General features: G+C 64.6%; 83 protein-coding genes and 1 tRNA gene (1 of these 84 only partly in view). 55 read left to right on the top strand and 29 right to left on the bottom strand.

Features of this window, described 5'->3' with window-relative positions; translation table 11 throughout:
- The 5 genes from F3J20_RS10625 to upp all read right to left on the bottom strand — a co-directional run.
- A protein-coding gene (locus tag F3J20_RS10625) for a nicotinate-nucleotide adenylyltransferase (RefSeq protein ID WP_167048004.1) crosses the window boundary here: on the bottom strand, positions 1–82 show its beginning. The gene continues 695 nt to the left of window position 1, outside the view; 82 of the gene's 777 nt are visible here — the first part of the coding sequence; the start codon lies at positions 80–82; its stop codon lies beyond the left edge, outside the window.
- Between the two features lie 63 nt (positions 83–145).
- A complete protein-coding gene (gene hemF / locus F3J20_RS10630) occupies positions 146–1069 on the bottom strand; it encodes an oxygen-dependent coproporphyrinogen oxidase (protein ID WP_167283348.1) in 924 nt (307 codons plus the stop codon).
- A 320-nt stretch (positions 1070–1389) separates the two neighbouring features.
- On the bottom strand, positions 1390–2697 hold the full coding sequence (purD, locus tag F3J20_RS10635) for a phosphoribosylamine--glycine ligase (RefSeq protein ID WP_167283349.1): 1308 nt from the start codon (positions 2695–2697) through the stop codon (positions 1390–1392).
- Between the two features lie 288 nt (positions 2698–2985).
- Positions 2986–3714, bottom strand: a complete 729-nt coding sequence (locus F3J20_RS10640) for a YebC/PmpR family DNA-binding transcriptional regulator (RefSeq protein WP_167283350.1) — start codon at positions 3712–3714, stop codon at positions 2986–2988.
- A gap of 780 nt (positions 3715–4494) precedes the next feature.
- Positions 4495–5145: a uracil phosphoribosyltransferase gene (upp, locus tag F3J20_RS10645; RefSeq protein WP_167047853.1), complete on the bottom strand. Its 651-nt coding sequence runs from the start codon at positions 5143–5145 to the stop codon at positions 4495–4497.
- A gap of 267 nt (positions 5146–5412) precedes the next feature.
- Here upp and F3J20_RS10650 point away from each other — a divergent pair, with 267 nt between their 5' ends.
- From F3J20_RS10650 to F3J20_RS10720, 15 genes are all read left to right on the top strand, one after another.
- Complete coding sequence (locus F3J20_RS10650; RefSeq protein WP_167047850.1) at positions 5413–6192, top strand: SDR family oxidoreductase; 780 nt, start codon at positions 5413–5415, stop codon at positions 6190–6192.
- Positions 6193–6462: 270 nt separating this feature from the next.
- Complete coding sequence (locus tag F3J20_RS10655) at positions 6463–6852, top strand: methylglyoxal synthase (protein WP_167047847.1); 390 nt, start codon at positions 6463–6465, stop codon at positions 6850–6852.
- A 106-nt stretch (positions 6853–6958) separates the two neighbouring features.
- Entirely contained in the window at positions 6959–7933 is a 975-nt protein-coding gene (locus tag F3J20_RS10660) for a quinone oxidoreductase (protein ID WP_167283381.1), read from the top strand.
- Positions 7934–8196: 263 nt separating this feature from the next.
- Positions 8197–8310, top strand: coding sequence for a potassium ABC transporter ATPase (locus tag F3J20_RS10665; protein WP_167047844.1), 114 nt, complete (start codon positions 8197–8199; stop codon positions 8308–8310).
- Positions 8307–8399, top strand: coding sequence for a K(+)-transporting ATPase subunit F (gene kdpF, locus F3J20_RS10670; protein WP_017331558.1), 93 nt, complete (start codon positions 8307–8309; stop codon positions 8397–8399). The genes F3J20_RS10665 and kdpF overlap by 4 nt, the downstream gene beginning before the upstream one ends.
- Positions 8396–10201, top strand: a complete 1806-nt coding sequence (kdpA, locus tag F3J20_RS10675; RefSeq protein WP_167047841.1) for a potassium-transporting ATPase subunit KdpA — start codon at positions 8396–8398, stop codon at positions 10199–10201. Before kdpF ends, kdpA begins: the two co-directional genes overlap by 4 nt.
- Before the next feature lie 121 nt (positions 10202–10322).
- A complete protein-coding gene (gene kdpB / locus F3J20_RS10680; protein ID WP_167047838.1) occupies positions 10323–12434 on the top strand; it encodes a potassium-transporting ATPase subunit KdpB in 2112 nt (703 codons plus the stop codon).
- Between the two features lie 73 nt (positions 12435–12507).
- The gene (gene kdpC / locus F3J20_RS10685) at positions 12508–13086 is read left to right on the top strand and encodes a potassium-transporting ATPase subunit KdpC (protein WP_167047835.1); all 579 of its coding nucleotides are present in this window, start codon (positions 12508–12510) and stop codon (positions 13084–13086) included.
- A 271-nt stretch (positions 13087–13357) separates the two neighbouring features.
- On the top strand, positions 13358–16315 hold the full coding sequence (locus F3J20_RS10690) for a DUF4118 domain-containing protein (protein WP_167283351.1): 2958 nt from the start codon (positions 13358–13360) through the stop codon (positions 16313–16315).
- Positions 16308–17006: a two-component system response regulator KdpE gene (kdpE, locus tag F3J20_RS10695; protein WP_167283352.1), complete on the top strand. Its 699-nt coding sequence runs from the start codon at positions 16308–16310 to the stop codon at positions 17004–17006. Before F3J20_RS10690 ends, kdpE begins: the two co-directional genes overlap by 8 nt.
- 91 nt (positions 17007–17097) lie before the next feature.
- Complete coding sequence (gene sugE, locus F3J20_RS10700; protein ID WP_167047826.1) at positions 17098–17418, top strand: quaternary ammonium compound efflux SMR transporter SugE; 321 nt, start codon at positions 17098–17100, stop codon at positions 17416–17418.
- Between the two features lie 260 nt (positions 17419–17678).
- Complete coding sequence (locus F3J20_RS10705; RefSeq protein WP_167047823.1) at positions 17679–18290, top strand: DUF4126 domain-containing protein; 612 nt, start codon at positions 17679–17681, stop codon at positions 18288–18290.
- A gap of 110 nt (positions 18291–18400) precedes the next feature.
- Positions 18401–20890: an FtsX-like permease family protein gene (locus F3J20_RS10710; RefSeq protein WP_167283382.1), complete on the top strand. Its 2490-nt coding sequence runs from the start codon at positions 18401–18403 to the stop codon at positions 20888–20890.
- 52 nt (positions 20891–20942) lie between these two features.
- Positions 20943–21356: a group II truncated hemoglobin gene (locus F3J20_RS10715; protein WP_167047820.1), complete on the top strand. Its 414-nt coding sequence runs from the start codon at positions 20943–20945 to the stop codon at positions 21354–21356.
- On the top strand, positions 21349–21996 hold the full coding sequence (locus tag F3J20_RS10720; RefSeq protein WP_167283353.1) for a DUF924 family protein: 648 nt from the start codon (positions 21349–21351) through the stop codon (positions 21994–21996). The genes F3J20_RS10715 and F3J20_RS10720 overlap by 8 nt, the downstream gene beginning before the upstream one ends.
- 48 nt (positions 21997–22044) lie before the next feature.
- Here F3J20_RS10720 and F3J20_RS10725 read toward each other — a convergent pair whose 3' ends face one another.
- The 11 genes from F3J20_RS10725 to F3J20_RS10775 all read right to left on the bottom strand — a co-directional run bounded on the left by F3J20_RS10725 (position 22045) and on the right by F3J20_RS10775 (position 31985).
- Positions 22045–24018: a glycosyl transferase gene (locus F3J20_RS10725; protein ID WP_167283354.1), complete on the bottom strand. Its 1974-nt coding sequence runs from the start codon at positions 24016–24018 to the stop codon at positions 22045–22047.
- Positions 24019–24293: 275 nt separating this feature from the next.
- The gene (locus F3J20_RS10730; RefSeq protein WP_167047811.1) at positions 24294–25040 is read right to left on the bottom strand and encodes an SDR family oxidoreductase; all 747 of its coding nucleotides are present in this window, start codon (positions 25038–25040) and stop codon (positions 24294–24296) included.
- A 274-nt stretch (positions 25041–25314) separates the two neighbouring features.
- Positions 25315–25899 carry a TIGR00730 family Rossman fold protein gene (locus F3J20_RS10735; protein WP_167283355.1) on the bottom strand — a complete coding sequence of 195 codons (585 nt, stop codon included), beginning with the start codon at positions 25897–25899 and terminating at the stop codon, positions 25315–25317.
- A 2-nt stretch (positions 25900–25901) separates the two neighbouring features.
- Complete coding sequence (locus F3J20_RS10740) at positions 25902–26627, bottom strand: TetR/AcrR family transcriptional regulator (protein ID WP_167283356.1); 726 nt, start codon at positions 26625–26627, stop codon at positions 25902–25904.
- A 272-nt stretch (positions 26628–26899) separates the two neighbouring features.
- Positions 26900–27442 carry a diacylglycerol kinase gene (locus tag F3J20_RS10745; protein ID WP_167283357.1) on the bottom strand — a complete coding sequence of 181 codons (543 nt, stop codon included), beginning with the start codon at positions 27440–27442 and terminating at the stop codon, positions 26900–26902.
- Positions 27443–27462: 20 nt separating this feature from the next.
- Positions 27463–28494, bottom strand: coding sequence for a glycosyltransferase family 1 protein (locus tag F3J20_RS10750; protein ID WP_167047800.1), 1032 nt, complete (start codon positions 28492–28494; stop codon positions 27463–27465).
- 88 nt (positions 28495–28582) lie between these two features.
- Positions 28583–29524, bottom strand: coding sequence for a UDP-2,3-diacylglucosamine diphosphatase (locus tag F3J20_RS10755; protein ID WP_167047798.1), 942 nt, complete (start codon positions 29522–29524; stop codon positions 28583–28585).
- Between the two features lie 140 nt (positions 29525–29664).
- The gene (locus F3J20_RS10760) at positions 29665–30132 is read right to left on the bottom strand and encodes an RDD family protein (protein ID WP_167047995.1); all 468 of its coding nucleotides are present in this window, start codon (positions 30130–30132) and stop codon (positions 29665–29667) included.
- 71 nt (positions 30133–30203) lie between these two features.
- The gene (locus tag F3J20_RS10765; RefSeq protein ID WP_167047795.1) at positions 30204–30974 is read right to left on the bottom strand and encodes a DUF3106 domain-containing protein; all 771 of its coding nucleotides are present in this window, start codon (positions 30972–30974) and stop codon (positions 30204–30206) included.
- Positions 30975–30990: 16 nt separating this feature from the next.
- Positions 30991–31425: a DUF3619 family protein gene (locus F3J20_RS10770; RefSeq protein WP_167283358.1), complete on the bottom strand. Its 435-nt coding sequence runs from the start codon at positions 31423–31425 to the stop codon at positions 30991–30993.
- A complete protein-coding gene (locus F3J20_RS10775) occupies positions 31422–31985 on the bottom strand; it encodes an RNA polymerase sigma factor (RefSeq protein ID WP_167047789.1) in 564 nt (187 codons plus the stop codon). The genes F3J20_RS10770 and F3J20_RS10775 overlap by 4 nt, the downstream gene beginning before the upstream one ends.
- Before the next feature lie 386 nt (positions 31986–32371).
- Here F3J20_RS10775 and F3J20_RS10780 point away from each other — a divergent pair, with 386 nt between their 5' ends.
- The 6 genes from F3J20_RS10780 (at position 32372) to F3J20_RS10805 (ending at position 39498) form a co-directional block, all read left to right on the top strand.
- Positions 32372–34135 (top strand): acetolactate synthase 3 catalytic subunit, encoded by a 1764-nt coding sequence (locus F3J20_RS10780; RefSeq protein WP_167283359.1) that lies wholly within the window; start codon positions 32372–32374, stop codon positions 34133–34135.
- 111 nt (positions 34136–34246) lie between these two features.
- Positions 34247–34738, top strand: coding sequence for an acetolactate synthase small subunit (ilvN, locus tag F3J20_RS10785; protein WP_167047783.1), 492 nt, complete (start codon positions 34247–34249; stop codon positions 34736–34738).
- 140 nt (positions 34739–34878) lie between these two features.
- A complete protein-coding gene (gene ilvC / locus F3J20_RS10790) occupies positions 34879–35895 on the top strand; it encodes a ketol-acid reductoisomerase (protein WP_167283360.1) in 1017 nt (338 codons plus the stop codon).
- A 132-nt stretch (positions 35896–36027) separates the two neighbouring features.
- Entirely contained in the window at positions 36028–36666 is a 639-nt protein-coding gene (locus tag F3J20_RS10795; RefSeq protein ID WP_167047768.1) for a phosphatidylserine decarboxylase, read from the top strand.
- Between the two features lie 24 nt (positions 36667–36690).
- Positions 36691–37560 (top strand): CDP-diacylglycerol--serine O-phosphatidyltransferase, encoded by an 870-nt coding sequence (gene pssA / locus F3J20_RS10800; RefSeq protein ID WP_167047765.1) that lies wholly within the window; start codon positions 36691–36693, stop codon positions 37558–37560.
- A gap of 384 nt (positions 37561–37944) precedes the next feature.
- On the top strand, positions 37945–39498 hold the full coding sequence (locus F3J20_RS10805; protein ID WP_167283361.1) for a 2-isopropylmalate synthase: 1554 nt from the start codon (positions 37945–37947) through the stop codon (positions 39496–39498).
- A gap of 155 nt (positions 39499–39653) precedes the next feature.
- Here the strand turns inward: F3J20_RS10805 and F3J20_RS10810 are convergent, their stop codons facing one another.
- Positions 39654–40205: a hypothetical protein gene (locus F3J20_RS10810; protein WP_167047759.1), complete on the bottom strand. Its 552-nt coding sequence runs from the start codon at positions 40203–40205 to the stop codon at positions 39654–39656.
- A 188-nt stretch (positions 40206–40393) separates the two neighbouring features.
- Between F3J20_RS10810 and F3J20_RS10815 the strand changes: the two genes are divergently transcribed.
- The 30 genes from F3J20_RS10815 to F3J20_RS10955 all read left to right on the top strand — a co-directional run bounded on the left by F3J20_RS10815 (position 40394) and on the right by F3J20_RS10955 (position 68900).
- Positions 40394–41815 carry a branched-chain amino acid ABC transporter substrate-binding protein gene (locus F3J20_RS10815; RefSeq protein WP_205299265.1) on the top strand — a complete coding sequence of 474 codons (1422 nt, stop codon included), beginning with the start codon at positions 40394–40396 and terminating at the stop codon, positions 41813–41815.
- Between the two features lie 212 nt (positions 41816–42027).
- Positions 42028–42300: a 30S ribosomal protein S15 gene (gene rpsO / locus F3J20_RS10820; protein WP_008920609.1), complete on the top strand. Its 273-nt coding sequence runs from the start codon at positions 42028–42030 to the stop codon at positions 42298–42300.
- Between the two features lie 344 nt (positions 42301–42644).
- Positions 42645–44792, top strand: coding sequence for a polyribonucleotide nucleotidyltransferase (pnp, locus tag F3J20_RS10825; RefSeq protein ID WP_167283362.1), 2148 nt, complete (start codon positions 42645–42647; stop codon positions 44790–44792).
- A gap of 150 nt (positions 44793–44942) precedes the next feature.
- Positions 44943–45959, top strand: coding sequence for an NAD(P)H-quinone oxidoreductase (locus F3J20_RS10830; protein WP_167283363.1), 1017 nt, complete (start codon positions 44943–44945; stop codon positions 45957–45959).
- Positions 45960–46120: 161 nt separating this feature from the next.
- Complete coding sequence (tpiA, locus tag F3J20_RS10835; protein ID WP_167047750.1) at positions 46121–46894, top strand: triose-phosphate isomerase; 774 nt, start codon at positions 46121–46123, stop codon at positions 46892–46894.
- Between the two features lie 79 nt (positions 46895–46973).
- Positions 46974–47363: a preprotein translocase subunit SecG gene (gene secG, locus F3J20_RS10840; RefSeq protein ID WP_167047747.1), complete on the top strand. Its 390-nt coding sequence runs from the start codon at positions 46974–46976 to the stop codon at positions 47361–47363.
- Between the two features lie 112 nt (positions 47364–47475).
- Positions 47476–47560: transfer RNA gene (locus F3J20_RS10845), tRNA-Leu, on the top strand.
- A gap of 159 nt (positions 47561–47719) precedes the next feature.
- On the top strand, positions 47720–48079 hold the full coding sequence (locus F3J20_RS10850; protein ID WP_167047744.1) for an NADH-quinone oxidoreductase subunit A: 360 nt from the start codon (positions 47720–47722) through the stop codon (positions 48077–48079).
- A 63-nt stretch (positions 48080–48142) separates the two neighbouring features.
- Positions 48143–48622 carry an NADH-quinone oxidoreductase subunit B gene (locus F3J20_RS10855; protein WP_006052903.1) on the top strand — a complete coding sequence of 160 codons (480 nt, stop codon included), beginning with the start codon at positions 48143–48145 and terminating at the stop codon, positions 48620–48622.
- A gap of 20 nt (positions 48623–48642) precedes the next feature.
- Complete coding sequence (locus F3J20_RS10860) at positions 48643–49245, top strand: NADH-quinone oxidoreductase subunit C (RefSeq protein WP_167047741.1); 603 nt, start codon at positions 48643–48645, stop codon at positions 49243–49245.
- Between the two features lie 9 nt (positions 49246–49254).
- Positions 49255–50508, top strand: coding sequence for an NADH-quinone oxidoreductase subunit D (locus tag F3J20_RS10865; protein WP_167047738.1), 1254 nt, complete (start codon positions 49255–49257; stop codon positions 50506–50508).
- A gap of 133 nt (positions 50509–50641) precedes the next feature.
- The gene (nuoE, locus tag F3J20_RS10870) at positions 50642–51127 is read left to right on the top strand and encodes an NADH-quinone oxidoreductase subunit NuoE (RefSeq protein WP_167047735.1); all 486 of its coding nucleotides are present in this window, start codon (positions 50642–50644) and stop codon (positions 51125–51127) included.
- Positions 51124–52452: an NADH-quinone oxidoreductase subunit NuoF gene (gene nuoF, locus F3J20_RS10875; protein ID WP_167283364.1), complete on the top strand. Its 1329-nt coding sequence runs from the start codon at positions 51124–51126 to the stop codon at positions 52450–52452. The genes nuoE and nuoF overlap by 4 nt, the downstream gene beginning before the upstream one ends.
- Before the next feature lie 153 nt (positions 52453–52605).
- On the top strand, positions 52606–54939 hold the full coding sequence (gene nuoG, locus F3J20_RS10880) for an NADH-quinone oxidoreductase subunit NuoG (protein ID WP_167283365.1): 2334 nt from the start codon (positions 52606–52608) through the stop codon (positions 54937–54939).
- The gene (nuoH, locus tag F3J20_RS10885) at positions 54940–56004 is read left to right on the top strand and encodes an NADH-quinone oxidoreductase subunit NuoH (protein WP_167047726.1); all 1065 of its coding nucleotides are present in this window, start codon (positions 54940–54942) and stop codon (positions 56002–56004) included.
- A gap of 15 nt (positions 56005–56019) precedes the next feature.
- On the top strand, positions 56020–56508 hold the full coding sequence (gene nuoI, locus F3J20_RS10890; RefSeq protein ID WP_012432383.1) for an NADH-quinone oxidoreductase subunit NuoI: 489 nt from the start codon (positions 56020–56022) through the stop codon (positions 56506–56508).
- 191 nt (positions 56509–56699) lie between these two features.
- A complete protein-coding gene (locus F3J20_RS10895; protein WP_167047723.1) occupies positions 56700–57389 on the top strand; it encodes an NADH-quinone oxidoreductase subunit J in 690 nt (229 codons plus the stop codon).
- Positions 57390–57409: 20 nt separating this feature from the next.
- Positions 57410–57715 (top strand): NADH-quinone oxidoreductase subunit NuoK, encoded by a 306-nt coding sequence (nuoK, locus tag F3J20_RS10900; RefSeq protein ID WP_006052894.1) that lies wholly within the window; start codon positions 57410–57412, stop codon positions 57713–57715.
- A gap of 17 nt (positions 57716–57732) precedes the next feature.
- On the top strand, positions 57733–59805 hold the full coding sequence (nuoL, locus tag F3J20_RS10905; RefSeq protein WP_167283366.1) for an NADH-quinone oxidoreductase subunit L: 2073 nt from the start codon (positions 57733–57735) through the stop codon (positions 59803–59805).
- A gap of 14 nt (positions 59806–59819) precedes the next feature.
- Positions 59820–61310 (top strand): NADH-quinone oxidoreductase subunit M, encoded by a 1491-nt coding sequence (locus F3J20_RS10910; RefSeq protein WP_167283367.1) that lies wholly within the window; start codon positions 59820–59822, stop codon positions 61308–61310.
- A gap of 24 nt (positions 61311–61334) precedes the next feature.
- A complete protein-coding gene (gene nuoN / locus F3J20_RS10915; RefSeq protein ID WP_167283368.1) occupies positions 61335–62807 on the top strand; it encodes an NADH-quinone oxidoreductase subunit NuoN in 1473 nt (490 codons plus the stop codon).
- Positions 62807–63103, top strand: a complete 297-nt coding sequence (locus tag F3J20_RS10920; RefSeq protein WP_167047712.1) for a DUF2818 family protein — start codon at positions 62807–62809, stop codon at positions 63101–63103. The genes nuoN and F3J20_RS10920 overlap by 1 nt, the downstream gene beginning before the upstream one ends.
- A 43-nt stretch (positions 63104–63146) precedes the next feature.
- A complete protein-coding gene (locus F3J20_RS10925) occupies positions 63147–63737 on the top strand; it encodes an NUDIX hydrolase (protein ID WP_167047709.1) in 591 nt (196 codons plus the stop codon).
- 299 nt (positions 63738–64036) lie between these two features.
- Positions 64037–64327: a hypothetical protein gene (locus F3J20_RS32060; RefSeq protein ID WP_240162754.1), complete on the top strand. Its 291-nt coding sequence runs from the start codon at positions 64037–64039 to the stop codon at positions 64325–64327.
- A gap of 19 nt (positions 64328–64346) precedes the next feature.
- Positions 64347–64871: a DNA-binding protein gene (locus F3J20_RS10930; RefSeq protein WP_167283369.1), complete on the top strand. Its 525-nt coding sequence runs from the start codon at positions 64347–64349 to the stop codon at positions 64869–64871.
- Between the two features lie 256 nt (positions 64872–65127).
- Positions 65128–65553 carry a DUF1178 family protein gene (locus tag F3J20_RS10935; protein ID WP_167047700.1) on the top strand — a complete coding sequence of 142 codons (426 nt, stop codon included), beginning with the start codon at positions 65128–65130 and terminating at the stop codon, positions 65551–65553.
- A 47-nt stretch (positions 65554–65600) separates the two neighbouring features.
- Positions 65601–66797 carry an acyl-CoA dehydrogenase family protein gene (locus tag F3J20_RS10940; protein WP_167283370.1) on the top strand — a complete coding sequence of 399 codons (1197 nt, stop codon included), beginning with the start codon at positions 65601–65603 and terminating at the stop codon, positions 66795–66797.
- A gap of 10 nt (positions 66798–66807) precedes the next feature.
- The gene (locus F3J20_RS10945) at positions 66808–67935 is read left to right on the top strand and encodes an acyl-CoA dehydrogenase (protein ID WP_167047694.1); all 1128 of its coding nucleotides are present in this window, start codon (positions 66808–66810) and stop codon (positions 67933–67935) included.
- 33 nt (positions 67936–67968) lie between these two features.
- On the top strand, positions 67969–68427 hold the full coding sequence (locus tag F3J20_RS10950; RefSeq protein WP_167047691.1) for a MaoC family dehydratase: 459 nt from the start codon (positions 67969–67971) through the stop codon (positions 68425–68427).
- Positions 68424–68900: a MaoC family dehydratase gene (locus tag F3J20_RS10955; RefSeq protein WP_167283371.1), complete on the top strand. Its 477-nt coding sequence runs from the start codon at positions 68424–68426 to the stop codon at positions 68898–68900. The genes F3J20_RS10950 and F3J20_RS10955 overlap by 4 nt, the downstream gene beginning before the upstream one ends.
- Positions 68901–69001: 101 nt before the next feature.
- On the opposite strand, the gene F3J20_RS10960 is transcribed toward F3J20_RS10955, so the two are convergent.
- The 6 genes from F3J20_RS10960 to F3J20_RS10985 all read right to left on the bottom strand — a co-directional run bounded on the left by F3J20_RS10960 (position 69002) and on the right by F3J20_RS10985 (position 75446).
- A complete protein-coding gene (locus F3J20_RS10960) occupies positions 69002–69703 on the bottom strand; it encodes a glutathione binding-like protein (RefSeq protein ID WP_167283372.1) in 702 nt (233 codons plus the stop codon).
- Positions 69704–69838: 135 nt separating this feature from the next.
- Positions 69839–71098, bottom strand: a complete 1260-nt coding sequence (locus tag F3J20_RS10965) for an acyl-CoA dehydrogenase family protein (RefSeq protein WP_167047682.1) — start codon at positions 71096–71098, stop codon at positions 69839–69841.
- A gap of 129 nt (positions 71099–71227) precedes the next feature.
- Positions 71228–72334 (bottom strand): phosphotransferase, encoded by a 1107-nt coding sequence (locus tag F3J20_RS10970; RefSeq protein ID WP_167283373.1) that lies wholly within the window; start codon positions 72332–72334, stop codon positions 71228–71230.
- Positions 72335–72354: 20 nt separating this feature from the next.
- The gene (locus F3J20_RS10975) at positions 72355–73071 is read right to left on the bottom strand and encodes a histidine phosphatase family protein (RefSeq protein ID WP_167283374.1); all 717 of its coding nucleotides are present in this window, start codon (positions 73069–73071) and stop codon (positions 72355–72357) included.
- 33 nt (positions 73072–73104) lie between these two features.
- A complete protein-coding gene (locus tag F3J20_RS10980; RefSeq protein WP_167047673.1) occupies positions 73105–73893 on the bottom strand; it encodes an enoyl-CoA hydratase in 789 nt (262 codons plus the stop codon).
- Entirely contained in the window at positions 73890–75446 is a 1557-nt protein-coding gene (locus F3J20_RS10985; RefSeq protein WP_167283375.1) for a 3-hydroxyacyl-CoA dehydrogenase, read from the bottom strand. The genes F3J20_RS10980 and F3J20_RS10985 overlap by 4 nt, the downstream gene beginning before the upstream one ends.
- A gap of 131 nt (positions 75447–75577) precedes the next feature.
- On the opposite strand from F3J20_RS10985, the gene F3J20_RS10990 reads away from it, so the two are divergent.
- Positions 75578–76225 carry a glutathione S-transferase gene (locus tag F3J20_RS10990; RefSeq protein WP_167283376.1) on the top strand — a complete coding sequence of 216 codons (648 nt, stop codon included), beginning with the start codon at positions 75578–75580 and terminating at the stop codon, positions 76223–76225.
- 211 nt (positions 76226–76436) lie between these two features.
- Here the strand turns inward: F3J20_RS10990 and F3J20_RS10995 are convergent, their stop codons facing one another.
- Both F3J20_RS10995 and F3J20_RS11000 read right to left on the bottom strand, forming a co-directional pair.
- A complete protein-coding gene (locus F3J20_RS10995) occupies positions 76437–77609 on the bottom strand; it encodes a pyridoxal phosphate-dependent aminotransferase (protein ID WP_167047664.1) in 1173 nt (390 codons plus the stop codon).
- Between the two features lie 48 nt (positions 77610–77657).
- Complete coding sequence (locus F3J20_RS11000; protein WP_167283377.1) at positions 77658–78161, bottom strand: putative toxin-antitoxin system toxin component, PIN family; 504 nt, start codon at positions 78159–78161, stop codon at positions 77658–77660.
- A gap of 61 nt (positions 78162–78222) precedes the next feature.
- Here F3J20_RS11000 and yaaA point away from each other — a divergent pair, with 61 nt between their 5' ends.
- Positions 78223–79005, top strand: a complete 783-nt coding sequence (yaaA, locus tag F3J20_RS11005; RefSeq protein WP_167047658.1) for a peroxide stress protein YaaA — start codon at positions 78223–78225, stop codon at positions 79003–79005.
- A gap of 32 nt (positions 79006–79037) precedes the next feature.
- Entirely contained in the window at positions 79038–80204 is a 1167-nt protein-coding gene (locus F3J20_RS11010) for a M14-type cytosolic carboxypeptidase (RefSeq protein WP_167047655.1), read from the top strand.
- 111 nt (positions 80205–80315) lie between these two features.
- Here F3J20_RS11010 and F3J20_RS11015 read toward each other — a convergent pair whose 3' ends face one another.
- The 4 genes from F3J20_RS11015 to F3J20_RS11030 all read right to left on the bottom strand — a co-directional run bounded on the left by F3J20_RS11015 (position 80316) and on the right by F3J20_RS11030 (position 84235).
- Positions 80316–80960 carry a hypothetical protein gene (locus tag F3J20_RS11015; RefSeq protein ID WP_167047652.1) on the bottom strand — a complete coding sequence of 215 codons (645 nt, stop codon included), beginning with the start codon at positions 80958–80960 and terminating at the stop codon, positions 80316–80318.
- Between the two features lie 177 nt (positions 80961–81137).
- Positions 81138–81812, bottom strand: a complete 675-nt coding sequence (locus tag F3J20_RS11020) for an energy-coupling factor ABC transporter permease (protein ID WP_167047649.1) — start codon at positions 81810–81812, stop codon at positions 81138–81140.
- A gap of 111 nt (positions 81813–81923) precedes the next feature.
- The gene (locus tag F3J20_RS11025) at positions 81924–82805 is read right to left on the bottom strand and encodes a response regulator transcription factor (protein ID WP_167047646.1); all 882 of its coding nucleotides are present in this window, start codon (positions 82803–82805) and stop codon (positions 81924–81926) included.
- 215 nt (positions 82806–83020) lie between these two features.
- On the bottom strand, positions 83021–84235 hold the full coding sequence (locus F3J20_RS11030; protein WP_167283378.1) for a DUF2863 family protein: 1215 nt from the start codon (positions 84233–84235) through the stop codon (positions 83021–83023).
- Between the two features lie 262 nt (positions 84236–84497).
- On the opposite strand from F3J20_RS11030, the gene F3J20_RS11035 reads away from it, so the two are divergent.
- Complete coding sequence (locus tag F3J20_RS11035) at positions 84498–85613, top strand: AI-2E family transporter (protein ID WP_167047640.1); 1116 nt, start codon at positions 84498–84500, stop codon at positions 85611–85613.
- The last annotated feature ends 303 nt before the right edge of the window (positions 85614–85916 follow it).

An 85916-nucleotide genomic window follows, 5' to 3' on the forward strand; every position in this document is an offset into this window, starting at 1 on the left:
GGCCGTCGTGGATCGGATCGAAAGTGCCGCCCAGCAGGCCGATCCGGCGGGGCAGGGCGACAGGGTGAGCGTTCGGCTTCAGGTGAAAATCCTTATCGTGACCGGGAGCGTGTCGAGTGTGATCGTGCGCAGCGCGGACGCCGCCTCACACCCACTCGCGCGGCACGAGAAAATCGCTGTAAAGACGCGCTTCCGGCGTGCCCGGCTCGGGCTGCCAGTCGTAGCGCCAGTTCACCACGGGCGGCATCGACATCAGGATCGATTCGGTGCGTCCGCCGCTCTGCAGTCCAAACAGTGTGCCACGGTCGAAGACCAGATTGAACTCGACGTAGCGGCCGCGCCGGTACGCCTGGAAGTCGCGCTCGGCCGCGCCGTACGGCGTGTCGCGGCGCTTCTCGATGATCGGCAGGTAGGCCTGGAGAAAACCCTCGCCGACGCTTTTGAGCATCGCGAACGACGGGTCGAAGCCCGGCTCCGAGAAATCGTCGAAGAAAATCCCGCCGATGCCGCGTGCTTCGTTGCGGTGCTTGAGGAAAAAATATTCGTCGCACCCGCGCTTGAAGCGCGGGTAGAGGTCCGCGCCGTAGGGCGCGAGCGCGTCGCGGCAGACGAGGTGGAAATGCCGCGCGTCCTCTTCGTAGCCGTAGTACGGCGTCAGGTCCATGCCGCCGCCGAACCAGAACACCGGCGCTTCGCCTGCCTTCGTCGCGATGAGCAGGCGCACGTTCATGTGCACGGTCGGGCAGTGCGGATTGCGCGGGTGCAGCACGAGCGACACGCCCATCGCCTCGAAGCCGCGCCCGGCCAGTTGCGGACGCGCGGCGCTTGCCGAGCCCGGCAACGCGTCGCCCGCGACGTCCGAGAAGCCGATGCCCGCGCGCTCGAAGAACTGGCCACCTTCGAGAATCCGCGTGATGCCGCCGCCGCGCAGCTTCTCGCCGGGCGCGCGTTGCCATGCGTCGGTTGCGAACGGCGTGCCGTCGAAGGCGCCGAGCGTGTCCGCGATATGCGATTGCAGGCCTTGCAGCCAGCTGCGCACGGCCTGTGCGTCGTAGCTCGAATCGGTCATGAATGCAGATGCTGAGGGCGGCACGCTCGTCGTGCCGCGGGTTCTTCGAAGAGGGCGCCGGCCGCGCCGGTTTCTGGACTACGCTTGCGCGGGCGGGCCGTGGGTTCGGTCCGCTCCGCGGGGCGGGTGAAACGGCGGCTTGCCGCATCGGTCGAACCGCGGGCTCCGTGCCCGTTTGCCGCGACGAGCGCGGCAAACCCAGTGTAGCGTGCGGCGTGCCCGTGCCGGGCTGCCCGAGGCGCGGCAGTTCGCCGCCCGCGCCCCCGGCGGCGCGCGCTGTCGCCGCTCGCGCGGCGCCCGGCGCCCGGTGCAAACGCCGCTTAGCGGCTTTCGAGCTTGCCGTCGGCGCGCGCGTCGTGCTTGCGGTTCACCGCGCGATAGCCGATGTCGCGGCGATACTGCATGCCGTCGAAGGCGATCTGGTTGATCGTTTCGTAGGCGGCCGCCTGCGCGGTGCGCACCGAATCCGCGAGACCGACGACGCACAGCACGCGGCCGCCCGAGGTGGTCAGCTTGCCGTCGGCGAGCGTGGTGCCGGCGTGGAACGTGACCGAATCCGCAGTTTCGGCGGGAATGCCGTTGATGCGGTCGCCCTTTCTCGGCGTATCCGGATAGTTGTGCGCGGCGAGCACGACGCCGAGCGCGGTGCGGCGGTCCCATTCGAGCTCGACCGTATCCAGCGTGCCGGCGATCGCCTGTTCGACCACCTTCGAGTAGTCGCCCTTCAGACGCGCCATGATCGGCTGCGTTTCGGGGTCGCCCATGCGGCAGTTGAATTCGAGCGTCTTCGGGTTGCCTTGCGCGTCGATCATCAGGCCCGCGTACAGGAAACCGGTGTAGCGGATGCCTTCCTTCTCCATGCCGCGCACGGTCGGCAGAATGATTTCGCGCATCACGCGCGCATGCAGTTGCGGCGTGACGATCGGCGCGGGCGAGTAGGCGCCCATGCCGCCCGTGTTCGGGCCCTGGTCGCCGTCGAGCAGACGCTTGTGGTCCTGGCTCGACGCGAGCGGCAGGACGTGCTTGCCGTCCACCATCACGATGAAGCTCGCTTCCTCGCCGGCGAGGAATTCCTCGATCACGACGCGCGCGCCGGCATCGCCGAGCTTGTTGTCCGACAGCATCATGTCGACCGCGGTATGCGCCTCTTCGAGCGTCATCGCGACCACCACGCCCTTGCCGGCGGCGAGGCCGTCGGCCTTGATGACGATCGGCGCGCCCTTCGCATCGAGGTAGGCATGCGCGGCGGCGACGTCGGCGAAGGTTTCGTATTCGGCGGTCGGAATGCCGTGGCGCTTCATGAACGCCTTCGCAAAGTCCTTCGAGCTTTCGAGCTGCGCGGCTTCCTTGGTCGGCCCGAAAATCTTCAGGCCGCGCGCACGGAACAGGTTGACGATGCCGGCCGCGAGCGGTGCTTCCGGCCCGACCAGCGTGAAGGCGATCTGCTCCTGCTCGACGAAATCCGCGAGCGCGGCCGGCTCGGTGATGTCGAGGTTGCGCAGCCGCTCGTCCTGAGCGGTGCCGCCGTTGCCCGGCGCGACGTAGACGAGCTGGACCCGCGGCGATTGCGCGAGCTTCCATGCGAGCGCATGTTCGCGACCGCCGGAACCGACGACGAGTAACTTCATGTGAATCCCCGAGACTTGAAAACCATAAACGGCCGGGCGACAGGCCCAGCCGTGCAATGAACCCTCGACAGCGGGCTGCGTGCCGGCTGTCCGTTTAGCCTTCGCGCGCCCGAAGGCGCTGCGCGCGGCGAAACGTGTGACGCAACAAAACGTGCGGCGAAGCGCGTGGGCGACGTGCGCCCCGACTCAAGGATCGTTCGACGAATGGTGCGACGAAACGGCCGGCGCGCGGCGGCCGGTAACGGGCCGCCTGCACGATGCTGCGCGCGACGCGTGGCCGGCACGCGCTTATTCGTCGGCGATCGATGCGTTTGTATAGACTTCCTGCACGTCGTCCAGATTTTCCAGCGCGTCGAGCAGCTTCTGCATTTTCACGGCGTCGTCGCCGGTGAATTCGACTTCCGTTTGCGGCTTCATGGTGACTTCGGCCAGTTCGGCCTTGAAGCCCGCCGCCTCGAGCGCCGTCTTCACCTTCGAAAAATCGTTCGGCGGGCACAGCACTTCGATGCTGCCGTCCTCGTTCGTGACGACGTCGTCGGCGCCGGCTTCGAGCGCGGCTTCCATCAGCGTGTCCTCGGCCGTGCCGGGGGCGAACAGGAACTGGCCGAGGTGATCGAACATGAACGACACCGAGCCGTCGGTGCCCATGTTGCCGCCGTTCTTCGAGAACGCGTGACGCACTTCCGCGACCGTGCGCGTGCGGTTGTCGGTCATCGTGTCGACGATCACCGCCGCGCCGCCGATGCCGTAGCCTTCGTAGCGGATTTCCTCGTAGTTCGCGCCGTCCGCGCCGCCGACACCGCGCTGGATCGCGCGGTTGATGTTGTCCTTCGGCATGTTGGCGTCGTACGCCTTGTCGACTGCGAGCCGCAGACGCGGGTTCGAGTCGATCTCGCCACCGCCGAGGCGCGCTGCTACCTGGATTTCCTTGATGAGCCGCGTCCAGACCTTGCCGCGCTTGGCATCGGCCGCTGCTTTCTTATGCTTGATGTTGGCCCATTTCGAATGACCCGCCATACTTTTCTCCGTCGCACGCGCCAGCAGGGCGCACGCATAGTGCAATTGTCGTTGCGATGTCGGGCGCTTCGCTGATCGCGCCTCGATGTCAAACCGTCCGCCAGCCACGCTGCCGGCGTTAAAGCGGATAACCGGGTTGCCGGGCCGGGCGCCTGACCGGCCGATCACCCGATCACCGCGGCTCGGCCGTGGCTTTAATGCCCGCGCCGCGACTGAAGCCCGCGTGAGGCGTCTTCAGTCTGCTTGCCCGTGTATCTCCGCTCGTGGCCGCCTGCGCCCCGGCTTGCCGCTTTACCCTCGTGCTGTTGCCTTTGCGCGCGCTGGTTCGCCGTGACCTTGAATCCGGGCCTGGCTGGCCCATACAAGCGGGGCGCAGTCCGGCGGCGCGGTTGGGGCGGGCGGATGACGTGCGGCCAATGCGGTGTAACCCGATACGGCACAACCCGAAGCCGCGCGACCCGGACAGACGCCGCGTGACTCCACAAGGCGGCGCGATGCGCCAGTCGGTGCGACAGGCCGAAGCAGCCGTGGCGAAGTTACAGCGGCGCAGTGACAGCCGTTGTGCCGGCGAGGTTGCAGGTCAAGCCGTGCGTCGAGCGGATTCGAATTTTATCACGCCGCGACGGTGCGGCAGAGGGAGCCGTAGCGCGAAACCGCGTGGCAATGCAATGAAAATGAAGCGCAAACGCAATGCAGCTGAAATGAACGCACAGTCCGAAGGGCCGCCGCATGCGTTGCGCCGATGAGGCGGGCACGGCCCGAGCCGGCCCGCCCCGCGCGTCAGTTCTTGGTGCCGAACAGCCGGTCGCCCGCGTCGCCGAGACCCGGCACGATGTACGCGTGCTCGTTCAGATGCGAGTCGAGCGACGCGACGAACAGCTTCACGTCCGGATGCGCGTCCTGGAACACCTGCACGCCTTCGGGCGCGGCGACGAGCGCGAGGAACAGGATGTTCTCGCCGGACACGTTGCGGCGCTTGAGCACGTCGACTGCGTGCACGGCCGAGTAGCCGGTCGCGACCATCGGGTCGCACAGGATGAACACGCGGTCCTCGAGGTCCGGCAGCCGCACGAGGTATTCGACCGGGCGATGGTCGTCGGCGCGGTACACGCCGATGTGGCCCACGCGCGCCGACGGCACCAGTTCGAGCAGGCCGTCCGACATGCCGACGCCGGCGCGCAGCACCGGCACGATCGCGAGCTTCTTGCCGGCGATCACCGGCGCGTCGATTTCCATCAGCGGCGTGTTGATGCGGCGCGTGGTCATCGGCAGATTGCGGGTGATCTCGTAGCCCATCAGCAGCGTGATCTCGCGCAGCAGTTCGCGGAACGTGCGCGTCGAGGTGTCCCGGTCGCGCATGTGCGACAGCTTGTGCTGGATCAGCGGGTGATCGAGGATGAAAAGATTGGGAAAACGGCTGTCCTGGGTCATGGGGGGGCACACGCGGCGGCAAGAGGGATCGGTTCGGCGCGCGCTTTCGTCTGTTTAGTCCGTTTCGTCCGCACGCTCGGCAAGCGGAATAGGGACGGGCGGATGGGGGACGGGCGCGCCACGCCGCAAGTTTACCGAAAGAGTGCCGCCCGACGATACCGGAGATTGCAGCGAGCCGGCACAGTCGGGCACCGATTCTTCTAGAATCGGGGAAACTTCGCCATGCCCGCGCGTTTCGCGCCGGCTTCACGCCACGAGGACACACAGATGGATATGGGAATCGCAGGACGTACCGCGCTCGTTTGCGCGGCCAGCAAGGGGTTGGGGCGCGGCTGCGCCGAAGCGCTCGCCGCCGAGGGCGTCAATCTGACGATCGTCGCGCGCACGGCCGAAACGCTCGAAGCGACCGCGGCCGAAATCCGCAAGCAGAGCGGCGTCGAGGTCAGGACGGTCGCGTGCGATATCACCACGCCGGAAGGCCGCGCCGCCGCGCTCGCCGCCTGTCCGCAGCCGGACATCCTCGTCAACAACGCGGGCGGGCCGCCGCCGGGCGACTTCCGCAATTTCACGCACGACGACTGGATTCGCGCGCTCGAAGCCAACATGCTCACGCCGATCGAGCTGATCCGTCAGACCGTCGACACGATGAGCGCGCGCGGCTTCGGGCGCATCGTCAATATCACGAGCTCGGCGGTGAAGGCGCCGATCGACGTGCTGGGCCTGTCGAACGGCGCGCGCTCGGGGCTGACCGGCTTCGTCGCGGGACTCGCGCGCAAGGTCGCGCCGACCGGCGTGACGATCAACAATCTGCTGCCGGGCATCTTCGACACGGACCGCATCGCGGTCACGTTCGATGCGCAGGCGAAGGCGCAGAACATTTCCGTCGACGAGGCGCGCAAGCAGCGCATGAAGACGATTCCGGCCGGGCGCTTCGGCAACCGCGACGAGTTCGGCCGCGCGTGCGCGTTCCTGTGCAGCGTGCACGGCGGGTTCATCACCGGGCAGAACTGGCTGATCGACGGCGGCGCTTATCCGGGGACTTATTGAGCGGGTACGTAGCCGGTACATAGCAGGTACGTACTGGGCGGCCTGCACCTGGCGGGTATTCGCCGAACAGGTGCATATCGGGCCAGTGCCGGCCAGGCCAGGCGCGGCGCGTACGCCATACTGGCGTGCCGTCGTACCGGGCAGGCACGCACCACGGCAGGTTCACGCGGAGCCGGGCATCGTCGCCGGGCCCGTGCGGCATCATCGGCAACATCGGCGGCAACGATACATAACGACAGTGACCCCTAACGGTTTGAGGAGCTTTACGTCATGACCACCCGCATTGCGCTGATCGCGCACGATCACAAGAAGGACGACATCGTCAAACTGGCCGGCGAATACGTCGATACGCTCGCGCACTGCGAGATCGTCGCGACCGGCACGACCGGCGGGCGCATCAGCGACGCGCACGGCCTCAAGGTCGAGCGCATGCTGTCCGGCCCGCACGGCGGCGACCTGCAGATCGGCGCGCAACTGGCCGAAGGACGCGTGGACATGGTGATCTTCCTGCGCGATCCAATGACGCCGCAACCGCACGAGCCCGACATCAACGCGCTCGTGCGCGCTTGCGACGTGCACAACATTCCGTGCGCGACGAACATCTCGACCGCGCGCATGGTGCTCGACGTACTGGCGTTGCGGATGAAGGGCCAGGCCTGACGGCGCGGGCGCGGCGGGCGCCTGGCGCTCGCGGAACAAGCGCTGCGCGCCACGCGCAATCCGCACGCGCGACGCGACAATCCAGAATCCAGATCAAGGAGACATGATGGCCAAGGCAATCCGATTCGATAAAACCGGCGGCCCCGAAGTGATGAAATGGGTCGACGTGGAAGTGGGCGAGCCCGGCGCGGGCGAGATCCGCATCCGTCAGACGGCGGTCGGTCTCAACTATATCGACGTGTATTTCCGCACCGGCCTGTATCCGCTGCCGCTGCCGGGCGGCCTCGGCATGGAAGCGGCCGGGGAGATCAGCGCGGTAGGCGCGGGCGTCGGCGGCCTGAAGGTGGGCGATCGCGTCGCCTACGTCGCGCGGCCGCCCGGCGCGTATGCGCAGGAGCGCGTGCTGCCGGCCGCGCAGGTCGTCAGGCTGCCCGATGCGGTGAGCGACGAGCAGGCCGCCTCGGTGATGCTGCAAGGGCTAACCGCGCAGTATCTGCTGCGCCGCACGTATCGGGTCAAGGCCGGCGACACGATCCTGATCCAGGCCGCGGCCGGCGGCGTTGGCCTGCTCGTGTGCCAGTGGGCGAAGGCGCTCGGCGCGACCGTGATCGGCACGGTCGGCTCCGACGAGAAAGCCGAGATTGCCAAGGCGCACGGCTGCGATCACGCGATCGTCTACACGCGCGAGAACTTCACGAAGCGCGTGCGCGAGATCACCAACGGCGCGGGCGTGCCCGTCGTGTACGACTCGATCGGCAAGGACACCTTCGAGAAGTCGCTCGACTGCCTCGCGCCGCTCGGATTTTTCGTGAGCTTCGGCAATGCGTCGGGTCCGCTGCCGCCGATCGATTCGTCGGAATTCGCCGGACGCGGCTCGCTGTTCTTTACGCGTCCGACGCTCTTTACCCATATCGCCAAACGCGCCGATTACGAGGCGATGTCGGCGGAACTGTTCGACGTGCTCGTGTCGGGCAAAGTCAAGACCAGCATCAATCAGCGCTATGCGTTGCCGGACGTCGGCCAGGCGCATGCCGATCTCGAAGGCCGCCGCACGACGGGGTCGACGATTCTGCTGCCGTAAGGGCGAAAGGCGAACGCGGAAGTAAAGGGCGAAACAAGCGCTGAAACAAGCGCCAAACCCAACCCAAAGACGAAGGCGGCGAATCGCGCCGCCCACACACTGCCTCGTTTCACCTCGCCTGACTGAGGGCCGCTCCGTCGCAAGACCGGGCGGCCCTTTTGCGTTTACACGATTTTTACGCGCATCCCCGCATCTTTGACCAGGCCTTTAGACGGATCGGCATACCGTTGCATCCATCCGGAATCCGTCAATGGAGAACAAAAATGGATGTGCTGTATGTCGGGGGGCTCGTGCTGTTCGCCGTGCTGACCTTCGGATTGATCGACGGCTGCGAGAAGCTCGCGCAGTTCCGCCGCGGACAGGGAGCGCGCTCATGACCTGGATGCTCTGGCTGGCCGGCGCGTCGACCGCGCTGCTGTTCGCGTATCTCGTGTATGCGCTGCTGCGCGCGGAGGACATCGAATGAACGCGAACAATGTCCTGCAGGCGAGCCTTTTTATCGTCGTGCTGCTGGCTGCCGCGGTGCCGGTGGCGAGCTATATCGGCGCGGTGATGGACGGCAGTTCGCGCGTGGTGCGCCTCGGCGCGCCGCTCGAACGGCTGCTTTACCGTATCGCGGGTGTCGATGCGTCACGGGAGATGGGCTGGAAGCATTACGCGATCGCGACGATCGCGTTCAACGTGCTCGGCGCACTGTTCCTGTACGTGCTGCTGCGCGTGCAGGGCGGGTTGCCTGGCAATCCGCAGCAATTCGGCGCGATGTCGGTCGACAGCGCCTTCAACACGGCCGTCAGCTTCGTGACCAACACGAACTGGCAGGACTACACGCCCGAGCAGAGCGTCGGCTATCTGACGCAGATGCTCGGCTTGACCGTGCAGAACTTCCTGTCGGCGGCGACCGCCATCGTCGTCGTGATGGCGCTGATTCGCGGTTTCGCGCGCCATACCGCGCAGACCATCGGCAACTTCTGGGTCGACGTCACGCGCGTGACGCTGTACGTGCTGCTGCCGATGGCGGCTCTCGTCGCGGCCTTGCTGATGAGCCAGGGCGTGATCCAGAACTTCAAGGCGTATCAGGACGTGCCGACGCTGCAAACCACCACCTACGCCGCGCCGAAGCTCGACGCGCAAGGCAACCCGGTGAAGGACGCGAAGGGCAATCCGGTCACGGTCGACACGCCCGTGAAGACGCAGACCCTCGCGATGGGCCCGGTCGCCTCGCAGGAAGCGATCAAGATGCTCGGCACCAATGGCGGCGGTTTCTTCAACGCCAATTCGGCGCACCCGTACGAAAACCCGACGCCGTTCTCGAACTTCGTGCAGATCTTCTCGATCCTCATCATCCCGGCCGCGCTCACGCTCGTGTTCGGCCGTGCGATCGGCGACCGCAGGCAGGGCGTGGCCGTGCTCGCGGCAATGACGATCGCGTTCGGCGTTTGCGTGTTCGGCGAAATGAGCGCGGAGCAGCGCGGCAATCCGGCCTTTGCGGCGCTGCATGTCGATCAGTCGGCCAGCGCGCTGCAAGCGGGCGGCAACGCCGAGGGCAAGGAAACGCGCTTCGGCATCGCGCAGTCGGGCATCTTCACGGTCGCGACCACGGCGGCGTCGTGCGGCGCGGTCGTCAATACGCACGACTCGCTGACGCCGATCGGCGGCCTCTACCCGATGCTGCTGATGCAGCTCGGCGAGGTGATCTTCGGCGGCGTCGGCTCCGGCATGTACGGCATGCTCGTGTTCGCGCTGCTCGCGGTGTTCGTCGCGGGTCTGATGATCGGCCGTACTCCTGAATACGTCGGCAAGAAGATCGAGGCGTACGAGATGAAGATGGTGTCGATCGTCGTGCTGCTCACGCCGCTGCTCGTGCTGGTGGGCACCTCGATCGCGGTGCTCAGCGACGCGGGCCGCGCCGGCATCGCGAACCCGGGCGCGCACGGCTTCTCCGAAATCCTCTACGCGTTCAGCTCGGCCGCGAACAACAACGGCAGCGCGTTCGCGGGCTTGTCGGTGAATACGCCGTTCTACAACTGGCTCACCGCGATTGCGATGTGGTTCGGCCGCTTCGGCACGATCGTGCCGGTGCTCGCGATTGCCGGCTCGCTCGCCGCGAAGAAGCGCATCGGCGTGACGGGCGGCACGCTGCCGACGCATGGGCCGCTCTTCGTCGTGCTGCTGCTCGGCACCGTGCTGCTGGTCGGCGCGCTGACCTACGTGCCGGCGCTCGCGCTCGGCCCCGGCGTCGAGCATCTGATGATGATGGGCGCGCAGTGAGGCGGCGCAGGCAAACCCGCAACTGAACAGCTCAAAAGCGCGCGCCGGCGGCAGCGGGTTGCAAGACCCAGGCAAGACCCGGGCGAGCCCCGGCCCGCGCAACGCGATATTCGAGGATTCAATGACTGAACATAACGCTACGAAGTCCATGTTCGATCCGGTGCTGTTGCGCCCAGCGATCGTGGACTCCTTCAAGAAGCTCACGCCGCGCACGCAGTTCCGCAACCCGGTGATGTTCTGCGTGTACGTCGGCAGCATGCTGACCACGATACTGTGGATCGCCGCGCTCGGCGGCCAGGCCGAGGCACCCGCGGGCTTCATTCTCGCGGTCTCGTTATGGCTGTGGTTCACGGTGCTGTTCGCGAACTTCGCGGAAGCGCTCGCCGAGGGCCGCTCGAAGGCCCAGGCCGCGTCGCTGCGCAGCGCGAAGAAAGACGTGGTGGCCAAGAAGCTCAACGAGCCGCATCCGAAGTCGCCGATCCGCATCATGACCGCGTCCGATCTGCGGCGCGGCGACGTCGTGCTGGTCGAGACCGGCGACGTGATTCCGGCCGACGGCGAAGTGATCGAGGGCGTCGCGTCGGTCGACGAGTCGGCGATCACGGGCGAATCGGCGCCGGTGATCCGCGAGTCGGGCGGCGACTTTTCCTCGGTGACGGGCGGCACGCGCGTGCTGTCCGACTGGATCGTCGTGCGCGTCACGGCGAATCCGGGCGAGGCGTTTCTCGACCGCATGATCGCGATGGTCGAAGGGGCGAAGCGGCAGAAAACGCCGAACGAAATCGCGCTGACGATTCTGCTCGTCGCGCTGACGATCGTGATGCTGCTCGCCACCGCGACGCTGCTGCCGTTCTCGATCTTTTCCGTCGAGGTGGCGAAAGCGGGCCACGTCGTCACGATCACCGCGCTCGTCGCGCTGCTCGTGTGCCTGATTCCGACCACGATCGGCGGGCTGTTGTCGGCGATCGGCGTGGCCGGCATGAGCCGCATGATGCAGGCGAACGTGATCGCGACCTCGGGCCGCGCCGTCGAAGCGGCCGGCGACGTCGACGTGCTGCTGCTCGACAAGACCGGCACGATCACGCTCGGCAATCGCCAGGCCTCGCAGTTTCTGCCTGCGCCGGGTCTGACCGAGGAAGCGCTCGCCGACGCAGCGCAACTGGCCTCGCTCGCGGACGAAACGCCGGAAGGCCGCAGCATCGTCGTGCTCGCGAAGCAGCGCTTCAATATCCGGCAGCGCGATATGGGCTCGCTGCATGCGGTGTTTCTCGCGTTCAGCGCGCAGACGCGCATGAGCGGCGTCGATCTTTCCCCCGAGGGGACGCCGCCGGGGGCGCATGGCCGCGAAATCCGCAAGGGCGCGGCCGATGCGCTCAAGCACTACGTCGAAGCGAACGGCGGGCGTTTCCCGAACGAAGTCGACCATGCGGTCGCGGACGTGGCGCGCCGCGGCAGCACGCCGCTCGTGGTCGCCGAGAAGGGCGAGCAGGGCGCGCGCGTGCTCGGCGTGATCGAGCTGAAGGACGTCGTGAAGGGCGGCATCAAGGAGCGCTTCGCCGAGCTGCGCAAGATGGGCATCAAGACCGTGATGGTGACGGGCGACAACCGCCTGACCGCCGCCGCGATCGCGGCCGAAGCCGGGGTCGACGACTTCCTTGCCGAAGCGACGCCCGAAACGAAGCTCGCGACGATCCGCGCGCACCAGGCCGAAGGGCGGCTCGTCGCGATGACCGGCGACGGCACCAACGACGCGCCCGCGCTCGCCCAGGCCGACGTCGCGGTGGCGATGAACAGCGGCACGCAGGCCGCGAAAGAGGCCGGCAACATGGTCGATCTCGATTCGAACCCGACCAAGCTGATCGAGATCGTCGAGATCGGCAAGCAGATGCTGATGACGCGCGGCTCGCTGACCACGTTCTCGATCGCCAACGACGTCGCCAAGTACTTCGCGATCATTCCAGCCGCGTTCGCCTCGACGTATCCGGCGCTGAACGCGCTGAACGTGATGCATCTGGCGACGCCGGCCTCGGCCATCATGTCGGCGGTGATCTTCAACGCGCTCATCATCGTGCTGCTGATTCCGCTCGCGCTCAAGGGTGTGCGCTATCGCGCGCTAGGCGCGGCGATCCTGTTGCGCCGCAATCTGCTGGTCTATGGCCTCGGCGGAATCATCGTGCCGTTCATCGGCATCAAGCTGATCGACATGGTGCTCGCCGCGCTCGGCTGGGTTTGAACATGCGGCGCGCCGGCTACGAAGCGCCGCTGTGCCGGCGTACTGAAGTGACGAAAAGGGAAAGAGACCCATCATGAAAAATCTGTTCCGTCCGTTGATCGTGATCTTCGCGGTATTGACCGTGATTACCGGACTCGCTTATCCCGCCGTGATGACCGCGATCGGTCAGGCGGCGTTTCACGACCAGGCCAACGGCAGCCTGATCGAGCGCAACGGCAAGCTGGTCGGCTCGCAACTGATCGGCCAGCAGTTCGATGCGCCGCAGTACTTCTGGGGCCGCCTGTCGGCGACCACGCCGATGCCGTACAACGCGCAGAATTCGGGCGGCTCGAACCTCGGGCCGAACAATCCGGCGCTGCTCGACGAGATCAAGGGCCGGCTCGATGCCTTGAAGGCAGCGGGCACCGATCTGTCGAAGCCGGTGCCGGTCGATCTGGTGACTTCGTCGGGCAGCGGGCTCGATCCCGAGATCAGCCCGGCCGCGGCCGCGTATCAGGTCGCGCGGGTGGCGCAGGCGCGGCACCTCGCGGTGAGTGACGTGCAGGCGCTCGTCGCGCGCTATACGACGGGCCGCCAGTTCGGCGTGCTCGGTGAGCCGCGCGTGAATGTGCTGAAGCTCAATCTCGCGCTCGACGAGATGCAGCACGGTTGAGCGCGGGCCATTGCGTAACGGGCAGAAGTGGGAAGAAGCTGGCAGAGGCCGGCAAAGCCGACGGAAGCGGCGGTAAGATGCGGCCGCAAAGTCGGGCCACAAAGTCATGCCGCAGGGCAAACCGTGCCTCGTCGCGCGACGAGGCACGTTGCCGTTGCGGTTCAACCGAAAGGGCGGCGCTCGCGTGGCGCCGCGCTGTTATTTGCGGGCCGGCGCGGGCCGTGCCACCATGCAGAAAGCGCCGCTCGCGCGACCCTGAAAACCACTGAGCATGAACCGCCCCGATCCTGACGAATTGCTCGACAAGCTGCAGCGCGACGAAGAAAAACGCCAGCGCGGCCGGCTGAAAATTTTCTTTGGCGCGTCGGCCGGCGTCGGCAAGACCTATGCGATGTTGCAGGCCGCGCGCCGCCGCCAGGAAGAGGGCGTCGAGGTGCTGGTCGGCATCGCCGAAACGCATGGGCGCGGCGAAACCGCCGCGCTGCTCGCGGGCCTCGACGTGCTGCCGCTCGCGCATATCGAATACCGCGGCCGCAAGCTCGGCGAGTTCGATCTCGACGCCGCGCTCGCGCGCAAGCCGCAACTGATTCTCGTCGACGAACTCGCGCATTCGAACGTGCCGGGCGCGCGTCATCTGAAGCGCTGGCAGGACGTCTACGAACTGCTCGACGCGGGCCTCGACGTCTATACGACCGTCAACGTGCAGCACCTCGAAAGTCTCAACGACGTGGTCGGCCAGATCACCAGCATCCGCGTGTGGGAGACCGTGCCCGATCGCGTGTTCGATCACGCCGACGAAGTCACGCTCGTCGATCTGCCCGCCGAGGAACTGCTCGACCGCCTGCGCGACGGCAAGGTCTATATGGCGCAGCAGGCCGAGCGCGCGGTGCGCAATTTCTTTCGCAAGGGCAACCTGATCGCGCTGCGCGAGCTGGCGCTGCGCCGCACCGCCGATCGCGTCGACGCGCAGATGCGCGAGTACCGCGCCGACCGTTCGATCCAGCGCATCTGGCAGGCGCGCGAGCGCCTGCTCGTGTGCGTCGGGCCCGGGCCGGACGCGCCGGCGCTGGTGCGCGCGGCGGCGCGTCTTGCCGCGAGCCTGCGGGCCGACTGGCTCGCCGTGTATGTCGAAACGCCCGCGTTGCAGCGTCTGCCCGATGCGCGCCGCGAACGCACCTTGAACGCGCTGAAGCTCGCCGCCGAACTGGGCGCCGAGACCGCCACGCTCGCCGCCGCCGACGCGCTCGATGCATTGATCGGCTACGCCCAGGCGCGCAACGTGTCGAAGCTCGTGGCGGGCGCCTCGGTGCGCACGGGGCTGAAGCGCTGGCTGCGCAGGCCGCTCGGCGAGCGCATCGCCGAGAAGAGCGGCGACCTCGATCTCACGCTGATTCGCGTATCGTCGGAGCGCGAGGGCGCCGAGCAGCGGCGTCTCCTGAACACGACCGCGAATGCATGGCGCGAGGCCATGAGCGCGGCGCGCGAGCGCCGCTCGCCGGCGCGCGCGTATGCGTTCGCGCTGGCGATCGGCACGGCCATCACGCTGCTGTCGAGCCAGCTGATCGATCGCATCGACCTGACCAATCTCGTGATGCTGTACCTGCTCGGCGTGATCTTCACGGCGGTGAAGCTCGGACGCGGGCCCGGTGTCGTGCTGTCGTTCGCGAGCGTCGCCGCGTTCGATTTCTTTTTCGTGCCGCCGCGCATGTCGCTGTCGGTTTCCGATACGCAGTACCTGCTGACGTTCTTCGGCATGCTGCTGACCTCGCTCGTCATCAGCCATCTGACGTCGAGCCTGCGCCGCGAGGCGAGCGTCGCGCGGCGCCGCGAGCAGCGCACCGGCGCGATGTACGAGATGGCGCGCGAACTGGCCGCGGCGCTGACCACCGAGCAGATCGTCGGAACCGGCAGCCGGCACGTGAGCGAGGTGTTCGGCGCGCGCGTCGCGATCCTGCTGCCGGACAGCGCCAATCAGGTCAGGCAGAAGATCGAGGACCCGGATGCTGCGATCACGCTCGACGGCGGCGCGCTCGATCTCGACGTCGGCCAGTGGGTCTACGATCAGCAGAAGCCGGCCGGCCACGGCACCGACACGCTGCCCGCGGCGGCCGCGCTGTATCTGCCGCTGAAGGCACCGATGCGCACGCGCGGCGTGCTCGCGGCCGTGCTGCGCGACGAGCGCGAACTCGACGTGCCCGAGCAGCGGCGCATGCTCGACGCGTTCGCCGCGCAGATCGCGCTCGCGCTCGAACGCGTGCATTACGTCGATATCGCGCGCGACGCGCTCGTCAACATGGAGTCGGAGCGGCTGCGCAATTCGTTGCTGTCGGCGATTTCGCACGATCTGCGCACGCCGCTTACGACGATCGTGGGTTTTTCGTCGATGCTCGCGCAGGGGCGGCAGGGGGCGGCGGACGCAGGGAGCGCGCAAGCGTTGGGGAATGCGCGACCTGAGGCGCGGGCCGAGGAGCAATGCGAGGCACACGCGCACGCACAGCCAGGCGCACCGGTGGAAATAGCGGCACAGGCGCACAGCGCAACGCAAACCGAAGCACAAGCCGCCGCGCGGCGCAGCGACGAACTCGTCGAGGCGATTCACGAAGAGGCGCTGCGCATGACCGGCATCGTCACGAATCTGCTCGACATGGCGCGTTTGCAGGCCGGCAGCCTGCAACTGAACCAGCAATGGACGCTGCTCGAGGAGACTGTCGGCGCCGCGCTGCGCGCCTGCCGGCGCGTGCTCGCCGGGCACCCGGCGCGGGTCGTGCTGCCCGCCGATCTGCCGCTGCTGCACCTCGACGCGGTGCTGATGGAGCGGCTCTTCTCGAACCTGTTCGAGAATGCCGCCAAGTACACCGCGCCCGGTACGCCGCTGACGATCGGCGCAGAGCGGATCGAGGCGGACGGCGCGCCGTTCGTGCGCGTGAGCGTCGATGACGACGGCCCCGGCCTGCCGGCCGGCATGGAAGCGCGCGTGTTCGAGAAGTTCACGCGCGGCGAGAAGGAGTCGGCGAAACCGGGTATCGGCCTCGGGCTCGCGATCTGCCGCGCGATCGTCGAGGCGCACGGCGGCACGATCGGCGCGCTCAACCGGATCGGCGCGGACGGCCGCGTCGCAGGCGCGCGCTTCTGGTTCACGCTGCCGGTCCAGACGCCGCCCGCCGTACCCGATATGCTCGACGACGAAGACGCCGCCCTCAACCCGCAGGACAAACCCGCCCATGAGTGACCCGAGCATCACCGTCGTTCTGATCGAAGACGAAAAGCAGATTCGCCGCTTCGTGCGCACCGCGCTCGAAGGCGAGGGCATCGCCGTGTACGACGCCGAGACCGGCAAGCAGGGGCTCGTCGAAGCGGCCACGCGCCAGCCCGATCTGGTGATCGTCGATCTCGGCCTGCCCGATACCGACGGCCTCGACGTGATCCGCGAGCTGCGCGGCTGGAGCGAGCTGCCGGTGATCGTGCTGTCGGCGCGCACCCAGGAAAGCGAGAAGGTCGCCGCGCTCGACGCCGGCGCCGACGACTACCTGACCAAGCCGTTCGGCGTGTCCGAGCTGCTGGCGCGGATTCGCGCGCATCTGCGGCGGCGCAACCAGGGCGGCGCGAACGAATCGCCGCAAGTGCGCTTCGGCGCGGTCAGCGTCGATCTCGCCTTGCGCAAGGTGACGCGCGACGGCGCCGCGATCCATCTGACGCCGATCGAATACCGCCTGCTCGCGACGCTCGTGCGCCACGCGGGCCGCGTGCTCACGCACCGGCAACTGCTGCGCGACGTGTGGGGGCCGTCGCATGTCGAGAGCCATCACTATCTGCGCATCTACATGGCGCATCTGCGCGGCAAGCTCGAACGCGACCCGGCGCAGCCCGAGCATATCGTCACCGAGACCGGCGTCGGCTACCGGCTGGTCGGGGCGGGGTGAAGCCCGCCCGGTTATAATCTGCCGACGTAAGGACGACCTTGCGCTTGCATCGATCATCGGGGACGGCCCCATTTTTATGGAGCTGTCTCTGATGTCCTGGTTTCTTCTTCTGATCGCCGGTTTGCTCGAAGTCGCGTGGGCGGCCGGTCTCAAAACTTCCGAAGGCTTCACCCGTTTCTGGCCGTCCGTGTTCACGATCGTGACCGCGCTCGGCAGCTTCGCGCTGCTCACGCTCGCGATGCGCCAGCTGCCGCTCGGCACCGCCTATGCGGTGTGGACCGGTATCGGCGCGGTCGGCGCGTTCATCTTCGGCGTCGTGATGATGGGCGAGGCGCTGACGCTCGCGCGTGTCGCCAGTGCGTCGCTGATCGTGATCGGGCTCATCGGGCTGAAGCTGTCGTCGGGCCACTGAGGTTGGGCGACCGAGGTTCGGCCACTGAAGTTAGGGCACCGAGCCGGCAGCATTGATTCAACACGCATCGCCCCCCGCCACGGCCGGTTCGCCACCCTGCGTTCTGCGAATTAACGTGGCTATAATGAGACAGAACCTATCCTGAAATTGCCCGCGGCCTGTTCGGCCCGGCTGGCCAGGCGAGCCTGACGACTTCGGCGCGAAGCCTGCGCTTCATTCCGCCGCGGCGCCCGGCACGTCCCAAGCGCGTGGAGGCGGCCATGCTTGAATCACTTTCGCTTGCTGCTGGCCTCTCATGGGGTAGCGGTCTGCGCCTCTATCTGACGGTCCTGCTGGCCGGCGTGTTCGAGCGTCTCGGCCTCATTCATCTGCCCGCCACGCTGTCCGCGCTGTCCTCGCCTTGGGTGATCGGCGCGGCCGCCGTGCTGACGCTCGCCGAATTCCTCGCCGACAAAATCCCCGCGTTCGACTCGCTGTGGGACGCGATCCACACCTTCATCCGCATTCCGGCCGGCGCGGTGCTCGCCGCCGGCGCGCTCGGCCATGCCGATCCGGCTTTGCTGGCGGTCGCGGCGCTCGCGGGCGGCACGCTCGCCGGCACTGCGCATCTTGCGAAGGCCGGTACGCGCGCGCTTATCAATCTGTCGCCGGAACCGTTGTCGAACGTCGTGACCTCGACCGCCGAGGACGGTCTCGTCTTCGGCGGCGTGCTGCTCGCGCTGTTCGTGCCGCTCGCGTTTCTGGTCCTGATGGTAGGCTTTCTGCTGCTCGCGGCGTGGGCATTGCCGCGGTTGTGGCGTGGCGTGCAGGGCGGGTTTCGCGGCATGGCCACGCATATGGTGTCGCGATTTGCGAGGAGCAGGCACGATTGAGCGAAGCACTACCCGGGTCCAAGGCAGGTTCGACGGAGCGCGTCGGCGTAAGCGACGTTAAAGCGGCACGCCGTTTCGGCGGCGCGGATCTGCTGCGCCAGGCGATCCGCATGACGGCGCGCGACTGGCGCGCGGGCGAATTGACGATGCTGCTGCTCGCGCTCGTGCTGGCCGTCGCGGCGCTTTCTAGCGTCGGCTTTCTCGCCGATCGGCTGCACCAGGGGCTCGAACGCGACGCGCGGCGCATGATCGCCGCCGATTTCATCGTGCGCGCCGACCATCCGGTTGATCCGCAATTTGCCGCCGAGGCGCGCTCGCTTGGCTTGCGCACCGCCACCACGGCGATCTTCCCGAGCATGATCAATGCGACCGGCGCAAAGCCGGTGTCGCGGCTCGCCGCCGTCAAGGCGGTGTCGCCGGGCTATCCGCTGCGCGGCGCATTGCAGATCGCGCCGGCGCCCGGCGCGGCCGATCATCGGGCGACGTCGATTCCCGCGCCCGGCACCGTGTGGGTCGATCAGGAACTGCTCGACGCCTTGAAGCTGAAGGTCGGCGATGCGGTGAAAGTCGGCAATCGCAGCTTCACGATCGGCGCGCTGATTACGCGCGAACTCGACCGCGGCTTTTCATTCGTCAATTTCTCGCCGCGTCTGATGCTGCGCGCCGACGAACTGCAATCGACCGGTCTCGTCACGTTCGGCAGCCGCGTCACGTATCGGCTGCTGGTGGCCGGCGTCGACGACGCGGTCGCGCGTTTCACGCAGTTCGCGCATGACCGCGTGGACGGCGGCAAGCTGCGCGGCGTCGCGCTCGAATCGCTGCACGACGGCCAGCCGCAGGTGCGTCAGACGCTCGATCGGGCGGGCCATTTCCTCACGCTCGTCTCGCTGCTGACCGCGCTGCTCGCGGCGGTGGCGATTGCGATGGCGGCGCACCGCTATATGCGCCGGCATCTCGACGGCTGCGCCGCGATGCGCTGTCTCGGCGTGAGCCAGGCCGCGCTGCGCGCGCTTTTCACGCTCGAATTCGCCGGGCTCGGCGTGATCGGCGGGGTGCTGGGCGTCGCGCTCGGCTATCTCGGCCACCTCGCGCTGCTGACGTGGCTCGGTAGCCTGATCGACGTCGTGCTGCCGCAGCCGACGCTGTGGCCCGCGCTCGAAGGCATCGCGGCCGGCCTCGTGCTGCTGCTCGGCTTCGCGTTGCCGCCGCTGTTGCCGCTCACGCGCGTGCCGCCGGTGCGCGTGCTGCGCCGCGAATGGGGCGAGGCGGGGCGCACCGCGTGGGCCGCCTACGCGCTCGGCATCGTGCTGTTCGCGGGGCTGCTGATTGTCGCGGCCGGTGAGTTGAAGCTCGGCGGTATCGTCGCGGGCGGCTTCGCGGGTGGGCTGCTCGTGTTCGCCTGCATCGCGCGGCTCGCGCTATGGGGCGCGGCGCGCATCGTGCGCAGCGAGCGCGTCAACGCGGGGATCGGCTGGCGCTATGCGCTCGCGTCGCTCGAACGCCGCAGCAGCACGAGCGCGCTGCAGATCACCGCGCTCGGCATCGGCCTCATGTGCCTGCTGCTGATCGCGATGACGCGCAACGACCTCGTGCAAGGCTGGCGCAAATCGACGCCGCCCGATGCGCCGAACCTGTTCATCATCGATATCCAGCCCGACCAGCGCGACGCGGTCACGCAATATCTCGCCGCGCACGGCGTACCCGGCGCGCAGCTTTCGCCGATGGTGCGCGGGCGGCTCGTCGCGATCAACGGCAAGCCGGTCGATCCGGACTCGTTCAAGGGCCAGGACGCGCGGCGTCTGGTGGACCGCGAGTTCAACCTGTCGTACACGACCGAGCTGCCCGACGACAACCGTATCGCCGCGGGCAAGTGGTACGGCGACACGACGACGCCGCAGATTTCGATCGAGCAGGGGCTCGCGAAACTGATCAACGTGAAGCCTGGCGACGTGCTGCGTTTCGACGTGACGGGCCTGCAAATCGACGCGCCGGTTACGAGCCTGCGCAAGCTCGACTGGGGTTCGTTCAAGGTCAATTTCTTCGTGCTGATGCCGCCCGCCGCGCTGCGCGATTTTCCGGCGACGTTCATCACGAGCTTCCATCTGCCGCCGGACCGGCAGGCGACGATCGACGGCCTGATCGCCGCCTATCCGAACCTCACCGCGATCGACACGGGTCCGATACTCGCGCAGGTGCAGCGCGTGCTGCAGCAGGTGATCGGTGCGGTGCAGTTCCTGTTCGCGTTCACGCTCGCGGCCGGCGTGCTGGTGCTGTACGCGGCGCTCGCCGGCACGCGCGACGAGCGTATGCGAGAATCCGCGCTGCTGCGCGCGCTCGGCGCGTCGCATCGGCAGGTGCGCGCGGTGCAGGTCGCCGAATTCGTCGCGGTCGGGGCGCTGGCCGGCTTGATGGCGGCGGCGGGGGCGCAGATCGTCGGCTCGCTGCTCGCGACGCACGTGTTCGAGTTCTATCTGGACTTCGATCCGTGGCTGCTGCCGGCGGGCATCGCCGCCGGGGTTGCCTGCGCGGGCGTGGGTGGCTGGCTGAGTCTGCGGCATGTGCTGGCACGGCCCGCGCTGCAATCGCTGCGTGATGCATGATGCGCGACGCGTGATTTTTTTCCGATGGTTTTTTCTGGCGGTTGAGCAGGGTATGAGCGATTTGAACGACGAAGTGTCCGCGGACAAACCGACGGCCTTCGAGCTGGTGGGCGGCGAGGCGCGCGTGCGCGAACTGGTCGACCGGTTTTACGACCTGATGGACCTCGAAGCGGATTTCGCCGGGATTCGCGCGCTGCATCCGGCATCGCTCGACGGGTCGCGCGACAAGCTGTTCTGGTTCCTGTGCGGCTGGCTCGGCGGCCCCGATCACTACATCAGCCGCTTCGGCCATCCGCGTCTGCGCGCGCGGCATCTGCCGTTCGCGATTGCCTCGGGCGAACGCGACCAGTGGCTGCGCTGCATGGCGTGGGCGATGCAGGACATCGGCCTCGCCGAGCCGCTGCGCGAGCGTCTGCTCGGCTCGTTCTTCGAAACCGCGGACTGGATGCGCAACCGCAATGGCTGAGCCGCGGCAACCGACCCCATCGGCGCCTGCCTCTGCGATTGACGCCGACTACGCGGCGCTCCCCATGCGGGCACGCGACGTGCTCGACTGCTGGTTCGGCGCGCCGGGTTCGCCGGAATACGGCACGGAGCGCAAGCTCTGGTTCACGCGCGACGACGCTTTCGATACGATGCTGCGCGAACGTTTCGGCGACCTGATCGATGCGGCGCTCGCCGGCGAACTCGACGCGTGGCAGGCCACGCCGCTCGGCACGCTCGCGCTCGTCATCGTGCTCGATCAGTTCTCGCGCAACTGCCATCGCAACACGCCGCGCGCATTCGCCGCCGACAGCAAGGCGCTGCAGATCGCGCAACGGATGATCGCAAGCGGTGCCGATCGGCTGCTGCCCGGCGCGCAGCATCGCGTGTTCGCGTATCTGCCGTTCGAACACGACGAAACGCTCGCGAGCCAACACGAGTCGCTGCGGCTCTTCGGTCAACTGGCGGCGGAGCCGGGCGGCGCGAGCTACTACCGCCATGCGGTGCGGCACGCGGAAATCGTCGAGCGGTTCGGCCGCTTTCCGCATCGCAATGCCGTGCTCGGGCGCGCCTCGAGCGACGAAGAAAGCGCGTTTCTGCGCGAGCCCGGGTCGTCGTTCTAGCCGCTTCCCGCGGCTTTCAGCAGCTTCCATCCGCGCGCGCGTTGCCTTCTAGTTGTCGCCGCGCACCGTGCCTGCAACCGGCGTGCGCACGAAGACGCGCAGCAGTTCATCCGAATCGCCGGGCCGCGCGCCGGACCAGAACAGTTGCCATTCACCGGGCGGTTGGGGCGCATGGTCGCGGCGGCTTTCCTCGATGAGCCAGGTGCAGGCGGTCGTACGCGGGTTCTCGTTCGGCTGATGGACGATGCCGGTGTAGTAGTAGAGCATCGGCGCCTCGGACTCGCCGAGGCTCGCGCTTGCCATGCAATCGCCGTCGTTCCATTCGATGTTTATCTTCGCGCCGAGGTCCAGGAACACCGAGCGGTAGCTCTTCGCGTCATCGAGCCACGGCAGCAGCAGCGTGCTGACGAGCCCCCACGCGAGCATCGCGCCCGCGCACCAGCTGAGCGCGCCACGCCATTTGCCCGCGTATTTGAAGGACGGCAGCAGCCATAGCCAGCCGATCGTCAGCAGCAAGGCGGCGGCGATCATCGCGGGCTTGATCGGCAGCACCCAGTCGAGCGGCAGCCAGCGTCCGAGCCAATGCAGCGAGGCATGCGTGCTCACCGGGCTCGTCATGATCGACCAGATGATCCACGCGAGCACAGCCGTGCCGCCGAACAGCACGCGGCTCATCATGTCCCAGACGACGTGCAGCCGCGCCGGCAGCCGCTCGACGCCTTGCATCGCAAGCAGCGCAAGCGGTGCGATGAACGGCAGGATGTACAGCTCGCGCACGGTCGCCGAACTTTGCAGCACGGCGAAACCGATGCCCGCGAAAAGCGCCGGCAAGGCGATGCGCGGGTCGCGCCAGCGTCGCCATGCGCCGCTGGCGAGCGCAGCCAGCGCAAGCGGTACGACCGGAAAGCCGACGCTCAGCACGGTGCGCAGCACGAACAGACGGCTCTCGTTCTCGGAGCCCAGTTCGGGCACCGAAAAGCCGAAGAAGCGCCCGATGTTGTTGTCCCACAACCAGACCTTGAACAGCGCTTCGGAGCGCAGGTAGAAGCAGATCGGCCAGATCAGCGCGAACGGCGCACAAACGAGCGCGGCGATGCCGAGCGCGCTCGCGAAGCTGCGGCTGCGGCACGCGGGATAGAGGACGAGCACCGCGCAGGTGGTCGCGCCGAAGACGAGCGGCACGAACAGGCCCTTGGCGAGCAGCGACACGCCGACGCCCGCGCCGAACATCGCTGCGCCGCTCAGGATCGCGTGGCGGCGCCCTGGGGCGTCGAGCGGCCGGGTGTGCGGCTGCGCCGGTGTCGACGACGGCGCGTTCCGTGCGGCGTCGCGCAGATGCACGAGCACGAGTTCGAACAGCCCGCAGAAGCCGAGTGCGGCGCCGGCCATCAGCGCGACGTCGGTCATCATGTCGTGCGCGTGCTTGACGACGGCGAGCGTGCCGCCGAACAGCGCGAGCGTGCCGATCACGCGCAGATCGAACCAGCTCGACGCATCGGTCGCGCGGCGCGCCACGCGGGCCGTGTAGTAGATGGTCAGGCCCGCGAACAGCGCGCTCGCGAGACGCGCTGCGTCATGCAGCGGCAGGTAGCGGCCCAGCATCCACGCGAGGCCGGCGGCGACCCAGTCGTAGATCGGCGGTTTTTCGACGAAGGGCTGGCCCGCGTTGGTCGGCACGACGAGATCGCCGCTCTCGAGCATGTGCTGGACGATGCCGAACGTGTAGGTTTCGTCCTGTTTCCACGGCTCGTGGCCGAGGATGCCCGGCAGCAGCCATGCGCAAAGGATCGCCAGCGCGACGATCCACAGCAGCGGACGGGTTGCCGCGAGCGCGCGCCAGCGTTGCAAGGCGCGTGCGGCGCGATCGGCGGGGCGTCGGGTAGGGCGCGCGTCGGCGGAGCCAGTCGCCTGGGTCTCCTGGCTGGTGGCGGCCGCGCGCGCGTTGCCGGCGGCCGCAGCCGAGGTCGGGGCCGTTGCCGTGGCGTTCTCCGCGCGCCACGTCGCTGACTGCTTGTCTTGCATGGAAATCTCAGGTCGATGTACGCGGCGGCGTGGGCCTCGTACTTATGTTCTGGCTTGCAGCGTGCGTCGTCGAAACGGCGCACGTTCCGGCCGATTCTAACGCCATATTATTACGGGGGATTACGGGGAAAGGGCCGAGCGTGGCGTTTTATCCACGCGAGTGTGCGTTTGCCGCCAGATCGGCGGGAATGCGCCGTGGAGCAGGGAAGAAAAAAGCGCGGCCACGATGGGCCGCGCTTGGGGTGCGAGGGACTGCGGCCTGGCGATCCGGCGCGTCAGCGTCCGCCGGCCACGTCGAAAAGCGCGCCCGTCACATACGATGCCGCGTCGCTCAGCAGCCACACGACGGCTTCGGCCACTTCGTCGGCGCTGCCGGGGCGGCCGAGCGGCGTGGTCGCGCCGAGTTGCGCGGCCCGCTCGGGCTTGCCGCCGCTCGCGTGAATCTCGGTGTCGATGAGGCCCGGGCGCACCGCGTTCACGCGCACGCCGCGCGGGCCGAGTTCTTTCGCGAGCCCGAGCGTCATCGTGTCGATCGCGCCTTTCGAGCCTGCGTAATCGACGTATTCGTTCGGCGAACCGAGCCGCGCCGCTGCCGACGAAATATTGACGATCGCGCCGCCCGCGCCGCCGCGATCGCTCGACATGCGCCGCGCGGCTTCGCGCGCGCACAGGTAGGCGCCGAGCACGTTGACGTCGAACATGCGCTTCAGGCGCGCGAGGTCCATGTCGGCGAGCGGGCTCGACGGCGCGACGATGCCCGCGTTGTTGACGAGCGCGTCGATGCGGCCGAAGGTCTGCTGCAGCGTATCGAACATTGCGATTACGTCGGCTTCGTCGGCGACGTCGCCGGCGATCGGCACCGCGCGGCCGCCCGCGCGCTCCACTTCGCCGACCGTCTGCTGCGCGGCCGCTAGGTCGCGCACGTAATTGACGCCGACGAACCAGCCGCGCGCGCCGAGCAGACGTGCGGTTGCGCGGCCGATGCCGCGGCTGCCGCCGGTAATCAGAACAGCTTTCGTCATGGCAACCTCGTGGTTCGGATGGATCGCGCGGGGCTCGCAAAAAGCCTGCAAGCCGTATTCAGGCCATGTTCGGGCTGCGCCTGGATTGCGCTCAATGCGCTCAAGGCAGGGTGAAGCCGGTGCTCAAACAGAGATCAAAGCGGCGGTCGAACCAGTGCGAAACCGGCGCGAAACCAGCGTCGAGTCGAAGCAAGGCAAAGCCACCACGGAGCCCGCATGCCAGCATGGAAGCGGCCTCAAACTGCCGCATCAACCGCCGCCTCCAGCCTCGGCCTCAAACCGTATTGCCCTGCACCGCCCACTTGTCGCGCACGGGCGGCCGATAGCCGCGCAGCTTGCCGATCAGCGCGGCGGGATCGGCGTCGATCTGCAGCATGTCGAGATAGGTGCGGCGCATGAAGCCTTCGTCGACCGTATGGCGCAGCAGCTGGATCAGCGGGTCGTAGAAGTGGCCGGTATTGAGCAGCGCGACGGGTTTGCCGTGATAGCCGAGCTGGGCCCACGTGAAGACCTCGAACAGCTCTTCGAGCGTGCCCGCGCCGCCCGGCATCGCGACGAACGCGTCGGACAGCTCGGCCATCATCTTCTTGCGATGATGCATGTCGGGCACCACGTGCAGTTCGGTCAGCCCGTTATGGCCGACTTCCTTGTCGACGAGCAGTTCGGGAATCACGCCGATCGCGCGGCCGCCTTCGGCCATCACCGTATCGGCGATCACGCCCATCAGCCCGACCTTGCCGCCGCCGTAGACGAGCGTGAGGCCGCTTTGCACGAGCGCGTGGCCGAAGGCGCGCGCGGCCTGTTCGTACAGCGGTTTGACTCCCATCGAGGAGCCGCAATATACGCACACCGACTTCATGCTCAGCTGTCCTTCGATTCGTTGCGAGACGCGGCGCCTTCGCGCGGCGGCAGGTAGTCGTAAAACTCGCGCTTGGGCAGCTTGCCGGAGACGAGGTCGTCGAAAATCTGCCGCGAGCGGCCGCGCAGGTAGGGCGCCATCAGCGAGACGATCTGCACGCTGACCTGGTGCAGTTCCGCGCGGATCGCTTCCTGTTCGTTGTATTTGCGCGGATTCATGACGAACTGGTACGACAGCCAGTACGTGCCGATCACGCCGACGTTGGTCGCGATCACCTGCAGTTCCTGCGGCGTCGCGACCATTTCGCCGTCGGCGACGAGTTGCTCGCAGAACTGGCTCGCGAAGCGCACCTTGTGGCTGATGATCTGCTTGAAGTGGGTTTCGAGCGTGCGGTTGCGCGCGAGCAGATCGTTCAGGTCGCGGTACAGGAAGCGGTAGCGCCAGGTGAAATCGACCATATATTGCAGATACGACCACATTTCGTCGATCGTCGCGCGATGGTCGTCGGGGAACCGCAGACGCTTTTCGATCTCCTGCTCGAACTGGCTGAAGATGCTGTTGATGATGTCGTCTTTGTTGCGGAAGTGGTAGTACAGGTTGCCTGGACTGATTTCCATTTCCTCGGCGATCGTCGTCGTCGTGACGTTCGGCTCGCCGATTTCGTTGAAGAGTTTCAACGAGAGTTCGAGAATCCGTTCGCGCGTGCGGCGGGGAGGTTTGGCTTCCATGTCGTCCGGCCCTGGTTATGCCGGGCTGGGCGCGCGGCGGCGTGCCGCTGCTGCGTGTTCCACCCGGATGCGGTTGGTATATTGAGCGCTCCCCAGCCCGCCGCTCGGCAGGCCCCCCGAGGGGGCGGCAAAGCCTTGGGCGCTGCCTTGCCCGGGGCTTTTCCGTGGGACTGTCTAACGATTATAAACCGAGCGTTCTCGTACCTAGCCGCCCTACAGGATTTTCCTTGCCGGGGACGCGGCGGCGCGTGCGGGCCGCCATCCGGTTTGCATCACAACCACATGCGCAACCAGCGCACTACGAGCGGTCCGACGATCACTCCCCACGTCATCACGCACATGCCGAGCGCGACCATCACGGCCGCGCTGCCGAGATCCTTCGCGCGCCGCGACAGCTCGTGGCGTTCGAGCGAAATGCGGTCGATCGCGGCTTCGACGCTCGAATTGAGCAGCTCGACGATCAGCACGAGCAGCACCGAGCCGAGCAGCAGCACGTGCGATACGGGATCGACCGGCACGAGGATGCCGCACGGAATCAGGATCGCGGCGAGCGTCAGTTCCTGGCGAAACGCGCTTTCCTCGCGAATTGCCACGCGAAAGCCGGCCAGCGAATTTTTCATCGCGTGCCAGGCGCGCGTGAGACCGCGATTGCCCTTGTACGGATTGAACGGCAGCGGCGCGAGCGGGTCGTCGGGGCTCAGCGGTTCGTGCGTGGCGTCGTCGTCGGACGGTTCGAGGCTCGCGGCCTCGCGCGTGGATTCGACGGCGCGCAATGCGCTGCCCGACTTGCGCTCCGCATTGGATCGGCTTCGCATGGGCGGTTCGGCGCGCCGCGTCATGCGGCGGCGCTTTCCTCGCGATACGCTTCGCGCCGCAGCGGCTTCAGATGCGCGGCGAATTGCGCGGACGCGGCGGCCCACGAGAAGCGCTCGGCCCATGCGCGCGCGTCGTGGCGATCGATCTTCATCGCTTCGAGGCAGGCCTCGCGCAGGTCCTCGTGCATCGCGCCGGCGTTGCCGTCGCCGAGCACGTCGATCGGACCCGTGACCGGGTAAGCCGCTACCGGCGTGCCGCAGGCGAGTGCTTCGAGCAGCACGAGGCCGAACGTGTCGGTGCGGCTCGGGAACACGAAGACGTCGGCGGCCGCGTAGACCTTCGCGAGCTCGGCCTGCGACAGCACGCCGAGATAGTTCGCCTGCGGATAGCGCGACTTCAGCTCGGCGAGCGCCGGGCCTTCGCCCGCGACCCACTTCGAGCCGGGCAGATCGAGCTGCAGAAACGCCTCGACGTTCTTCTCGACCGCCACGCGCCCGACGTACAGGAAGATCGGCCGCGCGGTGTTGAGCACCTTGGAATCCATCGGATGGAAGATGTCGAGGTCGACACCGCGTGTCCACAGCACGACGTTCGTGAAGCCGAACTTTTCCAGATCCTGCTTGACGACGGGCGTCGGCGCCATCACCGCGAGCGAGGGCTTGTGGAACCAGTGCAGGAACTTGTAGGTCGCGGTAAGCGGAATGCCGAAACGCGCTTGCACGTATTCGGGAAAGCGCGTGTGATAGGCGGTCGTGAACGGCAGCTTGTGCTGCAGCGCATAGGAGCGCGCGGCCATGCCGAGCGGCCCTTCGGTCGCGATGTGCAGCGCGTCGGGCGCGAAGCGGTCGATGCGCTCGCGCAGCTTGCGGCGCGGCAGCAGCGACAGGCGGATTTCCGGATACGTCGGGCAGGGGATCGTTTTGAATTCGAGCGGTGTCAGCAGATCGACTTCATGGCCGAGCGCCATAAGTTCGCGCGTGGTGTTTTTCAGCGTGCGCACGACGCCGTTGACCTGCGGTTCCCATGCGTCGGTGACGATCATGATCTTCATCGATTGATTCCTCGATTGATTCCTCGATTGACTCATCGATTGACTCATCGATTGGTTCCCGATTCGGGGCCGATTGAAGCGGCGGGCGCTAGGCGGTGGCCCGGGCCTTCTGCGCGCCGGCTTGCGGGGCTTGCAGCGTGGTCCAGAAGATCACCTTGAGCTCGCCCTCGTACGTCTCGACGAGTGCCGACAGACTCTCGACCCAGTCGCCGTCGTTGCAATACAGCACGCCGTCGATCTCGCGCATCTCGGCCTTGTGGATGTGCCCGCAAACGACGCCGTCGCAGCCGCGGCGGCGCGCTTCGTCGGTCATCACGGTCTCGAACGAGGAGATGAAGTTGACCGCGTTCTTGACCTGATGCTTGAGGTACTGCGAGAGCGACCAGTACGGGAAGCCGAGCTTGCTGCGGATGCGGTTGAACCAGCGGTTCAGCACGAGGATCATCGTGTAGAGCGTGTCGCCGAGATAGGCGAGCCACTTCGCGTGCTGGATCACGCCGTCGAACAGATCGCCGTGCACGATCCACATGCGCTTGCCGGCGAGCGTGGTGTGGAACGCTTCGCCGCGCACGTGGATGTCGCCGAACGCGAGGTCGCAGAACTGGCGCGCGGCTTCGTCGTGATTGCCGGGCACGTAGATCACCTGGGTGCCTTTGCGCGCCTTGCGCAGCACTTTCTGCACGACGTCGTTGTGCGCCTGCGGCCAGTACCAGCCTTTCTTCAACTGCCAGCCGTCGATGATGTCGCCGACGAGGTAGAGGTACTCCGATTCGTTGTGGCGCAGGAAGTCGAGCAGATAGCTGGCTTGGCAGCCGCTCGAGCCGAGATGGATGTCGGAGAGCCAGATCGTGCGATAGCGATGCGGATCGGCGTGGCTGTCATCGGGATGATCGGCGTGGGCATCGAGGGGCGGCGTCGCCGGCGGCGGCAGACCGTGCTGGGCGGAACCCGGGGCCGGACGGAAAGCGACGGTGTCGACGCTCGGGCCGATCTGGCGAAACAGGGAAGTCGCGGACGTCTTGGGGTCCATGGCTTACACGTCGAGTGGCGGTGCCCGTATTGGGCCGGGCGCGCGTGACTCTGACGTGACAGTCATGAGAAGTTCTTATTACGAGGGGGCTGCGGCGCAGAGAACAAAGACAAAGAAGCCCCGCCCCGCCCAAGGGGCCACTAACCCTGCACTATTCTCGTCCCCGCCAACCGGTCATGCAGAAACTGCCGCTGCGAATCAAAACGCCCACTCGCGGCCCACACCACGAACCAGACACCCGCAACGACAAGCGTCTGCGGCACCCGCAACCCCAGCAGCGGATGCACCGCAAGCGGCGGTAAAAACCACAGCCATGCAAGCACATAACGCGCAACCGCCCGTGCGACGGAAAGCGGCCCGCCATCGGCGGAAACGACCCGCAGGCGCCAGGTCTTCATCGGCAGCGTCTGTCCGCCGTGAGTCCAGAACCACACGAAGTACACGCCGACCACGAGCCCGATCCAGCCGGCCAGCAGATTGTGATGCGTGAGGCCGTTGCGCTGCTGCGTCAGCGTGCTGAACAGATAACCGGCGATAAACACGACGCCGAACAGGATCACCGCTTCGTAGAGCAACGCCGCAAGCCGGCGCCGCACGGTCGGCACCATGCCGGGCGCGGGGGTGGTGGGCAGGGGCGAGGTCGCGAGGGGCTGGGACACGGGAGGGGCGAGGTGGCGGATCAGGAGCCGTTGAAGATCGACGGCGCTTCGGCCGGCGATACCGGCACCGGCGTCGCCGGCACGAAACTGCCCGCCGCCGGAATCGCGGGCGGCGACGGCAGCGCGCTCGTTCCCGGCGACGATGCGGCCGCCGCGGCGCTCGCCGCTGCCGCCTCGCTCGCGCCGCCATGTTCGCGCGCGTTGACGAGGCGGTCGATACCCTTGAGCTCGTTACGCGCCGACGGCGGCGCGCTGACGACGCTCGGCCGGCGTTTGTGCTCGCTGGCGGCCAGCCGTTCCTTCAGGTCCTCGGGCAGTTGCTGATACGCCTTCCACGCGTTCTGGCGGGCTTCGCGCGGCAATTCCTTCGATACCTGGTAGTTCTCGCGCGCGACACGCCGCTGATCCGGCGTCATGCGGACCCATTCGCTCATGCGCTCGTGCAGGCGTTTTTGCGCATCAGGCGACATTTTCGCGTAACGCGATGCGATCTTGACCCAATTGCGCTTGCGCTCGTCGCTAAACGAATCCCATTCGGAGGCGAACGGCGCGAGCGCGACATGCTCGGCGGCGCTCAGGCGCGACCATGCGAGCGGACTGTTGTTGCCGGGCAGGCCGGGCAATTCGACGGACAGCGTGGGGGCGGGGGCTTTCGCTGTGGCGTTGTTGCCGGCCGAGGGGCTGGCCGGGGCTGCCGGGCCCGGATGAAAGCGCGGGTACGTCGCGGCAAACGACACCAGGGCCGCGATCGTGCATCCGAAAACAACGGCCAGGCCGCGCTTGTAACTCACCCGAGAAATCTCCCGCTCAGTGGGCGCGTGAAAGATACGCGTTGAAACCGTGGTCAAGGTAGGCATTGAGCGGCAGGTCGTCGCTCAGCATGGCGGCGTCGATATCGGCGAGTTCGGCGGTGCGCTGGTGGTCTTCCCAGTATGCAATGCCGACGAGGCTCACCAGCAGCGCGGCGAGCGGCCACGCGAGCGCGAAGCGGCGCAGCGGCGAACGGTGGCGCGGCTGCCTGAAGCCGCTTCCCGACAGGTTGGCCATCCCGGCCGGCATGCCGGCGAAAGCGGGCACGAACGACGGCGCGCTGACGGGCTCGGGCTTCTTGCGCGCGAGTGCCGCGCGGCGTGCCGTGGCGAGCCGGTCGACGGTGGCGGAGGAGAGATTGGCGGTGTTTTCGTCGAGCGCGCGGCGCATTTCGCGCGCGAACTCGAGTTCTCGGGTTTCAAGGGAGCTCATAGCGTGATTCCTTTGGCCTTGAGCGCTTGCGCCAGCGTGTGGGTGGCCCGGGAGCAGTGCGTTTTCACGCTGCCTTCGGAACAGCCCATTGCGGCGGCAGTCTCGGCGACATCCATATCCTCCCAATAACGCATGAGAAACGCCTCCCGTTGACGTGCCGGTAATTTCTGGATCTCGTCGTCGATCAACTGCAGGACCTGTTCGCGCTCGAGCTTCTGCTCGTTGCTCTCGGCACCGGCCGAACCGGCCTCGGCCTCGAACGTCTCCAGCGGATCGAATTCGTCGTCGTCCGCATTGCCGAGCGACGAGAACAGGCTGATCCACGTATTGCGTACTTTCGCACGACGGAAATAGTCGTGCATCGCATTCTGCAGAATACGCTGAAACAGCAGCGGCAACTCGGCCGCCGGACGATCGCCGTACTTTTCGGCGAGCTTGATCATCGCGTCCTGCACGATGTCGAGCGAGGCGTCGTCGTCCCGCACGGCGTAGACCGTCTGCTTGAATGCGCGCCTTTCGACGCCCGCCAGAAAATCGGCGAGTTCCTTGTCTGATGCCATCCGTGTGAGGTCGGCGCAGCGGGCGTGCGCGTAATCGGTCGAAAAATGTCGTAAAACTCGCGGATGCTAACAAACTTTTGCGTGGCGAGGGGTGAAACGTGCTTCGGCTTGCATTTGCATGACGGTTGCGGGATTGCGCGCCGTGCGAATCGTCGCGGTCATTGCGGGCATTTTTCCGAATCGACGCACAAGCCTGAGGCAATATTTGCTTGACCGCGGGCGCGTCAGCCGCTATTGTCGCTGGTTCGCAACATAAGTGAGTTGTCTCAATTGAGGTGTGGCCCAAGAAGCCCGCCTGTCAACTGGACGCGCCGCTTGAACCCGAGTCACGAGCCCGGCAGAGAGCACCCGATCAATTTTTTGCCGAAAATTCGAAAGGTCAATCAATGAATATGCCCAGCGCGGAATTCTCCACGTCGGATACGACCCCTCCCCACGAAGCCGACTCTATCGGCGCCACCGTGCTCATGAAGGCACTGGCCGACGAAGACGTCGAGTTCATCTGGGGCTATCCCGGCGGCTCGGTACTCTACATTTACGACGAGCTGTACAAGCAGGACAAATTCCAGCATGTGCTCGTGCGCCACGAACAGGCTGCCGTGCATGCTGCCGACGCCTATGCGCGTTCCACCGGCAAGGTCGGCGTATGTCTCGTGACGTCCGGCCCCGGTGTCACCAATGCGGTGACCGGAATCGCCACCGCCTACATGGATTCGATCCCGATGGTGGTGATCAGCGGCCAGGTGCCGACTGCCGCGATCGGTCAGGATGCGTTCCAGGAGTGCGACACGGTCGGTATCACGCGTCCCTGCGTGAAGCACAACTTCCTCGTGAAGGACGTGCGCGATCTCGCCGCCACCGTCAAGAAAGCGTTCTACATTGCCCGTACCGGCCGCCCCGGCCCCGTGCTGATCGACATTCCGAAGGACGTGTCGAAGGCGCCGTGCCAGTACGAGCCGATCCGGAGCGTGTCGCTGCGCTCGTACAACCCCGTCACGAAGGGCCACTCCGGTCAGATCCGCAAGGCGGTCTCGCTGCTGTTGTCGGCGAAGCGCCCGTACATCTACACCGGCGGCGGCATCATTCTCGCGGACGCCTCGCGCGAGCTGAACCAGTTCGCCGATCTGCTCGGCTATCCGGTCACCAACACGCTGATGGGTCTGGGCGGCTACCGTTCGAGCGACAAGAAATTCCTCGGCATGCTCGGCATGCACGGCACGTACGAAGCCAACATGGCGATGCAGCACTGCGACGTGCTGATCGCGATCGGTGCGCGCTTCGACGACCGCGTGATCGGCGACCCGGCGCACTTCGCCTCGCGGCCGCGCAAGATCATCCATATCGACATCGATCCTTCCTCCATTTCCAAGCGCGTCAAGGTCGACATTCCGATCGTCGGCGACGTGAAGGAAGTGCTGAAGGAGCTGATCGAACAGTTGCAGACGGCCGAGCATGGCCCGGACACCGTGGCGCTCGCCGACTGGTGGAAGGACATCGAAGGCTGGCGCGCGAAAGACTGCCTCAAGTTCGACCGCAAGAGCGACGTCATCAAGCCGCAGTACGTGGTCGAAAAGGCATGGGAGCTGACCGACGGCAATGCCTTCGTGTGTTCCGACGTCGGCCAGCACCAGATGTGGGCCGCGCAGTTCTATAAGTTCAACAAGCCGCGTCGCTGGATCAACTCCGGCGGCCTCGGCACGATGGGCTTCGGCCTGCCGGCCGCGATGGGCGTGAAGATGGCGCACCCGAACGACGACGTGCTGTGCATCACGGGCGAAGGCTCGATCCAGATGTGCATCCAGGAGCTGTCGACCTGCAAGCAGTACGACCTCCCGGTCAAGATTCTTTCGCTGAACAACCGCTATCTGGGCATGGTGCGCCAGTGGCAGCAGATCGAATACAGCAAGCGCTATTCGCATTCGTACATGGATGCGCTGCCGGACTTCGTGAAGCTCGCCGAAGCGTACGGCCACGTCGGCATGCGCATCGAGCGCACGGCCGATGTCGAGCCGGCGCTGAAGGAAGCGTTGCGCCTCAAGGATCGCGCGGTGTTTCTCGACTTCCAGACCGATCCGACCGAAAACGTCTGGCCGATGGTTCAGGCCGGCAAGGGCATCACCGAGATGCTCATGGGTTCGGAAGATCTATAACGACGGCCAGGCTGCCGGCTTCGTCATGTGCGCCTTCAAAAAGGGCGAGGGCAAACGAAGCGGCGTCGCGCCGCTCGCGGACATCGACAAAACATCTGGAAGAAGCGAAACATGAGACACATTATTTCCGTCCTGCTGGAAAACGAACCGGGCGCGCTGTCGCGCGTGGTGGGGCTTTTCTCGGCACGCGGCTACAACATCGAAACCTTGACGGTGGCTCCGACCGAAGACCGTTCGCTGTCGCGCATGACCATCGTCTCCATTGGCTCGGACGACGTGATCGAACAGATCACGAAGCATCTGAACCGCCTGATCGAGGTGGTGAAAGTGGTCGACCTTACCGAGGGTGCCCACATCGAGCGCGAGCTGATGCTGATCAAGGTGAGGGCGGTCGGCAAGGAACGTGAGGAGATGAAGCGGATGTCGGATATTTTCCGCGGCCGCATCATCGACGTCACCGAAAAGACCTACACGATCGAACTGACGGGGGCGAGCGACAAGCTCGACGCCTTCATCGAAGGGCTCGATTCCACGGCGATTCTCGAGACGGTCCGCACGGGCGGCTCGGGCATCGGGCGCGGCGAGCGCATCCTGAAGGTCTGATACGCGGCGCTTTCCTGTTTCGACGCCGTGAGCTGGCGTCACGATCATAAGGCCGGGCAGCTCACTTCGAACCCGGCTCGCAGCACATTATTCGCAGTACCTGAATTTCCTGAATCATCGAATCTAGCCAAGGAACCGACATGAAAGTTTTCTACGACAAGGACGCCGATCTCTCCCTCATCAAGGGCAAGCAGGTCACCATCATCGGCTATGGCTCGCAAGGCCATGCGCACGCGCTGAACCTGAAGGAAAGCGGCGTGAACATCACGGTCGGTCTGCGCAAGGGCGGCGCATCGTGGAGCAAGGCCGAGAACGCCGGCCTGCAAGTGAAGGAAGTCGCGGACGCGGTCAAGGGCGCGGACGTCGTCATGATGCTGCTGCCGGACGAGCAGATCGCCGACGTGTACGCGAAGGAAGTTCACGCGAACATCAAGCAGGGCGCGGCGCTCGCGTTCGCGCACGGCTTCAACGTGCACTACGGCCAGGTGATCCCGCGCGCCGACCTCGACGTCATCATGATCGCGCCGAAGGCACCGGGCCACACGGTGCGCGGCACCTACTCGCAAGGTGGCGGCGTGCCGCACCTGATCGCGGTTGCCCAGGACAAGTCGGGCGCAGCGCGCGACATCGCTTTGTCGTATGCAGCGGCTAACGGCGGCGGCCGTGCCGGCATCATCGAAACGAACTTCCGCGAAGAAACCGAAACCGACCTGTTCGGCGAGCAGGCCGTGCTGTGCGGCGGTACCGTCGACCTGATCAAGGCCGGCTTCGAAACGCTGGTCGAAGCGGGTTACGCGCCGGAAATGGCGTACTTCGAGTGCCTGCACGAACTGAAGCTGATCGTCGACCTGATCTACGAAGGCGGCATCGCGAACATGAACTACTCGATCTCGAACAACGCCGAGTACGGCGAGTACGTGACGGGTCCGCGCATCGTGACCGCTGAAACGAAGAAGGCGATGAAGGCCGTGCTGACCGACATCCAGACCGGCGAGTACGCGAAGAGCTTCATCATCGAGAACAAGGCTGGCGCACCGACGCTGCAATCGCGCCGCCGCCTGACGGCCGAGCACCAGATCGAGCAGGTCGGCTCGAAGCTGCGCGCGATGATGCCGTGGATCGCGAAGAACAAGCTCGTCGACCAGTCGAAGAACTAAGCGTCGCGACGCAACGAGGTCCGGCGCGGCGCTTCGGCGCGGCGGCCGGACCAGTCAAAAAGCCGTCCAAGGGTGCTGAACCCTGGGCGGCTTTTGCTATCCTACGGTTTTACAAAAACACAGAAGCCATCCATGAATTACCCTCATCCGATCATCGCGCGAGAAGGCTGGCCGTTCATCGCCATCGCGGCCGTCGTTGCCTTACTGGTTCACGCCTTCGCGGGGTTCGGCATTGCGTGGATCTTCTGGCTGATCCTGTTGTTCGTCGTGCAGTTCTTCCGCGACCCGGCCCGTCCGATTCCGACCCAGGCCAACGCGGTGCTGTGTCCCGCCGACGGCCGCATCGTCGCGGTCGAAACCGCGCATGACCCTTATGCGAATCGCGAAGCGCTGAAGATCAGCGTGTTCATGAACGTGTTCAACGTCCACTCGCAGCGCTCGCCGGTCGACGGCGCGATCTCGAAGGTCGAATACTTTCCCGGCGCGTATCTGAACGCGGCGGTCGATAAAGCCTCGCTCGAAAACGAGCGCAATGCGATCGTGATCGAAATGGCCGGCGGCCAGACCGTGACCTCGGTGCAGATCGCCGGGCTGATCGCGCGACGCATTCTCTGCTACGTCCGTGCCGGCGAGCCGCTTACGCGCGGCCAGCGTTACGGGTTCATCCGCTTCGGTTCGCGCGTCGACGTGTATCTGCCGGTGGGCAGCCGTCCGCGCGTGTCGATCGGCGAGAAGGTGTCGGCGTCGTCCACGATCCTCGCCGAGCTGTAAAGCGGCATACAGGAGGTTGTCCGAATGGCCGCATTCAAACCGCGTCGACCCCGTAACAACGGACCGCTGCCACGGCCGTTTCGCCGCAACAAGCCGATCGTGACGGAGCCGTCGGCTGTCGAGAGCCGGCGCGCGCAGCGTCAGCAGTTCCTCAGAAAACGCGGCATCTATCTGCTGCCGAACGCGTTCACCACGGCGGCGTTGTTCTGCGGCTTCTTCGCCGTCGTGCAGGCGATGAACGTACGCTTCGAAATCGCGGCGATCGCGATCTTCGTCGCGATGGTGCTCGACGGCATGGACGGCCGCGTCGCGCGCATGACGCATACGCAAAGCGCCTTCGGCGAGCAGTTCGACAGCCTGTCGGACATGGTGTCGTTCGGCGTCGCGCCGGCGCTCGTCATGTACGAGTGGGTCCTGAAAGACCTCGGCCGCTGGGGCTGGCTCGCGGCGTTCGTCTATTGCTCGGGCGCGGCGCTGCGGCTCGCGCGTTTCAACACGAACATCGGCGTGGTCGACAAGCGTTTCTTCCAGGGCATGCCGAGCCCGGCCGCGGCGGCGCTGATCGCCGGTTTCGTGTGGCTCGCCACTGACAACCGCGTGCCGCTGAAGCTCGTCTGGTTGCCGTGGGTCGCCTTCGTGCTGACCATCTACGCGGGCGTGACGATGGTGTCGAACGCGCCGTTCTACAGCGGCAAGGCGCTCGACGTGCGGCATCGCGTGCCGTTCGGCGTGATCCTGCTCGTGGTGGTCGCGTTCGTGCTCGTGTCGTCCGATCCGCCGCTGATGCTGTTCGGCCTGTTCGTGCTGTACGGTCTGTCCGGCTACGTGTTCTGGGCTTATCAGGCGGTGCGCGGCAGGGCCAATCCGGCGCGCTCGGCGACGCGCGACCGGTAAGGTTTGAGCCCGAACTGGCGCGTCGGCGTCATGAGAAAACGGCAGCCCGAGGGCTGCCGTTTTTCGTTTCCCGGCCTACGCGTGCAGCCTGCTGCGGAGCCCTGCGCCGACCCCGCCGCGGGCCGCTCCGGCGCGCATTGCGCGGCCCGTTGAATGCCGCTATAGTCGTCGGATAAGTGCGTTTTGCGTGGCCGTCCGGGCTCGGCCCGCGCCTCGTCATCGAGCCGAGCGCCGCGCCGCCATGCTTCATTCTCGCCTCGATGCGCTGTTGCGCTCCGTTCGCGTCGGTCGCGACCTTCGCAAACGTGCCTCGCGAGCGGCCACGCCAATCGCCGAATCAAACATCCTATCCCCACATCCGAACGACTCCCGAGGAGGCCCGATATGTCCGACAAACTGATCATTTTCGACACCACGTTGCGCGACGGCGAGCAATCGCCGGGGGCATCGATGACGAAGGAAGAAAAGATCCGCATCGCCAAGCAACTCGAGCGGATGAAAGTCGACGTGATCGAAGCCGGCTTCGCGGCCAGCTCGAACGGCGACTTCGACGCGATCCACACGATCGCGGGCCTCGTGAAGGACAGCACGGTCTGCTCGCTCGCGCGCGCGAACGACAAGGACATCCAGCGCGCCGCCGACGCGCTCAAGCTGGCCGATCACTTCCGCATCCACACGTTCATCGCGACGTCGCCGCTGCACATGGAAAAGAAGCTGCGCATGACGCCGGAGCAGGTGTTCGAGCAGGCGAAACTCGCGGTGCGTTTCGCGCGCAAATTCACCGACGACGTCGAGTTCTCGCCCGAAGACGGCAGCCGCTCCGACATGGACTTCCTGTGCCGCGTGCTCGAAGCGGTGATCGCCGAGGGTGCGACCACGATCAACATCGCGGACACGGTCGGCTACGGCGTGCCGGAACTGTACGGCCAGCTCGTCAAGACGCTGCGCGAACGCATTCCGAACTCGCACAAGGCGGTGTTCTCGGTGCATTGCCATAACGACCTCGGCATGGCGGTGGCGAATTCGCTCGCCGGCGTGCAGCTTGGCGGCGCGCGTCAGGTCGAGTGCACGATCAACGGTCTCGGCGAGCGCGCGGGCAATACCTCGCTCGAAGAAATCGTGATGGCGGTGAAGACCCGCAAGGATTACTTCGGCCTCGACGTCGGTCTCGACACGACGCAGATCGTGCCGGCCTCGAAGCTCGTCTCGCAGATCACCGGTTTCGTCGTGCAGCCGAACAAGGCGGTGGTCGGCGCGAACGCGTTCGCGCATGCGTCGGGCATCCATCAGGACGGCGTGCTGAAGGCGCGCGACACCTACGAAATCATGCGCGCCGAAGACGTGGGCTGGACCGCGAACAAGATCGTGCTCGGCAAGCTGTCGGGCCGCAACGCGTTCAAGCAGCGTTTGCAGGAACTCGGCATCGCGCTCGATAGCGAGGCCGAACTGAACGCCGCTTTCGCGCGCTTCAAGGAACTGGCCGACCGCAAGGCGGAAATCTTCGACGAGGACATTATCGCGATCGTCAACGAGGAATCGGCGCAGGCGCAGGAGAAGGAGCACTACAAATTCCTGTCGATGTCGCAGCACTCGGAAACCGGCGAGCAGCCGCATGCGAAGGTCGTGTTCTCGGTCGAGGGCAAGGAGATCACCGGCGAGGCGCGCGGCAACGGCCCCGTCGATGCGACGCTCAACGCGATCGAAACGGAAGTGGGCAGCGGCTCGGAACTGCTGCTGTACTCGGTCAACGCGATCACGACCGGCACCCAGGCGCAGGGCGAGGTGACGGTGCGGCTGTCGAAGAGCGGGCGCATCGTCAATGGCGTGGGCACCGATCCCGATATCGTCGCGGCATCGGCGAAGGCTTATATCTCGGCGCTCAACAAGCTGTATTCGAATACGGACAAGCTGAATCCGCAGCGCTCGGAAGGCGTGTGATTGCGCGCGTGCCGTAATGCAGAAGCCCCGTGCGGTTCAGTGCACGGGGCTTCTTTTTTTGCGCGGTGGTTCTGGAAGGGGGGGCGGCGAGGATCGTCGCGTTACTGCGTTGTTGCCGCGTGCCGCAGCTAACCTCGCGGCGCGCGTAGCCTCGCTCAGAACAGGCTGCGGCGATCCGGGTCGTGCAACGGGTCCGGCGTTTTCTGCGTGAGCCGCAGGATGCCCTGGTCGTCGAAATAGAAGCTGTAGAGCATGTACCAGACGTTGTCTTCGAGATAGCGATACGTCCAGACCTCGCGCTTCATGAGCGGGAAGTATGCCGTTTCGACCGGTCGGCCGAAGTTCACGAGCACGTCGCTGCGCGTCCATTTGCCGATCTCGGCGCGGTAGAACTCATTCGGCTGCAGCACCTGGCGCATGTTGACGATCTTGCCGGCCGCATCGATGTCGGCGGCGGTGGTGGTTTCGCCCATCGGCTGGGTCGGCCACATCAGGCGCTTGCCGCCGTCGGGCAGATCGTAGGTTTCGCGCGGCGGACCGAGGCGCGCGATGACCGTCGATACGTCCGCACCCGGCTGATATTGCTGCCAGGGTTGCGCGCAGCCGGCAAGCGCCAGCGCGCTCAGACAGACCAGCGCGGCACGGCGCAGGCGCATGCCGGCGGGTGCCGCGATCGAGGCTGCCGCGCGGCGGTGGTGATTCGGCATGGATTCCTCCGATGGCGTTTGAGTAGCGGTTTTTATCATCGAGACGCTTTATTTTGACACGCGCTGTCGCAAAAGACCTGCGCTTCGTGATGATCCGCCAGCAGAACGGTAACGGATGCGCCGGCTTGCCTATTCCGTGCGCGGCGTCCTATGATCCGCGCTTCGAAGATTCAGGCGGGACAGTAACGATGGCGATCTGGCAACGGGCGGCAGCCGCGGTGGCGTTCACGGCGGTTTCGATGGTGGCGGGGGCGAGCGCGGCTCGTGCAGTGGCGACAGTCGCGGCGGGTTCGGCAGGTTCAGCGGCCGGTCAGGTCGCGAGTGTGACGGCGGCGGCCGTCACGCCGGGCGTGGACGCGGTGGGCAAACCGACGAGCAGGTCTGCAAGCAACGCAGCCGGCATGTCCGCCGGCAAACCCACCGGCAAGCCGATCCAGCTTGCGCTGATCGAAGGCATGTCCGGTCCGTTCGCGAATGCCGGTGCGGCGGTCGAGCGCAATCTGCGCTTCGGTGTCGAGCAGGTGAATGCGAGCGGCGGCGTGAAGCTCCCGGACGGCGCGCATCCGTTCGAACTGGTCGTGCTCGACAGCAAGGGCAGCACCGAGGAAGCGCTCACGCAACTGCGCGCGGCCGCCGATCGCCATATCGGCTACATCATGCAGGGCAACAGTTCGGCGGTCGCGGCCGCGCTGATCGGTGCGATCGACAAGCAGAACAGCCGCGAGCCGGACAATCGCGAACTGTTCCTCAACTATTCCGCCGACGACCCCGCGCTCACCAACGCGGACTGCAGCTTCTGGCACTTCCGTTTCGACGCGCACGCGGGCATGCGCATGGCCGCGCTCGCCGACGTGATCGAGCGCGACAAGGCCGTGAAAAAGGTCTATCTGCTGAACCAGGATTACAGCTTCGGCCATGACGTGAGCAGCCTCGCGCGCTCGACGCTCGCGGCGAAGCGCCCGGACATCGCGGTGGTCGGCGATGAATTTCATCCGATCGGCCGCGTGAAGGATTTCGCGCCCTATATCGCGAAGATTCGCGCGAGCGGCGCGGACGCGGTGATCACCGGCAACTGGGGCAACGACCTGACGCTGCTCGTCAAGGCGGCGCGCGAGCAGGGCCTCGACACGAAGTTCTATACGTTCTACGGCAACAGCCTCGGCGCGCCGGCGGCGCTCGGCGACGCGGGCGTGGGTCATGTGATCGCGGTGGCCGATTGGCATCCGAACGCGGGCGGCGCGGCCTCGGACGCGTGGTATGCGGCGTTCCGCGCGCGCTTTCCGGCCGCGCAGGACGACTACCCGGTGCTGCGCATGCCGCTGATGATCGAAACGCTCGCCGCTGCGATGACGCGCGCCGGCAGTGCCGATCCGACGGCGGTCGCGAAGGCGCTCGAAGGCATCCGTTTCGACAACGGCTTTCACGCGTCGTGGATGCGCGCCGACGATCATCAACTGATCCAGCCCCTCTACGTAATGGAAATGGACAAAGCCGGCACGCCGGGCGTGCGTTTCGATAACGAAGGCTCCGGCTACGGATTCCGCACGGTGTTGGCGCTGCCGGCCGAGCGCACGATCGCGCCGACCGTCTGCAGGATGCAGCGGCCTTGAGCGGCCGGTCTCGCATGGTCTCGCGCGGCGCCCGGTCCGCGCGCCAGCCTAGGTTTCGCGGCCGGAACGCACTGTGCTACAATACGCGTCCCGTTATGGGGCTGGGTCCCGATTCAGTCGCAAACGGGAGAACTCAGTAAATTTTTGAAACGGGTAATCCACGGCACGGCCTTTCTTCCGTGACCGCCTGTCCAGTCATCAAGGAAATTGATATGTCCGCAGTTGAAGCAAGCAAGAAGTCCGAAGTCGTCGCGCAATTCGCACGCGCAGCTAACGATACCGGCTCCCCCGAAGTTCAGGTCGCGCTGCTCACGACCCGCATCAACGAACTGACCTCCCACTTCAAGGAGCACACGAAGGATCACCACAGCCGCCGCGGTCTGCTGCGCATGGTGAGCCGCCGTCGCAAGCTGCTCGACTACCTGAAGGGTAAGGACGCGGACCGTTACCGCAGCCTGATCGAAAAGCTGGGTCTGCGTAAGTAATCGGCCAGTCGTTCAGCAAGATGCCTGTGTCAGTTTCGCTGATACAGGCATTTTGTTTTTGCGCGGCGCGCTTCATGTGACGCGCGCCGTCTGTGATTCGCAGCGTATGCCGGTTCGCGCGGCGTTCACAGGCAGGGCAGTATCGGCAGCAAAGCAGCAGTAGAGAAACAGTAATAAAAACATGGCCGGGCTTCAGGGCGGAGTTTTGTGTCATTCCAGCGGGTCGCGCGTATTCGTGCAGCGCGGTTCTCTGGAATGGCATAACACGACTCTTCCCATGCGGCGCCGGCCCCGGCGTTGCCGCGCCGCTTCCGGTCCGCGCGGCATTACGATGAGGAAAAGCAATGACTATGTTCAATAAGATCGTCAAAGAGTTTAAGTGGGGGCAGCACACCGTTCGCCTCGAAACCGGTGAAATCGCTCGCCAGGCGAGCGGCGCGGTGATCGTCGATGTCGAAGACACCGTCGTGCTGGCTACCGTGGTCGGCGCCAAGACCGCCAAGGCGGGCCAGGACTTCTTCCCGCTGACCGTCGATTACCTCGAAAAGACCTACGCCGCCGGCAAGATTCCGGGCGGCTTCTTCCGCCGCGAAGGCCGTCCGTCGGAAGGCGAAACGCTGATCTCGCGCCTGATCGACCGCCCGCTGCGTCCGCTCTTCCCGGAAGGCTTCTACAACGAAGTGCAGGTCGTGATTCACGTGCTGTCGCTGAATCCGGAAATCCCCGCCGACATCCCCGCGCTGATCGGCGCGTCGGCGGCGCTCGCGGTGTCCGGCCTGCCGTTCAACGGCCCGGTCGGTGCGGCGCGTGTGGCCTACATCAACAACGAATACGTGCTGAACCCGACGCGTCCGCAGATGAAGGAGTCGGCGCTCGACCTCGTCGTCGCCGGTACGGAACGCGCGGTGCTGATGGTCGAATCGGAAGCGCAGCAGCTGAGCGAAGACGTGATGCTCGGCGCCGTCGTGTTCGGTCATGAGCAGATGCAGATCGCGATCGATGCGATCCACGAACTGGTCCGCGAAGGCGGCAAGCCCGAGTGGGACTGGCAGCCGGCGCCGAAGAACGAAGCGCTGATCTCGCGCGTGACGGAACTCGCGCAAGCCGATCTGCTCGCCGCTTACCAGATCCGCGACAAGCAGGCTCGTTCGACCAAGCTGAAGGAAGTCTACGCGGCCACCTCGGCGAAGCTCGAGGAAGACGCGGCGGCAGCCGGCACCGTGGCGGCCGACAAGGCGTCGGTCGGCAATGTGCTGTTCGACATCGAAGCGAAGATCGTCCGTACGCAGATCCTGAACGGCGAGCCGCGTATCGACGGCCGCGACACGCGCACCGTACGCCCGATCGAAATCCGCACCGGCGTGCTGCCGCGTACCCACGGCTCGGCGCTGTTCACGCGCGGCGAGACCCAGGCGCTGGTGGTCGCGACGCTCGGCACGAAGGGCGACGAGCAGAGCATCGACGCGCTCGAAGGCGAGTACCGCGAACGCTTCATGCTTCACTACAACATGCCGCCGTTCGCGACAGGCGAAACGGGCCGCGTCGGTTCGCCGAAGCGCCGTGAAATCGGTCACGGCCGCCTCGCGAAGCGCGCGCTCGTCGCATGCCTGCCGAGCGCCGACGAATTCGGCTACTCGATCCGCGTCGTGTCGGAAATCACCGAGTCGAACGGTTCGTCGTCGATGGCTTCGGTGTGCGGCGGCTGCCTCGCGCTGATGGACGCCGGCGTGCCGATGAAGGCGCACGTCGCCGGTATCGCGATGGGCTTGATCCTCGAAGGCAACCGCTTCGCGGTGCTGACCGACATCCTCGGCGACGAAGATCACCTCGGCGACATGGACTTCAAGGTCGCGGGTACGGAACAAGGCGTGACCGCGCTGCAGATGGACATCAAGATCCAGGGCATCACGAAGGAAATCATGCAGGTCGCGCTCGCGCAGGCGAAGGAAGGCCGCATGCACATCCTCGGCAAGATGACCACGGCGGTGTCGGGTGCGAACACGCAACTGTCGGAGTTCGCGCCGCGCATGATCACGATCAAGATCAATCCGGAAAAGATCCGCGACGTGATCGGCAAGGGCGGCTCGGTGATCCGCGCGCTGACCGAGGAAACCGGCACGACGATCGACATTTCGGACGACGGCGTCGTCACGATCGCGAGCACGAGCAGCGAAGGCATGGCCGAAGCGAAGAAGCGCATCGAGAACATCACGCTCGAAGTCGAAGTGGGCCAGGTGTACGAAGGCACCGTGCTCAAGCTGCTCGATTTCGGCGCGATCGTGAACATCCTGCCGGGCAAGGACGGTCTGCTGCATATCTCCGAGATCGCCAACGAGCGCATCAAGGACATCAACGACTACCTCAAGGACGGCCAGCAGGTGAAGGTCAAGGTCATCCAGACGGACGAGAAGGGTCGTGTGCGTCTGTCGGCGAAGGCCTTGCTGAACGACGCCGCGAACGGCGCGCCGCAAGGCGAACCGACGCCGCAGTAACGCGGTAGCAAACAACGGCCGGCAGCGCGTATGCGCGCCGGCCGTTTTTCATGCAGGATGGATCGTGTTGCGCATTCGAATGGCGGCGTGGTGCTCGGGCCGAGGGCGGCAACGGGTAGGCAACACCATCCAATCTTGGAGCTGACGCAGATGAAAGCGATCGAAATCACCGAATTCGGTGCGCCTGAGGTCCTCAAGCTGGCGGAGCGGCCGATGCCGCAACCCAAGGCGGGCGAGGTGCTGATCAAGGTGGCAGCATCGGGCATCAATCGTCCGGATGTGTTTCAGCGCAAGGGCAGCTATGCGCCGCCGCCGGGTACGTCCGATCTGCCGGGGCTGGAAGTGGCGGGCGAGATCGTGGGCGGCGCGATCGACGGGAAGAACAACCCGTTCGGTTTGAAAGTCGGCGATCGCGTGTGCGCGCTGCTGGCGGGCGGCGGCTACGCGGAATACGCGAGCGCGCCGCTGCTGCAATGTCTGCCGGCGCCGGCGGGTCTGGCGGATGTCGAGGCGGCGTCGCTGCCCGAGACCTTCTTCACGGTGTGGAGCAACGTGTTCGATCGCGCGCAGCTCGGTCAGGGCGAGGGCGGTTCGAACGAAGCGCTGCTCGTGCAGGGCGGCTCGAGCGGGATTGGCGTGACCGCGATCCAGATCGCGCATGCGCTCGGTTTTCGCGTGTTCGCGACGGCGGGGTCGGACGAAAAATGCCGAGCGTGCGAAGCGTTGGGCGCCGAGCGGGCGATCAACTACAAGACCGAGGATTTCGTCGAGGTCATCAGGTCGCTGACCAACGATCGCGGCGTCGACGTGATCCTCGACATGGTGGCGGGCAGCTACGTGCCGCGCGAACTTTCGGCGCTGGCCGACGGCGGGCGTCTCGTGCTGATCGCGATGCTCGGCGGCGCGAAAGCGGAATTGAATCTGAACGAGGTCATGCGCCGCCGTTTGACGGTGACCGGTTCGACGCTGCGTCCGCGGCCGGTCGAGTTCAAGGCGCGGATCGCCGCGCAACTGAAGGAGCGCGTGTGGCCGCATATTGAGGCTGGACGCATCAGGCCGGTCGTGCATCGCGTGTTTCCGGCCGCGCAGGCTGCCGAAGCGCACGCGCTGATGGAAAGCAGCACGCACGTCGGCAAGATCGTGTTGACGTGGGGTCAGGACGCTTGACACAGGCGGTTTGACCCGTTTCACCCCACGCAGTAAAATTGCGCGTTTTGCGCACGCCGGATAAAGCCCGACAGTTGGATTGCGGGCGTGAAGGCTGCAAGAGTCGCAAGCCGCCGCAAGCGGCGTCCGCTGACAGTAGGCAAGACAGGAAATACGAGACGATGTCGAAGCAACAACGAGCCAAACTGGTAGTCGGTAACTGGAAGATGCACGGGCGGCTTGCCGCAAATGCCGTGCTATTGCAAGCGGTGGCGCAAGGCGCCAGCGAATTGCCGGTCGACGTGCGGGTTGGCGTGTGCGTGCCGGGTGTCTATCTGGCCCAGACGCAATCGTTGCTGGAAGGCAGCCGGGTCGTGTGGGGCGTGCAGGACGTTTCGGCGTTCACGCACGGCGCCTATACCGGCGAAGTGGCCGCACCGATGATGACGGATTTCGGCGCAACGCTTGCCATCGTCGGGCACTCGGAGCGTCGCGCATACCATCGCGAAAGCGCCGAGCTGGTCGCGGTGAAAACGCAGCGCGCGCTCGAAGCGGGTCTGACGCCGATCGTCTGCGTGGGCGAAACGCTCGAAGAGCGCGAAGCCGGCTCGACCGAGCAGGTCGTCGGCGCGCAACTCGATGAAGTGCTGGCGAAACTGTCGGCGCAGGATGCGGCCCGTCTTGTCGTCGCTTACGAGCCGGTTTGGGCAATCGGCACCGGCAGGAGCGCAACGGCCGGGCAGGCGCAGGCCGTGCATGCATTCCTGCGTACGCGCCTCGCGGCAAAGGGCGCGGCGGATGTGCCGCTGTTGTACGGCGGTAGCGTCAAGCCGGAAAACGCGGAAGAGCTGTTCCGCCAGCCGGATATCGACGGCGGTCTGATCGGCGGCGCGTCACTGAAAGATCAGGATTTTCTGGCAATCTGCAAGGCGGCCGCAACGAGCGTCGCCTGCTAAGCCGGACGCCTCGGTGGGAACTCCATTTTGCGCAACACGCAGTGTGCGGCGCGCTTAAATAAAGACTCGGGTGAGTGTGATGCTGTATTTGAAAACATTGATTATCGTCGTTCAGTTGTTGTCGGCGCTGGGGGTCATCGGACTCGTTCTGCTGCAGCACGGTAAAGGTGCCGACATGGGCGCGGCGTTCGGCAGTGGCGCATCGGGTAGCCTGTTCGGTGCAACCGGTTCGGCCAACTTTCTTTCGCGTACCACGGCAGTGCTCGCTGCGGTGTTTTTCATCACGACGCTGGCGCTCACTTACCTCGGCGCGTATCACGCGAAGCCTTCTGCTGGCGTGCTCGGCGCGGCGGTAACGGCACCGGTGGCGCCTGCCGGCGCATCTGCACCAGCAGCTGTTTCGGCACCTGCGCAGGCGGCTGCACCTGCATCGCCCGCTTCGGTTCCGGCGACGGGTGTTCCGAAATAAATTTTCGTGCGACGTGCTTTTGTGCGTTGAACAATCTGCTTAAACAAGTTACAATTCAAGTCTTGAAGCGATTCGCGGGTTTTACAAGTTGTTTTCCCGGATTGCATAGAGTGCCGACGTGGTGAAATTGGTAGACACGCTATCTTGAGGGGGTAGTGGCGAAAGCTGTGCGAGTTCGAGTCTCGCCGTCGGCACCAAATGTTATCTAAATGCCAGCCGTTTGCTTCGCTTCGGCTGGCATTTTTCGCTTCTGGCGTAGGGTCTTCTGGCTTGCGTCATGTGCATTGAGGAAGTGATTCAGCGTCAGTAGTGCTATGCTCCTGACGGCACTCAGAACCAACCGATTGAGGATTGTCTTGAACCTCGCAGCCTATTTCCCCGTTTTGCTGTTCCTTCTTGTGGGCACCGGTTTAGGCGTAGCACTGGTCAGTATTGGCAAGATCCTCGGTCCCAACAAGCCCGATACCGAGAAAAACGCACCATACGAGTGCGGCTTCGAAGCATTCGAAGATGCGCGCATGAAGTTCGACGTGCGCTACTACCTCGTCGCCATTCTCTTCATTATTTTCGACCTTGAAACCGCGTTCCTGTTTCCGTGGGGCGTGGCATTGCGTGACATCGGCTGGGCCGGCTTCATGGCAATGATGATTTTCCTGCTCGAGTTCCTGCTTGGTTTTGCCTATATCTGGAAGAAGGGCGGCCTCGACTGGGAATGATGGATTAATCGCCGGTTTGCGTGGGTGGCCAAGGCTTGCCACCCTGTCTGGAGTGGAAAGCAAATGAGTATCGAAGGGGTCTTGAAAGAAGGGTTTGTCACCACTACGGCAGACAAACTGATCAACTGGACGCGTACCGGCTCGCTGTGGCCGATGACGTTCGGTCTTGCGTGCTGTGCGGTCGAGATGATGCATGCGGGTGCCGCCCGTTATGACCTCGACCGTTTTGGCGTGGTATTTCGTCCGAGTCCGCGTCAGTCGGACGTGATGATCGTCGCCGGCACGCTGTGCAATAAGATGGCGCCCGCTTTGCGCAAGGTTTACGACCAGATGGCCGAGCCGCGCTGGGTGATCTCGATGGGCTCGTGCGCGAACGGTGGTGGCTACTATCACTACTCGTACTCGGTGGTGCGCGGTTGCGACCGGATCGTCCCGGTCGACGTCTACGTGCCGGGCTGTCCGCCCACTGCGGAAGCGCTCGTGTACGGCGTGATCCAGCTACAGGCCAAGATTCGCCGCACCAACACCATCGCCCGTCAATAAGGCCAACGCCTCCCCACAATATGGCAAGCAAACTCGAGACCCTGAAAGCGAACCTCGAGGCGGCCTTTGGCGGCCTCCTGTTGAGCACCACCGAGGCAATCGGTGAGTTGACGATCGTCGTCAAGGCGAGCGATTACCTCGACGTGGCAAAGCGTCTGCGCGACGATCGCTCGCTCGGTTTCGAGCAGTGCATCGACCTGTGCGGCGTCGACTATCAAACCTATGCCGACGGCGCTTACGACGGCCCGCGTTTCGCGGCTGTGCTGCAACTGCTGTCGGTGCAGAACAACTGGCGTTTGCGTCTGCGCGTATTCGCGCCGGACGACGACATGCCGATCCTGCCGTCGGTCGTCGAAATCTGGAATTCGGTCAACTGGTACGAGCGCGAAGCGTTCGACCTCTACGGCATCGTCTTTGAGGGTCACCCGGACCTGCGCCGCATCCTGACCGACTATGGTTTCATCGGTCATCCGTTCCGTAAGGATTTCCCGGTTTCCGGCTACGTCGAAATGCGTTACGACCCGGAAGAGAAGCGCGTCGTCTATCAGCCGGTGACGATCGAGCCGCGGGAAATCACGCCGCGCGTGATCCGCGAGGATCGCTATGGCGGTCTGAAACACTAAGGGAACGCCATGGCAGAGATCAAGAACTACACGCTCAACTTCGGTCCGCAGCATCCGGCAGCGCACGGCGTGCTGCGCCTCGTGCTCGAACTCGACGGCGAAGTCATCCAGCGCGCCGATCCGCATATCGGTCTGCTGCATCGCGCGACTGAAAAGCTCGCCGAAAACAAGACGTTCATCCAGTCGGTGCCGTACATGGACCGTCTCGACTACGTGTCGATGATGGTCAACGAGCACGGCTACGTGCTCGCCATCGAAAAGCTGCTCGGCATCGACGTGCCGTTGCGCGCGCAATACATCCGCGTGCTGTTCGACGAAGTCACGCGCGTGCTGAACCACCTGATGTGGATCGGCGCGCACGCGCTCGACGTCGGCGCGATGGCCGTGTTCCTGTACGCGTTCCGCGAGCGCGAAGACCTGATGGACGTGTACGAAGCGGTGTCCGGCGCACGGATGCACGCGGCTTACTATCGTCCGGGCGGCGTCTATCGCGATCTGCCTGACGCAATGCCGCAATACAAGGCGTCGAAGATTCGCAATGCGAAGGCGTTGTCGAAGATGAACGAGACTCGTCAGGGTTCGCTGCTCGACTTCATCGACGACTTCTTTACGCGTTTCCCGAAGTGCGTCGACGAATACGAAACGCTGCTTACCGACAACCGGATCTGGAAGCAGCGTCTGGTCGGCATCGGCGTGGTCAGTCCAGAGCGCGCGCTGCAGCTCGGTATGACCGGCGCGATGCTGCGCGGTTCGGGCATCGAGTGGGACCTGCGCAAGAAACAGCCGTACGAAGTCTATGACAAGCTCGATTTCGACATTCCGGTGGGCGTGAACGGCGACTGCTACGACCGCTATCTGGTGCGCGTCGAAGAAATGCGCCAGTCCACGCGAATCGCGAAGCAGTGCATCGAGTGGCTGCGCAAGAATCCGGGCCCGGTGATGACGAGCAATCACAAGGTTGCGCCGCCGTCGCGCGTCGGCATGAAGTCGAACATGGAAGATCTGATCCACCACTTCAAGCTGTTTACCGAAGGCTTCCATGTGCCTGAAGGCGAAGCGTATGCCGCGGTCGAACATCCGAAGGGCGAGTTCGGCATCTATCTGATCTCGGACGGCGCCAACAAGCCGTATCGCCTGAAGATCCGCGCACCGGGCTATGCGCACCTGTCCGCGCTCGACGAAATGGCGCGCGGCCACATGATCGCCGACGCCGTGACGATCATCGGTACGCAGGACATCGTGTTCGGCGAAGTGGATCGCTAGGACGTATTCATCGACGCGCGCGGCCGGTTTTCGCACCGGCACGCGCGTCAAGCAAAGGAACGCCGGGTCTGTCGCAGTGTCATGTCGGCGACAGGTTTTCGTTCGGTAGGAATTGAAAGAGTCGTGTCTGAAAATGATCTCAGCTGAAGGCCTGAAAGAAATCGATCGTGCGATCGCGAAGTACCCCGCCGATCAGAAACAGTCCGCCGTGATGTCGGCGTTGGCCACTGCTCAGGAAGAGCATGGCTGGCTGTCGCCCGAACTCATGCAGTTCGTCGCGGATTATCTCGGCATGCCGGCAGTCGCCGTGCAGGAGGTCGCGACCTTCTACACGATGTACGAGACCTCGCCGGTCGGCAAGTACAAGATCACGCTCTGCACGAACCTGCCGTGCCAGCTCGGCCCGGAAGGCGGCTCCGAAAGCGCCGCCGAATATCTGAAGCAGAAGCTCGGTATCGACTTCGGTGAAACCACGCCCGACGGCAAGTTCACCCTGAAAGAAGGCGAGTGCATGGGTTCGTGCGGCGATGCGCCGGTGATGCTGGTGAACAACCATCGCATGTGCAGCTTCATGAGCCGCGCGAAGATCGACCAGCTGCTCGAGGAGCTTTCGAAATGACGTGTTTACACGATCGTCACATCAAACCGCTGATTCTCGCCGGGCTGAACGGCGATAACTGGCATCTCGAAGATTACGTGGCGCGCGGCGGTTATGCCCAGCTGCGCCGCATCCTGGAAGAAAAGATTCCGCCCGAGCAGGTGATTGCCGATGTGAAGGCATCGGGTCTGCGTGGCCGTGGCGGTGCGGGCTTCCCGACCGGCCTGAAGTGGAGCTTCATGCCGCGCCAGTTTCCGGGCCAGAAGTACCTCGTCTGTAATTCGGACGAAGGCGAGCCGGGCACGTTCAAGGACCGCGACATCCTGCGCTTCAATCCGCATTCGCTGATCGAAGGCATGGCGATCGGCGCGTACGCGATGGGCATCACGGTCGGCTACAACTACATTCACGGCGAAATCTGGGACGTCTATAAGCGCTTCGAAGAGGCGCTGGAAGAAGCGCGCCGCGCCGGGTTCCTCGGCGACAACATCATGGGCTCGGGCTTCTCGTTCCAGCTGCATGCGCACCACGGTTACGGCGCCTACATCTGCGGCGAAGAAACCGCGCTGCTCGAATCGCTCGAAGGCAAGAAAGGCCAGCCGCGCTTCAAGCCGCCGTTCCCGGCGAGCTTCGGCGTGTACGGCAAGCCGACCACGATTAACAACACCGAAACGTTCGCGGCGGTGCCGTTCCTGCTGGCGGTCGGCCCGCAGAATTACCTCGAAATCGGTAAGCCGAACAACGGCGGCACGAAGATTTTTTCGATCTCGGGCGACGTCGAACGTCCGGGCAATTATGAAATTCCGCTCGGCACGCCGTTCGCGACGCTGCTCGATCTGGCCGGCGGCATCCGCGGCGGCAAGAAGATCAAGGCCGTGATTCCCGGCGGCTCGTCGGCGCCCGTGATTCCGGGCGAGATGATGATGCAGACCGACATGGATTACGACGCGATCGCGAAGGCCGGCTCGATGCTCGGCTCGGGCGCGGTGATCGTGATGGACGAGACGCGCTGCATGGTGCGCTCGCTGCTGCGTCTGTCGTACTTCTATTACGAAGAGTCGTGCGGTCAGTGCACGCCTTGCCGCGAAGGCACGGGCTGGCTGTATCGCGTCGTGCATCGTATCGAGCATGGCCTCGGCCGCCAGGAAGATCTGGATCTGCTGAATTCGGTCGCGGAAAACATCATGGGCCGCACGATCTGCGCGCTCGGCGACGCGGCGGCCATGCCGGTTCGCGGCATGCTCAAGCACTACTGGGACGAATTCGAGTATCACGTCGCCCACAAGCATTGCCTCGTCGGCGGTCATGCCGGCACGGCGGCGACGCCGGAGACCGTGGCTGCCTGACGATGGCTGCCCGAGTCGAGCCGGCAGGGTTGGCAGACAGATAACTACCGGATAACTACCCGACGTACACCTCAACCGCAGGATTCATCGCCCGAAGCGGGCGCTGAACAGGCGAACGATTGAGCGGTAACAGGTTAAGGAAGATTGACCATCATGGTTGAACTGGAAATAGACGGCAAGAAAGTCGAGGTGCCTGAAGGCAGCATGGTGATCCAGGCTGCGCATAAGGTCGACACGTACATTCCTCACTTCTGCTATCACAAGAAGCTGTCGATTGCGGCCAATTGCCGGATGTGTCTGGTCGATGTCGAGAAGATGCCGAAGGCCGTGCCCGCATGCGCGACGCCGGTGTCGGCCGGCATGATCGTGCGCACCCAATCGGACAAGGCGGTGAAGGGCCAGCAAGCCGTGATGGAGTTCCTGCTGATCAACCATCCGCTCGATTGCCCGATTTGCGACCAGGGCGGTGAATGCCAGCTGCAGGATCTGGCTGTCGGTTACGGCAAGTCGTCGTCGCGCTATAGCGAAGAAAAGCGCGTGGTGTTCCACAAGAACGTCGGCCCGCTGATCTCGATGGAAGAAATGTCGCGCTGCATCCACTGCACGCGTTGCGTCCGCTTCGGCCAGGAAATCGCCGGCGTGATGGAACTCGGCATGCTTGGCCGCGGCGAGCATTCTGAAATCACCTCGTTCGTCGGCAAGACGGTCGACTCCGAACTGTCGGGCAACATGATCGACCTGTGCCCGGTCGGCGCGCTCACGAGCAAGCCGTTCCGCTACAGCGCGCGGACGTGGGAGCTGTCGCGCCGCAAGTCGGTGAGCCCGCACGATTCCGTCGGCGCGAACCTCGTCGTGCAGGTCAAGAACAATCGCGTGATGCGTGTTCTGCCGTTCGAAAACGAAGCCATCAACGAATGCTGGATTTCGGACAAGGACCGCTTCTCGTATGAAGGCCTCAACAGCCCCGAGCGTCTGACCAAGCCGATGCTCAAGCAGGGCGGCCAGTGGGTCGAAACCGACTGGCAGACGGCGCTCGACTACGTGGTCAAGGGTCTGAAGGGCATCAAGGGCGACCACGGTGCGAATGCGCTCGCAGCGCTTTCCAGCGCGCATAGCACGATCGAAGAACTGTTCCTGCTCAAGCAGATTGCGCAAGCGGTCGGCACGCCGAATGTCGACTTCCGTCTGCGCCAGTCCGATTTCTCGGCGCCAGTGACCGGCGCGCCGTGGCTCGGCACCGCCGTCGCCGAACTGTCGAATATCGACGCGGCGCTCGTGATCGGTTCGGACCTGCGTCGCGATCATCCGCTGTTCGCGGCGCGTCTGCGCCAGGCGGCCAAGGGCGGCACGCAACTCACGCTCGTGCAGGCCACGAACGACGACGCACTGATTCCGCAAGCTCAACGCGTGGTGGCGGCACCGTCGGCATGGCTCGACGTGCTCGCGGGCATCGCCGGCGCGGTCGCGCAGGCAAAGGGCGTGGCACTGCCGGAAGCGTTCGCGGGCACGCAGCCTACCGATGCTGACAAGCAGGTTGCAGATTCGCTCGCCACGGGCGAACGCCGTCTCGTGCTGCTCGGCAACGAAGCGGTGCGTCATCCCGACTTCGCCGCGATCCACGCGGCGGCGCAATGGATTGCCGAGGCAAGCGGTGCGACGCTCGGCTTCCTCACGGAAGCGGCCAACACGGTCGGCGCGCACCTCGTGAACGCGCTGCCGGGCGAAGGCGGCCTGAACGCCCGCGAAGTATTCGAGCAGCCGCGCAAGGGTTATCTGCTGCTGAATCTCGAACCGGAATTCGATACCGCCAATCCGGCGCAGGCGCTCGCCGCGCTGAAGCAGGCCGAGATGGTCGTCGTGATGTCGCCGTTCCAGACCGGCGCCGACTACGCCGACGTGCTGCTGCCGATCGCGCCGTTCACGGAGACGGGCGGCACCTTCGTCAGCGCGGAAGGCACGGTGCAGCCGTTCAACGGCGTCGTGCGTCCGCTCGGCGACACGCGTCCGGCATGGAAGGTGTTGCGTGTGCTCGGTAGCCTGCTCGGCGTGCCGGGTTTCGACTACGACACGGTCGAGGAAGTGCGCGCGGCTGCGCTCGGCGGCGGCGAGCTGAACTCGCGTCTGTCGAACCGCACCAGCGTCACGGTGACGCGCGGCAAGGCGGCCAAGGCGGTGGAAGGTCGGTTCGAGCGTCTCGCGAACGTGCCGATCTATCATGCCGACGCGCTCGTGCGTCGCGCGGAGTCGCTGCATCTGACTGCGGCCGCACGTGTGGCGAACTCGGTCGGCCTGCCGGCTGCGCTGTTCGACAAACTGGGTTTGAAGGAAGGCGACGCGGTACGCGTGCGCCAGGGCGAGCAAGCGGTGCAGTTGCCGGCCGTGCGCGACGCGAATCTTGCGGAGACGGTGGTCCGCGTGTCGGCGGCTACACCTGCCGGTGCAGCGCTGGGCAGCCTGTTCGGTGAACTGCTGGTGGAGAAGGCGTAAATGAGCTTGTTCGATACGATCAACTCGGGCGGGTCCCAGCTTCTCGGTGTCGCTTGGCCCACGGTGTGGGCGCTCGTGCGCATCCTGGTGGTGGCCGTTGTGATCCTGCTGTGCGTGGCTTACCTGATCCTGTGGGAACGTAAGCTGATCGGCTGGATGCACGTGCGTCTCGGCCCGAACCGCGTCGGCCCCGCCGGCCTGTTGCAGCCGATCGCCGACGTGCTGAAGCTGTTGCTCAAGGAAGTGATCCAGCCCGCCCAGGCGAGCCGCTGGATCTACCTCATCGCGCCGATCATGGTGGTGGTGCCGGCCTTCGCGGTCTGGGCGGTGATTCCGTTCCAGGCGGGCGCGGTGCTCGGCGACATCAACGCGGGCCTGCTGTACGCGATGGCGATTTCGTCGATCGGCGTGTACGGCGTGATTCTGGCCGGCTGGGCGTCGAACTCGAAGTACGCGTTCCTCGGCGCGATGCGCGCCGCGGCGCAAATGGTTTCGTACGAAATCTCGATGGGCTTCGCGCTCGTGGTCGTGCTGATGACGGCCGGCACGCTGAACCTGTCGGGCATCGTCGGCTCGCAGGAGCACGGCTTCTTCGCCTCGCACGGCCTGAACTTCCTGTCGTGGAACTGGCTGCCGCTGCTGCCGATGTTCGTCGTCTACTTCATCTCGGGCATCGCCGAAACGAACCGTCACCCGTTCGACGTGGTGGAAGGCGAATCGGAAATCGTCGCGGGCCACATGATCGATTACTCGGGTATGGCGTTCGCGCTGTTTTTCCTCGCCGAGTACATCAACATGATCGTGATCTCGGCATTGGCTGCAACTCTGTTCCTCGGCGGCTGGAGCGCACCGTTCGGTTTCCTGTCGTTCATCCCGGGCATCGTCTGGCTCGTCGCCAAGGTTTTCTTCCTGTTGTCGGTATTCATCTGGGCGCGCGCCACGTTCCCGCGCTACCGCTATGACCAGATCATGCGTCTCGGCTGGAAGGTGTTCATTCCGGTCTGCGTGGTGTGGCTGGTGGTGGTCGGCTTCTGGATCATGTCGCCGTTGAATATCTGGAAATAAAGGGCGGACGAACCTATGACCGCAATCCAAAACTTCTTCAAGACTTTCTTCCTCACGGAACTGCTCAAGGGTCTCGCGCTGACCGGACGTTATACGTTCCAGCGCAAGGTCACGGTGCAATTCCCGGAAGAGAAGACTCCGATCTCGCCGCGTTTTCGCGGTCTGCATGCGCTGCGCCGCTATGAAAACGGCGAAGAGCGCTGCATCGCCTGCAAGCTGTGCGAAGCGGTATGCCCGGCGCTCGCGATCACGATCGAATCGGAAACGCGCGCGGACAACACGCGCCGCACGACGCGCTACGACATCGACCTGACCAAGTGCATCTTCTGCGGTTTCTGCGAAGAAAGCTGCCCGGTCGACTCGATCGTCGAGACGCACATTCTCGAGTATCACGGCGAGAAGCGCGGCGACCTGTACTTCACGAAGGACATGCTGCTGGCTGTCGGCGATCGCTATGAAGCGGAGATCGCCGCCAACAAGGCTGCCGACGCACCGTATCGTTGAAGTGCTTTTCCGTTGATGCAGTAATAGCGGCAGTAAAAGCAGTAACACGGCCTGCTGTCGGGCCGAGCGCCGCGGTCTGAACGCCGCGGCACGGCGCACCTGTGCGACTGTTCTGGCGGTTCGCCCGCTTTTGCTGACCACGCGTGCCAAAGAACAATGCCTGACGATGGCCTAACGATGAACCGGTAATCATGGAATTCACGACCGTACTGTTCTACATCTTCGCGCTGCTCCTGGTTGTCTCGGGGCTGAAGGTGATCACCTCGCGCAACCCGGTGGCGTCCGCACTGTTCCTGGTGCTGGCGTTCTTCAACGCAGCGGCGATCTGGATGCTGCTCGAGGCCGAGTTCCTCGCGATCCTGCTGGTGCTCGTCTACGTCGGCGCGGTGATGGTGCTGTTCCTGTTCGTCGTGATGATGCTGGACATCAATCTCGACGTGCTGCGCAAGGACTTCAAACGCTTCGTGCCGATGGCGACGGTGGTGGGCGCGATCATCGTGATCGAGACCGCACTGATTCTGTGGCACGGCTACGGCGCGACGTCGACGGTGCTGCACGATACGGCCGCGGCCGCGAACGGCATGGGCGACTGGTCGAACACCCGCCTGATCGGCAAGATCATTTACACGGACTACATCTTCGCGTTCGAAGTCGCCGGCCTGATACTGCTGGTGGCGATCATCGCGGCGATCGCGCTGACCACGAGCCACAAGAAGGACAGCAAGCGGCAGAACGTCAGCGCGCAGGTCAAGGTGCGTGCGCAGGACCGCGTGCGCGTCGTGAAGATGGCGTCGGAGAAAACCGCGGCGACCCTCGCCGCGGAAGAAGCCGCAGCTGCGGCGGCAGCGGCAGCCGACTCGGCACCTGCCAAGAACAGCTGAGCGGACAGGAGATAGAAATCATGTTGACCCTAGCCCATTACCTTGTCCTCGGTGCGATCCTGTTTGCGATCAGCATCGTCGGCATTTTCCTGAACCGCCGTAACGTCATCATCATCCTGATGGCGATCGAACTGATGCTGCTCGCGGTGAACACCAATTTCGTCGCGTTCTCGCACTACCTCGGCGACGTGCATGGCCAGATCTTCGTCTTCTTCGTGCTGACGGTGGCGGCCGCGGAAGCGGCGATCGGTCTCGCAATTCTGGTGACCCTGTTCCGTAGTCTCGACACGATCAATGTCGAGGATCTCGATCAGCTCAAAGGTTAATTTCAGGAAAAGCGGTTATGTCCACGATACTCAATGAAAACCTGCTGTTGGCAATTCCGCTGGCACCGCTTGCCGGTTCCCTGGTTGCAGGGCTGTTCGGAAAGGCGGTAGGGCGAGCCGGCGCGCATTCGGTCACGATCCTCGGCGTCGCGGTTTCGTTCATCCTGTCGGTCATGGTCTTCTTCCAGGTGATGAACGGCGCGAGTTTCAACGCGACCGTTTATGAATGGATGTCGATCGGCAAGACGCAGCTCGAAGTCGGCTTCCTCGTCGACTCGCTGACCGCGATGATGATGTGCGTCGTGACCTTCGTGTCGCTGATGGTGCACATCTACACGATCGGCTACATGGCCGACGACGACGGCTACCAGCGCTTCTTCTCGTACATCTCGCTGTTCACGTTCTCGATGCTGATGCTCGTGATGAGCAACAACTTCCTGCAACTGTTCTTCGGCTGGGAAGCGGTGGGTCTCGTGTCGTACCTGCTGATCGGCTTCTACTTCAAGCGCGAGTCGGCGATCTACGCGAACATGAAGGCGTTCCTCGTGAACCGCGTCGGCGACTTCGGCTTTCTGCTCGGCATCGGCCTGCTGTTCGCGTTCGCCGGTTCGATGAACTACGGCGAAGTCTTCGCGAAGCGCACCGAACTCGCGGCGCTGAATTTCCCGGGCACGGACTGGGGCCTGCTCACGGTTGCGTGCATCTGCCTCTTCATCGGCGCGATGGGTAAGTCGGCCCAGTTCCCGTTGCACGTGTGGCTGCCGGACTCGATGGAAGGCCCGACGCCGATCTCCGCGCTGATTCACGCGGCAACCATGGTGACGGCCGGTATCTTCATGGTCACGCGTATGTCGCCGCTGTTCGAACTGTCGGATACGGCGCTGTCGTTCGTGATGGTCATCGGTGCGATCACGGCGCTGTTCATGGGCTTCCTCGGCATCGTCCAGAACGACATCAAGCGCGTGGTCGCTTATTCCACGCTGTCGCAGCTCGGTTACATGACGGTCGCGCTCGGCGCCTCGGCCTACTCGGTCGCCGTGTTCCACCTGATGACGCACGCGTTCTTCAAGGCGCTGCTGTTCCTCGGCGCGGGTTCGGTCATCATCGGCATGCACCACGATCAGGACATGCGCAACATGGGCGGCCTGCGCAAGTACATGCCGATCACGTGGATCACGTCGCTGATCGGTTCGCTTGCGCTGATCGGCACGCCGTTCTTCTCGGGTTTCTACTCGAAAGACTCGATCATCGACGCGGTGAAGCTGTCGCATCTGCCGGGTTCGGGCTTCGCCTACTTCGCGGTGGTCGCGAGCGTGTTCGTGACTGCGCTGTACTCGTTCCGTATGTACTTCATGGTGTTCCACGGCAAGGAGCGCTTCCGCGGTCCGAAGCATCCGGAATCGCCGATGGGTATCGAAGCCGCGGCGCATGCGCATGACGCGCACGGCCACGACGATCACGGTCACGCTCATGGTCATGATGATCACGCTCACGAGCCGCACGAAACGCCGTGGGTCGTGTGGGTGCCGCTGGTGCTGCTGGCGATTCCGTCGATCGTGATCGGTGCGATCGGTGTCGGTCCGATGCTGTTCGGCGACTTCTTCCAGCATGGCGTCGCGTTCGACAAGGTGATCTACATCGGCGAGAACCATCCGGCGCTGCACGAAATGGCCGAAGAGTTCCAGGGCTGGGCGTCGATGGGTCTGCACTCGGTGTCGGGCCTGCCGGTGTGGCTCGCGCTCGCCGGTGTCGTGGTTGCGTGGTTCCTGTATCTGATCCGTCCGGACCTGCCGGCTGTCATCAAGCGCGCGTTCGGCCCGATCTACACGTTGCTCGATAACAAGTACTACATGGACAAGATCAACGAAGTCGTGTTTGCTCGCGGCGCGGTGGCAATCGGCCGGGGTCTGTGGAAGGAAGGCGACGTGGTCGTGATCGACGGCATCGTCAACGGCAGCGCACGCTTTATCGGCTGGTTCGCGAGCGTGATCCGCTTCCTCCAATCCGGCTACATCTACCACTACGCGTTCGCCATGATTATCGGCATGCTGGGGCTCCTGACCCTGTTTGTAACGCTCGGCGGCAAATAAGGCGAGGGACACTCATGCACGCTTATCCGATTCTCAGCATCGCGATCTGGTTGCCGATTCTCTTCGGCCTGCTGGTCCTCGCGATCGGCAAGGACGACAACCCGGCGCCGGCGCGCTGGATCGCGCTGATCGGCTCGGTCCTGAGCTTCATCGTCACGCTTCCGCTGATCACCGGTTTCGATTCGAGCACGGCGGATCTGCAGTTCGTCGAGCAGGCGAGCTGGATCGAGCGCTTCCACATCACGTACCACCTCGGCGTGGACGGCATTTCGATGTGGTTCGTCGTGTTGACCGCGTTGATTACGGTGATCGTCGTGATCGCCGCGTGGGAAGTGATCACGAAGAACGTCGGCCAGTACCTCGCGGCGTTCCTGATCCTCTCGGGCATCATGGTCGGCGTGTTCAGCGCGGCCGACGGCATGCTGTTCTACGTGTTCTTCGAAGCGACGCTGATCCCGATGTACATCATCATCGGCGTGTGGGGCGGGGCGAACCGCGTGTATGCGGCGTTCAAGTTCTTCCTGTACACGCTGATGGGCTCGCTGCTGATGCTGGTCGCGCTGCTGTATCTGTACAACGAAACCGGCACGTTCGATCTCGCCACGTGGCAGCACGCGCAGATCGCGATGACGCCGCAGGTGCTGTTGTTTATCGCGTTCTTCATGGCCTTCGCGGTGAAGGTGCCGATGTGGCCGGTGCATACGTGGCTGCCCGATGCGCACGTGGAAGCGCCGACCGGCGGCTCGGTCGTGCTGGCCGCGATCATGCTGAAGCTCGGTGCGTACGGTTTCCTGCGCTTCTCGCTGCCGATCGCGCCTGACGCGAGCCATTTCCTCGCGCCGGTCGTCATTACGCTGTCGCTGATCGCGGTGATCTACATCGGCCTCGTCGCGATGGTGCAGGCCGACATGAAGAAGCTGGTCGCGTATTCGTCGATCGCGCACATGGGCTTCGTCACGCTCGGCTTCTTCATCTTCAACCAGCTCGGCGCGGAAGGCGCGATCGTGCAGATGATCTCGCACGGCTTCGTGTCGGGCGCGATGTTCCTGAGCATCGGCGTGCTGTACGACCGCATGCATTCGCGTCAGATCGCCGATTACGGCGGCGTCGTCAACATGATGCCGAAGTTCGCGGCGTTCGCGATGCTGTTCTCGATGGCGAACTGCGGCTTGCCGGGCACCTCCGGTTTCGTCGGCGAATTCATGGTGATCCTGGCGGCTGTCCAGTACAACTTCTGGATCGCGGGCGGTGCGGCGGTCACGCTGATCCTCGGCGCGGCCTACACGCTGTGGATGTACAAGCGCGTGTACTTCGGCGCGGTCGCGAACGACCACGTGAAGCATCTCGCCGACATCAGCCGTCGCGAATTTTTCATGCTGGCAGTGCTCGCCGCACTGACGCTGTTCATGGGGCTGTACCCGAAGCCCTTTACCGATGTGATGCACGTATCCGTGGAAAACCTCCTCTCCCACGTTGCTCAATCGAAGCTGCCGTTGCCTCAGTAACGACGAGCGGAGGAATTTAAGACCATGCAAAACGCCCCTATGACTGCTCTGTTGCCCGACGCGTTGCTGATGCTGGCCGTTGTCGTCGCGTGGCTCAACGACACGTTCGTCGGCCCGGACGGTCGCCGCACCACGTATTTCATCGCGTTCTTCTCGACGCTGGTCGCCGGCATCTGGTTCGCGATGAATGCGTTCGATCCGCAGGTGCATTACTTCTTCGACCACATGTACGTGGTCGATTCGTTCGCCAACGTGATGAAGGCGGTGGTGTCGCTCGGCTACGCGGTGTCGATCGTTTATTCGCGCCGTTATCTCGAGGACCGCGGCCTGTTCCGCGGCGACTTCTTCCTGCTCGGCATGTTCTCGCTGCTCGGCCAGATCGTGATGATCTCGGGCAACAACTTCCTGACGCTGTATCTCGGTCTCGAACTGATGTCGCTGTCGCTGTATGCGGTGATCGCGCTGCGCCGCGAAGTGGCGTCGTCGAACGAAGCGGCGATGAAGTACTACGTGCTCGGCGCGCTCGCTTCGGGCTTCCTGCTGTACGGTATCTCGATGCTGTACGGCGCGACCGGCTCGCTCGACCTCAACGAAGTGTTCAAGGCGATCGGCACGAGCCACTACGATCCGAGCGTGCTGCTGTTCGGCGTGATCTTCATCGTGGCCGGCGTGGCGTTCAAGATGGGTGCGGTGCCGTTCCACATGTGGGTGCCCGACGTGTACCAGGGCGCACCGACGGCGATGACGCTCACGGTTGGCGGCGGTCCGAAGGTCGCGGCATTCGCGTGGGGCCTGCGCTTCCTCGTGATGGGCCTGCTGCCGCTCGCGGTCGAATGGCAACAGATGCTCGTGATCCTCGCGGCGCTGTCGCTGATCGTCGGCAACATCACCGGTATCGTGCAGCGCAACGTCAAGCGGATGCTTGCGTACTCGGCGATCTCGAACATGGGCTTCGTGCTGCTCGGCCTGCTCGCTGGCGTGGTCGATCAGAAGACCACGGGCGCCGCGAGCGCGTACGGTTCGGCGATGTTCTACAGCATCGTCTACCTGATCACGACGCTCGGCACCTTCGGCGTCATCATGCTGCTCGCCCGCCGCGATTTCGAAGCGGACACGCTCGAGGACTTCAAGGGCCTCAATCAGCGCAGCCCGGTGTTCGCGTTCGTGATGATGATCATGATGTTCTCGCTCGCGGGCATTCCGCCGGCAGTCGGCTTCTATGCGAAGCTTGCCGTGCTGCAGGCGACGATGAACGCCGGTCTGACCTGGCTCACGATTCTGGCGGTTATCACCTCGCTGTTCGGCGCGTTCTACTACCTGCGTATCGTCAAGCTCATGTACTTCGACGAGCCGCAGGACAAGTCGCCGATCGTCGCCGACACGAGCACGCGCGCGCTGCTCGCGCTCAACGGCGTGGCCGTGCTGGTGCTCGGTATCGTGCCCGACCCGCTGCTGCGCGCCTGCCTGCAGGCTATCCAGCACACGCTGCTGCTCTGATGTCCGCTGCGGGTTGGTTTATTGTGCTGTTGGCGTTCGTGGGCGCCAACCTGCCGTTCCTGAATCAGCGCCTCTTCGCCGCCGTGCCGTTGAAAGCGGCGAAGAAAAGCGCCTGGCTGCGGATTGCCGAACTGATCGTGCTGTATTTCGTGGTTGGCGCGCTGGGTTTTTTGCTCGAAGCGCGCGCGGGAAACCGCTTCGAACAGGGCTGGCAGTTCTATGCGATCACGTTTGCGCTGTTCGTCGTGTTCGCTTTTCCCGGCTTTACCTTCCAATATCTCGTCAAACGCCGCTGACGGCGTCCCGCCGTCGCGCACCAGGCTGTTTTGAGGTCCGCACATGGCTGAACTTCCCAATCACGATGCCGCGCTAACCGAGACGTGTATCGACAGCAAGACGGTTCATCAAGGGCCGTTCATGACGGTCAAGTACGATACGGTCCGGTTGCCTGACGGTAAGCAGGCGACCCGCGAATACGTCAAGCATGCGGGTGCCGTCATGGTGATTCCGCTATTCGACGACGGTCGCGTGCTGCTTGAGAGCCAGTATCGCTATCCGATGGGCAAGGTCATGGTCGAGTATCCGGCCGGCAAGCTCGATCCGAACGAAGGCGCGCTGGCCTGCGCGGCGCGCGAGTTGCGCGAGGAAACCGGCTATACCGCGCGCGAGTATGTGTACCTGACGCGCATCCACCCGATCATTTCGTATTCGACCGAGTTCATCGACATCTATCTTGCACGCGGATTGGTCGCCGGCGAGCGCAAGCTCGACGAGGGCGAGTTCCTCGAACTCTTTACGGCGAAGTTCGAGGACGTATCCGAATGGGTGCGCACCGGCAAGATCACCGACGTGAAGACGATTATCGGCACGTTCTGGCTGGAGAAGGTGCTCTCGGGCGCCTGGCCGACGGCGACGCCGGAGACGGTATAAGTCTGGCGCTGCCAGATATTCGGTCTATAACACGAGAAGCCCCTGCCGGTCGATGACCGGCAGGGGCTTTGTCATTGGGCAACGCTTTTTCTCCGACACCTGAATATCCGTTTTTCATAGGCCATCTGGCTGGCTCGTCGAGTCGTTCGCGTGTCGCTAGTATGAGCTTTCCGGTCACCGCGTTCGTCATCGGTTTTATTTTGAATAACGAACGATAGGCAGCGAAGAGGTCTGACTTTGAATGTCTTTGTGGTTGTCGATTGACAACTTATGAGGCGTCGGTTAAATTGGAGGTGTCGATGGTTAGAGGAAAGCACGCGAAGAAGGAGATCGAAGCGGCATTGGTCTACGCGGAGAAGCATGGCTGGCGCGTCCAGGATGGTGGGAGAGGTCACGCGTGGGGAAAAATCTACTGCCCTTATAAAGAGGCGGAATGCCGCTGTGGAGAGTTCTGTATATCGAGTGTCTGGAGTACGCCGAAGAATTCGGGCAATCACGCCAAGCACTTGCGGCGTATCGTCGACAACTGCACGGCTCGTGCGGTAACGGGGCGTGTGGCGCCGAACATGAAAGGCGCAAACCTGGACTGAATGAAGACAGGAGTAACGTATGGAATATGTGTTCACGTTGAAATACCGGCTCGCAGCCGAAGACTGCGATGCCGACGAGATCGTCGAACGGCTGGGCGAAGCAGGGTGCGACGACGCCACGGTCGGCGTGGGACAACCGGGACGCCTGGGGCTGCTGTTTTCCCGCGAAGGTGCATCTGCGCTCGAGGCTGTCGTCAGCGCGCTCAAGGATGTCAAACGCGCGGTGCCGTCTGCGCAGCTTGTAGAGGCGGGGCCCGATTTCGTTGGCTTGACCGATGTGGCGGAAGTCGCCGGCGTATCGCGGCAGAACATGCGCAAGCTGATGCTGAGCCACGCCACGGACTTCCCTCCGCCTGTCCACGAAGGGAGTACGTCGGTGTGGCATCTGTCCGACGTGCTTGAGTGGCTCACTTCGCGCGGCGGATACAACATCAAGGCAGACGTGGTGGATGTTGCAAAGCTGGCGAAACAGATCAATCTTGCCCGGGGGGCGCGTCAGATCGAAGCGCGCGTCAGCCGCCGGATTGAAAACCTCGTCGCGTAAGCGTGATGCGGGGCATGCCGGTGTAGAGAGCCCTTAAGCATGATGGGTGAGCGGTCCAGCAGGGTTCGTCAGGCGAAACCGGTACGGCTCACGTGGCGACTTGCCTTCGGCAGCGCCTGGCGCAAAGCGTTAAAATCGCCCACCGCGTCCGATTTGTTCACTACGTCCAACTCTGGCGCATCGATCTTAAATTTTACGAACGATCGTTCACAAATTTTCTTTTTGCGCTAAACTGGCACGCAAGCCCTGATCCCACATGAAGGTCCTCGATTTACAGTGTCCGCATGGCCATCGGTTCGAAGGCTGGTTCGCTTCGGCTGATGACTTCGAATCGCAGCAGTCTCGCAAGCTCGTCGAATGTCCGATCTGCGGTGCGAACGAAGTGAGCCGCTTGCCGTCGGCACCGCGCCTGAATCTGTCGGGTGCGGCTGACACGAAAGCGCCGGCGGATACCGGTGACATGCAGGCGCGTGTCATGCGCGCACTGCGCGAGGTACTGGAAAAGACCGAGAACGTGGGCGACCGCTTCGCCGAGGAAGCGCGGCGCATTCACTACAACGAAGCGCCCGCACGCAATATTCGTGGTGTCACGACCCCGGAAGATGCGCGTGCCTTGGTCGAGGAAGGCATCGAAGTGATGCCGCTGCCAGTCCCGGCTGCCCTGAAGGAACCGCTGCAATAGCGCGGTGCCTGCTGGCGCCAGGTGGTGGCGGCCAGGAGACACTACGCATGAATCTGGACTATTCCTCCGCTGAAGACGCGTTCCGCGCCGACATCCGCGCCTGGCTCGAGGCGAATCTGCCCCGTGAGCTGAGCGACAAGGTACTCAATCACAAACGTCTTTCCCGCGAAGATTTCGCTAGCTGGCACAGGTTGCTCGGCACGCGAGGCTGGTCGGTGGTTGCGTGGCCGCGCGAATATGGCGGCCCGGGCTGGGATGCGACCCAGCGGCATATCTGGGAGGAAGAGTGCGCGCGAGTTGGTGCGCCTTCCGTGCTGCCCTTCGGTGTATCGATGGTCGCACCCGTGCTGATGAAATACGGCAACGAGGCGCAGAAGCGCCACTATCTGCCGCGTATTCTCGACGGCACAGACTGGTGGTGCCAGGGCTATTCCGAGCCGGGTTCGGGCTCGGATCTCGCATCGCTGCGCACCCGTGCCGAGCGCGTCGGCGATCATTACGTGGTCAATGGCCAGAAAACCTGGACCACGCTGGGCCAGTACGCCGACATGATGTTCTGCCTCGTGCGCACCGACAGCGGGGCCAAAAAGCAGGAAGGCATTTCGTTTCTGCTGATCGATATGAAAACGCCGGGCATCACCGTGCGGCCGATCATCACGCTCGACGAAGATCACGAAGTCAACGAGGTGTTTTTCGAAGACGTGAAAGTGCCGCTCGAGAATCTGGTCGGCGAGGAAAATCGCGGCTGGACGTACGCGAAATACCTGCTAGGTCATGAGCGCACCGGCATCGCGCGGGTCGGCACCTCGAAGCGTGAACTCGTCTTTCTTAAGCGCGTCGCGCTGAATCAGAAGAAGAACGGCAAGCCGTTGCTGCTGGACCCGGTCTTTGCCGCGAAGGTCGCGAATCTCGAAATCGAGTTGATGGCGCTCGAAGTCACCGTGCAGCGCGTGGTTGCCAACGAGGCGGGCGGACGCGGGCCGGGCCCGGAAGCGTCGATGCTGAAAATCAAAGGCACCGAAGTGCAGCAGGGCTTGACCGAGCTGATGTTCGAAGCGATTGGTCCGCTTGCCGCGCCGTTCGACGTGCCGTTCCTCGAAGGCGAGCGCGAGCACAGCCTCGCCGGCGATGACGATGCCGCGCCGCTCGCTGCGTACTACTTCAACTTCCGCAAGACGTCGATCTACGGCGGTTCGAACGAAATTCAAAAGAACATCATCGCGCAGATGATTCTCGGACTTTGAGGAGCGGCGCATGGACTTCACTTTCAACGACGAACAACAGCAATTTGCCGACGCGCTGCGCCGCTATCTCGAGAAAAGCTACGGCTTCGAGGCGCGTCAGGCGATCGTGCGCTCGGAAGCCGGTGTGTCGGCCGCGCACTGGGCCGCGTTCACCGAACTCGGTTTGACCGCGCTGCCGGTGCCGGAAGCGCAGGGCGGTTTCAACGGTGGTCCGATCGACATGCTGGTGGTCATGCAGGAACTCGGTCGCGCGCTGGTCATCGAGCCGTATTGGGCGACCGTGGTCGGCATCGAGGCACTACGCATAGCGGGCACGAGCGAAGGCGAAGACGCCGCGTTGCTCGAGCGCGCGGCGCAGGGCGAATGCAAACTGGCCGTGGCCTTTCATGAACCGCACGCACGTTACGATCTGTTCGACATCGCCACGACGGCGAGCGCTCAGGGCGAGCAGTACGCGCTAGGTGGCACGAAGTCGGTCGTGCTGCACGGCGCGCAGGCGGATCACTGGATCGTGCCGGCACGCCTGAATGGCGAGATCGCGCTTTTTGTCGTGGCGCGCGGCGCGGCCGGTGCCAAAGTCACCGAATATCGCACCATCGACGGCCAGCGCGCGGCGACGCTCGAATTCACCGGCACGCCCGCGCGCCGGCTCGCCGGTCAGCACGCGGGCGCGGTGGCGCTCGAACAGATCGCCGACTACGGCACGTTGCTGCTGTGCGCGGAGGCGATCGGCGCGCTCGACGCGCTGAACCACGCCACCGTCGACTACACGAAAACGCGCCAGCAGTTCGGCCAGCCGATCGCGCGTTTCCAGGCGTTGCAGCATCGCATGGTCGAGATGCTGATTCACGCGGAACAGGCACGCTCCATCACCTATCTCGCTGCGATGCGCTATGCGAGCGAAGATGCCGACGAACGCCGTCGCGCAATTTCGGCGGCAAAGGTGCGCGTCGGTCAGGCGGCGCGTTTCGTCGGTCAGCAGGCGGTGCAGTTGCATGGCGGCATGGGCGTCACGAACGAGGTAGCGGCGGCGCATCTATTTAAGCGCCTCGCGATCATCGAGACCACGCTTGGCGACGTCGATCATCATCTTGCGCGGTTCGCCACGCTTCCCGGCTTTGCCGTCGCCGAAGACTGATCGGCGCATTCAACCGGATCAAGGAGAGGCACGATGGGATTCAGTTTCGAAGACATGGAAGTCGGCACGACGCACGAAGTCGGCAAGCACACGTTCACGCGCGAGGAGATCGTCGAGTTCGCGCAGAAGTTCGATCCGCAGCCGTTTCACCTCGACGAAGCCGCAGCGGCCGAATCGCCGTTTCGTGGCCTCGTGGCGAGCGGCTGGCATACGTGCTCGGTGATGATGGGCATGCTCGTGCGCAACGTGCTGGCGGGTTCGACGTCGATGGGCTCGCCCGGTATCGACGAGATTCGCTGGCTCAAGCCGGTGCGCGTCGGCGACACGATCACGATGATGAACGTCATCGTCGACAAGCGCGTGTCGGAGAGCAAACCCGATCGCGGCATCGTATCGACGCGCTGGGAAGGCATCAATCAGCATGGCGAAACGGTGATTACGGTGCGTTCGAAGGGCATGTTCGGGCTGCGCAAGCCGGGAGCCGCGGCATGACGGCGAGTGCGGCGCCGCTCGCCGCTTTCAACAATGCCGAGGCTGTGCTCGCGCGCGTGGGCGCCGAACCGCTCGTCAGCGAATGGTTGAGCGTCGATCAGGATAAGGTCGATCGTTTTGCCGAGGCCACCGGCGATCATCAATGGATTCACGTCGACCCCGAGCGGGCCAGGTGCGAGTCGCCGTTCGGCGGCACGGTCGCGCATGGTTTTCTGACGCTCTCGCTGATTCCGGCTCTGCTCGGTGAAACGGTGACGTTCGAGCAGCGCATGGGCGTCAACTACGGGTTGAATCGTGTGCGTTTCGTGTCGCCGGTGCTGGTGGGTTCGTCGCTGCGCGGGAAGTTTGCGGTGGAATCCGTGACCGAAGTCGACGACGGCGGCGTGCAGGTCGCATGGAACGTCACGGTGGAGCGGCAGGGCAGCGAGCGGCCGGTGTGCATCGCGGAGTTCATTACGCGGCACTACTTCTAGTGTTCTTGCGTCGCGGGTGAAATCGAAAGTGCGAGCCGGCGTGCATGCGGGCTCGCACTTTTTGCCTGGCGTCGGGGCGTATCGCCGGGAAGACAAAGCAGTTAATGCTTCGCGTACTGGGTGGCACCGAACAGCATCTCTTTCGCCTTGTCGTCCATCAGCGGCACGCGTGCGGACGCGAGCACGTCGACGCCGCGCACCACCGCGGGCCGAGCGGCAATCTCTTCATGCCAGCGCTTCACGTTCGGGAACGCATCGAGTTCGATGCCCTGGTTTTTCCATGAACGTGTCCACGGGAACGAGGCGATGTCCGCGATCGTATAGTCGTTGCCGGCGAGATAACGCGTCTTGCCGAGTTGCGTCTCCATCACGCCATACAGGCGATGCGCTTCGTTGGTGTAGCGTTTGACCGCATACTCGATCTGCTCGGGTGCGTAGAGGCGGAAGTGGTGAGCCTGCCCCAGCATCGGACCGAGGCCGCCCATCTGGAACATCAGCCATTGCAGCACCGAGTAGCGCGCGGCCGGATCGGTCGGCAGAAACTTGCCGGTTTTTTCAGCCAGGTAAATCAGGATCGCGCCCGATTCGAACAGCGCGAACGGCCGGCCATCAGCGCCTTTCGGGCCCTCGGAGTCGACGATCGCGGGAATCTTGTTGTTGGGACTGACGGCGAGAAATTCGGGCTTGAACTGGTCGCCGGCACCGATATTCACGGCATGCGCGGTGTAGGGCAGGCCCGTCTCTTCGAGCATGATGTGAACCTTGTGGCCGTTCGGGGTCGCCCAGCTATAGACATCGATCATCGTTGCTCCCTGTTCGTCAAAGCGGCGCCGCAAAGAGGGCGCCGCCGTGGTCGAAAAATTAGAGCATAGATCGTACGATGCTGCTTGCCGTGGGCTCAGCCCCCCGCGCTCACCTTTCACATCGGGCCGCGGAACTCAAACGCGCGTGACCGGCATCTCCACGCGAGCGGCCGCGCCCGCATCCAGATGGCGTGCGAGTTCGAGCTTGGCGATGGCATTGCGATGCACTTCGTCGGGGCCGTCGGCGAAACGCAGCGTGCGTGCCGATGCGTAGGCATAGGCGAGCGGAAAGTCGTCGCTGACACCGCCGCCGCCGTGCGCCTGAATCGCCCAGTCGATTACCTGACACGCCATGTTCGGCGCGACCACCTTGATCATCGCGATCTCGCCGCGCGCGCCCTTGTTGCCGACGGTGTCCATCATGTACGCGGTCTTCAGCGTCAGCAGACGCGCCTGCTCGATCATGCAGCGCGCCTCGGCGAGACGCTCCTGCGTGACGCCTTGCGACGCGACCGGTTTGCCGAACGCGACGCGTTGCAGCGAGCGCTTCGCCATCAGCTCGATTGCGCGTTCGGCGAGACCGATGAGCCGCATGCAATGGTGGATGCGCCCCGGGCCGAGGCGGCCCTGCGCGATCTCGAAGCCGCGGCCTTCGCCGAGCAGCATGTTGGCGGCAGGCACGCGCACGTTATCGAGCGTGATTTCCATATGGCCGTGCGGCGCGTCGTCGTAACCGAACACGGTGAGCGGGCGGTGCACGGTGATGCCGGCGGCGTCGGCGGGCACGAGGATCATCGACTGCTGCTGATGGCGCGGCGCCTCGGGATCGGTCTTGCCCATCACGATATAGACCTTGCAGCGCGGATCGCCCGCACCCGACGACCACCACTTGTGGCCGTCGATCACGTAGTGGTCGCCATCGCGCACGATGCGGGTCTGAATGTTGGTCGCATCCGACGAGGCCACTTCCGGCTCCGTCATCAGGAACGCGGAGCGGATTTGCCCTTGCAGCAGCGGTTCGAGCCATTCGCGCTTGTTGTCTTCGCTGCCGTAGCGCTCGATCGTCTCCATGTTGCCGGTGTCGGGCGCGTTGCAGTTGAACACTTCCGGCGCCCAGGGCACGCGGCCCATGATCTCGCACAGCGGCGCGTATTCGAGGTTGGTCAGTCCGGCGCCGCGCTCCGATTGCGGCAGGAACAGATTCCACAAACCGGCGGCGCGCGCCTTCTGCTTCAGTTGCTCGATCAGCTCGGTCGGCACCCATGCGTTGCCGTTCTGGCGATTGCGCGCGATTTCCGCATAGAACGCCTGCTCGTTCGGATAAATATGCTCGTCGAAGAAGGCGAGCAGTTTTTCGCGCAACGCCTGGACCTTCGGGGTGTAATCGAAATTCATCTGAAACCTCGCGAATGACGGACAGCGGATGATGTTGAAGCGGGGCTCGCAAGCTCGTGCACAAATAACGGCATGATGCCCAGCCCGGCCCATAACCGGGGCATGCGGCCCCGGCGCATTGTTTTGCGGCTAGCGCACCTTCTGCGCGTAGCGCCAGGCCAGTTCGGCCATCGGCTTCGCGCGCCGGCCGGCGTCGAGTGCCTGCGCACTCGATGCGGTGCCGTCGACGACGCGCTTCATGATGCCTTGCAGAATCGCGGCGATGCGGAACATGTTGTACGCCAGATAGAAGTTCCAGTCGCCGTGAATCTCGAAGCCGGTGCGCTGGCAATAGCGTTCGACGTACTGTGCTTCGTCGGGAATGCCGAGGGCGCTCCAGTCGAGCCCCGCGATGCCGCGGAACTGCCCCGGGTCGACGTGCCACGCCATACAGTGATATGCGAAGTCGGCGAGCGGATCGCCGAGCGTCGACAGTTCCCAGTCGAGCACCGCAAGCACGCGCGGCTCGTAGCGATCGAAGATCAGATTGTCGAGCCGGTAATCGCCATGTACGACCGAGGTGCGGCCGCTCGTTTCGGCGGGCATATGTTGCGGCAGCCATTCGATCAGACGCTGCATCGCGTCGATCGGCTCGGTCTCGGACGCGAGATACTGCTTGCTCCAGCGGCCGATCTGCCGGGCGAAGTAATTGCCCGGCTTGCCGTAATCGGCGAGGCCGGCGGCGGCGACGTCGACGCTATGCAAAGCCGCGATCACGCGATTCATTTCGTCGTAGATCGCCGTGCGCTCAGCGGCCGTCATGCCGGGCAGCGACTGGTCCCACAGCACGCGGCCTTCGACGAACTCCATCACGTAGAACGCGCGGCCGATCACGCTTTCGTCCTCGCACAGCGCGAGCATTTGCGCGATCGGCACGTCGGTGCCGGCCAGCGCGTGCATCACGCGGTATTCGCGTTCGATCGCATGCGCGGACGGCAGCAGCTTCGCGGCGGGGCCGGGCTTCGCGCGCATCACGTACGAGCGCGACGGCGTGATCAGCTTGAAGGTCGGATTGGACTGGCCGCCCGCGAACTGTTCGAGCGTGAGCGGTCCCGCGAAGCCGTCGACGTGACGGGTCAGCCACGCGGCGAGCGCGTCGTTGTCGAAGCGTTGCCGCTCGTTGACGGGACGGGTGCCTTCGAAGGCCGAATAGTCCTGTTTGGGTGCGGGTTCGCCGGTCTGCGTGGCTTGCGCCATGTGTCTCCTCCAGTTCGGTGTCAACTGCGCTGGTAGCGGATGAATTGCGCGTAAAGCATTTCCATCGTGGTGTTGCGCACGTCACGATGCAGCGGCGACGGCGGCGAGTGGTTGAGCATGCGCAGCACCCAGTCGCGCGGCGCGGCGCCGACGTCGAGCGCGTTGATGCAGCCGGTCGCCTGCGACAGATGGCCGAAGAACGTGCGGCCGCCCGTTGTCAGCGCGTGCGAGAGGATCGCGCGATTGACGCCGCCGTGCAGCACCAGCAGCACGGTGTCCCACGAGGTGTCCTCACGCAGCGCCGCGACGGCCGGCAGCACGCGATCGAACAGCTCGCCGATCGTTTCGCCGTCGAGAAAGCGCGTGCTTTCGGGCACGATGCCGTCGAACACGCCGAGAAACGCCGTCTCGATATCGCTCGCCGGAATGCTGCCGAGCTTGCCGCCGCGAATTTCCTGCCACGCGGGCTCGATTTCCGGCTCGATCTGCTGGCCCGTTTCGGCGAGCACGCGTCGCGCGGTTTCGATCGTGCGCGGCAGGCCGCTCACGATCACGCGATCGAAGCGCACCCGCTGTTCGGCGAACAGGCGGCCCGCGGCGCTCGCCTGCTCGCGGCCGTTCGTGTTGAGCGGCACGGTCTCGGGGTCGATCGCGCGGCCGGAATCGTCGAAGTAGGTGACGTCGCCGTGGCGCATCAGGAAGATGCGGCGACGTTTCGGCAACTGATAGTCGGGCATGGTCGGGCGGCTCTCTCGTGGCTGATTGGCAGACTATTTGTAGACCGGCGCGCGTTTTTCGAGGAACGCGCTGATCCCTTCGAGGCCCTCGCGGTGATGCAGCGAGGCGACGAAGTTGTCGCGCTCCGTGACCAGATGATCCGCGAGCGGCTGCGTGCCGGCCGCGGCGATCAGTCCTTTGATGCGTGACACCGAATTGGGCGAAATCGCCGCGAGTTCGTCGGCCCAGGCCAGCGCGTTATCGAGCGCGATGCCGGGCTTGGTGAGCCGGTTGACGACGCCGAGTTCGTGCAGACGTGCCGCGCCGATCGGCTTGGCTTCGATCAGCACTTCGGTGGCGAGCTGGCGCGGCAGCGCCTGCGCGAGGAACCACGAGCCGCCGCCATCGGGCGTCAGGCCGACGCGTGCATACGACATCGCGAACTTCGCGTTGTCCGCGGCGACGATCAGATCGCAGGCGAGCGCGAGCGAAAAGCCGGCGCCGGCCGCGGCGCCTTCGACCGCCGCAATCACGGGTTTCGACGACAGCCGCAGCGCCGAAATCCACTGACCGAGCTGGTCGATACTCTCGGCCTGCACGGACGGATCTTTCGCGCGATTTTCGAGCAGGCGGTTCAGGTTGCCGCCCGCGCAGAAGAAGTTGTCGGCGCCAGTGATCACGACCGCGCGAATCGACGGATCGCGCTCGACGGTGTCGAACGCCTCGATGCCGGCCGCGTACATGTCCGGATGCAGCGCGTTGCGCGCGCCGGGATTCGACAGCGTGAGGACCAGCGTCGATTCGCTGCTGGCTGGGCGTGAAGCGAGCAGGGCGGCGCTCATGATCGGGCCTCCGGTGAGATGTCGCTGGCGTCGCGCTGCGTCAGCGAAAGACCGAGCTGCGCGCGCCGCGCGAGCCACGGCGACGGACGGTAGCGCGGATCGCCGAGCACGCCGAACATGTTGCGCAGGATCGCGAGAATCGTGGTGGCGCCGAGCGCGTCACCGAGCGCGAGCGGTCCGCGCGGATAGCCGAGGCCGAGCGTGACCGCGAGGTCGATGTCCTCGGGTGTGGCGATCTGCTTTTGCGCGATGTCACAGCCGATGTTGACGATCGTCGCGACCACGCGCTGCGCGACGAAGCCGGTCGAATCGCGGATCACGGTGACGGGTACACCGTCGGCGGCGAAGAGCGCGTGTCCGGCGTCGCGGGCGGCGCGTGTCGTGGCCGGCGTGGTCATCAGCGTGCGGCGTTTCGCGCCGATGAGCGGGAACAGCGTGTCGACGGCGACGACGCGGCTGGCGTCGAGCGCTTCGTCGACCGCGGCCGTGGTCGCGTCGTGGCCGAACGGCGTGACGACGATCAGCGAATTCGCGGCGGGCGTCGCGCCGTCGTCGAGCTTCACACCGGCCTGGCCGATCAGTTGCACGACTGCGTCATGCGCTTTGCGGTAGCGCTGGCTGACCCATACGCTGTGCGGCAGCGCGCTCGGCGCGGGCGCTTCGTCGGGCACCTGCTGCTTGCCGTCCACGTAGCGGTAGAAGCCCTCGCCGGTCTTGCGGCCCAGCAGTCCGCCGAGCAGCCGTGTGCCGGTGATCGGCGACGGCGTGTAGCGCGGTTCCTCGTAGAACTGGTGATAGATCGATTCCATGACCGGATGCGACACGTCGAGCGCGGTCAGGTCCAGCAGCTCGAACGGCCCGAGCCGGAAGCCGGCCTGCTCGCGCATGATGCGGTCGATATCGGCGAAGCTCGCGACGCCTTCGCCCGCCGCGCGCAGGCCCTCGGTATTCATGCCGCGGCCCGCGTGATTGACGATGAAGCCGGGCATGTCCTTCGCGCGCACCGGCGTGTGACCCATGCGGCGCGCGAGGTCCATCAGCGCGTTGCCGGCCTCGGGGTCGCTGCGCAACCCGTCGATCACTTCGACGACCTTCATCAGCGGCACGGGATTGAAGAAGTGATAGCCGACCACGCGCGAGGGATCGGTGCAGCCCGCGGCGATTGCGGTGATCGACAGCGATGACGTATTCGACGCGAGGATGCAGCGACCGCTCACGACGGTTTCGAGTTCGCGAAAGAGCGCCTGCTTCACGTCGAGCTTTTCGACGATCGCCTCGACGACCAGATCGCAGCCGGCCAGCTCGCCGATGTTCTGCACGCCGCTCACGTTCGCGAGCGCGGCCAGCGAGCGCGACTGCTCGAGCTTGCCTTTGGCCGTCAATTTGGCGAAAGTGTCCGCGAGGTAGTCGCGCGCGGCGCCTATGGCAGCGGAGTTGGTGTCGAAGAGCCGCACGCTCAGGCCCGCGAGCGCGGCGATCTGCGCGATGCCGCGGCCCATTGCACCGGTTCCGACAATGCCGATGGTCTCGATACTGAAATTGCGAGAGTTCATTGCGATGGATGCTCGACTCCATGGTTATTTTAGAATAGCACGATCGTGCAATTTACTGGATGATTTAATGGAAAGCCGCTGCTTCGATTGCGATGCGTGGGCTCGAACAACCGAAAAGAAGGAGACATCCGATGTTGAAGCTCTGCGGTTTCGCACTGTCCAACTACTACAACAAGGTCAAGTTCGTGCTGCTCGAGCACGGCATTCCGTTCGAGGAGGTGCTCGTGAAGCCGAGCCAGGACGAGGCGCTGCTCGCGCATTCGCCGCTTGGCAAGGTGCCGTATCTGCAGACCGCGAACGGCGATCTGTGCGAATCGCAATGCATCGTCGAATATCTCGCCGCGAGCTTTCCCGACAGGCGGATCTTCTCTGCCGATCCGTGGCAGGCGGCCAAGGAGCGCGAGATGATCGCCTTCGTCGACGTGCATCTCGAACTGACGGCGCGTAATCTGTACAAGGAATCGTTTTTCGGCGGCACGGTGAGCGACGCAACGAAGGGGCGCGTCGAGAAGCTGCTCGCGCATCACATCGCCGGCTTCAAGCGGATCGCGAAGTTCGCGCCGTATCTGTGCGGCGAGCATTTCAGCGTCGCCGATATCTCCGGCTACGTGCACCTGCCGCTCGTGGGCTCGGCGACGCAGACCATCTACGGCCGCGACTTTCTGCTCGACGCGGGGATCGACTGGAAGAGCTACATCAAGACGATCAAGGCTCGGCCCGCCGCGCAGCGCGTGACCGATGATCTCAAGGCGTATATCGCGGCGTCGCGCGCGGCCTGATGAAAGAGGCGTGTGGGGCGTGTGACGGCCTGCGCAGGGGTGTGGGTGGGGGCGTGAAGCTGGCCGTGAGCCGGCTTGTGAATCGGCTTGTGACCCGGGCCGTGGGGCCGGATGTAACGCAGACCACAAAGCAGGCCGTAACACACACGCCCATGCAACGATGCGCGATGGCCGGGAACGTGGATTCGTTCGTGACATCGCGCGGAGCATCTCAAAGCCGCGCGAGCCGCTCGAGCGCGGTGGCGAGCGTGCTTTCCTGCTTGGCGAAGCAGAAGCGCACCACCCCCGACTCGTGCGCCTCGTGGTAGAACGCCGAGACCGGAATGGCCGCGACGCCGATCTCGCCGGTCAGCCATTGCGCGAATTCGGCTTCGGGCAGATCGCTGATCGCCGAATAGTCGACGCACTGGAAGTAGGTGCCCGTGCACGGCAGCAGCCTGAAGCGCGAGTTCGCGAGACCCGCGCGGAAGAAGTCGCGCTTCTTCTGATAAAACGCCGGCAGATCGAGATAGGGCGCGGGGTCCTTCATGTAATCGGCGAGGCCGATCTGCATCGGCGTATTGACGGTGAACACGTTGAACTGGTGCACCTTGCGGAACTCGGCCGTGAGCGCGGCGGGCGCCGCCACGTAGCCGACCTTCCAGCCCGTCACGTGGTAGGTCTTGCCGAAGCTCGACACGACGAAGCTGCGCTGCGCGAGTTCCGGATAGCGCGCGGCGCTTTCGTGTGGCGCGCCGTCGTAGACCATGTGCTCATACACTTCGTCGGAGAGGATCAGCACGTTGGTGCCGCGCACGATCTCTTCGAGCTTGCGCATGTCCTCCGCGCGCCACACTGTGCCGGTCGGATTGTGCGGCGTGTTGATCATGATGAGCCGCGTTTTCGGCGTGATCGCGGCGGCCAGCCTGTCGAACGGGATCGCGTAGTCGGGCGCTTCGAGCGTGACGAAGACCGGCTTGCCGCCCGCCAGTTCGATCGACGGCAGATAGCTGTCGTAGGTCGGCTCGATCACGATCACTTCGTCGCCGGGATGGACGGTGCAGAGAATCGCGGTCAAGAGCGCCTGCGTCGCGCCCGCCGTCACGGTGATTTCGTTCGTTGCGTCGTAGCGGCGCCCATACAGATTCGCGATCTTCTCCGCGATCGCCTGACGCAGCGGCAGAACGCCCGCCATCGGCGGGTACTGGTTGTGGCCGTCGCGCATCGCGTTCGCGACCGAGTCGACGATGCGCGGATCGCAGGCGAAGTCGGGAAAGCCCTGGCCCAGATTCACCGCGCCTTTTTCCGCGGCGAGCGCGCTCATCACGGTGAAGATCGTCGTGCCGACGTTCGGCAGGCGGGACGGAAACGTAGGGCTGGCGGACGTGTCGTGCGGTGCGTTCATGGCGTGGTTCGTAGCTGGGCGATGGGTGGGCCGGGTTCTCGAAAAGCGTCAGGGCGTCGTTGCAACGGGCAGATTCTGCGCAATGCCCGCAGCCGCGACGAACGGCGCCGGCTGGGCGATCTGGAAGCCGAAATCGCGCGCGATCCGCTTCGCGAGCTTCAACACCGCGCGGTCCTTCGAGACGAGCCAGTCAGCCCGTGCTGTGTGCGCGAGTTCGAGAAACTTCTGGTCGTCGCGATCCTTGCATTGGGGCAGCGGCCGTACGCCCTCGGTGGGTTCGACGGTGGCCGGCGGCTCGACCATCTGCGCGAACCGCGCGACGAACGCGAGCGCCGCCGTCTTGTCGACGTTCCTGTGCGCGAATTGCGGATAGTCGAGCACGTAGGTTAGCTCGGCGAGGCAGCGCGCGTCGATCAGCGCGGCCAGCGCGCCGCTTTCGAGCGCGGCCGCGATCGGCCGCGTATGCGGGTCGTCGAACACGAGAATATCGATCCAGACATTGGAATCGAGCACGACGCGCAAGGCGCCGCTTGAGGCGTGGGAACAGGGCATTCGTTACAATCTGGCTTTCGTCTTTGACCGCCAGGCACGGCGTGCCTGCATGCAAGCCTCTATGATAATCGTTCTGTCGCCGGCGAAATCGCTCGACTACGCAACCCCGCCGCACGTCAAGAAACACACGATTCCCGATTTCGTCGACGACGCAGCCGAACTGATCGACGGCCTGCGCAGTTTGTCGCCGCAACAGATCGCCTCGCTGATGGGCATCTCCGATCAGCTCGCGCACCTCAATTTCCAGCGTTACGCCGACTGGTCGCCGCAATTCGGCACGCACAACGCCAAGCAGGCGGTGCTCGCATTCAACGGCGACGTCTACGAAGGCTTCGACGCGAAGACGCTGTCGTCCGCCGATCTCGACTATGCGCAGAATCATGTGCGCGTGCTGTCCGGCCTCTACGGCCTGCTGCGTCCGCTCGATCTGCTGCAGCCGTACCGGCTCGAAATGGGCACGCGTTTCGTCAATCCGCGCGGCAAGGATCTGTATGCGTTCTGGGGCGAGCGGATCACGCAGGCGTTGAACGCGCAATTGAAGAAGAACGCCGCGGGCTCGCGCGTGCTCGTGAATTGCGCGTCGGGTGAATACTTCAAGTCGGTCAGGCCGAAGCTGCTCGAAGCGCCGGTCGTCACGCCGGTGTTCGAGGACTGGAAGGGCGGCCGCTACAAGATCATCAGCTTCCACGCAAAACGCGCGCGTGGTCTGATGGCGCGTTATGCGGTCGAGCATCGCCTCGACGAGCCCGAGCAGCTGCAGGCGTTCGACTCAGAAGGCTATGCGTTCAGCGCCGAGGCCTCGAACGATTCCACCTACGTATTTCGCCGCCGCATCGCGGAATAAACCGTCCGTTGCACACGGGCAGGAAGGATCTCATGACGTTATCGATTACGAGCAATTTCGACGCGGGGGCGGTCGAAGTGCTGTCCTGCGAGGACGCCGGCCATATCCGCCTGCGCGTGCGGCCCGACAGCCACGCGGAATTCGCGCAGTGGTTCTATTTCCGTTTGTCCGGCACGGCCGGCGAGCGCTGCGTGATGACCTTCGAGAACGCCGCCGCGTGCGCGTTCGCGGAAGGCTGGCGCGATTACCGGGCGGTCGCGAGCTATGACCGCGTGAACTGGTTTCGCGTGCCGACCTCGTATGACGGCCGCGTGCTGACGATCGATCACACGCCCGATTTCGACAGCATCTACTACGCGTATTTCGAGCCGTATAGCGAGGAACGCCATGCGGAGTTTCTCGGCGCCGTACAGCAGATGCCGCACGCATCGCTCACCGAGCTCGGCAGGAGCGTCGAAGGGCGGCCCATTTCGCTGCTCACGCTGGCGACGCCGGAGGCCGACGATGCCGCTCCCGCCACGCCGAAAAAGCAGGTCTGGCTGATCGCGCGCCAGCATCCCGGCGAGACGATGGCCGAATGGTTCATCGAAGGGCTCGTGAAACGTCTCGTCGGCTGGGGCGATTGGGCCGGCGACCCGGTCGCGCGCAAGCTCTACGACCACGCCGTGTTCCACATCGTGCCGAACATGAATCCGGACGGCAGCGTGCACGGCAATCTGCGCACCAACGCAGCCGGCGCGAACCTGAATCGCGAATGGATGGAGCCGGACGCCGCGCGCAGTCCCGAAGTGCTGGTGGTGCGCGACGCGATCCACGCGACGGGCTGCGATCTGTTCTTCGATATCCACGGCGACGAGGCGCTGCCTTATGTGTTCGTCGCGGGCTCCGAAATGCTGCCGGGTTTCACCGAACGGCAGGCGCTCGAGCAGAAGGCGTTTATCGAGGCGTTCAGGCACGCGAGCCCCGATTTCCAGGACAAGCATGGCTATGCGGCGAGCAAGTATCGCGAGGATGCTTTGAAGCTCGCGTCGAAGTACATCGGCAACGAATTCGACTGCCTCTCGCTGACGCTGGAAATGCCGTTCAAGGACAACGCCAATCTGCCCGATGAACGCGTGGGCTGGAACGGCGAGCGCAGCGCATCGCTTGGCGCCGCGATGTTGCAGGCCATTCTGCGGCACGTGGAGACGTTCGCGTAAAAGACGGACGGGCGCAAGAAACGCGGCGCGCACTTTTCGGTGCGCGCCGCTTTCTTATTGGAATGACGAGCGAGCTGCCGGCGTTGACGCGAGTCGATCAACGCCACGCCGTTATTTGCTCTTTTTCTTCGCTGTGCTTTTGGTGGCCGATTTGCCCGAGGTCGCGCGCGACGCTTTACCCGAGCCCGATTTCGACGACTTCGCTGCCGACTTCTTCGACGTCTTGCCGCTCGCCGAGTGCTTGCCCTTGCCGCCTTTATGCTTGCCCGAGGCGCCTCGCGATCCCTCGCTATGCGCACGGTTCGGCGGCACCGGATCGTTCCAGCTGAACGCCAGCATCTGCGAGCCGACATAGCCGCAGCGGAATTTCAGGTCCGCGGGGTCGCTGGCGCCGTTCTGGGGCACGCCGACGCCTTCGACGGTGACGATGCTGTCCACCTTGACGCGCTGCTTGCCTTCGTCGAACGAATCGTTCCACGGTGTGACGGACGAGTGGGCGCTATCGAACGAGCTTGGTGGAAATTCGACGTGATCGAATGCGGTCGACGTGCTGGCGACGAAGTCGCCGTGCGCGGCACAGTCCGCGACGAGCGGGTCCGCATGCATGTCGTTGATAAACTTGTTGACGAGGTCGTTGTGCTGCTCGAGTTGATCGGCGAATGCGGGGGCAGTGCAGATGAGCGAGAGACTCGCTGCGCAGGCTGCCAGCCGGCCGACCACCCGCAGCAATCGGCGCGGTACGTTGGTGCGATCCATCTAGTTCTTCAGACGCTAATGGGGGGATGAGGCAAATAAGATGCCTTGCAAAAGGGTGAGTTCAATCTTGCTGCAAATATTCGGGCTAGTCTTGGCGCGAACGCTCGCTGAATCTCACGCGACCAGGCGTTGAATTATCACAGATACGCACCGGCGCTCGCAGCAACGCACGAATCCTCAGGTGCGTGGGCCGCCCAAGCGGTATCGGCGGACATCGTACGTGGTTACCCAGGCGGGACGGTAAACCGCGATCAGCGCGGTTGCCATGCCGGTAAACCACGCCTCGCCGGTGGCGAGCAGCAGCACGCTGAGCGCATAGCCGGCCGGCACCACGGTTGTCGAGCCGCCGGCCAGCGCGACATGAAGGCCGAGCGCCGCCGCGACGGTCAGTGATACGGCAATGGCGGGAGAAACGAAGCCCTGGCCAAAGATGAACATGAAGAGATTGCGTGGCAGCCACGCGATGCAGATGCGCTGGAGCAGGGTCGAGATACCGACGGGCAGCGCGCCGTACACGAGGAACGTCAGCGCGATGCCTTGCCATGGCGCATCGAAGACGACGGCGGCAAGGCCCGTGACGAACGCCATGGCGACCAGCGCGAGCCGCCAGTCGAAGAGCGTGACGAAGAGCGTGGCGCCGAGCAGATGCATGACGGTGCCGTCGTCGAGCCAGGCATTGCTCGCCCACAGCACCGACACCGCGACAATGATCGCGAGCCATACGTGCTGGAGTGTGCCGTCCTGAAGTCTTTTGAAAGGATTTTTCCACAGCGCGAGCGCGACCATCATCGCAGTGGCAACCCAGCCGCCGACAGCGACCCAGAACGGAAGCGGTGTGTATAGGAAACCCATGTGTCTCATATTACTCGTTGGACGGGAAAAGGTGTGAGCGGATTCCATGCCAGCTCCCGCCACCGCTCTCTGGGCGCACGCGCGCGGACATGCCGCGTATGACGCCGGCCGTTATGTCGAACCCGGTGTGAGTGGCTTCGGCGGGAGCGTGGGATGCGGCGGGTCGCCATACGATGTCGTGGGTTCGGCGGCCATGGGCAGCGCCGGGGTAGTGTCGCTGGTTGGCAACGGATACTGAAAACGCGCGCGCTTATGACGTCGCAGCGGAGTCGCGCCGGTCTGCCCCATCGTTACCGGCCGCGCGGAGCTTTCGCCGTTGTTGTGCAGCACTTGCAGATGGTTCGTGAGCCAGCCGTTGTAAAGCGCGACCGCGGCGGCGCGATTGGGGGCGCCGAGCTGCTGGAAGATGCTGGTCAGATGGATCTTGACCGTGCCTTCGCTAATGCCGAGCGTGCGCGCGATCATCTTGTTCGTGCTGCCCATGTGAACGCAGCGCATGATCTGCTCCTGGCGCGGCGACAGTCCGCTCGAGAGGCGGTTGCGGCGCGGCGGCGGATTTTTTTCGTCGAACAGACGGATCGCGGTGTCGGATGGCAACGGAGGATCGAGCGCGAGTGCGCCGGGCGGCACGTAATGACCGCCGAGCAGCACCATTTCGAAGGCGCGCACGATGAGACACGGATCGGTGTCGCGCGGCACGACGCCGAGCACGCCTTCGTCGAGCAGCGCGCGCACGAGGGCGGGCGGGGTGCCGTCGGTCAGCACGGCGATGCGCAGGTCGGGGTAGTCGCTGAGCAGGTGGCGGACATCCAGAACCGACATCCAGTCCTGCCAGTCGATCACGACGAGATCAGGCACATAGCGCTTGAACGGACGCTCGAGCTGACGCCAGTCCTGGGCTTCGGTAAAACGCGCCAGCCGGTCGATCTGCCTCAGCAGGGCCTTGAGTCCGTCACGTCGTTCCGCGTTTGAATTGAGAATCGAGAAGCGCATGCATGTCTCCAGATTAATCGGGCGAAATAGCGCGACGCACTCGTGCGGTTCATGAACCGGGCTCACTCACTTTCATGCGTCACCAGTCCTATGATGACAAATTCCCTCGGATTTGACGGCTGTCCGAAAGGCATAGGACGCGCGGCTACGCCAACAAAAAGCCCCGCACGAGGCGGGGCTTTTTTGCGATAACGCGTTGAGGCGGGCGTCGAGATTCAATGGAAATGTGGTTGCGCGGGCTCTGCGTCTTCGGGCATTTCCGCGTGGACGATCTCACCGAGCGGGTCCGCGTAGAGCGGCACGCCGCAGTCGTCGCAATATTCCGGCTCGAAGCGGCCCGCGTGGCGACGCACGTCAGTAATGCCTGTCTCCTTGAGCAGTGCGACGATTTCCTCGAGCGGGTCGTCCGAGCCGGCGGTCTCCTGCGGTTCTTCGTCGATGCCCGGCTCGCCGTTTTCGCGACCGTAGAGCGGCCACACGACACCGTAAATCACGTCGTTGCTGCCCTTGCGCGTGAAGCCGACACGGTACTCGTCGATACGTCGTTCGCCGAAGCCGGCGACCACCGCGCGAAGGTCCTGCGGCGCCGCGCCAATTGTGTCAAATAGATAACGCACGGCGGTCCGCACGGTGTGAGGACGCACGCTTTCGTCGGCATCGCGGCAGGCTGAGTAGTACGCGTCGGGCAACAGGCACTCGAATTCGCAACCCGGCAGCACGAGCGACAGATTCGCGCCACCTTGTGTGGCCCATTGCTCGAGACACTGGCCGCGCTCGATGCGGCTGCCGTGCTCTTCTTCCTGCCAACGGAAGGTCGCCTCGCCTACCGGCGCTGCGACGACGGCCAGCAGGAAGCGCGGGTCGGCGAGAATCGGCGAGGTTTCCGGCAACTCGCCGAAATTGAGCCTGGCATTGCCGCCGGTGAGCGCCGCTTGCGCGAGCTGCTGGGCGATGCGCCACGTTTCGACGTGATGGCGCGGCAACTGGTCGATGCTGTACAGGAACGGCGCCATCGCGACGCGCGTGTTTGCCGCGAGCACGTGCGCCTGCAGATGCGCGCGCAAGGCGTCGGCCGCGTCGGTCTTGAGCGGGCCGGACGGAATCACGTAGCGAGTCCAGGCGAGCACGGGCGCGGCGATCAGCAGCGCTTCGTAGGGCGCGCCTTCGTGCTCGATGAGGAACGACTCGCTATGGGTTTCCGCCATGTCGGCGAGCGCGCCATAGGCGTCGGGGTGGTTTTGCTGCAGATGATCGAGCGCGGCGTCCAGCGTGGTCTGGTTGGCGTTGCGCACGATCCTGGCCAGCAACGCATCGAGCTTGGCTTCCCAGAAGCGATCTTCGGTGCGGCTGCCCGACGCGAAAAGCGCGAGCGAGAGACCGACAAGCTTGTCGGCATCGGGAGGGAGACGTTTGGCGATTCGCGAGCGCATAAATCCGGAAAAATTGGAGGCACGGAACCTTATATTCTAATCTTTTCCGGGACGCTATACCGTTTAGCCAGCATTGGCACATGAATCGGATCGTTTCGTGACGGGAAAGCCGCTTCTTTGCGCGCGTGGCTCATGTTCTCCTGGCCGAATGGCATAAGTCACTCAGGACGCGCGACTCGCCCCTATACTGACGGCGTTTCGCGGGCGCCTGACAGGCGTATGTCAATTCATCGCCATGGCCTGGCGCAATAGGAGATTCATCGTGAAATCGGACCAACTGATCGAACGTCTTGCCGCTGTATTCGCGTTGATCGTTCTCGTGGGCGGCTCGTTGCTGGTGCTGGCACCTTTCACGACCGCGCTGCTGTGGGGCGCCATTCTCAGCTATAGCTCGTGGGGGCTTTACCGGCGGCTCACGAGCGCGGTCGGCGGGCGCCGCAAGCTGGCCGCGATGCTGATCGTGCTGATCATTCTGGTTGTTGTGCTTGGGCCATTCGTGTATGCGGGGTTTGCATTCGGTGCGCATGTTCACGATATCGTGGCGCTGGTGCAAAGACTCTTCGAGTCGGGCTTGCCGGATCTTCCGCCGTGGGTGCAGCGAATCCCGCTCGTCGGTTCGAGCATCGAAGCCTTCTGGGAGCGGGTGACGAGCAGCAACTCGGAGTTGATCGCGCAGTTGCACACGTTCGCGGCTCCCGCCGGCAAGTGGATTCTGGCGGCGGCGATTGCCGTGACGCACGGGCTGGGGTTGCTGGCGCTGAGCATTGTGCTGGCGTTTTTCTTTTATATCGGCGGCGAAGGTGCGGCCGCGTGGCTGAATGCGGGCATGCGGCGTATTGCCGGTGAGCGCGCCGACTATCTGCTCGCGCTGGCGGGCAGCACGGTGAAGGGCGTGGTCTACGGGATTCTGGGTACGGCACTCGTGCAGGCCATTCTCGCAGGGTTCGGCTGCTGGATTGCAGGCGTGCCGGCTCCGGCGTTGCTTGGGCTGGCGACGTTTTTTCTGTCGGTGGTGCCGGGCGGTCCGGTCATCGTGTGGCTGCCTGCCGCGATCTGGCTGTATCAGGGGGGCGTGACAGGGTGGGCGATCTTTCTGGTCGTGTGGGGCGTGCTGGTCGTTGGTATGTCCGATAACGTCATCAAGCCGATCCTGATTGGCAAGAATAGCGATATGCCGCTGATCCTGGTGATGCTGGGCATCCTTGGCGGGGCGTTGGCATTTGGTTTCCTCGGCGTTTTCATCGGACCGACTTTGCTGGCGGTCGCTTATACCGTGCTGCACGACTGGGCGATTGGCGCGCCGACCGCGGGGGCTTTGGCTCCTGATGCGAAGGTGCCTGCCGTTGGCGAAGTGGACGGCCTCGGCAAGGGTCGCTAAGGAAAACCCTGAATTCGTACTTGCAAGTCGTATCCGGTCCCGCTAGAATTCCGCTCTTTCGTGTTCCGCCCAGCGGGGCACGGGGAAGCGGGAGGCCCTGGATGGCAGGGGGTTTTCGCGGCGCAGGCAGGTTAGGCAGTGTGTTAAAACCTGTTGACGGCGTGCCGGAAAGTCTCCATAATCTCGTTTCTCTGCTGCAGACGCAGCGACGCAAACGAAGCGGTGCCGGGTGGTTTGGGTGCTGTGAGTTTGTGGACTGATCTTTAAAAACCAACAGCCGATAAGTGTGGGCGCTTGATGCGG

Source organism: Paraburkholderia sp. Cy-641, assembly GCF_011752945.1.
Lineage (GTDB): Bacteria > Pseudomonadota > Gammaproteobacteria > Burkholderiales > Burkholderiaceae > Paraburkholderia.

Excerpts from the sequence above, each read along its gene's own strand:
- F3J20_RS10950 (WP_167047691.1), top strand. The coding sequence starts at position 67,969 with ATGGGATTCAGTTTCGAAGACATGGAAGTCGGCACGACGCACGAAGTC.
- F3J20_RS10745 (WP_167283357.1), bottom strand. The coding sequence starts at position 27,442 with ATGCGAAGCCGATCCAATGCGGAGCGCAAGTCGGGCAGCGCATTGCGC.
- tpiA (WP_167047750.1), top strand. The coding sequence starts at position 46,121 with ATGTCGAAGCAACAACGAGCCAAACTGGTAGTCGGTAACTGGAAGATG.
- F3J20_RS10960 (WP_167283372.1), bottom strand. The coding sequence starts at position 69,703 with ATGATCGATGTCTATAGCTGGGCGACCCCGAACGGCCACAAGGTTCAC.
- F3J20_RS10755 (WP_167047798.1), bottom strand. The coding sequence starts at position 29,524 with ATGGACCCCAAGACGTCCGCGACTTCCCTGTTTCGCCAGATCGGCCCG.
- F3J20_RS10855 (WP_006052903.1), top strand. The coding sequence starts at position 48,143 with ATGAGTATCGAAGGGGTCTTGAAAGAAGGGTTTGTCACCACTACGGCA.
- sugE (WP_167047826.1), top strand. The coding sequence starts at position 17,098 with ATGTCCTGGTTTCTTCTTCTGATCGCCGGTTTGCTCGAAGTCGCGTGG.
- F3J20_RS10965 (WP_167047682.1), bottom strand. The coding sequence starts at position 71,098 with ATGAATTTCGATTACACCCCGAAGGTCCAGGCGTTGCGCGAAAAACTG.
- F3J20_RS10660 (WP_167283381.1), top strand. The coding sequence starts at position 6,959 with ATGGCCAAGGCAATCCGATTCGATAAAACCGGCGGCCCCGAAGTGATG.
- F3J20_RS10730 (WP_167047811.1), bottom strand. The coding sequence starts at position 25,040 with ATGACGAAAGCTGTTCTGATTACCGGCGGCAGCCGCGGCATCGGCCGC.
- nuoG (WP_167283365.1), top strand. The coding sequence starts at position 52,606 with ATGGTTGAACTGGAAATAGACGGCAAGAAAGTCGAGGTGCCTGAAGGC.
- F3J20_RS10895 (WP_167047723.1), top strand. The coding sequence starts at position 56,700 with ATGGAATTCACGACCGTACTGTTCTACATCTTCGCGCTGCTCCTGGTT.
- kdpE (WP_167283352.1), top strand. The coding sequence starts at position 16,308 with ATGAGTGACCCGAGCATCACCGTCGTTCTGATCGAAGACGAAAAGCAG.
- F3J20_RS10925 (WP_167047709.1), top strand. The coding sequence starts at position 63,147 with ATGGCTGAACTTCCCAATCACGATGCCGCGCTAACCGAGACGTGTATC.
- F3J20_RS10830 (WP_167283363.1), top strand. The coding sequence starts at position 44,943 with ATGAAAGCGATCGAAATCACCGAATTCGGTGCGCCTGAGGTCCTCAAG.
- F3J20_RS10935 (WP_167047700.1), top strand. The coding sequence starts at position 65,128 with ATGAAGGTCCTCGATTTACAGTGTCCGCATGGCCATCGGTTCGAAGGC.
- hemF (WP_167283348.1), bottom strand. The coding sequence starts at position 1,069 with ATGACCGATTCGAGCTACGACGCACAGGCCGTGCGCAGCTGGCTGCAA.
- kdpB (WP_167047838.1), top strand. The coding sequence starts at position 10,323 with ATGACTGAACATAACGCTACGAAGTCCATGTTCGATCCGGTGCTGTTG.
- F3J20_RS10945 (WP_167047694.1), top strand. The coding sequence starts at position 66,808 with ATGGACTTCACTTTCAACGACGAACAACAGCAATTTGCCGACGCGCTG.
- F3J20_RS10985 (WP_167283375.1), bottom strand. The coding sequence starts at position 75,446 with ATGAACTCTCGCAATTTCAGTATCGAGACCATCGGCATTGTCGGAACC.
- F3J20_RS10930 (WP_167283369.1), top strand. The coding sequence starts at position 64,347 with ATGGAATATGTGTTCACGTTGAAATACCGGCTCGCAGCCGAAGACTGC.
- nuoN (WP_167283368.1), top strand. The coding sequence starts at position 61,335 with ATGCAAAACGCCCCTATGACTGCTCTGTTGCCCGACGCGTTGCTGATG.
- F3J20_RS10940 (WP_167283370.1), top strand. The coding sequence starts at position 65,601 with ATGAATCTGGACTATTCCTCCGCTGAAGACGCGTTCCGCGCCGACATC.
- F3J20_RS10980 (WP_167047673.1), bottom strand. The coding sequence starts at position 73,893 with ATGAGCGCCGCCCTGCTCGCTTCACGCCCAGCCAGCAGCGAATCGACG.
- F3J20_RS11010 (WP_167047655.1), top strand. The coding sequence starts at position 79,038 with ATGACGTTATCGATTACGAGCAATTTCGACGCGGGGGCGGTCGAAGTG.
- ilvC (WP_167283360.1), top strand. The coding sequence starts at position 34,879 with ATGAAAGTTTTCTACGACAAGGACGCCGATCTCTCCCTCATCAAGGGC.
- F3J20_RS10665 (WP_167047844.1), top strand. The coding sequence starts at position 8,197 with ATGGATGTGCTGTATGTCGGGGGGCTCGTGCTGTTCGCCGTGCTGACC.
- F3J20_RS10725 (WP_167283354.1), bottom strand. The coding sequence starts at position 24,018 with ATGCAAGACAAGCAGTCAGCGACGTGGCGCGCGGAGAACGCCACGGCA.
- nuoE (WP_167047735.1), top strand. The coding sequence starts at position 50,642 with ATGATCTCAGCTGAAGGCCTGAAAGAAATCGATCGTGCGATCGCGAAG.
- F3J20_RS10715 (WP_167047820.1), top strand. The coding sequence starts at position 20,943 with ATGAGCGATTTGAACGACGAAGTGTCCGCGGACAAACCGACGGCCTTC.
- kdpA (WP_167047841.1), top strand. The coding sequence starts at position 8,396 with ATGAACGCGAACAATGTCCTGCAGGCGAGCCTTTTTATCGTCGTGCTG.
- nuoI (WP_012432383.1), top strand. The coding sequence starts at position 56,020 with ATGACCGCAATCCAAAACTTCTTCAAGACTTTCTTCCTCACGGAACTG.
- nuoF (WP_167283364.1), top strand. The coding sequence starts at position 51,124 with ATGACGTGTTTACACGATCGTCACATCAAACCGCTGATTCTCGCCGGG.
- F3J20_RS11020 (WP_167047649.1), bottom strand. The coding sequence starts at position 81,812 with ATGGGTTTCCTATACACACCGCTTCCGTTCTGGGTCGCTGTCGGCGGC.
- kdpF (WP_017331558.1), top strand. The coding sequence starts at position 8,307 with ATGACCTGGATGCTCTGGCTGGCCGGCGCGTCGACCGCGCTGCTGTTC.
- F3J20_RS10775 (WP_167047789.1), bottom strand. The coding sequence starts at position 31,985 with ATGGCATCAGACAAGGAACTCGCCGATTTTCTGGCGGGCGTCGAAAGG.
- yaaA (WP_167047658.1), top strand. The coding sequence starts at position 78,223 with ATGATAATCGTTCTGTCGCCGGCGAAATCGCTCGACTACGCAACCCCG.
- upp (WP_167047853.1), bottom strand. The coding sequence starts at position 5,145 with ATGACCCAGGACAGCCGTTTTCCCAATCTTTTCATCCTCGATCACCCG.
- F3J20_RS10770 (WP_167283358.1), bottom strand. The coding sequence starts at position 31,425 with ATGAGCTCCCTTGAAACCCGAGAACTCGAGTTCGCGCGCGAAATGCGC.
- F3J20_RS11015 (WP_167047652.1), bottom strand. The coding sequence starts at position 80,960 with ATGGATCGCACCAACGTACCGCGCCGATTGCTGCGGGTGGTCGGCCGG.
- F3J20_RS10750 (WP_167047800.1), bottom strand. The coding sequence starts at position 28,494 with ATGAAGATCATGATCGTCACCGACGCATGGGAACCGCAGGTCAACGGC.
- secG (WP_167047747.1), top strand. The coding sequence starts at position 46,974 with ATGCTGTATTTGAAAACATTGATTATCGTCGTTCAGTTGTTGTCGGCG.
- F3J20_RS10860 (WP_167047741.1), top strand. The coding sequence starts at position 48,643 with ATGGCAAGCAAACTCGAGACCCTGAAAGCGAACCTCGAGGCGGCCTTT.
- F3J20_RS10865 (WP_167047738.1), top strand. The coding sequence starts at position 49,255 with ATGGCAGAGATCAAGAACTACACGCTCAACTTCGGTCCGCAGCATCCG.
- F3J20_RS10955 (WP_167283371.1), top strand. The coding sequence starts at position 68,424 with ATGACGGCGAGTGCGGCGCCGCTCGCCGCTTTCAACAATGCCGAGGCT.
- F3J20_RS10975 (WP_167283374.1), bottom strand. The coding sequence starts at position 73,071 with ATGCCCGACTATCAGTTGCCGAAACGTCGCCGCATCTTCCTGATGCGC.
- F3J20_RS10705 (WP_167047823.1), top strand. The coding sequence starts at position 17,679 with ATGCTTGAATCACTTTCGCTTGCTGCTGGCCTCTCATGGGGTAGCGGT.
- F3J20_RS10910 (WP_167283367.1), top strand. The coding sequence starts at position 59,820 with ATGCACGCTTATCCGATTCTCAGCATCGCGATCTGGTTGCCGATTCTC.
- F3J20_RS10690 (WP_167283351.1), top strand. The coding sequence starts at position 13,358 with ATGAACCGCCCCGATCCTGACGAATTGCTCGACAAGCTGCAGCGCGAC.
- F3J20_RS32060 (WP_240162754.1), top strand. The coding sequence starts at position 64,037 with ATGGTTAGAGGAAAGCACGCGAAGAAGGAGATCGAAGCGGCATTGGTC.
- pnp (WP_167283362.1), top strand. The coding sequence starts at position 42,645 with ATGACTATGTTCAATAAGATCGTCAAAGAGTTTAAGTGGGGGCAGCAC.
- F3J20_RS11000 (WP_167283377.1), bottom strand. The coding sequence starts at position 78,161 with ATGCCCTGTTCCCACGCCTCAAGCGGCGCCTTGCGCGTCGTGCTCGAT.
- kdpC (WP_167047835.1), top strand. The coding sequence starts at position 12,508 with ATGAAAAATCTGTTCCGTCCGTTGATCGTGATCTTCGCGGTATTGACC.
- F3J20_RS10805 (WP_167283361.1), top strand. The coding sequence starts at position 37,945 with ATGTCCGACAAACTGATCATTTTCGACACCACGTTGCGCGACGGCGAG.
- F3J20_RS11030 (WP_167283378.1), bottom strand. The coding sequence starts at position 84,235 with ATGCGCTCGCGAATCGCCAAACGTCTCCCTCCCGATGCCGACAAGCTT.
- F3J20_RS10760 (WP_167047995.1), bottom strand. The coding sequence starts at position 30,132 with ATGGTGCCGACCGTGCGGCGCCGGCTTGCGGCGTTGCTCTACGAAGCG.
- F3J20_RS10740 (WP_167283356.1), bottom strand. The coding sequence starts at position 26,627 with ATGGAAGCCAAACCTCCCCGCCGCACGCGCGAACGGATTCTCGAACTC.
- nuoH (WP_167047726.1), top strand. The coding sequence starts at position 54,940 with ATGAGCTTGTTCGATACGATCAACTCGGGCGGGTCCCAGCTTCTCGGT.
- pssA (WP_167047765.1), top strand. The coding sequence starts at position 36,691 with ATGGCCGCATTCAAACCGCGTCGACCCCGTAACAACGGACCGCTGCCA.
- F3J20_RS10640 (WP_167283350.1), bottom strand. The coding sequence starts at position 3,714 with ATGGCGGGTCATTCGAAATGGGCCAACATCAAGCATAAGAAAGCAGCG.
- F3J20_RS10920 (WP_167047712.1), top strand. The coding sequence starts at position 62,807 with ATGTCCGCTGCGGGTTGGTTTATTGTGCTGTTGGCGTTCGTGGGCGCC.
- F3J20_RS10720 (WP_167283353.1), top strand. The coding sequence starts at position 21,349 with ATGGCTGAGCCGCGGCAACCGACCCCATCGGCGCCTGCCTCTGCGATT.
- F3J20_RS10735 (WP_167283355.1), bottom strand. The coding sequence starts at position 25,899 with ATGAAGTCGGTGTGCGTATATTGCGGCTCCTCGATGGGAGTCAAACCG.
- F3J20_RS10655 (WP_167047847.1), top strand. The coding sequence starts at position 6,463 with ATGACCACCCGCATTGCGCTGATCGCGCACGATCACAAGAAGGACGAC.
- F3J20_RS10780 (WP_167283359.1), top strand. The coding sequence starts at position 32,372 with ATGAATATGCCCAGCGCGGAATTCTCCACGTCGGATACGACCCCTCCC.
- ilvN (WP_167047783.1), top strand. The coding sequence starts at position 34,247 with ATGAGACACATTATTTCCGTCCTGCTGGAAAACGAACCGGGCGCGCTG.
- purD (WP_167283349.1), bottom strand. The coding sequence starts at position 2,697 with ATGAAGTTACTCGTCGTCGGTTCCGGCGGTCGCGAACATGCGCTCGCA.
- F3J20_RS10995 (WP_167047664.1), bottom strand. The coding sequence starts at position 77,609 with ATGAACGCACCGCACGACACGTCCGCCAGCCCTACGTTTCCGTCCCGC.
- nuoK (WP_006052894.1), top strand. The coding sequence starts at position 57,410 with ATGTTGACCCTAGCCCATTACCTTGTCCTCGGTGCGATCCTGTTTGCG.
- F3J20_RS10650 (WP_167047850.1), top strand. The coding sequence starts at position 5,413 with ATGGATATGGGAATCGCAGGACGTACCGCGCTCGTTTGCGCGGCCAGC.
- F3J20_RS10815 (WP_205299265.1), top strand. The coding sequence starts at position 40,394 with ATGGCGATCTGGCAACGGGCGGCAGCCGCGGTGGCGTTCACGGCGGTT.
- F3J20_RS11025 (WP_167047646.1), bottom strand. The coding sequence starts at position 82,805 with ATGCGCTTCTCGATTCTCAATTCAAACGCGGAACGACGTGACGGACTC.
- nuoL (WP_167283366.1), top strand. The coding sequence starts at position 57,733 with ATGTCCACGATACTCAATGAAAACCTGCTGTTGGCAATTCCGCTGGCA.
- F3J20_RS10990 (WP_167283376.1), top strand. The coding sequence starts at position 75,578 with ATGTTGAAGCTCTGCGGTTTCGCACTGTCCAACTACTACAACAAGGTC.
- F3J20_RS10710 (WP_167283382.1), top strand. The coding sequence starts at position 18,401 with ATGACGGCGCGCGACTGGCGCGCGGGCGAATTGACGATGCTGCTGCTC.
- F3J20_RS10795 (WP_167047768.1), top strand. The coding sequence starts at position 36,028 with ATGAATTACCCTCATCCGATCATCGCGCGAGAAGGCTGGCCGTTCATC.
- F3J20_RS10810 (WP_167047759.1), bottom strand. The coding sequence starts at position 40,205 with ATGCCGAATCACCACCGCCGCGCGGCAGCCTCGATCGCGGCACCCGCC.
- F3J20_RS10970 (WP_167283373.1), bottom strand. The coding sequence starts at position 72,334 with ATGGCGCAAGCCACGCAGACCGGCGAACCCGCACCCAAACAGGACTAT.
- rpsO (WP_008920609.1), top strand. The coding sequence starts at position 42,028 with ATGTCCGCAGTTGAAGCAAGCAAGAAGTCCGAAGTCGTCGCGCAATTC.